Genomic DNA, 114863 nt, shown 5'->3' on the forward strand with positions numbered 1-114863 from the left:
TGATCGACGAACGAGGAGCCCGGCGCCGCCACGTGCGTTTGCGCACCTGCGGCCGAGCCCGACGACAGGTCGATGACTGAATTGACGGCCATGGCGGGCGCCGCCAGGACACTGAACACGGCCAAAACCAAAAACTTGATCTTCATGCTGCACTCTCCAAAAAAGCATCACGAACATATAAGCACGCAACATGCCAGACACATCTGCCGTCGTGCTCTTGAGACAAAAAACCATTAGAGCATCAGCACATTGCAATAGTCTTACCGGGCGCTCGCACTGGCAACTCATGGGCTCTGGCGCCGGCCTTTGTAAAATTTGCCGACCTGTGCCAAACGGGTAAAACAAACCAACCCGATCAACATGTCGTAGGTGCGCATCATGCACGTACGTCATATCAGTTGCAAGCGCACAATCACCCCGCTCGTCAGGTTTGGCGAGGCATGTCGCGATTTTTGCGCACCGCTTCTGTTGCAATGCGCCAAACGCAAGGCCTTGCCTCAGAATCGCTGGAACGCACGTCAGTGCTGGCGTCGATCGCCATGACATTCATTTAAAACGCCGAGCGGCGCCCTTACCTGCAACGCTCTTTCTGCCGATCAAAAAAGATATTGCGCCGACACCGTGCCCACGTTGGCGGTGTACCCGGCATTGGGGTCGTCACTCGATCGGCGGTAGCGGCCAATCGACACCGCAAGCCGGAGCGGGTCGATGGGGGTGTAGCTGAGGCTGAGGGAGTAGGTACGGGTGATGTCGTCGCGGCTTTGGCTACCAGAGAGCAAGCCTGGGTCGCCCCGGAAGTCGCGCTTGCGCCATTCGACCGCGCCTTGCACCAGCACGCGCCCGGACACCGCCCAGCTGGGGGTGAAGGACGCGGCGCGGGTAACCACGAAGTTGTCGAAGAGGTCGTCCCGCGCGCCGATTTCGCGGCGCAGGGTGGCCGAGACGGCGAGTTTGCCCGTGGGCGTCCAATCGTAGGTGAGCCGGCCGGTCGGGCCGGTGTAGTCACGGTAGGTGAGATTGGGGTGTTGCCTGCGGGTGACACCGGCGTAGCCATTGAGGCGGCTGTGGCCGGTGAGCTGCCAGCGGCCGCTCAGTTGCAGGTCGGTTTGCTCGAAGCCATCGTCGGACAGCACGCCAGCCTGGCGATTGGGGTAGGTGCCATCGGTGAAGCGGCCAACCAGCGCGATCTGGTTGCCGGAGCGCGGGCGATAGGTCAGGCGCAGCTCGGGCCGCAGGGCTTCATAGTCGCTGGTTTGCGACGCGACGTCGCTATAGGTAGACGAAAACCGCTCGATACCGGCGCCCACCGACCAGTCGGGGTGCCACCAGTAGTCGCCACTGAACCGCAGCGACCGGGAGGTGCCAATGCTGCTGCGGCTGCCGCCGACGTCCGCCAGGTCGCGGGCGGACTGGCTCTGGTCGACGCTGAGCCGGCCGGTGAGCCGGTGGCCCAGTGCCCAGTCCCAGCGCAACTCGCCGCCCTGGGTGTCGTAATTGAGCGTGTCGAAGCGCTGGAAGCCAATGCGCGCGAAATTGGCCGAGGCGCGCAGGCGCTGGAGGCTGTATTGCCGGTCGAAATCGGCGCGCAGCGAGGTGATGCTGATGCGATCGCTCTGCGACTGGCCAAAGGGGCGCACCCCAGGCGCAACGCGATAGACGTTGTCGTCGAACTGAAACACCTGCCCGGCGGTGAGACTGAAGGTGTCGTCGGCGGCCATGGCGCCGGCCGGCAAAAGCAGTGCGCCCAACACGGCGCCCACGCAGAGCGCGGCCGCCGTTGGATCACGCCCCTGACATGCAGGGCCAGAGCGCCGATCTGCAGTCGTCCCGGTGGCAAGAGATGTCACATTGACCCCAATAAAACCCATATGAATATTCAAAACAAATCCTGAAGCGATAGACGGCTCGCTGCGCTGAAGCCCCCATGGCAGGCCGCATCTTGATGCGAATTAGGCCACACGATCAAGTCGAAACGATGAAACGATGTAGCCGATTGCAACATTTCAGGCATATGATATGCGCTTGTTGCCTTGCACAAAAAAACTCTAACCGATGTTTGCCAGCCTCGAAAAATCCAGCCAGCGCCATCGTAGCGGAATCTCCTTCTCCAGCACGATCGAAACATTTCTGGACCCGGCAGTTGCCGTAGCCACGCTGTTTCTGGTCGCGCTGACCTACGGCGAGCGCCCCGACGCGCCCTATGTCATTGTTGCGCTGATCGTTTTTTCGCTCACCTTTCCCGGCGCGCTCTTTTTGCACGAGCGCTTTCGCCGCATGCTGCGCAAGACCGTCATCAATTGGCTGATCGTGGCGGCCATTCTGGTGGTATTTGGCCGAGCGAGTGGATACATCTCTGTGTTCCCGGAAGAAGTCATCCAGGCCTGGCTACTCGCCACGCCAATCGCCCTGATCGGCATGCACAGTCTGGCGCGCTGGGTGGTGCCGAACATCCTGTCGATGGAAGGCTATACCCGCACCGCGATCATCGCCGGCTGCAACGAAACCGGCCTCCGGCTCGCCCAAAACTTTGCCGAGAACCGTTTTATCGGCGTGCGCTTCATGGGCTATTTCGACGATCGCGCCCGCGAACGCCTTGAGGGCATTGGCGATGCGCCCTTGCTGGGCGGCCTGGAGCAACTGGCCGACTTCGTGAAGCACCACCATGTCGACCATATTTACCTGGCACTGCCCATGGCCAGCCAGCCACGCATCCTGAAAGTACTCGACAACATCAAGGACACCACTGCCTCGGTGTTTTTCGCGCCCGACATCTTCGTGACCGATCTCATTCAGGGGCAGGTCGACCATGTCGGTGGCATGCCCGTGGTGGCGGTGTGCGAGACACCCTTCATTGGCATCAGCGGCATGATCAAACGCATGTCGGACGTGATTCTGGCGACGCTGATCCTGATCCTGATCTCGCCGGTGATGCTGTTCGTTGCCATCGGCGTGAAACGCTCATCGCCCGGGCCGGTCATCTTCAAGCAGCGGCGCTACGGCCTCGATGGCAAGGAGATCGTGGTCTATAAGTTCCGCTCAATGAGCAGCTGCGACGATGGCGCGGTGGTCAAGCAGGCCTCGAAGAACGACCAGCGCATCACCCCGTTTGGCGCCTTCATTCGCCGCACTTCGCTCGACGAGCTGCCGCAGTTCATCAATGTGCTGCAGGGGCGCATGAGCATTGTTGGCCCCCGCCCCCACGCGGTGGCGCACAACGAAACCTATCGCAAGCTGATCAAGGGCTACATGGTGCGCCACAAGGTCAAGCCGGGCATCACCGGCTGGGCGCAGGTGAGCGGCTACCGCGGCGAAACCGAGACGGTCGAAAAGATGGAAAAGCGCATCGAATACGACCTGGAATACCTGCGCAACTGGTCGCTCAGCATGGATTTGTGGATCATCGTCAAGACCGTTGTGCTGGTCTTCCGTGACCGCCATGCCTACTGATCGCTTCGCCCGCAACCTGGGTGCGATGGTCGTGCTGATGTTTGCCGGCACCACCCCGGCGCACAGCAATGACACCCCCTACCGCCTGCAAACACCCAGCGCCGCGTACCGGCTGCAGCCGCGCGCCGACTGGCGCCTTCCGCAAGCCGCAGAACACAATCCCGCCACCCGCGCCCGCCCCTTCTCGGATGACATCGCCGACGCCGCCCGCGCCGCCGGCATCGAACCCGAATTGCTGCATGCGGTGGTCAAGATCGAGTCCGGCTACAACGCCTCTGCGGTGTCGGCCAAAGGCGCGCAAGGCCTGGCGCAGGTGATGCCGGCCACCGCCGAGCAATTTCAACGCCCCGGCGCCGTCGGCTCACTTACCGCCGGCGCCAACTATCTTCGGTATTTGCTCGACCGCTTCAACGGCGACCTGACCCTCACCCTGGCCGCCTACAACGCCGGCCCCGGCGCCGTCAAACGCCACGGCGGCGTGCCGCCCTACGCCGAAACCGAGGCCTACGTCCCCCGCGTCATGGCCGAATACACCGCCCTGCGCGCCGAACGCCGCCGCTTGCCAACTCAGTGGCAACAAGGCAGCGCCTGGCAGGATCGCACCAAGGGATTGCCCGGCTCGTAAATCCTCGTAAGGTGGGCGGCTCGTCGCCCACCGTCGGCCGAGGCCCCGGGCACAAAGCCCCGTAACCGCGTATTACCCGATCCACCACCGCTTGGTGGGCAGCGGAGCTGACCACCCTACGCAACCCACCCGTGCGGCACCGCGGTTATCGTGGGGTGGGAGCTCGCCGCCCGCCGGCCCCCCATGGCAACTTGCGCTCAAACCGGGATAATGACGACAGCACACAGACGCCGCAGCGTTTGGGCGGGTTGGCGGGCGGGTCTCCGGCAGCCTTCCGGCCATGGCCAGCGGCGCACCCCCTGCCACGGAGAAACGGATTTTCATGTCTGATGCTTTTTGCGCCCACCGCCCGCTGATCCGCCGGATCGTGGTTGCGGCTGCGCTGATGTTGCTGTCCTCGGTCGGCGCATATGCCGCCGGCTTCCCGAAAGAACTTCGCGTTGCACTGAAAGCCATCGATGTACCGCTCGACGCGGTCGGCATCTGGGTGGCGCCGGTCGATACCGGCAAGCCCAGCCTCAGCCACAACCCCGACACCCCCATGAACCCGGCCTCGGTGATGAAGCTGGTGACCACCTTCGCCACGCTCGACCGGCTTGGCGCGGCCTACTTCTGGACCACCCGTCTGGCGACCGATGGCACGATGCGCGGCAACACGCTTGAGGGCAATGTATATCTGGTGGGCGGGGGCGATCCGGTGTTCACTCACGCGGATCTGTGGAAGCTGTTTCGCCAGTTGCGCACGCTGGGCATTGAGCGGGTCAAGGGCAACATCGTGCTCGACGACACCGCGCTGCGCCTGCCGCCGCACGACCCCGACCGCTTCGACGGCCAGGCACTGCGCCCTTACAACGCCGGCCCCAGCGGCTTGATGATCAGCTTCAACGCCTTACGCCTCACTTTTGTGCCGGAACCTGAACCCGAGTTGCTGGCCGCGGCGCCGCAGGTAGCCTCGCTGGTCAGCCCCCCACCGACCACCGCTCTGGCGCCCACCGAGCCGCGCCCACCGCGCGTGTTGCTCGACCCGCCAGTGACCGGCTTTGAGCTCGACGCCGAACTGACCGCCACCCCGGGCCGCTGCGCGGCACGCTGGTACAAGGCACTCGATGCGCTGCCGGAGCAGACCCGCAAGGGCGACCGACTCAAGCTCAGCGGCGAATGGCGGGATGACTGCGGCGTGAAAGACTGGTTCGTGTCGCCGATGTCCCCCGAGCGCTTTGCCGAGGCGGTGGTCAGTGGCTTGTGGCACGAAATGGGCGGCCGGCTCAGTGGCCGGGTGTTGCACGGCCGCGTGACGCGCGAGGCCAATACCTTGTTTGTGCACACCTCGCGCCCCTTGGCGGATGTGGTGCGCGACATGAACAAGTGGTCGAACAACGTGATCGCCCGCCAGCTGCTGGCCACGCTGGGCGCCAGCGACCGCGACGCGCCGGACATGGTGCAAGGCGGTGCGCGCCTGGCACGAATGCAACTGGCCGCGGCCGGGGTGGATCTGACCGGTTTCGAGATCGAGAACGGCTCGGGCCTGTCGCGTACCGCGCGGATCACATCCAAGGGCCTGGGCCAGATGCTGCAGCAAGCCTGGGAGCGGCCTTTCATGCCCGAGTTCATGAGCTCGATGGCCGTCGCCGGCATCGACGGCACGGCCCGCAAGCGCCTGCGCAACAGCGGCGCGCGCGGCACGGCACACATCAAGACCGGCACGCTCAATGAGGTGCGCGCCATGGCCGGCTACGTGGTCGACCAGAACGGCCGGCGCCATGCGGTGGTGATGATGGTGAACCACCCCAACGCCGGCGCCAGCCAGGCCGCGCAGGACGTGCTATTGGAGTGGGTGTGGGAGGGGCATTGAGCGGAGGCTCGGCGGATGCGCTTCGCTTATCTGCCCTACCGATCACCGCCCCTGCGTAGGGCGGATAAGCCGCAGGCGCATCCGCCGCCCCGCTCACCAATACTTCATCGCGCCATGAAACAGGCCGGCCAGATCGTTTTCGGTGACCGGCTTGGGCGCGTTCTTGATGAGCCGCTGTTGCGCCCAGGCGCCGGCGGCGAGCGAATCCACATCGGCCGGCACATAGCCCACGCCGCCGACACCATTCGGAATGCCGGTCGATTGCATGAGCGCGATCAGGCGCTCGGCGACGATCTCGCCGGCATCGGCGTTGGTCGCGCCTGCCACGTCGGCGCCCAGCCAGCGCGCGGCGTCCAGATGGCGTTCGGGGCAGGCGTCGGCCGTAAAGCGGAACACGGCGGGCGCATTGACGATGACCGACATGCCATGCGGCACCATCGGTTCGTCCTGCGGATAGCCATGCGGGCAGAAATTCTTGACCTGCCCCGCCACCGCGTAAGACATGCCGTGCGGCAGATGCACGCCGGCGTTGCCAAAGGCGATGCCAGCCAGCGTGGCGGCGAACATCATGCCGTCGCGGGCTTCGTGGTCGCTGGCATCGCGCACCGCGCGCTCCAGATACAGGCCGGTCATCTGCAGCGCTTTCTCGCAGCCGAGGTCGCTCCACGGATTGGCGCCCTGGCTCATCGGCCGCAGTGACGGGCGATCGGCCGGCGCGCGGCGGGTGTAGGGCAAGGCCGTAAAGGATTCGAGCGCATGCGAGAGCACATCAAAGCCTGACGCGGCCACCACATTGGCCGGTAGCGAGTAGGTGGTGGTCGGGTCGATCAGCGCCAGACTGGGGCGCAACCGCTTGGAGACGATGCCGGTCTTCACCCGCCGCTCCACAAAATCAAAGATGGCGATGCCGGTGCACTCGGAGCCGGTGCCACTGGTGGTTGGACAGGCGATGTGCGGCTTGAGCGGACCGGGCACGGCCCTGGCGTTACCGATGGGCGCGTTCACATAGTCGATGAATTCGGCCGGATAGGTGCTGTACAGATTAGCCGCCTTGCAGGTGTCGATCACCGAGCCGCCACCCACCGACACGAAGCCGTCGAACTTGCCCTCGCTGGCAAAGCGCGCGGCGGAGAGAAAGCTACCATCGGTGGGCTCGACCTTGACCCGGTCATACACCACCACATCCAGCCCCGCCGCCAGCAACGATTGCTTGACCACAGCCACCGGCTCAAGCGCCGCCAGACTCGCATCGGTGAACAGCGCGACCCGGTGCATACCCAGGCTGCGCGCATGATCGCCCGCCTCCGCCAGACAGCCCGCGCCATAGGTGATGGCCGACATATCGACGGCAAAGGCCGTGTCGCCTCCCGCCGTGTGACCGTAGTAGTGACAGCACGCCATGAGTTGTCTCCTCCGATGGTCCCCGTCGAATGCGGGGTTCAGGCGTCAAGGATGCGTCGGGGGGCGGGACATGGCAAGCCTTCCTGCACCACATGCCGTGATGTCGTCCGTAGGGCGGCCTTTGCATTTCGCGTTGAGCCACATCGATTACGGATCGCCGGCTTCGATATCGGCGACGCCATCACCGGCCCAGTTCGCCGGATAAACGCCATGCGCAACAGCCCGATGAAACGACGAATACGGCCAATCGCTGACCCGTGCAACGAGCCCATGCTTTAGCGGGTTGATGTGAACGTAGTCGATATGCGCAGCGTAATCACGCTCGTCACGGAGTGTGTGCTCCCAGAAGCCGCGTTGCCACACGCCACCGCCTGCCGCCCGGGTAAAGGCTTTCTTGATCTCGCGCCAGCGTGAAGAGTAATCGGCATCACCTTCGGGCAAGGTCCAGATGGCGTGCAGGTGATCGGGCAAGACGACCCAGGCGTCGATGCGGAAGGGGCGGGCTTGTTGTATGCGGCGGACGGCTTCGCGCAAGGCCTCGACATGGTCGACTAACGCGCGGCTGCGGCGGTCAGCGAGGGTGACGGTGAAGAAATAGGTGCCGCCGGGGACAAGGTTGCGGCGGTAGTTTGGCATGCGCGAACAATGCCATAGGCATCACCGGATTGTCGAGCGGCGATGGCGCGTTGATGCGTGGAATGGCGTTGCGCGTTGGGCAGCACCGATGGCGGATGCGCCTGCGGCTTATCCGCCCTACATCTCGTCCCGTAGGGCGGATAAGCGCAGCGCATCCGCCGCCCAACGCGTCAATCGACCGGCATCGGCACCCGGTTGGAGAGATTGATCCAGCCACGCACGACGCGGTAGAGCACCCACAGGCCGGCGATGGCGATGATGCCGAAGAAGATGGGAAGGCCGATGATGGTGACGGCCATCAGCCAGGCGATGCTGAACCACAGCAGCCCGAACCAGAAGGTACGGATCTGCCAGCGGTAGTGGCTATCGAGCCAGGTGCCGCGCACGGCGTCGCGTTTGACGTAGTTGAGGATCACCGCAATGATCGACGGCAGGCCGGAGACGAAGCTGCCGATGATGGTGGCCGAGGTGGCGATGCCGGAGAACAGCGCGATGGCGTGCAGGCCGTAAATGAGGTGCGCGAGGGTGATGAGGCCTTCGCGGGGCACTTCGATCACGGATGGCGACGGGGTGTCGGTCTGGGCCATGGCTACTCCTGTGGCGGTTGAGTCGTCTGTTTGAGGCTGCAACAGCTGCATAGTTCGGGGTTTACCGCCCGAGTTCAAGCCGCCGACACGCTTTGCCATGAAAAACGCCAGCCCGAAAGCTGGCGCCGGGGCTGCGATCACAAGACGTCAGGTGACATCTCGCCGCTTCGGGCGCCCACTGGTGAGGCCTGCCGACGCGCGCGCCGGATCAAAGCCCGAGCTGATCCCAAAGGCCGTCGATACGCGTCTTGACCGCCTCATCCATGACGATGGGGCGGCCCCATTCGCGATGCGTCTCGCCCGGCCATTTGTTGGTGGCGTCCAGGCCCATCTTGGAGCCGAGGCCGGACTCGGGGCTGGCGAAGTCGAGGTAGTCGATGGGGGTGTTGTCGACCAGCACCGTGTCGCGGGTGGCATCGATGCGGGTGGTCATGGCCCAGATCACTTCTTTCCAGTCGCGGGTATCGACATCGTCGTCCACCACGATGATGAACTTGGTGTACATGAATTGCCGCAGAAAGCTCCAGATGCCGAACATCACGCGCTTGGCGTGGCCGGGGTAGGCTTTCTTGATGCTGACCACCGCCAGCCGGTACGAGCAGCCCTCGGGCGGCAGGTAGAAATCGACGATCTCGGGATACTGCTTCTGCAGTAGCGGCACGAACACCTCATTGAGCGCCACGCCGAGCATGGCCGGCTCGTCGGGCGGCTTGCCGGTGTAGGTGCTGTGATAGATCGGCTCGCGGCGCAGGGTGACGCGCTCGATGGTGAACACCGGGAACGGCGCCTGCTCGTTGTAGTAACCGGTGTGGTCGCCATAGGGGCCTTCCATGGCAGTCTCGCCGGGGTGGATGACGCCTTCGAGCACGATCTCGGCCGAGGCGGGCACCTGCAGGTCGTTGCCCTTGCACTTGACCAGCTCGGTCTTGGCACCGCGCAGCAGACCGGCGAATTGGTATTCTGAGAGCGAATCGGGCACCGGGGTGACCGCGCCGAGGATAGTCGCCGGATCACAGCCGAGCACCACGGCCACCGGGAAGGGCTGGCCCGGATTAGCCTTTTGATGGTCGCGAAAATCCAGCGCGCCGCCGCGATGCGCCAGCCAGCGCATGATCACCTTGTTCGGCCCGATCACCTGCTGGCGATAGATGCCCAGGTTCTGCCGTTTCTGATTCGGCCCGCGCGTCACCACCAGCCCCCAAGTGATCAGCGGTGCGGCATCGCCCGGCCAGCAGTGCTGGATCGGCAGGCGCGCCAGATCGACCGCATCGCCATCCCACACCACTTCCTGACAGGGCGCCGAACGCACTTCCTTGGGTGCCATATTGAGCACCTGGCGAAACATCGGCAGCTTCTCCCAGGCGTCGCGCAAGCCCTTGGGCGGCTCGGGCTCTTTCAGAAAGGCGAGCAGGCGGCCGACCTCGCGCAACTGCAGCTTCCAGTCGCCCTCCACGCCCATGCCCAGCGCCACCCGCTCGGGCGTGCCAAACAGATTGGCCAGCACCGGCATGGCCTGCGGCACGCCGCGCGTTGTCGGCTTTTCGAACAACAGCGCCGGGCCACCCGCACGCAGCACGCGATCGGCAATTTCGGTCATTTCGAGGTGCGTATCGACCGGCACGGTGACTCGCTTGAGTTCGCCGCGCGCTTCGAGTTGGTCGATAAAATCGCGCAGATCCTTGTATTGCATAGGTGAGTTTCCCTTGGGTGCTGAGGCGGATTATAGGCGCGCGCCCGAGGCACCGCTTTGCGGGTCCACAGAAAAACCCCACGCCATGCCACCAAAGAACTAGGCGACGCCGTAGCCCGACACATTGACACCGCCCACAACCGCCGATCGGATACGGGCTTTTCCGATCATCACTTTTCTGACATTCTCACTCCGTTCGTCATACACCATCAGCATCGTCGCCATTCGGAATCCTATGTTTAAACACGCCTTGGCCACCACCGCGCTCGCGCTGACTGCATTCTCAGCCCAAGCCATCACCATCGAGTTCGACTACAGCTATGACACCAGCGGCTTCTTTACCGATCAGCACAAGTCGGTGATGAACACCATCGCGGGTGAGTTCGGCACACGATTGACGGACTCGCTGGCGGCGATCACGGTCAGCAGCAACAACGTTTTCCAGCCTCGAGTCGATTTGATAACCGATGGCTCCCCGACATTCGCCCCGAGTCAGTCGATTCCACAAGACACGCTGCGCGTTTTTGTCGGTGCGCGTGCGCTCACTGGCAGCACCCTGGCAGAAGGCGGCAACGGTTTCTCCGCGGGCGGTGCGCCGAGCTTCATCGCCAACGTGAACAACCGCAGCCAGGCCCTGCCACAAGGCGTCGACTTCGGCCCCTTCGGCGGCGCCATGGTCTTCGACACCGGCACCAGCTGGTATCTGGACGACAACCTTGCCACTGTCGAATCCTTCGGCGGCTTTGACTTTTACTCGGTCGCCATCCACGAGCTGGGCCATGTGCTCGGCGTCGGCACCTCGGCCGCCTGGACCAATCAAACCTCCGGGCTGACATTCACCGGCGCGGCGGCCGTGGCCAGCTACGGCGGCCCCGTTCCGCTCGCCAATAGCGGCCATGTGCTCAAATCCATCGACTCGACCTTCATGGGCAGCTTGCAGGAACCGGCGCTGACCCCGTCGATTTCCGCCGGGCAGCGCAAGTACTTCACCGAACTCGACTGGGCGCTGCTCTCCGATATTGGCTGGCAAGTGGCGGCCGTGCCGGAGCCCGAAACCTGGGCCATGATGCTGGCCGGTCTGGGCCTGCTCGGCTGGCGCCTGCGCCGCGCCAAGACCGCCTGACGCCGATGCCGTAGGGCGGATAAGCCGCACCGAACAAAAAAAGGCCACCCGCTCCGGTGGCCTTTTGTTTGCCCAAGGCGGCGACACTCAGCCCATCGGTTTGATCCAGTAGTCGAGCACCAGCCCGACAAACACCGCCAGTCCCACCCAGTTGTTGTGCAAAAAGGCGCGGAAGCAGCGATCGCGTTCACGGCCACGAATCAGCGCAAAGTGGTAGACCATGATCGCCGCCGCCACCAGCAAGCCGAGCATGTAGAACACCCCGCGCCCCAGCGCCATGCCGACCCAGGCCATCAAAGCCAGAAACAGCGCATAGCACACCATCACCGCCGCCACATCGAAACGCCCGAAGGTAATGGCCGAGGTCTTGATGCCGATTTTAAGATCATCGGGCCGGTCGACCATGGCGTATTCGGTATCGTAGGCAATCGCCCAGAACACATTGGCAATCAGCAGCACCCAGGCTTCAACAGGCACCGTAAACTGGATGGCGGCGAAGGCCATCGGGATGCCAAAGCCGAAGGCCACGCCGAGATAGGCTTGCGGAATCGACAGAAAGCGCTTGGTGAAGGGGTAGCTGCCGGCGAGGAACACCGCCGGAATCGACAGCCAGCGCACCAACGGATGCAAGGGCAGGATCAGCAAGAACGCCAGCACCGCCAGCACCGCAGCCAGGGCCAATGCCTCGGCCGGCCTCACCTCGCCAGTGGCCAGCGGACGGTGGCGGGTGCGCTCGACATGGCCGTCGAAATTGCGATCGGCATAGTCGTTGATCACGCAGCCGGCCGAGCGCATGAGCACCGTGCCGAGCACGAAAATCCAAACGATGAAGGCCGACGGATGGCCCATGCCGGCAAACCACACGCCCCACAGCGTCGGCCACATCAGCAGCAGGATACCGATCGGCTTATCGAGCCGCATCAAGCGCTCGTAAATACGCAGACGTTCGGAAAGCCTCATGGGGCGAGATTCAATATGGTTGGCAAGAACACCTCGCTCACCAGCAAGGCGCGCCCGCGCAGGCGGAACAGGGAGCGGCGCGCCCACAGGCTGGCCGGCAGGCGAAGCTGGCCGCTCATCAAATGCATGGCCCGATGATAACGCGCATCGCGCGTGTCGAGCCGGGTGCAGCGCAGCGGCTGACGAACAATGCGCGGGTCCGAGAACAGCGCAGCACCCAATGGCCGGCTGCCAATGCCATGGAACAGGCGCCACGCGCCGCGCAGGTTGTGTCGCGGCAGCACCGAGCGGGCATACACCACCGGCACGCCATCGGCCAGCAACAGCACCTCGCGCAGCCAGGCGCGATCGCTGACGCGCAAGCCGAGCAATTCGGCTTCGTCCGGATGGGGGCGCATCGGCGCCTGACGGATCACCTGCACCTCAAAACGCGCGCAACGCGCACGGATACGGGCGGTCAACGACTGCGGGTCGAGCAACCAGGGGCGCAGCTGCGGACGCACGGTGGCCCGCGGCGGATGCGCGAGCCAGTCGTCTCGGGTCGGGCGGGTGCGAAGGATCTGGGTCATGGGCGTGCGGCGCGCATCTTACCGCGTTCGCGGGGGCGAGGCATTGATGGGGAGACCGTAGGGCGGATAAGCCGCAGGCGTATCCGCCATCGGTGCCACGTTGGGCGCCTGTTCGGCGGATGCGCTGCGCTTATCCGCCCTACGCAAGCTACGCACGGAGCAGGCTTTCGCGGCCGGCGACCCAGCGCTGCATGACGGCCTCGGCCAATGCCGGCTGCTCGCGCAGCAGGGCTTCGGCCAGATCGCGCGCCTGTTCGACCAGATCGCCGTCGTTTTCGAGGTCCGCGTAGCGCAGCAGCGGCACACCGCTTTGCCGGGCGCCGACAAACTCGCCGGGGCCGCGGATGCGCAGGTCTTCGCGGGCGATCATGAAACCGTCGGTGTGCTCGAAGATCACCTTCAGCCGCGCCCGCGCCGTCTCCGACAAGGCGTTGCCAAACAGCAGAATGCACACTGATTCGGCCGTGCCGCGCCCCACCCGGCCGCGCAACTGGTGCAGTTGCGCCAGGCCGAAGCGCTCGGCGTGTTCGATGATCATCAGGCTGGCGTTGGGCACGTCCACACCGACCTCGATCACCGTGGTGGCCACCAGCAAGTGCAGCTCACCGGAGGCAAAGGCGGCCATGGTGGCGCGCTTCTCGTCGGCCTTGAGGCGGCCATGCACCAGCCCCACCTTGAGCTCTGGCAGCTGTTCGCTGAGCGAGGCGTGGGTGTCGATGGCGGTTTGCAGGTCCAGTGTTTCGGACTCTTCGACCAGCGGACACACCCAGTAGGCCTGGCGCCCTTCGGCGCAAGCCTCGCGCACCCGGCCGAGCACCTCGTCACGGCGCGCGTCGGACACCAGCTTGGTGAGAATCGGGGTGCGCCCCGGCGGCAACTCGTCGAGCACCGACACGTCGAGATCGGCGTAGTAACTCATGGCCAACGTGCGCGGAATCGGGGTGGCCGACATCATCAGCATGTGCGGGCTGCCTGCGCTGCCCTTCTCACGCAAGGCCAGCCGCTGGCGCACGCCGAAGCGATGTTGTTCGTCGACCACGGCAAGGCCGAGGCGCGGCAGGGCGACCGGGTCTTCGATCAGCGCGTGGGTGCCGACCGCGAGCATGCTCTGACCGCTGGCCAGGCGTTCAATCGCGGCAGCACGGACCTTTTTACTCAGGCTGCCGGAGATCCACTCCACCGCCTGCCCCATCGGTTCCAGCCAGGCAGAAAGCTTGAGATAGTGTTGTTCGGCGAGGATCTCGGTCGGCGCCATCAGGGCGGCCTGCCAGCCCGCCTCGACCGCGCGCAACATGGCCAACGCCGCAACGATGGTCTTGCCGCTGCCCACATCGCCTTGCAACAAGCGCTGCATCGGATAGGGCTGCGCCAGATCGGCCGCGATCTCGCCATCGGCGCGCTGCTGCGCGCCGGTCAGCGCAAAGGGCAAGGCCGCCAGCAAGGCCTCGGTGAGCTGACCGGTGCCGCGCAGCGGCGGCGCGGTGCGCGCACGCCGTTGCGCATGGGCTTTGCGCAGTGACAACTGCTGCACCAGTAGTTCTTCGAACTTGATCCGCCGCCAGGCCGGGTGCGCATGCGCCACCAGCGCGTCGGCGTTGATGTCGGTGGGCGGCTGGTGGAGCAGGCGTACGGCCTCGCCGAAAGGCATCAACCGCAATGGCCGACGCAGGGCATCCGGCAGCAATTCGTCCAGCCGGTGTGTATCCAGCGCCCGGGCGATCAGCTTGCGCAGCGCGCTCTGAGCCAGCCCGGCGGTGGTGGGGTAGACCGGCGTGAGCGCGGTGGGCAGCGCCTCGCCCTCGCCCACCGTGCGGATGCGCGGGTGGATCATTTCGAAGCCGAACATACCGCCGCGCGCCTCGCCGAACAGACGCACGCGCTGGCCGACCGCGAGCTGTTTTTGCTGCTGAGGATAGAAGTGCAACAGGCGGACGGTGAGGCTGCCTGTGGCGTCCTGCACCTGGGCCACCAGCTGGCGGCGACCGCGGATGCGGATCTCGCAATCGGTGACCACGCCTTCAATCTGCTGCGGCACACCGGGATTCAACTCGGCGATGGCCGCGCAGTGGGTTTCGTCTTCATAGCGCAGCGGCAGGTGCAGCAGCAGGTCCTGCGGGCCGTGAATGTCGAGCTTGGCCAACCGGCCCGCCAGCTGCGGGCCCACGCCGGGCCAGCCGGCGCGGTTGGCTGTAGACGCGACCGCCTTGGAGGCTGGCATGCGCAGGCCGGAGCGGCGACGAAATCAGTCGATCACGAGAATGGCGTCGGCCTCGACCACGCCGCCCTTGGGCAGCTCTTTGATACCAACCGCGGCGCGCGCCGGGTACGGCTGTTCAAAATAGCGCGCCATGACTTCATTGACCTTGGCAAAGTTGGCCAGGTCAGTGAGGTAGATGGTGAGCTTGACCGCATCACCCAAGGAGCCGCCAGCGGCTTCGGCGACCGCCTTGAGGTTTTCGAAAACGCGCTGGGTCTGGGCCTCGAAGCCCTCGACCATGGTCATGGTGGCCGGGTCGAGCCCGATCTGGCCAGAGATGTACACGGTGTTGCCGGCACGCACGGCCTGCGAATAGGTGCCGATGGCGGCTGGGGCCTTGTCGGTGGCAATGATCTGTTTGCTCATGAATTGGTTCTCCTGGGTCTATCGATGACCGGCAAGTGCATGACCCACCGGTGCCTGAACGGCATTGTAACCGCCCGATAAAACGCGCGTTTCCGACGAACCTTCGTCGCCAGAAACAGTCCATGCTGACATGGACAGCACAGCACACATCACTCGCCTCAGCGCCATGCTGGACGGGCCGCATGACGGCCCTCTGCTGCGGTTTGGCCTGGCCAACGCCTATTTGCAGGCGGGCCAGCCGGCCGAGGCCGTCAAGCACTACCGCGACTGCCTGCAGCGCGACAGCCTGTTCTCTGCCGCATGGAAGCAACTGGGCAAGGCCTTGCTGGCCGACGGCCGCCCGGAAGAAGCCCTTGGCGCCTATCGCCAGGGGCACCAGGTGGCCACCGACAAGGGCGACATCCAGGCCGCGCGCGAAATGGCGGTGTTCATCCGCCGGCTGGAAAAAGCCGGTGAGGCGAACGCCACCCCCGAGTGACTCGGCCGCTTACTGACCGCGCAGCGTGATCTCGCAGCCGACCTGCTCCAGCACTTTCTGGATGCCGCGCCGGGTGGCGGTATTGACCACCAGCGGCGCCATGAAGTTGGCCTTGAGCCCTGCATCGGCTGGCGAACCGACATCGACGGCGGCCTGTCGCACAATGACCGCCACGGTGGCGTCTTCGGGTTGCGTCAAGCCCAGTGAGGCGACATCGGCGTCGGACAAGGTGAGTTCGTAGTTGACGCCCAGCGCGGCCGGATCGGTCACCGAAAACACAATGGCGGGGTCATCCACGCCCTGCATCTGCAGCACCGAGCCATGCTCGCCGGTCTGGATGAAGGTGAAGCGCTTGCAGGCTTCAAAACCCGGCAGGCCGGCGGGGAATTCGATGATCTGATCGGCTTCGACGTCGATCGATCCGAAGGCGGCGCTTTCAATATGCATGGGTGTCTCCTTGTGTTGTCGTCAATCTCGGTGGCTTGCCGTGCGCTCAGCGACGGCGCCTCGTCACATCAGGGGTTGCGCACCACCAGCCCTTTGCCCAGGCCGGATTGACGCAGTTTTTCGCGTGCCGCATCGGCCGCGGCGCGGTCTTTGAACGGACCGACCACCACGCGGCTTTCAATATGCGATTCGATGCCCATTTTGGCGACTTTTTCGTAGAGCGCCTGGGCGTTCTCGGACGTGCTGAACACCCCGAGCTGGACCAGGTAGCCGGATCGCGGCACCGGCTTTGAGGCCGCGACGGCCGCTTTGACCGGGCTCGGCGATGTCGGCGTAGCCGCCGGCGCAGGCGCCGGGGTTTCGGGGTCGGCGACCGCGGCGCGGGCGGGCGCATCGCTGCTCTTGAGCACCAGACGCGGCTTGCCCACCACGGCGGGCGGGGTTTCGTCGGTGCGCTCGGCGGCCGCCACCGGTTGCGGCAGCGTGCTCATCTCGGCCGCAACCGGAGACACGCCGTCCGACGCGGGCACGCCGTCTTGCGCGGCCACGCTCGCCTCGACCTCGGCTGCGCTCGGCATGGGTGGCGCGCCTACGGCGGGCACCGGCGGCGGGGGCGCCATCACCACGGCCGGGCGGGCGGCGGCATCGTCGGCGCGCTGGGTGTTTTCGAACCAGGCCAGCGCAGCCAGCAGCACCACGATCAGGCCGCCCGCGATGCCGGCGCGACGGAGCATCTGGCTGCGCAGCGCCGACGGTGTCGTGTCACGTTTTGCTTCACTCATCGTGCGTCCTCTGACCCTTCGGCGGGATCCTGACCCAATGATTTGACCAACTCGGCTTCCGCCACGGAAATACTGCAGCGCTCGGCAATGTCCTCGGCTGTCATGCCACGCCGTACCAGTGCCAGCGCCTCACCATACAGGGGCGAGACGCGCTGTGCGGCGCGGGCGGCGTCGAGCTGCGCCGCCTGCTCGTTGATGCTCTGCCTGAAAACCAGCTGCTCGGCGCGCAACTGGTCGATCTCGCCACGCAACTGGGCCGCGTCGCGGCGCAACTGGCGCACTTCCAGTGCCAGGCTGAAGCTGTCGGCCGCCGCGTTGTCGGGCGCAGCACGCGACAGCGCGACCACGGCATCATCGGCGACCTCATCCTCAGCGGTATCGGCCGCGATGTCAGCGCGCGTCGCAGCGAGGTCTTCGAGCGCCTCGGCCTTGGCCTCGACATCGGCGCCTGCGTCAGCGGAGGTGTCGGCGTCCTTCACGCCCATGGCACGAATCAACTGAAACACCAGATACACCGCCAGCACGGCGACCACAATCCATAAAACTTCCCGCGCGCCCATGCTCACGCCTCCTTGCCGGCTTGCGCCAGTGCCTGGTCGAGATCCCACAGGATGTCGGCCTCGGTTTCAATACCCACCGACAGGCGGACCATGTCGGGCGGCACACCGGCGGCGCGCTGTTCGGCTTCAGACAACTGCCGGTGCGTGGTCGAGGCTGGGTGGATGACCAGGGTCTTGGCGTCACCCACATTGGCCAGGTGGCTGATCATCTGCACCGCGTTGATGAAGCGCTCGCCCGCGGCCTGCCCGCCGGCGATGCCAAAGCTGAGGATACCGCCTGCGCCCTTGGGGAAGTAGCGCTGCGCCAGCGAATGATCGGGGCTGGTGTCGAGGCCGGGGTAGTTCACCCAGGCCACCATCGGATGCGCCGCGAGAAACTTCGCCACCGCCATGGCATTGGCCACATGGCGATCCATGCGCACCGGCAGGGTTTCGAGCCCTTGCAGCAGCATGAAGGCACTGAAGGGCGACAGCGCCGGGCCGAAGGTGCGCAGGGTTTCCATGCGCGCCTTCATGGTGAAGCCGAAGTCGCCGAAGGTTTCGTAGAAGTTGACGCCGTGATAGCCCCGCGAGGGTTCGACCAGCGCCGGAAAGCGGCCATTGTCCCAGGGAAACTTACCGGACTCGATGATCACCCCGCCCATGGTCGTGCCATGGCCGCCAATGTATTTTGTGGCCGAGTGGATGACGATGTCGGCGCCGTGCTCGATGGGCCGGCACAGATAGGGCGAGGCCAGCGTGCTGTCGATGACCAGCGGCACGCCCGACGCATGCGCGACCTCGGCGATGGCGGTGATGTCGAGCACATTAAGGCCGGGGTTGCCGATGACTTCGCCGTACACCACGCGGGTCTTGTCGTTGATCGCGGCGCGGAAGGCTTCCGGATCGGCCGGGTCGACGAAATGCGTGTTGATGCCCAGCTTGCGCAGGCTCACATCGAGCTGCGAATAGCTCCCGCCATACAGCGTGCGCGCGGCAACAATCTCGTCGCCCGCCTCGCACAAGGTGAGTAAGGCGACCATCTGCGCCGACAGGCCTGAGGCCGTGGCCAGCGCGGCCCGCCCGCCTTCGAGCGCGGCCATGCGTTCTTCAAAGGCCGCGACCGTCGGGTTCGAGATGCGCGAGTACACATTGCCGAAAGTCTGCAGATTGAACAGCGCGGCGGCGTGCTCGGGCGAGTCGAAGACGAAGGAGGTGGTCTGGTAGATCGGCATCGCCCGTGCGCCGGTGGTGGCGTCGGGCGGCTGGCCGGCATGCAGGCAGAGGGTTTCGAACCCGTAGCGGTGATCGGGCATGGTGTCAGCCGGGGAAAGCCGGCAGCGGTGGGCTTAGACGAGGATAATACTGTCGGCATCCACCAACCACAACGCACTCGCCCATGGAACCCGCTCTGATCGCCTTCTGGGCAAAGAAAATCATCGCTATGCTGATTCTCCCGCCGGCCGGCCCGCTGCTGCTGATCGGCCTCGGCCTGATGGTGGCACGGCTGCGCACGCTGGCCTGGCTGGGCTGGCTGTATGCCCTGGTGGTGAGCCTGCCGATCACCGTCAATTGGCTGACCACGCCGCTGGAGACCGCGCCACCGATCTCGCTTGAGGCTTTGCAGCAGACTCAGGCCATCGTCATTCTCGGTGCTGGCACCCGCAGCTACGCGCCGGAATACGGCGACACGACTGTCAACGGGCTGGCGCTCGAACGCCTGCGCTACGGCGCCAAGCTGGCGCGGGATTCGGGCCGGCCCTTGTTGGTTGCCGGCGGCGCGCCCGAACGCCGCACACCCGAAGCGCTGATGATGCGCGAGGTCATCGAAGAGGAGTACGGCATTGTCGTGCGCTGGGCGGAGTCCGCCTCGCTCGACACCCGCGACAACGCCAATCTGAGCGCGCGCCTGCTCGGCGCCGAGGGCATCGAACACATCGCGCTGGTCACCCACGCGGCCCACATGCCGCGCGCCAAAGCCGCGTTCGAAGCCGCCGGCCTGCGCGTCACGCCCGCGCCGACCGCCTGGCTCTCCAACCCCGACCCCGAGATCGAATGGAGCGACTTCATCCCCAACGCGCGCAGCGCCTACGCCGGCTGGTTTGCCACCCACGAGTGGGTTGGCGGCCTGGCCTATCGCCTCACGACCCCGACGCCACCGCCGCCCGCGCGGCAGTGAGTGCCTGCGCCAGATCGGCGATCAGGTCGTCTTCATGCTCCAGCCCGATCGACAGGCGCACCAGCCCCTCCGTCACCCCGGCGCGCTCGCGCAGCTCGGCCGGCACGCCGGAGTGGGTGGTCGAGGCCGGATGGCACACCAGCGATTCGCTGCCGCCCAGGCTCACCGCCAGACGGAACAGCCTGAGCGCATTGATGAAGCGGAAGGCCGCCGCCCGCCCGCCGTCGAGCACCACCGAAAAGGTTGAACCCGCCCCCTGGCATTGCCGGGCGAAGGCCGCCCGATAGCGCGCATCGTGCAGGTGCGCCGGATGCAGCACGGTCACCGGATACGGCGACTGTGTCGCCAGCCACTCGGCCACTGCGCTGGCGCTGGCCGCGGCGCGACGCATGCGCAGACCGAGGGTCTCCATCGAACGCGCCAGCAACCACGACGACTGCGGATCGAGCATGCAGCCGGTGGTCGAGCGCCACTTGCGCAGGCGCTGAATGTGCGTCTGGCTGCCACTGACCGCACCGGCAATCAGGTCGCTGTGGCCGCCCACGTATTTGGTCAGCGAATAGATCACCAGGTCGATGCCGTGCTGCAGCGGCTGCTGAAACAGCGGCCCGAGCAGGGTGTTGTCGCACATCGACAGCGGCCGGTAGCCATGCTGCGCCGCGAAGTCCGACAAGGCCGTGTCGACCGCGGCAAAATCCACCAGCGAATTGACCGGATTGGACGGCGTCTCGAGATAGAACACCCCCACCCGTCCGCGCGCCGCCGCCGTCTCCAGCGCCGCCCGCATGGCCTCCGCCGACAAGCCGTCGTCGAAGGCCATCGCGCCCACGCCCCAGTCGGCCATCACCTGACGGATCAGGGTTTCGGTGCCGCCATACAGCGGGCTGCTGTGTACGATCTGCTCGCCGGGGCGCAGGCTGGCGAACAGCGCCGTGCTGATCGCCGCCATACCGCTGGCGGTCACTACCGCCGCCTCGGCGCCGTCGAGCAGCGCCAGACGCGCCTCGACCAATTGCAGATTGGGATGATTGAAGCGGCTATAGACCAGCCCGCTGGCCCCGGCCGGCGCGGGCGCACGCCCGGCCGCTACATCGAAGAAGGCCTCGCCCTCTTCGGCATTGCGAAAGGCGAAGGTCGAGCTGTGATAGACCGGCATCTTGACCGCGCCCTGCGCCAGAAACGGGTCATGAGCATGGCTGATCATCTGTGTGTCGGGGTGCAATGCAGCGTCATCGACGGGGCTGGGGGGCGTGATATCCGGCATCTTTAACTCAGGCTTTCGTCATGAAAACCGTTATCCTGCGCGCCCAAGGTCCGGCCAGCAAGGCACAGTTCCTGCGGTCAGGCTGGCGCTTTGTCCTGACGGGCGCGCCCGAGCGAGCTCACTTCGTCGGGGTATCTTTCGCCGTGCCCATCTCACGCCAGAGCCCGCGCGCCATCGCGCCAAGCACGCCCACGCCAAGCAACAGCGCGCCCCACAACCACCAATGGCTGCCGGCCTGCCAGGGCGCCGGTTCGCGCGGCGCGGCGGCCACAGGGGCCGCCCCCGCCCGCACTCGGGCTGACGCCAAAGCTGCGGCCCGATCGGTGCCGAAACCCGGCACCACCTGACCCGGCGCCTGCCACACCGAGGGCGCCGACGCATGCCCCACGGCCAAGGTGTAAGGCCCGGCGCCGCGCGCCACAAAAGCCACCGACTCGGGCGTCCAGCCCAGCGCCAGACGCGGCACCTCGGTTGCGTCGGCATCCAGCGTCACCCGCCACAGCGGGTCACGGGTCGGCGCGATCGTCGTCGCCTCGCCCTCATCGACCCCGCCCGCCTGCTGCAAGCGGTAGCCCACCGTCCGCGCCCGCCACTGCCAGCGGCCGCTGACCGCCGCGCGCGAGGCCACGCGCGCCGAGATCACATCGGAATCGCTCACCGGCACCAAGCGCAGCGCGTCGACCGGGAACAGGCCCGGCGATGAAAAGTCGATGGTTCTGGCGTCCACCTGACCGCTCAGCTCGACCCACTCACGCGCCACCGACACCGCGCGCCCACTGCTCACCAGCGCCGCGCGCTGCAGCGTGACCGGCGGCGGCGTGCCGACCCAATCCACGCGCAGGTAGCGCGAGCGCACCGCCGGCAGGGCAATGCGGTCCTGAACGATGCGCGCCTCGCCCTCGCCCAGCGACAGCAGTGCGCGGCGATGCGCCACCGTGCGCCACTGCTGCAAGTCGTCCGAGGCCTGCACGCTCACCACCGCTTCAAACGGCGTGGCTTCCGGCCAGATGAGTGTGAGCTCATCGACGGCGGCGTCGAAGTCCTTCACCTCCAGCAAATAGCCCGGCAGTGCACTCACCGCCGCGGGCGCCGTGCGGTCAACCTCGACACGCACGCTGGTCGCGCCGCTGGCATGCACCGTCACGCCATCGCGCACGGGTGCCGAGCGCGCCGGCAAGGCCACCAGCGGCCGCTCGACGCGTAGCGCCTGCGACTCGGTCGGGCGTGGCAGGCGCGCCATGGGCACCGCCTCGCCCGTCGCATTGAAGATGCGCACATCGCGCAGGTCGGCATGGCGCACGGCGCGATAGACATCGGCCGGCAGGTTCAACTGCAGCAAGCTGGCATCGACCGGCGCCTCGATGGACAGACGCACATCGAAGTCCTCCACCCCCGGTGCAGCCAGCGCCAGCGGCGCCATCGCCATCAATAACCACGGCAAGGTTTTCATGCGTTTTGCTCCCTGGCCGGTGGCAGCGGCGAGAAGTAGCCAACCACCAGCAAGACCACCCCGGCACCAAGGAAAGACACGATGCGCGCCACCGTGCCGGTGCTGGCCATATCCACCAAAAACAGTTTTGCGACAACCACGCCGAGCAATACGGCGCCCAACATCCACAGCGTGCGCCGCTGACCCCGGCTGGCGACAAAGGTCAGCGCCAGACCGAGCAAGCCCCAGAACAGCGACACGCTGGCCTGAACGGTGTCGCTTTCAAACAGTGCCGCCTCGCTCCACGGCACGCCGGCCAAGTGATGCACCGCGCGCAGCAAGGCACCATTGGCCAGCACGAAGCCCACCGCTGCCAGCACCTTGGGCAGCATGCCGCCCAGCACCGGCACGCCGTCGGGCTGAACCTGCCACCAGCGGAACACCACCAGCAACATCACGCCCATGGCCAGATCGAGCGGGTTGAGCAGCGGCAGATAGGGCAAGGGCGTGACATCGCCGCCGCCCGCCACGCTCACCAGCAGCGCCCAACCCAGCCCGGCGACCGCCAGACCGGCGTTGCCCAGCCCGAGGTAGGCCTGCCGCCACGGCCCCGCCGGCCAGATGCCGCGCAGTGCCAGACGCTGCATGCCAATCATCACCAGCGCGATCACCGCAAGCACCGCGGCATGCGCCCAGCTGTCGCCGGCCACCGCGCCATCAGTCACCTCGCCCGCCGCCCAGGCCAGCGCAATGCTCGCCAGCCACAGCCCGGCGGTGTGGCCATGGCGCAGCCACTTGGCGACCACCGGCGTGCCTTCGGCGCGACGCAGCGCGAACAGCGCCGAGGCCACGGCCAGCGGCCACGCGAGCAGGCCCCAGTCGGCCAGCGGGTGGGTGCTCGCATGCAGCAAGGTCAGCAACAGGGACAGGGCCATGCCCGGCAGCGCCAGCAAGGCCGGCCCGTGCAGCGCCGGCCAGTCGAAGCGTCTCGCGGCCAAGCTGGCCAGCGCGCCACTGGCGGCAAAGAAGATCAGCGCGGCGGCGGGGATCTGTCGGTTGGTGAACCAGGCATCCAGCTCGGTCATGCCGCCGGCCAGCCACCACAGCGTGGCCCACACCAGCAGCGCCGGGGCGGCCACCGACAGCAAACGCGGCCAGTGATCACGCGCGGTGTCAGCAAAGCGACTGCTGAAGAAACCGGCCAGCGCGATCAGCGCGGCGCCAAAGCACTGGCTATTGAACAGCGGCCAGACGCGCCCATAGGCTTCGAGCCCGCCATCGGCCACAAAGAAGGCGCCCGCCGCCAGTTGCAGCACCACACCCGAGGCCATCGCCAGCTTGCGCGACTGGCGCGTGCCCACCCACAACAAGGCCGCGCCTTCCATGGCCCAGGCAGCGGCCGTCCATTGGCCATCGACGGCCAGCGGAATGGTCAGCGTAAGAAAGGCGACGCCCAGTGCAAGGAAGGACTCGACCAGCAAGCGCAGGCTCGGCCGCGCGCGGCCATGCAGCCAGCGCGCCAGCAGCACATAAAAGCCGCCCAGCGCCAGCGCGCTCCAGGCCAGCCCGTAGGGCATGTCCTGCACCAGCGCCGCCTGCAGGCCGAAACCGACCACCGGGGTGCCGAACACCAGCGTGCCGTCGACGTAATCCTTGAGCGAAGGCGCGCTGCGCCAGGCGTAGAGCACCGCGGCGGCGATGTACATCAGCACAAAGGCGACGAGGAAGGGCTCGGTGCTGGCGAACAGCGCCGGGTTGTAATCCTTGGCGCCCCAGGCCAGCGCGATCGAGAAGGTAAAAACGAAGCCGACCAGATTGAGCACCCGCCAGGCTTTCTGCCAGGCCATGGCGAGCAGGCCGGCGTTGAGCAGCAGGTAGTAGCCGAACAGCATCACATGGCTGCCCTGCCCGGTCGAGGCGATGATGGGCGCCATGAAGCCGCCGGCGATGCCGATCACCGCCAGCGCCTGCGCGTTCTGCCATACCGCCAACGCGGCGGCGAAGACCACCACGGCGAGCAGCAGCGCGAATCCCAGCGTGGGCGGAATCATCTGATACATGCGCATGGCGGCGAAGATGGTGAGGTAGAGCACCCCCACCCCGCCGCCTTGCAGGCTGAGCGCGTAGCCGCTGCGCTGCTTGCGCAGACGCCAGCCGACCACCAGCAGCGCAATGCCGCCGAAGGCGATGCCGGCGAGGCGGAACTCGACGGGCAGCAGGCTGTTCTCGACGGCGTAGCGCGCCAGAAACGCGAGGCCGAAGAACAGGACCAGCAGGCCGACGCGCACCACGGTGTTGCCACCCAGCAGCCAGGCGCGGGCGGTGTCATAGAGCTGATCGAGCGTACCGGGCGTACGCTCGACCGGGGCGCTGCGCGCGGGCGCCGCTTCGCCGCGTCGGGCGGCCAGCACATCGGCACCGCGACGGCGGACGGGTTCGGCTTGGGGAATCGGTGCGGCGGGCGGCGGCGCCTCGGCCTCGAACACGGGCAAGGACGGCGCGGTCTCATCGGCCACCGGCGCGCGTGGCGTCACAGGCACCGCCGTTGGTACCCGCTCGGCGCCACCCGCGCGCAATTGCGCCACGGTCTGCTCCAGCAGCGCGACCCGCGCTTCGAGCTGCGCCAGTGCAGCGGCGTCGGCCTTCGGCTTGCGGGTGAAGAACTGAATCACCGCGCCGATGATCGCGCCAACCACCGCCCCGATGACCAGCTCTTCCAGCCCGTTGTCGAGGCCGGCCAGCGCCCCCAGCACCAATCCTGCAATGATCCACATACCGTTGTCCTGTTCTTATTTCTGGTCGCCGCGCAGGGCGGCCACCGTGTTTTGCAAGGCATCGACCCGCAGCGCGTCCGGCGCCACCGGCGCGCCCACCACCAGCGCGATCCGGTTGAACAGCCCGCGCCGAAACGGCTTGCGCAGCGCCGGCCCGTCCTTACGACTGAAGGTACTGCCCCACAGCCCGCGCAGCGCCATGGGCACCACCGGCACCGGGCTGCGCTCGATGATGCGTTTGATGCCGGGGCGGAAAGGCTTCATCTCGCCGGTGTCGGTGATGCGCCCCTCGGGAAAGAGGCCGACCAGCTCTCCGGCGGCCAGCGCCTCGGCCACGGTGTCGAAGGCCTTTTCCATCATCGCCGGGTCTTCCTTGGCCGGCGCGATGGGAATCGCCCGGCTGGTGCGGAACACGAAGGAGAGGATCGGCCAGCGGAAAATGTGGTGGTCCATCACGAAGCGGATCGGCCGGCGGCTGGCGGCCATGATGACCAGCGCATCGACGAAACTCACATGATTGGCCACGATCACCGCCGGGCCGTCTTCCGGAATCTGCTCGTCGCCGGTCACCTTGAGCCGATACACGGTGTGCACCAGCACCCAGACGATGAAGCGCAGCAGAAACTCCGGCACCAGGGTGTAGATGTAGAGCGCGACAAAACCGTTGAGGATGGCGGTCATCAGGAACAGCTGCGCGATCGACACGCCCGCCGCCAGCAAGGCCGCACCCAGCCCGGCGGCGACGACCATAAACAGTGCGTTGAGAATATTGTTGCCGGCGATGATGCGCGAGCGGTGCGAGGGCGCGCTGCGGCTCTGGATGAGCGCATACAGCGGCACGATGAAGAAGCCGCCGAACAGGCCGATCATCAACAGATCAAACAACACCCGCCAGGCGATCGCCTGCGACAGCACCGCGCCAATCGCCAGGCCCTCGCCCATCGCGCCGGCCGCCGGGCTGGCCCACCACAGGTCGAGCGCGAACAGCGACAAACCGATCGAGCCAAAAGGCACCAGGCCGATCTCCACATGCTTGCCGGAGAGTTTTTCACACAGCAGTGAGCCGGCACCGATGCCGACCGAGAACACCGCCAGCAGCAGCGTGACGGCGTATTCGTCGCCGCCCAGCACGTCCTTGGCATAGCCCGGAAACTGCGACAGAAACAGCGCGCCGTAGAACCAGAACCACGAGATGCCGAGCACCGACAGAAACACCGTGCGGTTGCTGCGGGTGAAGCCGATGGTGCGCCAGGTTTGGGTGAGCGGGTTCCAGTTCATACGCAGGCCGGCATCGGCGGCCGGCGCCAGCGGGATGCCGCGGCTGGCAAAGTAACCCGCCACGGCCAGCACCAGCACGGCCACCGACACCCACACCGTGCCGCCGGGCAGCGCGATCATCACCCCGCCGGCGATGGTGCCGATCAGGATGGCGATGAAGGTGCCCGACTCGACCAGCGCGTTGCCGCCGACCAGTTCAGTCTCCGCCAGATGCTGCGGCAGGATCGCGTATTTGACCGGGCCAAACAGCGAGGACTGCGCGCCCATCAGGAACAAGGTGGTGAGCATCAGCGGCAGCGATTCGAGCGCAAAGGCGGTCGCCGCCAGCGCCATGATGCCGATCTCGGCCAGCTTGATCAGCCGCATCAGATGGCTTTTTTCAAACTTGTCGGCCAGCTGCCCGGCGGTGGCCGAGAACAGGAAAAACGGCAGGATGAACAGCCCCGCAGCGAGATTGACCAGCACGCCGGCGGAGAGCTCGGTGTAGCGCGCCGCCTGAAAGGTCATCAGCACCACCAGCGCATTCTTGTAGACGTTGTCGTTGAAGGCGCCGAGAAACTGCGTGAGGAAAAACGGCAAGAAGCGGCGCTGATGCATCAGCGAAAACTGGGTCATGCGGGCCTCCGGTCGAAAAAGCGGCGGGTTTCAAAAATGCCGTCGGCCAGTTTGGCGCCACGGCTGGTCAGATGGCGCTTGAGCACCAGGTCAAACAGAATCGGATTGTGGTCGCGGACCGCTTCGAGCACCGGCACGGCCGCCACATCCAGCATGTTTTCAGCCGCCAGTTGCGCGGGCGAGATCAGCGGGAGGATACCCGGCAGCGGGTAGTCGGTGCCAAACAGCAGGCGATTATGCCAGTGTTGTTGCTCGATGATTTCGCGCAGCACCGACAGATCGCGATTACGCAGGGTGATGGCGGAGATATCCGCAAACAGTCGGTCGGCGTACTCGGGCGCGACCATCAGACGCTTGAACAAGTCAAAGCTCGGCAGCTTCGGGCCGTCGGGCCCGCGGTCGAGATCCACATCCTCACCAATGCTCGCGCAGTGCGCCATCACCACCCGCACCCCGGCGGCCAGCGCCCGGCGCAACCGCAGCGGGTTGCCCCAGGCCGGCTGGCCGAGGCCGTGCACCGCCTTTTCTTCGCCGGCATGCGAGATCAGCGGCACATCCAGCCGAGCCAGCGCCGCGTAGAAGCGATCGCATGTTGGCGACGCGGGGTCGATGCCCATGGCCGGCGGCAGCCACTTGACCGCCCGCGCGCCGGCCGCCACCGCTGTCTCAAGCGCGGCGACGCTGTCCTCGCGGTAGGGGTGGATGGAGCACACCCACTCGAAGCGCTCGGGCAAAGCGTCGGCCACCTGTTGCGCATAGGCATTGGGCACGTAAAAGGCCGACTGATCGGGCTGCGCCACGCCGTGTTCGTCATGCGCGTGATCGAAGGCGAAGAGCATCAGCTTGACGCCGGCGGGCATCGCGTCCATCAGGTTGTGCAGGCGCGCGACATAGCTCTGATCGACCTGCCCCGGCGCGTCGTGAGCACAGCCGGCGTTGAGGTAGAACAGGCGCTGCAGGTATTCGAGCGGATGCAGCGGGCTGAGCATGGTCTCGGAGATGGTGATGCTGCTACCGCCATCGCCCACCCCGGCCAGATGCGCGTGGCAGTCCCACACCTCGGCCGGATCGAGCCCGGCCCAGGCGGCGCGGATGATGTCGTGGTCGGCAATCTCGGCCGGCAAGGTCGCGCGGCAGGGGTTGACCAGCCACGGCTGGCCCAACTGCCATGCCGCGGTGCCGATCGCCGCACCGGAGAGACCTCCGAGAAGCAGCCGACGACGCATCGGGGAGCGCACGGTCGTGTTCATACCCCCTCCCCCGTCCGCTGCATCTGCTTGAGCGCCGGCATCAGCCACGAGCGCATGCCGATCACCAGGGTGAAGGGCTGGCGCTGGGAGGCCGGGAGCTTCTGGTCAGCCAGATGCTGGTTGGAGAAGTCCTGACAGATGCGGGTCAGCCGGTCGCGGAAAGCGGCGGCGAGGCCACGGCCGATCTCGCCATGCACCACGGTGAGCATTTCGGATTCGCCATCGAAGCCGCCAGCAAAGTAATCCTGCAACACCTCCTTGCGGAAAAAAGCCATCACCGGGCCCTGCGGCAACCAGCGAAAACCCTTGGCCACCTTGAGGTGATAGCGGTTGCCGGGGCGCAGGTCGATGATGCCGAGCCGGTCAAGCGCGGCCAGGCAGCGCACGCCGTCCGCTTCGGTCAGCGCGTAGGAGGCGAGGATCTCGGCCAGCGACATCTGGCTCATCACGCAGATGGCCACCATCAGCAGCTGTCGGTCGGCCACTACGGCGCGCTCCTGGGCAAGCGTCAGTTGTTGAAGCAAGGGCTGGCTGTCGGCCACCTTGCGCGCCAGGTCGGCAAAATCCAGCCCCAGGGCATGGCAAATCGCATCAATCCGCGACAGCGGCAGATCGCCATTGGCGGAGAACATGCGCTTGATGCTCGATTCGGCCATGCTGAGCCGTTCGGCCAACGCGGCATACGTCAGCCCGCTCGCTTTGAGTTCGGCCTTGAGTGCGACAACGAGATCGGCGGTGGTGCTCATGGCGTGTGACCTGTCGAGAAACGATGGTCACAGTCTAGCCAGAGATCACTTTAAGTCCAGTGCAATAGTCACAAGTATTGAATAACGATACTTCTAGTGGCCTGAGCCTTACTCTTCGCTCATCCCGATCCGCCCCACGCCGGGCAGCTTGAGCGCCGGCGGCGACAGATCGAGTCCGAGCGACAGGCCCAGCAGATTGATCTCCAGCCCCTCCTCTGCGGCGAGCGTCACCCCCAGCAGCCCGGCCAGCGACACCTGGAAGCCGCCGCCGCTTGGCGCGCGGGCGAACACGCCGGTGTCGGGCAGATAGTCCTTACCGATCGCGGTCGGTGGCAGGTCAAGGTGTAACTCGGGCACGGCGCGGCCCAGGTAGGCGATGAAGGTGTTGCTGTTGGGGCCCGGCCACACGCGGTATTCGTGCTGGTGCGGATAGGCCGTAGCCGCGGCGCGAAGGCGTTCGATCAGCGCGTCGACCTCATCACCGCCGCGCAGCGCGCGGATCAGCGTCGGCGCGTTGCCATACCAGTAACCATCGGGCACGCCCTCGCCCACACGCACCGCGTTGCGCCCCTGCGACACGCCCCAGCCGACCACTTCAAAACGGGTGTAGGCGTCGGCGCCTTGCGGCTTGGCGGCGATCCAGGTGTGCACACCAAACGCACCACGCCAGCGGAAGGCACGCGCCGCATACACATGGATGACCGCCTCGGGCGTTTGGGCCGGCAAGGGGGCGATGCCGGTACTGTCGCGTCTTGCCGTGCGCCAGTCGGTGGCCTGCGTGTCGTCGGCCAGATGCCGGGCCACGGCCACGCCCAGCGGCGCCAGAAAGATGGCAAAAATGACAAAGAAGTAACTCAAGGCTCGCATCATGGCGCTAAGCGTTCCTGTTTTCTAGACTTAGGATTGGTCCGACCTCGGCGCAACAAGTTCGCTGCCGACACATAAATCGGTTTCCTGTCGGGCCGGGAGTCTCTCATGACACGACTGAAACTCACGCTGCTCCTGCTCACGACACTCTGGCACGGCCCGTCGGTCGCCGCCGACGACTGGCTGACGAATCTGCAAAAAGGCGACTGGCAGAAGGCCATCGAAGGCGTGACCAGGGAAGCGGCCCCGTCACGCACGCAGCGCTCGACCGGCGCGCCCCCGGCGGCGACGCCGCGCGCCACACCGCAACGCGCACCGGCCACGACCGCCGCCCGCACCCGCGCGCGGGCGGCGAGAGAAGCGCGCGCGGCGCAGCGGGCCGCGGCGAGGGAATCCCGCAGGGCGGTCAACAGCCGCCGCGCGACGCCCCCAAGCGACGCCGACCGCGCCGAGCGCCGACGCTCACGCAGCCGCTAGCACCGCCCGCGCGCCATCGGCCACGGCGTCCGACAACTTCGCCATCAGTGGCGACTGCACCTGCCAGTGATGCCAGTAAAGCGCGATATCTTCGGCATGGCCGGGCGCGGCATCGACCAGCGTGCCGTCGCTCAGTTGCGCGGCAATCTGGATAGCGGGCACAAATCCGTAGCCCAGCCCCGCCGCCGCCATGGCCCAGAAGCCCTCGGATGAGGGCACCACATGCTGCGGATACTGCCCGGCGTCGAGTCCGAAATGCTGGCGCAGGAACAAGTCGTGCATGTCGTCATGCCGGCCAAACACGATGCCCGGCGCACGCGCCAGCGCCTGCCGGGTGAGCCCGCGCGGGAAGTGGCGCGCGCAGAAGTCAGGCGAGGCCACGCACAGATAGCGCATCACCCCGAGCGGGCGCACCGCACAGCCGCGCATGGCGTCCGGCCGGGTGCTGACACAGCCGAGCACATCGCCACCGGCGAGCAGCGCGTGGGTGTGATCCTGATCGTCGACCACACAATCGAGCACCACCGCCTCCTCCTTCACCACTTGCCGCACGGCCGGCAAAAACCAGGTCGCCAGCGTGTCGGCGTTGACCCCGACCGACAGCCGCACCGGCGCATGCGCCCCGTCGCCGGCCAGCGCCCGGGCGGCTTCGGCCTCGATCAGCCGAAGCTGCGCCACATAGGGCAGCAGGCGCCGACCCGCCGGCGTGGGCTGCACCGGCTTGCTACGCACCAGCAGCACCTGGCCGAGCTCGGCTTCGAGCAGCTTGATGCGCTGAGAGACGGCGGACTGGGTGAGGTTCAAGCGACGCGCCGCAGCCTCGAAGCTGCGCGTTTGCACCACCGCATCAAAGGCTTGGTAGCGAGCGTCAATCATTAGAATTTTTTCACTGAACAGAATAAATTTAATTCTACTTAACCATGGATCGCACCGCAGCGACAATCTCGTCACCTCTCCGGCAAACGCCGGCCCCCTCTTTGCAGGACGACAGCGATGACTAGTGTTTTCTTCAGTGGATTTGGTGTAACCGTCGGGCTGATCATGGCGATCGGCGCGCAAAACGCGCATGTGCTGCGCCAGGGCCTGCGCCGCGAACATGTGCTGCTGACCGTCGCGGTCAGCGCCATGTGTGACGCGGGCTTGATTCTGCTGGGCATGGCCGGCGTCGGGCCGTGGCTGAGCAGCAGCGCCACGGCCATGGCCGCGGCCAAGATCGGTGGCGGCGTGTTCCTGCTGTGGTACGGCGCCCGCGCCGCACGCTCGGCCTGGCGAGGGCATGCGGGGATGAACACCTCGGGCTCGCAGGCACTATCGCGCCGTCAGGCACTGGCCGCGGCGGCCGGCTTCAGTCTGCTCAACCCGCATGCCTATCTGGACACCGTGGTGCTGATCGGGGCGGTCGGCGCGACTCAACTCGAAGCGGCGCGCCCCGTCTTCACGGCTGGCGCCATCGCGGCCTCGTTTGTCTGGTTCGTGCTGCTTGGCTATGGCGCGCGCTTGATGGGGCCGCTGTTCCAGCGCCCGGTCGCCTGGCGGGTGCTCGACAGCATCGTCGCGCTGACGCTGTGGAGCATCGCCGCCAGTTTGCTGCTGGGCTGATTACGTGCCCTTGAAACTGGGCTTGCGCTTGTCCAGAAACGCGGTCACACCCTCGGCAAAATCGCCGGTGGCGCTGCACCGCGAGAAGGCCTCGGCCTCGCTTTGCAGCTGGGCTTCGAGCTGGTTGTCGATGCTCGCGTTGATCAAGCGCTTGAACTCACCATAGGCATGACGCGGGCCGGCCTTGAGGCGGGCCACCAGCGTATCGACCGACGCGTCCAGCGCGTCGGCGGGCACCACCCGGCTGACCAGGCCAAGGCGCAAGGCCTCGTCGGTCTTGAAGCGATCCGACAGCATCAGCAACTCCAGCGCCTTGCGCCGGCCGACGACCCGCGGCAAGAAGTAGGACATGCCGCCATCGGCCGACAAGCCGATCGCCGCGTAGGCGGTGGTGAACACGGCGTCGTCGGCGGCCACGGCCAGATCACAGCCGAGCATCAATGACAGACCAAAGCCCGCGCAGGCGCCACGCACCTTGGCGATCACCGGCTGAGGCAGCGACTGCAGCGTCTCGACGGTCGGGTTGATGTGATGCACGATCATGGCCTTGAAGGTGGCCAGCCGCGCCTGCGGCGTTTGTCCGAGCTGGCGGGCGAAATCATTCAGATCACCGCCGGCCATGAAGTGCGCGCCGGCGCCGGTAACCACGACCACTTCCACATCGGTGCGAGCCTTGAGCGCGCGGGTGGCCGCGGCCAGATCTTCCATCATTTCCAGCGACAAGGCGTTGAGCGCCTCGGGGCGGTTGAGCGTGAGCGTTGCGACGCCGTCGACGACATCGAGAGTGGCGGTATTGGCCATGGGGGCTCCTTGGCGGATTCGGTTCGGTGGGGCGCCGGCGACCCTGCGCGGCAGCGCCTGCTGTGCCCAACTATACTGCGCCTTTCGGCGGCCCGCTGCCGCGGTGCTTGCCGGCACTGGAACCTGCGACGCCCGCCCGCACTCTCACCCAGGACTTTTCTGAGGAATCCGCCGTATGCCACCGGTCACCCGTGCATTGATCATCAGCACCGTGCTGATTTTTTTGCTGCAACTGAACGGCGGCATGGTCTATCTGACGCCCTTTGCGCTGTGGCCCACACTGGGCAATGTGCTGACCGCCCCCTGGCAACTGGTGAGCTACAGCTTTCTGCACGGCGGGATCGGTCACATCTTCTTCAACATGTTCGCGGTGTATATGTTCGGCAGCGAGCTGGAGCGCGTCTTTGGCGCGCGCCGCTACGCCATGTTGTGGTTCGCCGGGGTGATCAGCGGGGCCTTGGCGCAGATCGCGGTCGGCATGCTGTTTGGCTCACAGGCGCCCGTCATCGGGGCGTCGGCCGGCGTGTTCGGGCTCCTGCTGACCTATGGCGTGCTGTTTCCGAAGCGCCGTGTGGTGCTGCTGATCCCGCCGATCCCGATGCCGGCGGCGTTATTCGTGGCGCTGTATGGCGCGCTCGAACTCTTCCTCGGCGTCACCGGCCTGCAAACCGGCGTGGCACATTTTGCCCACCTGGGCGGCATGCTCGGCGCAGGCTTGATGCTCAGGTACTTTTGGTCGTCTCGACTTCGGCGCTGAGCCAGGTGTCGGTAAACACCGTCGCCGGCACCGGCTTGCCATAGAAGTAGCCCTGCAAAATGCGGCACCCCCCGGCGACGAGAAAATCGCGCTGGGCGGCGGTCTCCACCCCCTCAGCGACCACCGCCATCCCCAGGTCGCGGGCCAGCGACATGGTGGCGCTGGCGATGGCGCGGTCTTCGGCGTCGTCGGGCAGATCCTTGACGAAAGAGCGGTCGATCTTGAGCCGGTGGATCGGGAAGCGCTTGAGATAGGCGAGGCTGGAATAGCCCGTGCCGAAATCATCCAGCGCGAGCGTGAAGCCCATGTCGCGCAGGCCCCACAGCCGATCGACAATATCGCTGCCGGCCTGCATCAGCGCGCTTTCGGTGATCTCGAGTTCGATCTGGGCCGGGTCGGCGCCGGTCTCATCGAGAATGTCCTTGAGCCGCGTCTCGAAGCCGGCATGACGGAACTGGATGGCCGAGATGTTGATCGCCACGCGCACATCGGGGCGCCCCTCGCTCGCCCACTGGCGCTGCTGACGACAGGCCTCGCGCAGCACCCAGTCGCCAATCGGCAGAATCAGGCCCGAGGTTTCGGCCACCGGGATGAAGCGGTGCGGCGGCACCTCGCCCAGATCGCGGCTGGTCCAGCGCAGCAGCGCCTCGCAGCCCACCACATGGCCCTCCGGCATGCCCATCTGCGGCTGGTAGTGCAGCGCCAGTTCGTTGCGCTCGATGGCGCGGCGCAAAGCGGTTTCGAGCATCAAGCGCTGATAGGCCTGGGCGTTCATGCGATCTTCAAAGAAGCGGTAAGTGTTGCGCCCCGCATCTTTGGCACCATACATGGCCAGATCGGCCTGCTTGAGCAAGCTGTCGACATCACAGGCGTCCTGCGGGTAGAGCGCTATCCCGATGCTGGCCGACACCACCAGTTCGTGCCCCTCGATCGAGAAAGGCGACACCAGCGCCGAAGTGATCTGGCGCGCCACGGCGGCGGCGTCTTCGGGCTGTCCGAGCCGCGGCACCAGCACCACGAATTCGTCGCCGCCGAGGCGCGCCAGCAGGTCTTCGTCACGCAGAACGGACTTCAAGCGATCGGCAACCGCCCTGAGCAGCAGGTCGCCGACCGGATGGCCGAGCGAATCATTGACCGTCTTGAACTGGTCGAGATCGAGAAACAGGACCGCCAACTGGTCGCCATGGCGCTCGGCGCTATTGAGCGCCTGCGCCGTGTTGCGCATCCACAGGGCGCGGTTGGGCAGTTGGGTGAGTCCGTCGTAGTGCGCGAGAAACTGGATATGCGCTTCGGACTCACGCGCCAGCGTCACGTCCTGCACCGTGCCGCGCACCCGCAAGTCGCCATTCGGCAAGCTCACGCTCTCAATCTGGAAGTGACCAATACACGCCGCCTCGCCCCCACGGGAAAATCGTGCATCCAAGGTGGCGGCGCCAACGGCATGGCGCAGGCGGTCGATCGCTTCGGCCAGGTGGTGGCGATCATGCTCGGCCACACAGGCCAGCATGCTCGCCAGGTCGGTCGATGAATCGACCGCGAGACCGAGCAGGCGACACAGCTCATCAGAACAGCGCAGCCCCGACGCCCCGTCCAGCTCCCAGCTCCCCAGCTGCGCAATCGCCTGCGCGCGGGCCAGCGCGACCTGCTGTTCGCGCAGGCGTTCGCTGGTGGCCGCCAGCTGTGCGGTGCGCTTGCTGACCAGCCCCTCAACCTGGAGCGTATGGGCGCTGGTCAGCAGCAAAAACGCGCCCAGCATGCCAACCGCCAACAGGTTGGTCACCAGCGCAATCCAGACCACCCACCCGCGCTGCAAGGAGGCATAGCCGGGCAATGCCGAGACGCGCACATCCCAGGTGCGGCTGGCAAAGCTGAAGTTGTCCGCCAGATTCAATCCGTCCGCGGCGCTCAGATCGCGCTCGCACCCAGCGGGGCCGTATAAGCGCACCGGGCCCTGCGTCGGGTCCAGATCCGACATACACAGGCGCAGATGGGGCGACAGGCGATTCTCGATCGCGGCGTCTACCGTGTCCCCCAGGCGCAAGGCGACATACGCCATGCCCAGGCGCTTCGGCGGACTCTGCCCGAGCTCGATGTCGAACACCGGTTGGTAGATGACCACACCGAACTGGTCACCCGTTTCCTGCTGCAGCCGGATCGGCGGTGTCGCCACGGGCAGTCCTGTCCGCTCAGCCTGCTCCAGGGCCACCCGCGCAGGCCCGAAACCCAGCGGGTTGAGCCCGATCACCGCGCGATTGACGGCAATGGGCTCGGCATAAACGATCGGGTAGTAGCGCGGCGCCGGTTTGACCGCCAAGGCGTGTCCGTCGTCATCGCGCTCAAAGATGTCAAAGTCCTCGCCCAGCTCGGCACGCATGCGCTGCATGAAGGCCGGGCGCTCCGCTTCGGTCACGCTCGGCGCCCAACCCATGACTCGCAAGCCCGGGTAACGCGCAAACCAGGGTTGGCTGAACAGGCGGAAGGACTGCACATCGGCGCCGCGCTGCACGGTGGCCATACGCTCCAGCGCCTGCAAGGCATCGAGATGGTCTTTGACCCGCGTGAAGATGCGCCCCATCAAGGCATTGGCGTCACGCTGGAACTCATCTTCCAGACGCTGCTTCTCCCAACTGCCAACCTGAAAAATCAGCAAGGCCATCATCAGCAAGGCAAAACACATCGGCGGCGCGACGACGCGCCTGCGGGGTGCCCAGGCGTCTCTCGGGCGCCCCAGCATCACGAAAATCAGCGGCACACAAATGAGTACGCCGAGCGAATCGCCCGCCCACCAGTTCCACCAGCTGAACGCCGCCTCTTCCATCGGCAGCGAGCCGGTCAATACCAGCACACCCACGCCGATACTGGCATTGATCAGGCAACTGATCGGCCCCGCCAAGAACAGAAAGGACATGATCTGCCGGGCGCGATCGAGCACGACCGGGAAGCCTGTCCAGCGCCTTGCCAGTGCCGCGCCGGCCGCCGCTTGCAACACGGCCCCGACCGCCACAAAAAACGGCGCCACACTGCCTGATGCCGGCAAACCGGCTTGCCACAAGGCCACCAGATTGACCGCCAGCGCACCCAGCCCGATGGCCGGCAGCATGCGCAGCCCATAGAGCAACACACCCGCCAAGGCGATACCGGCAGGCGGAAACAATGGCGCCACATAGCCGGGTGAAATGGCCATTTGAAGCGACAACACCCCTGTCACCGAGTAAGCCAGAAACAACAGGATGGCGTGCTTGAGCCAGGTTGGAGTCAGCATTGAGAAATGCGCAAAAAAGTGCCTGAGAGATTGACGGAGTCTACGGCACATCGAGGCGAATCTTGATCTAGATCCAGTACTGCGTCGGTCGCTTTGTGATGACCGGCAGGCACCGCGAGTCGCGATGCAGGGGAGAGCCGCAAGCGTGCCAAATCCGTTACCATGCAGCTTTCAATTCAAACGGTCGTTTGATTATGACAAGCCCTGATTTCGCCAATCTCTCGCTGTCGCTAGACAACGGCATTGCCCGCATCGCCTTCAACCGCCCCGACTGCGCCAACGCCCTGGATGCCGAGTTATGGGACGCCATGCGACGCGCCTTCCAGTGGGCGGACGACACCGATGCCGTGCGCGTGATCGTGCTGGCCGGCGAGGGCAAGCACTTCTGCGCCGGCATTGACCTTGCCCTGCTCGCCGGCGTCCCGGCGCGCATCCGCCACGCCGACCCCGCGCGTGCCCAAGAGAAACTGCGCCGCCTGATCCTCGACATGCAGGACTGCGTGAGCGCCATCGCCCGTTGCCGCAAACCGGTCATCGCCGCCATTCAGGGCGCCTGCATCGGCGGCGGGGTGGACATCGTCACCGCCTGCGACATGCGTTATGCCAGCGCCGAGGCGCGCTTTTCGGTGCGCGAGATCGACATGGCCATGGCGGCCGACGTCGGCACACTGCAGCGCCTGCCACGCTTGATCCCCGACGGCATCGCGCGCGAACTGGCCTTCACCGGCCGGGAGTTCGGTGCGACCGAGGCGGCACAACTCGGCCTGGTCAATCGCGTGTTCGACACCCCCGAGGCCTTGTCCGCCGGAGTGGAGAAGATCGCACAGGCCATCGCCGGAAAATCGCCCCTGGCCATCCGCGGCACCAAAGCGGTGATGGACTATAGCCGCGATCACAGCATCGAAGACGGCCTGCGCTTCGTCGCCAACTGGAACGCCAGCGCCCTGCTCACCCGTGACATGCAAGTCGCCGCCCAAGCCATGCAGACCCGCCAGGCCCCGCCGTTCGACGACTGAACATCATTGAAAGTCCCCACCCACCGCCTATGCTTAGCTTGATGGCATAGGCGTGGGTCCGGCCGGGTCCACACGCCACCGCAGGACGGCCAGCTGGGGGGGATCGCCTTGGGTAAAACGGCATTCATCAGCCACGCCTCCGAAGACGCCGCACGCGCCATGGAGGTGTGCATCGCGCTCGAAGCGCAAGGCGTGCCGTGCTGGATCGCGCCGCGCGACGTCACGCCGGGCCGTGACTACGCCTCCGAAATTCTCGACGGCATCGCCGACAGCGCAGTGTTCGTGGTGCTGCTGTCGGCCGAGGCCAACGCATCGGGTTTCGTGCGGCGCGAGGTGGAACGCGCAGTCAGCAAGAACAAACCAGTGTTCCCCGTGCGCCTCGAAGATGTGGTGCCGTCCAAGGCGCTGGAGCTGTTCATCTCCTCGGCCCACTGGATCGATGCCTGGGCGGCACCACGCGAGGTGCACTGGCAGCGCCTGGCAGAGGTGATCCGAGAGGAGGCTGGCAGGCCGCCTCCTGGCCCCGTGCTTGCCCCGACATCCGGCGGCCCGCCACCGGTCAAGAAGCGTGGCCCCCCGATCGTGCTGGCCGGGGTCGTTGCGGTGGCACTGCTCGGTGGCCTCGGCTGGTGGCTGTCGCGCGCCCCGGCACCGCCGACGACCGCTCCCCTTTCTGCAGCGAAGCACGACACGCCCTCGGCCGACACACCGCCCGTCGACGAGCCGGCAGCACACACTCCATCGACCGCGGCGCCCGCTCCCAAGGCGAGCGCCCCTTCGCCCGCCATGGCGGCCTCCGCGTCCGACGCCGGCCCCTGCCCGCAGCGCCTGTCGGTCAATCCCGCGCTGGAGACACCCTTCGCCTGCCACTGCAGCGCCGAGGCCGCACGCGACGGCACGGTGTGGGGCACCGACAACTACACCGTCGACTCGACCCTGTGCGCCGCGGCCGTACATGCCGGCGTGATCGGCCGCGAGGGCGGCACGGTCACGGCGCTGCGCGAGGCGGGGCGCGACATCTACATCGGCACCGCACGCCACGGTATCGCCAGCTACGACTACGGCCGCAATGCCCGCAGCCTGCGCTTTGCCGGCGCGCCGGCGCCGACACCCGGCCCTGAACCCTGCCCCCAGCGGCTGTCGATCAACCCCGATCTGCCGCTGCCCTACACGTGCCACTGCACGGCCGGGGCGATACGCGAGGGCGCTGTCTGGGGGACGGATGTCTATACACGCGACTCCAACCTGTGTGGCGCAGCGGCCCATGCCGGCGCGGTCGGACGCGAGGGCGGCGACGTCACTGCGCGCGACGCACCGGGGCGCGATCTGTACATCGGCACCTCGCGCCACGGCATCGCCAGCAACGACTACGGCCGCTACGCCCACAGCATCCGTTTCGACAGCATAGCGGTCGCGACCGGGCCGGAACCCTGCCCGCAACGCCTGTCGATCAACCCTGATCTGCCCACGCCCTTCACCTGTATCTGTAGCGCCGAGGCCGTCCGCAGCGGCACGGTGTGGGGCACCGATGTGTATACCGGCGACTCCGGCCTGTGCAGCGCCGCCGTCCATGCCGGCGCGGTGGCACGCTCCGGCGGCCCCATCACGGTCTATCGCGAGGCCGGGCGCGAGCTGTATGTGGGCAGCCAGCGCAACGGCATCAGCAGCGGCGATTACGGCCACTATGCCAGCAGCCTCCGCTTCCTGATCCGGACCTTCTGAACGCCGACAGCCCGCACTTGGCGGGCCGTCTGTCGTCTGCGCAGGCAGGACGTAAGCTCAGAACCAGTCTTCCTCCATCGCCATCAGCGGTTCCACACCGGCTCGCGCGGTACGGATCAGCGACGCCGTCTCGGGCAGCAGCCTGGCAAAGTAGAAGCGCGCCGTGACCAGCTTGGCAGCATAGAAGCTATCGCCGCTGTCTGCCTTGTCGAGCGCCACGCGAGCCATGCGTGCCCACAGGTAGGCGAACACCAGGTGACCGACCACGCGCAGGTAATCGACCGCGGCGGCACCGACTTCCTCGGGGTTGCTCATCGCCTTCATGCCGACCTCGGCCGTCAGCTTGGTGACCTTCTCGCCCAGATCGGCCAGCGGCAACAGGAACTCCTGCATGCGCGCGTCCTGCATGTTGGCCATCGCGAACTGCTGGATCTCGGCGCCGAACTTCTTCAGCGCCGCACCCTGATCGCCGAGCACCTTGCGGCCGAGCAGGTCGAGCGACTGGATGGTGTTGGTGCCTTCGTAGATCATGTTGATGCGGTTGTCGCGCACGTACTGTTCCATGCCCCACTCGCGAATGAAGCCGTGGCCACCGAAAACCTGCATGCAGTGCGAGGTGGCCAGCCAGCCGTTGTCGGTGAGGAAGGCTTTGACGATGGGCGTCAGCAGGGCGATGGTTTCGCCGGTGTTGCGGTGCACCTCGGCGTCGTTGGTGTTCTGCTCGCGGTCGATCAACAGCGCGATGTACATGCCCAGCGCCCGACCGCCTTCGGCGTAGGCGCGCGCGGTGAGCAGCATCTTGCGCACGTCGGGGTGGACGATGATCGGGTCGGCGGCCTTGTCCTTGGCCTTGGCGCCGGACAGCGCGCGGCTCTGGGTGCGGTCCTTGGCGTAGGCGGCGGCGTTCTGGTAGGCCACTTCGGTCAGGCCGAGCGACTGCATGCCGACACCGAGGCGGGCGGCGTTCATCATCACGAACATGGCGGCCAGGCCCTTGTTGGGCTCGCCCACCAGGGTGCCGACGGCGCCGTCGAGCACCATCTGGCAGGTGGAGTTGCCGTGGATGCCCATCTTGTGTTCGATGGCGCCGCAGTAGATGCCGTTGCGCTCGCCCACGCTGCCATCGGCGTTCACATGGAACTTGGGCACGATGAACAGCGAGATGCCACGGCTGCCGGCCGGCGCCTCGGGCAGGCGGGCCAGCACCAGGTGGATGATGTTCTCGGCCATGTCGTGCTCGCCGGAGGAGATGAAGATCTTCTCGCCGGTGATGCGGTAGCTGCCATCGCCCTGCGGCTCGGCCTTGCTGCGCAGCAGGCCGAGGTCGGTGCCGGCATGCGGCTCGGTCAGGCACATGGTGCCGGTCCACTCACCGCTGGTGAGCTTGGGCAGGTAGGTGGCCTTCTGCTCGGGCGTGCCGTGCGCACGCAAGGCATCGTAGGCGCCGTGGGTCAGGCCCGGGTACATGGTCCACGCCTGGTTGGCGCTGTTGAGCATTTCGTAGAAGGCCTGGTTGAGCGTCACCGGCAGGCCCTGGCCGCCGTAGTCGGGGTCGCAGGACAGCGCCGCCCAGCCGCCATCGACAAACTGGCGATAGGCGTCGGCAAAGCCCGGCGGGGTGGTCACGGCATGGGTTTGCGTATCCAGCGTGCAGCCGATCTCGTCACCCTCGCGGTTGAGCGGAAACAGCACTTCGGACGCAAACTTGCCGCCCTCTTCGAGCACGGCGTTGATGGTGTCGACATCCAGCTCGGCATGCGCCGGCATGGCCTTGAAGGCCTCCTCCACTTGCAGCACCTCGTGCAGCACGAATTGCATGTCACGCAGGGGCGGGGTGTATTGACTCATCGCGATCTCCTCAATGCGGCGGCCTCTTTCGTGCCGCGCTTAAACCGAACGTTCGTACGTTTTTAGGTGCAAAAAAATGAGCAGGTGAAAGGCGCCGACGCAACGCGCCGGCGCCTCCGTGGCATTAAACGCGTTCGAAAATACCCGCCGCGCCCATGCCGGTGCCGATGCACATGGTGACCATGCCGTACTTGACGGCCGGGTCACGCTGCATGGCGCTCATGATGGTAGCGGTGCGGATCGCGCCGGTGGCACCCAGCGGGTGGCCCAGCGCGATGGCACCGCCCAACGGGTTCACCTTGCTCGGGTCGAGTTCCAGCTGGCGCATCACCGCCAGCGACTGCGCGGCAAAGGCTTCGTTCAGCTCGATCCAGTCCAGTTGCGACTGCGTCAGGCCGCCGGCCTTGAGCGCCCGCGGGATGGCCTCGATGGGGCCGATGCCCATGATGTGCGGCGGCACACCGGCGACCGAGAAGCTGACGAAACGGGCGATCGGCGTCACGCCATAGCGCTTGACCGCGGCCTCGCTCATCAGCAGCACCGCGCCGGCGCCGTCGGACATCTGCGAGCTGTTGCCGGCGGTGACCGAGCCGCGCGCGGCGAACACCGGCCGCAGCTTGCCGAGCTTCTCGACCGCCGCATCCGCACGCGGGCCTTCGTCGGTGTCGCACAGCGACTCGATCACGCGGACCGTGCCGCCCTCGCCCGGCACATGGGTGCGCACGGTGTAGGGGGTAATCTCGTCCCTGAAGTGACCGGCGGCAATGGCCGCGCAGGCGCGCTGGTTGGATTGCAGCGCGAAGGCGTCCTGGTCCTCGCGGCTGACCTTCCACTGCTCGGCCACCTTCTCGGCGGTCAGGCCCATGCCGAAGGCGATGCCGAAGTTCTCTTCCTTCGCGAAGATGGCCGGGTTGAGGCTCACCTTGTTGCCCATGATCTGCGGCATCACGCTCATCGACTCGGTGCCGGCGGCGATCATCACGTCGGCCTGGCCGAGACGGATCTGGTTGGCGGCGTCGGACACCGCCTGGATGCCCGAGGCGCAGAAGCGGTTGGTGGTCACGCCGGGCACGGTGTCGGGCAGGCCAGCCAGCAGCAGGCCGATACGGGCCACGTTCATGCCCTGCTCGGCTTCGGGCATGGCGCAGCCGACGATCACGTCGCCGATCTCCGAGGCATCCAGCCCCGGCACCTTGTCGACCACGGCGCGCAGCACATGCGCGAGCATGTCGTCGGGGCGCACGTTGCGGAACATGCCGTTGCGCTTGGCCACCGGGGTACGGGTGGCGGCGACGATGTAGGCTTCTTGAATCTGTTTCATCTGTGTCTCCCGATCAGTTACGCAGCGGCTTGCCGGTTTCCAGCATATGCTGTATGCGCTGCTGGGTTTTTTCGTTCTTGAGCAGCGTGACGAACTGGGCGCGCTCGACGTCGAGAATCCACTGCTCGCTCACCCGCGCATTGGTCTCCACCTCGCCACCGCACAAGGCAGTCGCAGCGGCCTTGGCCACGGTGTAGTCGTGCGCGGAGATAAAGCCGCCTTCGGCCATGTTCATCAGCATCATTTCGCAGGTGGCGATGCCGTTGCGACCGGCGACCGTCACCGCGTTGCTCATCATCGGCGGGCGGTAGCCGGCTTCGGCCATGGCGCGCGCCCGGCGGATCGCCGCGTAGAGCAGCTCATGCGGGTTGAACAGAATGTCGTCCGAGGCCTTGGCGAAGCCCAGCTGCACGGCTTCTAGCGCACTCTTGGCGACGGTCGCCATGGCGATGGTCTGGAAGCTGTTCTGGATGTAGAGATACACATCGCCGCCGGCCGCGCGCTGCGCCAGGGTGTGCGCCTGCAGGGCGAACTCCTTGCAGCCGCCACCGGCCGGGATCAGGCCCACACCGGCCTCGACCAGGCCAACATAGCTTTCCAGCGCCATCACACGGTGCGACGCATGCATCACGAACTCGCAACCGCCGCCCAGCGCCATGCCCTGCACCGCGGCCACCACCGGCACCTGCGCATGCTTGAGCGTCATCGAGGCGCGCTGGAACTTGTCCACCGTGCGCTCGAGCAGGTCGAACTCGCCGGCCTTGAGCGCCTCGGCCACCTGCATCAGGTTGGCACCGACAGCGAAGGGCGCGTCATGCCACACCACCAGGCCGTCGAGATCGCGCTCGGCGCGGGCCACGGCCTCGATCACGCCGTCGAGCACTTCGTTGCCGATGGCGTGGGCCTTCGAGGTGATCGACAGAATACCGATGCGCGCGTCCTGATCAGGGCGGGTCCACAGGCGCACGCCGTCGTTCTCCCAGATCGTCTCGCCACGGTCTTTCGGCGCCTCGCCGAGGACCTGCTCGGGGTAGAGCTGGCGGTCATACACCGTCAGGGCCGAACGCGCCTTCAGCGCATCGTCGGCCGCGGAGTAGGAACCGGCCGCTTCGTGCACGCCCTTGCGGGCAAACACCCAGGCCGGCAACGGGGCATTGACCATGGTCTTGCCGGCGTCGATGTCAGCCTGGATCGCTTGCGCGATGTCGGCCCAGCCAGCGGCCTGCCAGGTCTCGAACGGACCCATGCTCCAGCCAAAGCCCCAACGCATGGCGAAATCCAGATCGCGCGCGTTGTCGGCGATGTCGGCCAGGTGATAGGCGCAGTAATGGAACACGTCGCGGAAGATGGCCCACAGGAACTGCGCCTGCGGGTGGCTGCTGGCGCGCAGCTGGGCGAACTTCTCGGCCGGATTGCGGTTCTTGAGAATGGCCGCCACTTCGGGGGCCACCTCGCCGGCGCTGGGGCGGTAGTCCTGCTGCGCCACGTCGAGCACCATGATTTTCTTGCCTTCCTTGCGGAAGATGCCGGCGCGGGTCTTCTGACCCAGCGCGCCTTTTTCAATCAGCGCGCTCAGCCACAGCGGCGCCTTGAACAGGTCGTGCCACGGGTCATTCGGCAAGGTCGCGTCCATGGTGCCGATCACATGCGCCAGGGTGTCCAGACCGACGACGTCGGCGGTGCGGTAGGTGGCGCTCTTGGGGCGGCCGATGCTCGGGCCGGTCAGTGCATCGACTTCGTCAAAACCGAGGCCGAGCTGCTGGGTGTGATGCATCACCGCCAGAATCGAGAACACGCCGACGCGGTTGGCGACGAAGTTGGGCGTGTCCTTGGCGCGCACGATGCTCTTGCCCAGGCGGGTGGTCAGCCAGGCTTCGAGATCGTCGAGCATCTGAGCGTCGGTCGTCGCGGTGGGGATCAACTCGACCAGCGGCATGTAGCGCGGCGGGTTGAAGAAGTGGATGCCGCAGAAGCGCGGACGCAACTCGGCGGGCATGCCTTCGGACAGCGCGTTGATCGGCAGGCCCGAGGTGTTGGAGGCGAAGATGGCATCGGGCCGGACGTAGGGGGCGACCTTGGCGTAGAGGTCGAGCTTCCACTCCATCTTTTCGGCGATGGCCTCGATGATCAGATCGCACTCGCGCAGCTTTTCCAGATCCGAGCCGTAGTTGGCGGCCTCGATGTACTGCGCGCGGTCCTTGCTGCCCAGCGGCTTGGGGTCGAGCTTCTTGAGGCTGGCGATGGCCTTGTCCACGATGCCGTTGGGCTTGCCGTCCTTGGCCGGCAGGTCAAACAGCACGACGGGCACATCGGCATTGGCGCAGTGGGCGGCGATCTGCGCCCCCATCACGCCGGCGCCCAGCACCGCCACCTTGCGAATGATCAGTTTGCTCACATGCTCCTCCTGTCACTTCCGTGAGTACGTTGGCCGGCTTTGCCGGCAGCAGGGCGGTGTTGTCGCGAGGCTCCGCGGCGGCTGCCGAGGTGCATCACCAACCCGCACTATTCTTTTGCCGAGGCGTTCAATATGGTCCGCTTCGGCGGTCTTTTCCACCTGCCTGAAAGACACCTGTTCAGGCAGTTCATTCCCGACTCAATAAAATAGATCGAACGTTCGTTTGAATTTTAACTAAAAAAAATGGTTTGGCAAGACCTCTCGAACATCATGTGCCCAGGGCGACTGCCAAAGCCCCCGCCGCAGGCGACACATCAGCCGATGGCGCATTGAAGCCCGCCACGATAAAAGGCATCAGCCGACGCAACATCGCCTCGGGACACCCCGCTTCCTCCAGCGCATAGATCTCGGTCATGCGCATCACGTCCTTGCCCGCCATTGCGTAGGCGACCATGCCGACAAAGAAGTACATCCGCCAGACCACGTCCGCCTCGGACAGCGCCGGCAAGGCGCGCATGAAAGCGCACTTGTAGCGCTCAACAGCCTCAGCGTATTCGGTGGGGAAGAAATCCTCCACCCCGGCCTCTGGTTCGTAAAAAGCCCGGCCGATCATCTGCTTGAACACGGCACCGGAGATAGTGCCCTTACGGGTCAGGCGCAGTGCAGACGAGATGAACGCCTCAACCAGCACGTCCACCGGAACCGGCGCACCACCCGCCTGCGCCTCCAGGCGATCGAGATAGCCCACCCGGCTGGTATCACGCTGGCCCAACGCCCGAGCATACACAGCCTCCATCAAGCCCTTCTTGGAGCCGAAGTGATAGCTCACCATCGCCAGCGGCACGCCGGCTTCGGTGGTGATCTTGCGTAGCGACGTCGCAGCAAAGCCGTGTTCGGTGAACAGATGCTCAGCCGCGTCGAGCAGGCGGGTTTTGGCGTCAGTGGTATCGCTGCGGGTCATGTTCGTATCAAGGCAAAGAAAAACGGCGCGGCTATCGCCGCGCCGCTCGATCCGGTGAGGATCAGAACGCCATGGAGTACTGGGCGCCGAGGATCAACACGCTGGAGTCGTAGGTCCCCGTCACACGACCACGGCCAAGTGCGCTCTGGTCGTTGTCGATTTTGGTTTCGGGCACGATCAGGTAAGCGATACCGAAATCAAGCTTCGACGTCGGCGTCACCGCCCACTGCGCACCAGCACTTAGCCAAGTCCGGTTGCTATCCGGCAACGACACGAGACGCAGTTGCGCACTGCGCACCGGCGTCTGATCGTAGGCCACGCCGAACTTCAGCTTCCAGTCGTCATTCAGCTTGTAGTTGGCACCGAGTGCGACACGCCAGGTATCGCGAAACTCTGCGTCCAGCGTCTGCACGGTTTGGCCCGACAGCGTACCGGAGGTGCGGACGATGTCGATTTTCTTGATGCTGCTCCAACCGGTCCAGGACAGATCACCGAGCATTTCCCAGCGATCGTTCAGCTGTTGGGTCAAGCTCAAAATAAAGGTGTCAGGCAGTTCGACATCGGCCTCGGCCTTACCCGTGGTGAGCGAAGCGGCCGCGCCGGCCAGCGTGCCGTCGACCTTCAGATCGCCCGTCAGCGTGTGCTTGACCTTGGAGCGATACGACACGCCCAAACGGGTCGTATCGGACAAGGTAAACAACGCGCCAACGTTCCAGCCCCAACTGTCGTCCGAGGCATCCAGCGTAACATTGGTCGAAGCGAGGGCGGCACTGGCTACCGCAGCAGTACGCACATACTCCGCCTCCATCCGCTGCCAGTTCAAACCAAAACCAACCGACACTTTGTCGTTGACGCGATACGCGATCGACGGGTTGATGTTGACGGTCTTGATGTCGAACTTCTGTGCCTGAGCGGCACCGACCCATGCCTCGTCATACTCAGTCACCAGACCAAAAGGACCGCTCATGCCGACGCCAACGTACAGATCTTTGGTCAAGGCCCAGGACAGATACGCATTGGGGATGAATGCCCATGAGCCGGCATCGTCGCCGTCGCCCGACCCCGCCAGCGCACCAACACTCGAACCTTCGTCCTTGAACTTGAAGGACGGCAGAACAGCATTCATACCGCCGGATACCTCACGCTCTTTCAACTGAGTCATGCCTGCCGGGTTAAAGAAGATCGTGCTGGCGTTGTCGGCCACCGCGGCTGAACCCGCATATGCATTGCCCAGGCCGCTGGCGTTCTGCTCCAACAACTGGAAACCCGCCGCGGTGACGTGACCGCTACCCAAAGCCAGCAGGGCCAGGGGAACCATGCGTGCGATGTGTTTCATTTTCATTTTTTGTCTCCTCACTGCGCTAATTAATGCCCTTGCGGGTCTTCCGCCCGATCCACATGACCGGGCCCTCAATACAGGCTGCCACCCCCAGTGGCCATCCTATTGATTCAGTTCTATCTGGGCGGCAATGGCCGCTTCTTCCCTTCGTTGTCCACCGACACATAGGTCAGTTTGGCCTCGGTCACCTTCACCACCACCGGGTCTTCCGGATGCCGCTCGGCATAGACCTCGACCGCGATGGTGATCGAGGTACGCCCTTCCTTGACGATGGTGGCGTAGAAGCTGAGCAGGTCGCCCACCGACACCGGCTGTTTGAAAAGGAAGGAGTCGATGCTGATCGTCGCGACCCGACCGCAGGCCCGCCGCCGTGCGGGAATGGCGCCTGCAATATCGACCTGCGCGGCGATCCAGCCGCCGAAAACGTCGCCGGTCGGGTTGGTGTCGGCCGGCATGGGCATCACGCGCAAGGCGAGATCCCGGTCGTCAGGCAGGCTGCAAATCTGGGTGTCGTGAGTCATGTGCTTTACTCCGTGTCCGTCAGGCGCCTTCCGGCACCAAAGGCGAAACCGGGTCATCAATGACTGGCCCGTCGCCCCGCGTCTGCAAGGTCTGGATCGGCCCGCCGCGGAATGGCGCAAAACCGGTTCCGAAGATCACGCCGGCGTCGGCAAGGTCGCCATCGGCCACCACGCCAGCGCGTACACAGCGCTTCGTAGCCTGCAAAAGTGGTTCGATGATACGGTCAGCCAAACCGGCAGGGATTGATCCAGATGTGGCTTTTTGTGCCTTGCCGCCCGCCCATACATAGAAACCTTCACCGGATTTCTTGCCCAGCTTGCCCGCCTCGACCCGCTGCATCAGACCGCGCGGCGCGGCACCGGCATCGCTACCGGTGAGCGCCTGACCTGCCGCCACGGCAATGTCGAGGCCGACGGTATCGACCAGCTCGACCGGCCCGATCGGCATACCCCAGGCGACCAGCGCGGCGTCGATGGTTTCGGGCGCAATGCCCTCATCCACGCAGCGCAGGGCTTCGAGCATGTAGGGGCCGAGCACGGCGTTGACCAGGAAGCCCGGCGCACTCTTGACCGGCAGCGGCAGCTTGTCGATCTTGCGCACGAAGGTGGCGGCGCGCTTGACCGCGTCGGTATCGGACTGCTCGCCGGTGACCACTTCGACCAGCGGCAGCATGGCCACCGGGTTGAAAAAGTGGATGCCGACCAGTCGCTCGGGTGCGCTCAGCGCCGTGGCAATGTCTTCGAGCCGCAGACTGGAGGTGTTGGTGGCCAGCACGGCCTCCGGCTTGGCGCGGCGTTCGATATCGGCAAACAGCGCGCGCTTGGCCTCGAGGTTTTCGTAGATCGCCTCGATGATCACGTCGGCATGCGCCACGCCATGACCCTGCGGATCGGGAATCAGGCGGTCGAGTGCGAAGCGCGCCTGACGCTTGTCACTACGGAATTTCTTGTCGTAAAGCTTGGCGGCGCGCGCCACGCCCGGTGCGATGCGCTCGGCGGACTGGTCTTGCAAGGTCACGGTCATGCCGCGCAGCGCACACCACGCGGCGATGTCACCGCCCATCACGCCGGCGCCGACCACATGCACCCGCTGGGGCGCGAAGTCACTGTCCTTGCCAAAGCCCTTGAGGCGCTCCTGCAGGAAAAACACGCGCACCAGATTCTTGGCGGTGGATGAACGGAAGATCGCATCCATCGACGAGGCACTGCTGCTCGGCACATCCAGCGCATTGCCGCCGTAGTTGGCCCAGATATCGATAATCGCGTAAGGCGCGGGATAGTGCTCAGGGCGGGCCTTGGTGGCCACCTGCTTGCGCGCCTTGCTGGCCACGATCGACTTGAGCGGGCCGTTCAACAAGCGCTGCATGAGGGGCAGTTTCCGCGCCGGCTGGCCGGATAGTGCCAGCACACGTGCGGCGTTGTCCATCACCCGCGGCGCAACGCAAGCGTCGGCCATACCGAGCCGATAGGCACGCCTGGCGTCCAGGCCCTTGCCGGTGAGCATCAGGTCCAGCGCCGCGCCCGGGCCGATCAGCTCGGGCAGTCGCAGCATGCCGCCCCAGCCCGGCACAATACCGAGCATGACTTCGGGCAGCGCCAGCCGGGTGCCGGGTTCATCCACCACGATGCGATACCGGCAGGCCAGCGCCAACTCCAGACCGCCGCCCATGCAGTGGCCGCGAATCAGGGCCAGCGTCGGGAAGCTCACCGCGGCGAGCTGATTCATCAGATCCCAGCCGCGCTTGACCAGCGCACGCGCCGCCTCGGCCGAGTCTACCTGCGTGAACTCTTCGATATTGGCGCCGGCAATAAACCCGGCCGGCTTGGCCGAGGCAATCACCAGCGCCTTGGGCGGCTGGCTGGACAACGCCGACAACACGCGCGAGAGTTCGCTCATCGCCTCGGACGAGAGCGTGTTGGTGCTGCTCTCGGCCGCGTCAAAGTCCAGCCAGGCCAGGCCACCGTCTTCACGGCGCAATTGCCAATGTTTATAGGTCATTCCATTCGCTCGCGTCGTTCGCGCCCGGGATCTCCGGGGCGCATCACACTTGATGTCCATGGGCGGCAAAAGCCACGCACAAGGCGCCGGCGCCCACATTGATGGCCGCGGTCTGACTCATGTGCGAAACCAGCACCTCGACACCCGCGGCATGCGCCGCCTTTTCCATTGGTTCAAACCCTGGCATCGCGCCGACGCGATCCACCGGGCCGCCGTAACTCACACAAATGCAGGGCACATCCAGCCCTTGCACAATTTGCCGCTCGACACGCGCAAACAGTGACTTCACGCCGCTTTCAAACCCGCGCACCTTGTCGACCGGGCGGGTGTTGTCCCGGTGGGCATAGAGCACCGGCTTGAGGTTGAGCAGCGAGCCCACCGTATAGGCGGCCCAGTTCACGCTGTGGTCGCCCTTCTTGGCCGCGCGCCGCATGATGTAGTACAGGTCGTCAGCCACCATGAAGGCATGCAGCCCATCGGCAACATGCGACAGCCGCGGGCTCATCGCGTCCAGTGCCGTGCCCGCGTCGCGTAGTCGTACCGCCTCATAGGCCAGCACGCCTTGCCCGGCAAACAGGGTGCGCGAGTTGATCACCGTCGCGCCCCAGCTCAGGCTCAGGCCCGCCGCGCGACGCACTTCGCGCGCGCTTCGCCCGGCCGTGAGTGCCGCCTGCGTGGCATGCGCAAAAATCGGGCTGCGTCCGCTGGTGATGGTCATGCACACCAGGTGGTCATAGGTGCTCACCCAGCTTTCCAAAAACAGGGCTTCTATCTCGCCGGCCGACAAGGGCGCCGACTCGGCATGCAGTTCGGCACGCCTGTCCTGGCGCTCGCGATAGAAGGCCGCGGTGCTGACCGGGTCGCGGGTGTCGACCAGATGGCGATCCCCCACACGCAAGCCGATCGGCAGCACATGGATGCCCTTGTCCGCCAGGAAGTCACCCGGCAGATCGCAGGCCGCGTCCACCACCAACCCGATCCTCATCGACGCACCTCGCCAATCCAGCGAAAACGGGTTTCAACACCTGTAGAGACAGGCCCGAAGGCTACGGCGGACGCGGGGCTTGGCAATATGCAGGGGGGCATTGCCGCCTCCCGCGCCCGACCGTAACCTGTCGCCCTCACAGGGCTTCAACCAACATGGCACCGCCTTGTCCGCCACCAATGCAGATACTGGCAATGCCGCGCTTGCCGCCGTTGCGGCGAAGCACATTCAACAGATGCAGCACGATGCGCGCGCCGCTGGCGCCGACCGGATGGCCTTGCGCGACGGCGCCGCCATCGATATTCAGACGACTTTCGTCGAGCACGCCCATGGCGGCGTCGAGACCGAGCTCGTTGCGGCAGTAGTCTTCGTCGTCCCAAGCGCGCAAGCAGGCGATCACCTGGGCGGCAAAGGCTTCGTTGATTTCCCACGCATCCAGATCGTTCAGCGCGAGCCCGTGGCGTTGCAAAATCGGCGACGCCGCATGCACCGGACCCAGGCCCATCTGATCGGGCGCGAGGCCGGCCCACTGGCTGTCGGCGATCTTGCCGATGGGTTCGAGGCCGTGCTTGTCGACCGCCGCTTCGGAGGCGAGGATCAGCCATGCGGCGCCATCGGTAATCTGCGAGCTGTTGCCGGCAGTCACCTTGCCGTAACGCTTATCGAAGAAGGGGCGCAGCTTGGCGAGATTGGCGGCCGTGGAGTCGGCACGCATGCCGTCGTCCTGCGCATAGACCTTGCCGTCGCGGTCGATCAGCGGAATGATTTCGTCGAAATGCCCGGCGGCCTGCGCGGCGATCACGCGCTGGTGGCTGCGTGCGGAGAATTCATCCATCTCCTCACGACTGATGCCGAACTTCCAGGCCAGGTTCTCGGCGGTCTGACCCATCAGCTGGCCGACGATCGGGTCGGTCAGGCCTTTCATGATGCCGATCACTGGCGCCAAATAACCGAGCTTGAACTGGCGCAGCGCGGCGACTTTTTGCCCAGCGGTTTTGGTCGCGTACCAGCCCGACAGCCAGCGCACCATGGCGTCGGACAGCAGCAGCGGCGCCCGCGACAGCGCATCGGACCCACCGGCCAGCACCAGATCGGAACGCCCGGCCTGAATGTTGACCAGCGCAGAATCCAGCGCCTGCATGCCGCTGGCGCAGTTGCGCATCACCGTCCATCCCGGCACCTTGAGCCCACAGCCCATGCGCAGCGCCACCACCCGGCCGATGTTCACTTCATCCGGCGAGGGGCTGGCGCAACCGAGGATGACCTCGTCGAGCTGGTCGGGCGCAAAGCGCTGGCGCGACAGCAAGGCAGAGCCAGCCGCAGTGGCCAGATCGGAGGCCGCGAACGGCCCCGGCGTGTTGCGGGACTTGAGGAAGGGCGTGCGCGCCCCATCGATGATGTACACCGGCTGGTTCATGGCGGCCCCCCTTACGCGACTTTGCGCCGTGCGTTCTGGTCGTCGGGGGTGACATCTTCGAGCGCGGCGCGCAGGCCAAAGTCGTACTCGAAGTCATCGACCCGGATCACTTTGTCGCGCAACTCGCCACGACGACGCATCACCGCGTATTCCACGTCGGTGATCACGCGGGCCTCGAGTGCCTTGGCGTAGAGCGCATCGACGCCACCGCCAATAAGCAGGCCGGGGGAAAACTGGCCGCCCTTGATCGCGCGCTTGACCTTCTGCTCGATCGGCTCGGCCTCGACCGTGGCCAGCAAGGCAGCCTCCAGCGCGGCGACCGGATCTTCGAGATCGGTGCCGACGTAGGAATCGGCCACCAGGCGATCGCGCGTGGCGGACGGCGTGATCAGCAGCTTGGCCACGTCGTGACCGAGGCGGTCGGATGGCACCACATAGGGGCGACCAATCGGGAACACCACCACATGACGCAGGAAAGCGGCGAAGAGCTTGTTCGGGAAGTTGGCGATCACGCCTTCGAAGGCGTTCTGGATCTTGAACATCGCATCCCACACCGCCCAGTGCATCAGCGGTGCATCGTCTGCCTGACGACCTTCGGCCTCATAGCGCTTGAGCGTGGCAGATACCAGATACATCAGCGAAAGAATATCGCCCAGACGGGCCGACAGCTTTTCCTTGCGCTTGAGCGCGCCGCCCATGGTGCCCATCGAAATGTCGGACAGGAAGGCGAAAGCGGCCGAGTAACGGGTGAGCTGCTGGTAATAGCGCTTGGTTTCGGGTGCGATGTTGCTTGGCACCTTGACGAAGTGCGAACCGGTCATGCCCATCACCAGCGCCCGCGAAATGTTGCTGACGGTGTAGCCGATGTGGCCCCAGAAGGCCTTGTCGAAGGTTTCCAGATCATTGGCCTGCGCCGCGTGCATTTCCTTGAGCACATACGGATGGCAGCGGATTGCGCCCTGACCGAAAAGAATCAGGCTGCGCGTCAGGATGTTGGCGCCTTCGACGGTGATGCCGACCGGAATCTGCTGGTAAGCGCGGCCGAGGAAGTTCTGCGGACCCAGGCAGATGCCCTTGCCGCCGATCACATCCATGCCGTCATTGACGGTCTGGCGCGCACGCTCGGTGACATGGTATTTGACGATGGCCGACACCACCGAGGGCTTCTCGCCGAGGTCGATCGAACTGGCGGTCAGCACCCGCGCCGCATCGGACAGATAGGTGTTGGCACCGATGCGGGTCAACGCTTCTTCCACGCCCTCGAAACGGCCGATGGCCGTCTTGAACTGGTAACGCACGCGGGCATAGGCACCCACCGCACGAGCGGTGAGCTTCTGCATGCCGGTGTTCGAACCCGGCAGCGAGATTGAACGGCCGGCCGCGAGGCACTCCATCAGCATGCGCCAACCCTGGCCAGCCATGGCCGGACCACCGATGATGAAGTCCAGCGGCATGAATACGTCCTGACCACGGATCGGGCCGTTCATCCACACCGCGTTGAGCGGGAAGTGACGGCGACCGATATCGACGCCCGGGTGGTTCCACGGCACCAGCGCGCAGGTGATGCCGATGTCTTCGGTCTCGCCCAGCAGGTGGTCGGGGTCGAACATGCGGAAGGCCAGGCCGAACACCGTGCACACCGGTGCCAGCGTGATGTAACGCTTGTCGAAGGACACACGCACGCCGAGCACTTCTTCGCCCTGCCACATGCCTTTGCACACCACGCCAGCGTCGGGAATCGACGCCGCGTCGGAGCCGGCCCAGGGACTGGTCAGCGCAAAGGCGGGGATCTCCTCGCCTTTGGCCAGTCGCGGCAAATAGTGGTTTTTCTGTTCAGGCGTACCGTAATGCAGCAGCAACTCGGCCGGGCCGAGGGAATTGGGCACCATCACCGTCACCGCCGCGGCGGACGAGCGCGTCGACAGCTTGGTCACCACCTGCGAGTGCATGAAGGCCGAGAAACCCTTGCCGCCGTATTCCTTGGGAATGATCATGCCCAAAAAGCCCTGGGTCTTGATGTAGTCCCACACCACCTGCGGCAAATCCTGTTTCTGCGAGCTCTCCCACTCGTCAGTCAGGCGGCACAGCTCGCTGGTCTGCACATCGAGAAACTGCTGCTCCTCGTCGGACAGCCTGGGCCACGGATAAGCCAGCAGCTTGCGCCAGTCGGGCGAACCAGCGAAGAGCTCGCCCTCCCACCACACGGTGCCGGCCTCGAGCGCGTCCTTTTCGGTCTGCGACATTGAAGGCAGCGCCTTGCGAAAAGCACTGAGCGTCGGCGCGCTGATCAGCGATTTACGCAGCGACGGCACCAGAAAAACGCCCATGATCGCCACATATGCCAGTAGCGTCAGCACCACGGCGCCGGTCGGCCACGCACCCACCCAGGCCAGCCCGGACAGCCATACCAAGCCCGCCACAAACCAGGCAAAAAATGGCGCTCGCCCGTAGGCGAGCGCACCTGCCAAGGGAGGGAGGGACAGAAAAAACCAAATCATGTGCTACATCTCCTCGCTGGGTGCGGCGCGTTCTATTGCGCGCTCACACCTTGACCATCACGCCGCGTCGCGGCGGATTGCTCTTGATTCAATGACCTCTTCCGGCAAGGGCGCCCGCAAACCACCCAGCAAGAAAGACATCAGTCGCGGCATCAACCGCGTCGGGTCCTCATCATCAAAGTCCCCGGCAAACAATTGCAGCGCATCCGTTCCGGCAATCGCGTAGGACATGGCGCCCATCATGAAGTGGAAGCGCCACAGAATTTCCTCGCGCGGCACATCGGGCAGCGCCCGGTACAACGCACTCATGAAACGCTGCACCACCTCGGCGTACTCTTCAGCCAAAAACTGGCGCACAAACTCATTCGGCTCGGTGTAGGTACGACCCAGCAAGCGCATGAAGGTCGCTCCGCCGTGCTCCGTATCCGCCGCCATCTTCAACGACACGCCAAAAAAGGCGGCCACGATCTTGCTCGGCTTGAGCGGCGCACCGTTTGCCAGCGCCTCCTCGGCCTCGAGCGCGCCCAAGCGGTCGCGGTTCAACTCGGTCAGACGCCGCCGAAACACCTCCTGGATCAGCGCATCCTTGCTGCCAAAGTGATAATTCACCGCCGCCAGATTCACCTCTGCCTGGCCCGTAATCATTCGCATCGACGTGGCTTCGAAACCATGCGTCATGAACAGCGATTCCGCTGCATTCAAAATCCGCGCCCGGGTATCTGGACCCTGCTTTGCCGTTGCCTCGCTCATGGGGATCACGCTCCTTCGTTCTTGTTTTGTATTGGGGCAGATCATCGCAATAGCAAAAGACGCAATCCTGTTCAAACGTTCGTTTGAATCATACGTTCTGCTAAAACGATGTCAACTGATTTCTAGGTCTCCCGCCCAAAAAGATCAATCGGCGGTGCAACATAAATGCTTGATGCAATGCAACATTCTGGCCGCGCCGCAGACTCATGATGCCGCAGTGGACGACAAAAGGGGCGCCTTCGCGCCCCTTTTGTCATGTGCACTCTCGCTTACATCACGCGTCCGGACTCGGTCCGCCGCGCATCTTGCCGCGCCCCATGCCCTCTCGCTTGTCGCCCCGCCATGCACGCTTCTCTTGAAGCTGCTTGCGCTGCTCGGGTGTCAGCACCTCATAAACGGCACGTTCGCCCGCAATGCGCGACTGCATCATCGTGGCCATGGCGACCGACTGCTGCTCGGTCAATGCCTTGACGCGCGCTGCATCGTAGTTTTCAGCGATGGCGGCTTCACGCAGCTGATTCTTGAGATCACGCATAAGCTTCATCTGCTCTCGCATTTTCGGCATCTCGGCGTGCTTGAGTTCAAAAATCTGGTCGCGCTGCGCTTCGGTCAGATCCAGCCCCTTGAGCATCCGCATCATGCCGCCACGACCGGGGCCATCCATACCCGGCCCCATGTGCATGAATGCCTCGCATCCGCCCTTGCCGCCACCCATGCCAGGCGCGGCTTGCGCGGCCAAGGGCACTGCCAACGCAATGCTGCTGGCCAACAGAAAGGCTCCAATAATCGATTTGCGCTTGTTCATCATGCTCTCCTTGTTTCGTCGTCTATCCGGTCCGGGGCGAAGCGCCCTCCACCGACAGCTGCAGTGTCGCGCTGCGCGCCGTAAAGCACGGTTAACCCGCCGTAAAGACAGGTAAAGCGGCGTAAAGCCGCTCGCCAGTCCTTTTAGCCGCCGTATCATTGGCGCCATGAACGAAAGAATCGTGGAGTCGAGATGACGCGCGTGCTGCTGGTCGATGACGACCTGGAACTCTCCGCCATGCTCAAGGAGTACCTGGCACAGGAAGGCTTCGAGGCCACCACCGTGGCCGATGGCGAGGCCGGCGTCGCCGAGGCACTGTCGGGCAACTACGCCATCGCCGTGCTGGACGTGATGATGCCGCGCCTCAATGGCGTTGATGCCTTGCGTCGCATTCGCCAGGAGAGCCGGATGCCGGTCCTCATGCTCACCGCACGCGGTGACGACGTGGATCGCATCGTCGGCCTGGAACTGGGTGCCGACGACTACGTGCCCAAACCCTGCAGCCCCCGCGAACTGGTGGCTCGCCTGCGCGCCATCTTGCGCCGGACCGCCACGCCCGAGCCCACCACCGATGCCGACGAATTCACCGTCGGGCCGCTGCGGCTTTGGCCCGCGCGACGCGAAGCGCAGTGGGCCGGCGAGGCGCTGACGCTCACCAGCACCGAATTCACCTTATTAGAAGTACTGGTCGCCGCGGCTGGCCATGTCGTGAGCAAAAACACCTTGTCCGAAAAAGCGCTCGGCCGGCCGCTGGCTCGCTTCGACCGCAGCATCGATGTTCATGTCAGCAGCTTGCGCCACAAACTGGCACCGCGCGACGATGGGCGCTCGTGGATCCAGACCGTACGTGGTCAGGGCTACCAGTTCGTGCGAGAGTAGCACCATGGGCCGCCTGTTCTGGAAATCCTTCATCGCCCTGTGGCTGACGCTGACCTTGTCGGTGCTCGCGGTCGGCGCCGCGGTGTGGCTGTATCGGGGCGCGAATGAAGATGCTGCACGACTCGAAGTGGCCACCTACCGCTCAAACATCGCCCTCGATACCGTTGAGTCCGTGCTTCAGCACGGTGGGCCGCAAGCAGCCCACCAGTTCCTGATGCGCCGACTGCCCCGCGGCGGGCCCTCCGTGCTGGTTGTGGACGCGAACGGCCACGAACTCCTCGGGCGCCCGGTCCCGCCCGAGCAGCACGATCACACGCGCCAGATACAAACCGCCGATGGCGCGTCGCTCCAACTCATTGCCGTACCGCCCCCGCCGCGCAATCACGGCTTTGGCGCACGCCGCACCCCGCCGCCGATGTGGGTGCCGGTCTCCACCATCTTGCTGGCCAGCCTGGTGTTCAGTGCCTTGCTGGCGTGGTACGTCGCCAAGCCCATTCGTGTCCTGAAGCGCGCCTTCGACGCCGCCGCCGATGGACAGCTCGACACACGGGTCGCGCCGCTGATGGGCGGCCGACGTGACGAGATCGCCGACCTCGGCCACGACTTCGATCGCATGGCCGCCCAGCTCCAGGCGCAGATCGCTGCCCAGCGCCGACTGCTGCATGATGTCTCACACGAACTGCGCTCGCCGCTGGCGCGCATGCAGGCAGCCATCGGTCTGGGTCGCCAGAGCCCCGACAAGCAAGACACCATGCTCGAGCGCATCGAACGCGAATCGGCCCGACTCGACACCCTGGTGGGCGAATTGCTCACCTTGTCGCGACTCGAAGCCGGCGCCAGTGGTCGCGCAGAGCACCTCGAACTGGTGGAGCTGATTGCCGGCATCGCCGACGACGCGCAGTTCGAAGCCGAAGCCCAGGGCCGCAGCCTCGTCTTCAGTGGCGAAGGCGAATGCTGGACCTGGGCGCAGTCCGAACTGATTCACCGTGCGTTCGAGAACGTAATCCGCAATGCGGTCAAATACACCGCCGAGGGCACGCAGGTCGACGTCACGGTTCAGCTATCCGCCGATCATGTTCAGGTGGTGGTCGCCGATCGTGGCCCGGGCGTGCCGGCCGACGAACTTGAAGCCATCTTTGAGCCCTTCCACCGCGGCGACGCTGGCGCCCCGGGCTTCGGCCTCGGACTCGCCATTGCCCGCCGCGCACTGGCGGCGCATGGCGGCCAGATCCGCGCCCAATCGCGCGAAGGCGGCGGGCTGGTGGTTGAAATGGTTTTACCGCGGCGGGCGCAGGCCCCTCAGGGCACCAGCTAACGCGCGCGCCAACCCGGCTCAACGCAGCCGGACCAGCCAGCGATCATGCCAGCGCCCGAGCAACATCTGGGCGAGCGCGGCCCCCAGCAGCGCCAGCGCCATGTCGGACTGGGTGTCCCACGGGTCGCCCTGGGTGCCCAGAAAGTCCTCGGCCTCACCCCCCATCACCACCGCCGCCAGCCATTCGATCAGCTCATAAGTGGCCGAAATCGCCAGGCAGATGCAACACACCAAAAAGAACAACCAGCGCGGCCGGCGCAGCACCTGAAGTCGCAGCAGCAACTCACGGGCCACCATGGCGGGCACAAAGCCCTGTGCGAAATGACCGATACGGTCATACGGATTGCGGGCAAAATCGAACACGTCCTGCAACCAGAAGCCCAGCGGCACGCGCGCGTAGGTGTAGGTCGCACCGAGGATCAGGATCAGCGCATGCACCGCAATCAAGACCAGCACCAGCCGGGTGAGCGGGAAGCGGCGGTGCGTCGCCACCAACAAAGGCAGCGCCATCAGCACCGGCGCCACTTCCATCCACCAGGTCAGCCGGTCGTGCGGTGAAATACCCGACACCGCCAGCGCGACAAGCACGATGGCCACCAGCGCCCATTCGACGCGCGCCCCCCGATATGCCATGTTGCGCCCTCCCATCACTTTTCCTGCGCGCACGGTAGCACGCATGACGCCGACCCGGCAGCCCGGTACACTGGCCGATTACCGGCCACCAAGAGCCCCCGACATGCCCAGCCCCGACACCCTCATCGCCTTTCTTGGCATCGCCCTGATCATCACCTTTGCGCCCGGGCCCGACAACCTCATGGTGCTCGGCCAGAGCCTCGCCCGAGGGCGCATGGCCGGCTTCGGCATCGCGGTTGGCTGCGCGCTGGGGTGTTTCACCCATGTGCTGTGGGCCACGCTGGGCGTGAGCGCGGCACTGGCCGCCTCGCCCATGGCCTTCACCGCGCTCAAGCTGGCCGGCGCGGCCTATCTCGCCTGGCTCGGCATTCAAGCCATCCGCAGCGGCGGGCAGCTGGCGGTCAGCACCCAGTCGGCGCCCGCGCGGCCGTGGCGCAAGGATGTGGGCCGCGGCTTTGTGGCCAATGCCATCAACCCGAAAGTCGGCCTGTTCTTCCTCGCCTTCATGCCGCAGTTTGTCCACGCCGAGGCCGGCAGTGCCACCATGCAGATGCTGGTGCTCGGGCTGGTGTTCATGTTGCAAACCGTGGTGGTGTTCGGTGCCGTGGCCTACATGGCCGGCGGCATCGGCCGGCTGCTCAAGCGTCGCCCGGGGGTTGCGCCATGGCTCGATCGCATCGCCGGCGTGATCTTCATCGGTCTGGCCCTGCGCCTGGCGCTCGACGACACCCAGGGCTGATCCACATGCGACGACACCCCCAAGGCGCCCTGCCCGAGCCGGCCACCGGCGAGCGCCACGACCTGACCACCATCAAGACGCTGTTCCCCTACCTCTGGAGCTACAAGGGCCGGGTGTTCTTTGCGCTGGCCTGCCTGCTCGGCGCCAAGGTCGCCAACGTCGGTGTGCCGATGGTGTTCAAGCACATGGTCGATGCGATGACCATCACAACGCAGCAAGCCTTCATCATCGTGCCCGCCGCGCTGATCGTCGCCTACGGCGTGCTGCGCTTCATGACCTCGATGCTGACCGAGCTACGCGAGCTGATCTTCGCCCGTGTCACTCAGCAGGCCGTGCGCAACATCTCGCTGCAAGTCTTCCGCCATCTGCACGCCCTGTCGCTGCGCTTTCATCTTGAGCGCCAAACTGGCGGGCTGACCCGAGACATCGAGCGCGGCACCCGCTCGATCGGCTCACTGATCAGCTACACGCTGTACAGCATTTTGCCCACGCTGGTCGAAGTCGGGCTGGTGATCGGCATTCTGTATGTGAATTACGATCCGATCTTCTCGGTGATCACCACCATCGCGCTCACGCTGTACATCACTTTTACGGTCAAGATCACCAACTGGCGCACCGCTCTGCGACGCAAGGCCAACGAGCTCGACTCGGCGGCCAATGCGCGTGCGATCGACAGCCTGCTCAACTTCGAAACGGTGAAGTACTTCAACAACGAAGAATTCGAAGCCCGCCGCTACGACGAACAGATGCGTCAGTGGGCCGATGCCCAGATCAAGAATCAACTCTCCTTGTCGGGGCTGAACATCGGCCAGGCGGCGATCATTGCCATCGCCGTCACCAGCATGCTGTGGCAGGCCTCCATCCGCGTGGTCGACGGCAGCATGACAATCGGCGACATCGTGCTGGTCAATGCCTACATGCTGCAGCTGTACATCCCCCTCAACTTCCTCGGCGTGATCTACCGTGAAATCCGCCAGGCCCTCACCGACATCGAGCGCATGTTCGGCCTGCTCAACCAGCCCCGCGAAATCGCCGACAAGCCCGACGCCGGCAGCCTCGCCGCCGACAACGCCACGGTGCGCTTCGAGAAGGTCAGCTTCGCCTACGATCCGGCGCGACAGATCCTGTTCGACGTGGACTTCGAGATCCCGGCCGGCAAGACCGTCGCCGTGGTCGGGCATTCCGGCTCGGGCAAATCCACCCTCGGTCGGCTGCTATTCCGCTTCTACGACGTGACCGGCGGGCGCATCACGGTCAATGGCACCGACATCCGCGACCTACAGCAAGACAGCCTGCGTCGCGCCATCGGCATCGTGCCGCAGGACACCGTGCTGTTCAACGACAGCCTGCGCTACAACATCCAGTACGGTCGGCCCGACGCCGCGGACGGGCTGATCGACACCGCCGCGGCGGCCGCCCAGCTCACCGACTTCATCGGTCGCCTGCCCGACGGCTACGAAGCCCGCGTCGGCGAACGCGGCCTCAAGCTCTCGGGCGGCGAAAAACAACGCGTCGCCATCGCCCGCGCCCTGCTCAAGGATCCGGCCATCCTGATCTTCGACGAAGCCACCTCGGCGCTCGACTCGCGCACCGAAAAAGCCATCCAGGCCCAGATCGACCTCGCCGCGCGCGGCCGCACCGCGCTGATCATCGCCCACCGCCTGTCGACCATCGCCCACGCCGACGAAATCCTGGTGCTCGACCAGGGCCACATCGTCGAACGCGGCCGCCACCACGCCCTGCTCGCCGCCAACGGCGCCTATGCGCAAATGTGGCGCCTGCAGCAGCAAGAAGCCAATGAGGCTGAAACCCGCAACTAGCGACGTCTGATGCGGCACACGAGTCCTGGCGCGCCGCAGTTGGCCTCACAACGAAATGACGCCAGCCGGCACATCGAGTCGACAACGACGATTGCCCATGCCAGCAGGCGGCACTTTTCATGAAGCACGATGGCAGGCAGCGAGCGGCCGACCCAACGAAGTGGAGCTTCTCTATTGATCTGACGTGGCTGGGGGGGGCGTGAGCGCATGCCGCCTTCTTGAAGGCGACACGCAGGAGCCATCACCGATGGGCCTTTTGCCAGCCGGATTCTCAGTGCAAAGCACTTCGATGATTGCACCGGATGGCACCGCCCATCGCTGCTGCAGGTTTCAAATCACCGTTCTGAATCTGCGCCAAACCGCTGCCCCAAAACAAAGACGGCGCCCGAGGGCGCCGTTCAAAGGACGGAGTTGAGTCGCCAGATTACTTACGACGGCGACGCAGTCCGATGACACCCAGCAGGCCAAGACCGGCCAGTGCCAAAGAACCCGGTTCGGGGACGCCGGTGCCCGGCGTCCCGCCGCACACGCCACCGCTCGCACCGCCAGAGGCTGTGCAGATCGTGCCTTGTGCCTGATAGAGCTTCACATAGTCATTGCCGGCGTAGCCCGTGCTGCCGCCATTGAATGCCGGGTTGAAGGCGCCCACCAGCCAATGCGACGAATACACCGAGGTGCCAGTGCTTGCCCAGCTCGTGCCGGTATTCATCAGATCGGAAATACTTGCCCAACCATTGGACACCAAGCTGGCGTAGCTGCCACCGGCCAATGTCGGCGTCCCTGAACCGATATAGGCAAGGACTGACATGTCGGAATCGCCCGTCGTCCAGCCATTGCGTAACCCGGTCAAATTCACGGCCTCGGAGAACGACAGCAGAATCGAGTCGTAACGCTGATCGTTGTCCATCGAGTGTTCGGTACTATTGCCGATTACGTCATTGGTATCTTGATCAGATCCACTGCTATAACCATCTCGATTGATTACACCAAGCCCACTGCTTCCGTATGTCGGCAGATACGCATTTTCGATCAGCGTATTTCCGCTGCCGCCAGTGTTTGCCCAAGCGGTTGCGGTCACGGTCACGCCGCCATTGGAATAAGAACGACTGTTACCCCAAGCCGGGTTGTTGTTATCCCCACCCGAGAACGTCCAGGTCGTCGCTGCCATCGCCGGCAGGGCGGCCATCAGGCCCGCAGCCACCAACATATGCTTGAAAGTCTTGTTCATGTGTTTCTCCCGGCTAAATTCGTTGTCGAGGTACATAAAGCAATCCATGTGCCAGGCAACAAATTTCCTTACAAATCAATGAACTAAAAATGCAGCAAAACCCGTGTCGCAAAAAAGCGTCAGATTTGTCGACACTTTTACTTACCGATCTTCTTTTGCAAGGCGCGTGCGTCTTCAACGCCAGGGAAGCGTCCGCCATCGGCCAGGGCATCGAGCAACTCTTTGCGCGCTTCGGCCGTCCGGCCGCTCTGGTGCAGCGCCTGGGCAAGATGGTAGCGAACCTCGCGATTCTGGGGGGCGCGCAAACGCGCTTCACGCAGCAAACCGAGCGCACCGTCAATATCGCCGGTATTCAATTTAATCCAACCGACAGTATCGATCACCAGCGGATCCTGGGGCGCGAGCGCTCGGGCCTTCTCGGCCGTTGCGAGCGCTGCGCGATCCTTGAGCGCCAGCTGAACAATGGCCAGATTGTTGAGCAGGTCGACACTGGCGGCGTCGCTCGCCAGCATGGCGTCAAGGTTTTGTCGTGCATCCGCCCACAGACCGGCCTGCATCTGGAGCTCGATCAACGCACGGCGCACATCCGCCGACGGTAAGCGCCCGACTTCATCTTGTAACACCTTCCGTGCCGTATCCGCCTGCCCCGCGCTGAAGAAGGCGCGCGCGAGGTTCAAGGCCGACGAAGCGGAGGGCGCTTTTCGATAAGCGCGCTGGTAGGCCGGAATGGCTTGCTTGGTATCGCCGGATGCCAATGCCGCGGCCGCTTCCAGACTCGCCACATCCGCTGCCTCCGGGTCGGCTTTGCGAAGATCGTCGAGCAACTTGCGCGCCTCGACGAGATTCTTCTGCACCAGCGCCACCTCTACGGCCAGCGTGAGCGCCGGGCGGTAGTCTTTGACGGCGGTGAGCGCCTTTTGCACGTTGTAGCCGGCTTCGTCCGGGAAGCCCGCCTCCAGTTGCAGCCGCCCGATACGCACCTGGGCTTCCGGTTCGAATTCCGCCAAACGGGTCATGTCGCGAAAGGTCAGTCTCGCCGCATTAGCGTCGCCTGCGGCCAGATAGGTCTGGCCCAACACAGCCTGAACGCTGAGATCCTGCGGGTGGCGCAGGCCAACCTCTTTGGCGGCCGCCAGAGCGGAGCTGGGCTGTCGGGTTGCCGACAAGGCCTCGACCAATGCCAGGCCGGCACGTGGATCATCAGGATTCTTGGCCGTGGCTGTCCGCAACCATTCGATCGCCTCTTTCATCTGGCCGCCGCGTTGGGCGAGCATCCCCAACTCGTACATGACACGCGCGTCATCCTTGCGCTGCTTCAGCAGCGCAGTCAAGCGCTGTTTGGCGGCATCGAGCTTGCCTTCCTGCGCCTCCACCCGGGCCAGATTGAGCAATGCCGGTACAAATTCGGGATCGCGCGCCACCACTTCCTCGTAGGCCTTGCGTGCGCCAACGACATCACCGGAGGCAGCGCGGATGGCGCCCAGCAGATTGAGTGCTGACAGATTGTCGCGGCCATTCTTGACCAGGGCCTCGGCCACCTGAATCGCTTTGTCAGTCATGCCCTGGCGCATATAGATCGAGGTCAACACCATACCAACCGCGCCGTTTCTGGGATCGGCAACAAAGGCGCGCTCCAGGCTCGCCGCACCCTCTTCGGCCTGGCCGCCACCGATCAGGCTATAACCCAGCGCAGCCTGAATCTGCGCGTCGCCCTTGAGCATCTCTGCCGCGCGTTCCAGATACTGGGTGGCGCGGCGATAGCGCTTGTCTGCCAAGCTGGCCCGGCCCGCCAACAGCAAGGCCTGCGGGTCATCCGGGCGCAGCTTGAGCACGGGCTCAATGGTGCTCAGCGTCCGTGCGCTGTCGTTCTCGGCCATATAGATGCTGGCCAGCAGCTTGCGGGCGCCCAGATTGCGCGGGTAGCGGTTGAGTAGGCTGTCCAGATAGCTCTTGGCCTTTTCGGGTACGCCCAGCCCGTGATGCGCCAAGGCCCCAAGCATCAGCAACTGCTCACGAGCGTTCACATACTCCGTAGGCAGCGTATCCACCAGACGGGTGACCTCGGTGAGCGCCTTGTGCACCCCTTCGGCGTCACCGCGCCGGCCAGCAACCACCGCACGCAAATACGCGGAGCGGGGCTCCGCTTCGACATGCTCGGCCAGGTAATCCAGATCCTTCTTCGCTTCTGCGTCTCGCTTGAGGTCAACCAACAGAGCGGCGCGTGCAACACGCGCATCGACATAATTTGCGTCCACCTCAAGTGCTTGCTCGTAGTCGCTTAGCGCCGCCTCCAGATTGCCTCGTACGTGCTGCAGCGAAGCCCTCAGGTTCCACACCCGCGCGTCCTTGGGCGCCAGGATAATGGCGCGCTCTACTCCCTCTTGCGCACCGCTGAACTCCTGCAACTGCAGCAGGAAGGGCACCAGCGACAGATAGGGGCGTACCGACCTGGGGTCAGCATCGGTCGCAGCCTTGAAGCTACGGCGCGCGGCGTCGATATCGCCCTCGTCGGCGAGGGCGGTACCACGCATGGAGAGCACCTCGACCAGCGCGTCACGGCGCAAACCATCGGGCTGCACATCGCGCAGCAGCTCTTTGGTCCGCCCAAGCGCGAGCAGCAATTCACCGCGTGGCACAGCAATCTCACTGGGACTCACGCCCAGTTTCAAGGCCTCGTTGAAAGCCGCCTCCGCCGCCGGCAACTCGGTCTGCTTGAGCAGCGCGCGCCCCAGCAGCACATGCGCGGACAACAGCTTGTTGTTCTGTTGAAGCGCGTTCTTTAATTGAATCACCGCGCCGGCGGTGTCGCCCTTTTCAAAGCGGGCAAGGCCGTCTTCATAAAAGGCTGCGGCCTTGCCGGCATCGGCCAGGGCAGGCAGCGAGAAGGCAAAGGCGATCACGGCGAGGCCGTGGCGCAGTTTGTGGGCGCGAGAAGCGTTTGGCATGAAGCCCCCCGATGAGAAGTCAGCTTTGTCGGTCATCCCGGGAGTATAGAGCGCGGCTCCGCACGAGGACTGTGACATCTTTTGGGTGCGGGCCGATTGGCTGACTCGGCGGCTCAATTGCACCGCGGAAATCCGTTAAACTGGAGTCGCGTTTTCCAGGAGCCTCCCCACGCATGACCGCCCATGAAGGCTTGCCGCATCTTCGCGAGCTGATCCTTTTCCTGTGCCTGTCCGGCGTGCTGATTCCGCTGCTGCAGCGGCGCAACATCAACCCGGTGCTGGGCTTTCTGGCCATGGGCACGCTGGTGGGGCCATATGGCCTGGGGCGTCTGGTGGAATACTGGCCATGGCTGGAGCCGCTGACCTTCCCGCGCGTGGAAGACGTGGCGGTGTTCGCCGAACTGGGCGTGATCTTCCTGATGTTCATGATCGGCCTGGAGATGTCGATCGACCGGCTCTGGGCCTTGCGGCGATGGGTGTTTGGCGTGGGCGCCTTGCAGGTGGGGCTGTCGGCGGCGGTGATCGGCGGCCTGGCCTATGTCTTCGGCAATCCGGTCGAGGCATCGGTCATCCTCGGTCTGGTATTGGCATTTTCGTCGACCGCCGTGGTGATGCAGTTGCTGAGTTTTCGGCGCGAGTTAGGCACACCACTGGGGCAGGCGAGCTTTTCGCTGCTGCTATTTCAAGATCTGGCCGTGGTGCCGCTGCTGGTGCTGGTCGGCCTGCTGGGTCAGCATGGCGACGGCAGCTTTGCCCTGCAGATGGGCCAGGCCGCGCTCAAAGGCGTGTTTACCATCGGGGCGATCTATCTGATTGGCCGGCGCGTGGTGCAGCCGGTGTTTCACCACCTCGCCGCCAACCAGCAATCCGACACCTTCATGGCGCTGACCCTGCTGGTGTCGCTCGGCGTGGCAGCGCTGACCTGGGCGGCGGGTCTGTCGATGGCGATGGGCGCGCTACTTGCCGGGCTGATCATTGCCGAAACCGAATTCCGCCACGCGGTCGAAGTGACCATCGAGCCCTTCAAGGGCTTGCTGATGGGCTTGTTCTTCATGTCGGTGGGTATGGGCATTGACCTCACCGAGCTACTCAGCCGGCCGGTGTGGCTGCCGCTGTCGGTGATCGGGCTGGTGCTGGCCAAGGGCCTGATCATCGCAGCGCTGTTCCGGATCTTTGGTCTATCGACCGGCCGCTCGCTCGAAGGCGGCTTTCTGCTCGGTGCCGGCGGTGAATTCGCGTTCATCGTCATTGGCATGGCCCTGAGCTTTCAGCTCTTGCCGCGTGACGTCGCGCAGTTCATGTTGCTGGTGGTCGGTTTGAGCATGCTGGCCACGCCGCTGCTCGCGCGGCTTGGCCAAACCCTGGGCAACGCCATCGACCGGCGCAGCGGCCAGCACGCGTCGGCGATGCAGATCAACGACCCCGAGGCGATGCGCAACCATGTCATTCTTGCTGGCTTCGGCCGGGTCGGTCAGCTGGTGGGCGAAATGCTGTCGGAGCTTGGCGTCGCGTATTGCGCCATCGAGTCCAATCCCACCCTGGTCGCCCGCTATCGCGCCCGCGGGCTGCCGGTGGTGTTTGGCGACGCGAGCAATCCGGAAATGCTGCGGCGCCTGCATCTGGACCGTGCCGGGGCGGTGATCCTGACCATGGATCAGACCGCACCAGCCGTCCATGCGGTTCGTGGCTTGCGCTCCATGTCACCGGACATTCCGGTACTTGCCCGGGCCCGCGACGAGAAGCACGCGCTGGCCTTGCGCGAGGCCGGCGCCAACGTGGTCATTCCTGAAACACTGGAGTCCAGCCTGCAACTGGCCGCCGGGGCCCTGGCCCGGCTGGGCGTGCCTGACGAGGCAGCGCGCATGATGCTCGACCGCGTGCGCGACAATCGCACCCACCCGCTACGCAACACTTCATGACCTTTCCATCGCGCACACCGTGCCCAGCGCAGTCGTCAGTAACGGCGACTCAGGGCACAATACCGCCTTTGCCAGTTCGCGAGAGCCACCTGTGATCCGACAAGGCCTGCTGATTCTCCTCACCGCTTTTGCCGCAGTCGGCGCCCACGCCGACACCTCGCCCAGCGTCGATGACACGCTGACCGCCATCCGCGAGCATGGCGCCGTCCGGCTGGGCCATCGCCTGTCGTCCATCCCCTTTTCCTATCTCGACGAAGAGGGTCAGGTGGTTGGCTATTCGCACGAGCTGGCGCTGAAGATCGTCGACGCCATCCGTCAGCGCCTCGGCAACCCCAAGCTGCCGGTCGAACTGGTGCCAATCACCTCCGGCAACCGCTTCCGCCTGATCCACAAGGGCGAGATCGATTTCGAGTGTGGCTCGACCACGCACAACTCCGAGCGCGCCAAGCGGGTGAGCTTTTCCAACACCATCTTCGTCATCGGCACCCGCCTGCTGACCCGCCGCGACTCGGGCATTGCCGACTTCAACGATCTCAACGCCAAGCGCGTGGTCACCACGGCCAGCACCACCTCCGAGCACCTGCTGCGGCAAATGAAGGAAGAGCGTCAGATCGACCTGACCCTGATCACCGCCCGCGATCACGGCGAGAGCTTTCTCACACTGGAGACCGGTCGCGCCGACGCCTTCATGCTTGACGACGCCCTGCTCTATGGCGAACGCGCCAAATCGCTTCGGCCGGCCGACTGGGTGGTTACCGGCACGCCGCGCTCCTTCGAAGCCTACGGCTGCATGCTTCGCAAGGGCGATCAAGCCATGAAGAAACTGATCGACGACACGCTCGCCCAACTGATGACCTCCGGCGAGGCCGAGCGCATCTACACGCGCTGGTTCATGCAGCCGATTCCACCCAAGCAGCTGAATCTCAATTTCCCACTCTCCGACAGCATGCGCGCGCTGTTTCGCGAGCCCAACGACAAGCCCTTCCAGTGATGCCCCTGACGCCGCGACTGACCCTGATCACCACCGGCGGCACCATTGCCGGCCAGGCAGTCAGCGCGGCCGACACCACCGACTACACCGCGGGCGCACTTGATCCGTCCGCGCTCATTGCCGCCGTACCCGGCTTGACCGACCTCGCTCAACTGCGAGTCGACGCGCTGCTCTCCATCGATAGCAAGGACATGAGCCCGGCGCACTGGCTGACACTGCTCGCGCGCGTGCACTATCACCTGGCGCAGGCTGACTGCGACGGTGTGGTCATCACCCACGGCACCGACACGCTCGAAGAAACCGGCTGGTTTTTGCACCTCTGCCTGCCACCGGGCAAGCCGGTGGTAATGACCGCCGCCATGCGTCCGGCCACGGCGCTGTCGGCCGACGGCCCGATGAATCTATATCAGGCGATCGCCGTGGCTGCACACACTTCCAGTACAGACCAAGGCGTTCTGGTGGTGATGAACGGACACATCTTCGCCGCCGCGGACATCGTCAAGGCCGACACACAAGCGCTGGGCGCCATCACAGCGCCGACGCGCGGCCCACTCGGCACGGCACAGCCAGTGCAGTTCTACCACCCGATAGCGCTCACGCAGGCCGGCTGCATTCCAACCGATGCACTGGCCGGTCAGACCGAGCTACCCCGCGTCGACATCCTTTATGTCGCCGCGGGCAGCGACCCCGATCTGCTCTCTGCAGCCGTGGAGCGTGGCGCGCAGGGCATCGTCCTCGCCCTGCCAGGCAACGGCAGCCTGCCCGAAAATTGGCGGCGTCCCGCACTCGCCGCACTCGCCAGGGGGATTTCGGTAATCCGCTCAACCCGCGTCGGCCATGGGCGCGTGGCTCACTCGACAGACGCCGCGCTTCCCGCTGCCAGCGGTGAGCTCAACCCGGCCAAGGCGCGCATCGCGCTGATGCTCGCGCTGGCAATTGGCACGCCCGAACTCAGCGCGCGTCTCTTCGCCTGAGCAACGCCGGCGGCTACAAGCCGGGGTCGGTCCCGCCGCCGGCCCGTGCGGCCTCGACCACATGTCGGTTCAGCGCCGGCGCAAACAGCTCAACAAACGCATAGATATAACCACGCAACCACACATTGCGGCGAATGCCGATGCGCGTGGTGCTCGACTCGAACAAATGGCCTGCGTCGTTCATGCCCAGCCCTTTGTCCATCAGCGGATCGAAGGCCATGCTGGCCACGATGCCGATACCCAGGCCCATGCGCACATAGGTCTTGATCACGTCCGAGTCGATGGCGGTCAGCACCACATTCGGCTTCAGCCCACGCCCCAGAAACGCCTTGTTCATCTGACCGCGGCCGGTAAACGCCGAGTCATAAGTGATGATCGGCCAGCGTGCGATCTCCTCCAGGCTCAACGGCTTGGCCTTGAGAATGGGATGATCTGACGGCGCCACCACGCCGCGATTCCACTGGTAGCACGGCAGCATCACCAGATCGGGGTAGTCGGAAATGGCCTCGGTCGCGATCACCAAATCGGCGTCGCCCGACAACACCATGTCGCAGACCTGGCGCGGGCTGCCCTGATGCAACTCCAGCCGCACCCTGGGGTAACGCCGGGTGAACTCGGCGATCACCTTGGGCAGCTTGTAGCGCGCCTGGGTGTGGGTGGTGGCAATCGACAGCCGCCCCTGCCCCTCGTTGCGAAACTCCTCGCCCACCCGGTGCAGGTTGTCGGCATCGGCCAGTACCCGGCGCGCGATGTTCAGCATCTCGCGGCCCGGCTCGGTCACATCGACAATCCGCTTGCCGTGGCGCACAAAGATCGCCACGCCCAGCTCCTCCTCCAACGCCCGGATCTGCTTGGACACCCCCGGCTGAGAGGTAAACAAGGTCTCGGCCGCTTCCGACACGTTCAGCCCGTTGCGATCGACTTCAACGATGTAGCGCAATTGCTGGAAATTCACGATCACCGCTCCAGTTTGCCGGCCAGATGCCTCAGTCGCACGGCAGTCTAAATAACTTTTGATTATTTAAGTTTAACCCACTGCCCCTGTTCCGATCTATCCGCAATCCGTACGATGCAATGCAACATTACAGGTTGGATTCCATGGACTTTGCCTACACCATCGCCGGATTTGCCGTTGGCGCCATCGTCGGACTCACCGGCGTGGGCGGCGGTTCGCTGATGACGCCCCTGCTGGTGCTGATGTTCGGCATTCACCCCTCGGTGGCCGTGGGCACCGACCTGCTCTATGCCGCCATCACCAAGGCCGGCGGTACGCTGGCGCATAGCCTCAAGGGCTCGGTGGATTGGCAGATCACCCGAACCCTGGCAACCGGCAGCATCCCGGCGGCGCTGATCACCCTGTGGGCGGTCCATCGTTACGCCCCCGGCGGCATGGGCGGCGCCACGCATGTGATCACCTTTGCGCTCGGCGTGGCACTGGTGCTGACCGCCGTGGCCATCGTGTTCCGGACTCGCATTCAGGCGTTTTCATCCCGCGTGATGGGCGACACCCCGAACCCGGTGCGCACCCGCAATCTCACCATTGCCACCGGTGCCGTGCTCGGCGTGCTGGTATCGATTTCATCGGTCGGCGCCGGTGCGCTGGGTGTGACGGCCTTGTTCTTTCTGTATCCTGCGCTGCCTTCGCTGCGCATCGTCGGCTCCGACATCGCGCATGCGGTGCCGCTCACGGCCGTGGCCGGCATGGGCCACTGGGCGCTGGGCACGGTTGACTGGGCATTGCTCGGCAGCCTGTTGATCGGCTCCCTGCCCGGCATCTGGCTTGGCAGCCATGTTTCAGCGCGGGTCCCCGACCGCGTTCTGCGTCCGATCCTGGCCAGCACCCTGGTGCTGGTGGGCGCAAAGATGATTACTCACTGAGAGAAAACAATATGTATCGCTACGACGATTACGATCAGCAGTTGGTGGATGAGCGCGTCGCGCAATTCACCGACCAGACGCGCCGCTACTTCGCTGGCGAACTGACCGAAGAAGAATTCCTGCCGCTGCGGCTGCAGAACGGCATCTACATCCAGCGGCACGCACCGATGCTGCGTCTGGCGATCCCCTACGGTAACCTGCGCGCCGATCAGGTCCGCATGTACGGCCACATCGCCCGCACCTACGACCGCGGCTACGGCCACTTCACCACGCGCCACAACATGCAGTTCAACTGGTGCGAGCTGGAGAAGATGCCCGAGATCCTCGCCAAGCTGGCCACCGTGCAACTGCACGCCATCCAGACCTCGGGCAACTGCATCCGCAACACCTCGACCGACCCTTTCGCCGGCGTCGCCGAAGACGAGCGTATCGACCCGCGCCCGTGGTGCGAGCTGATTCGCCAGTGGAGCACCTTCCACCCTGAATTCGCCTACCTGCCGCGCAAGTTCAAGATCGCCGTCAATGGCGCCGAAGAAGACCGTGCCGTCATTCGCTGCCACGACATCGGCCTTGAGCTGATCAAGAACGATGCGGGCGAGACGGGCTTCCGCATTTTTGTCGGCGGCGGCCTCGGCCGCACCCCGATCATCGGCGAAGAGATCGCCAGCTTTGTGCCCTGGCAGCATCTGCTCACCTATTGCGAATCGATCCTGCGGGTGTACAACCGCTTCGGCCGCCGAGACAACAAGTTCAAGGCGCGCATCAAAATCATCGTCAAATCGCTGGGTATCGACGAGTTCCGCCGGCGCGTCGAAGCGGACTGGGCCCACTTCAAGGACGGCCCGAGCACGCTGACCCAGCAAGAACTCGACCGCGTCGCCGCCTGTTTTGTCGACCCCGACTACAAGACGCTGCCGAAGACCGACGCCGGCTATGTGCAGGCACAGGCCGATAGCAAGCCCTTTGCGGCCTGGGTCAAGCGCAATGTGCGCGGCCACAAGCGGCCGGGCTACGCCAGCGTGGTGCTGTCGCTGAAGAAAACCGGCGTACCGCCGGGCGACGTGACCGACGCCCAGCTCGACCTGATCGCCGATCTGGCCGACCGTTACAGCTTCGGCGAAGTGCGCATCACCCACGAGCAGAACGTGGTGCTCGCCGACGTCGAGCAGTCTGCGCTGTTCGCCCTGTGGGAACAGGCCCGCGCCGGCGGCCTGGCCACGCCCAACATCGGCCTGCTGACCGACATGATCTGCTGCCCGGGCGGCGATTTCTGCAGCCTCGCCAACGCCAAGTCGATCCCCATCGCCGAGGCCGTTCAGCGCCGCTTCGACGACCTCGACTACCTGCACGACATCGGCGAACTGGAGCTCAACATCTCCGGCTGCATGAACGCCTGTGGCCACCACCACGTCGGCCACATCGGCATTCTCGGCGTCGATAAGAACGGCGAGGAGTGGTACCAGATCACCATCGGCGGGCGCCAGGGCAACCTGACCCATCTGGGCAAGGTGATCGGCCCGTCCTTCGCCGCGGCCGACGTGCCCGACGTGATCGAGACCCTCGTCAACACCTATGTTGCGCATCGCCACGAGGGCGAGCGCTTTATCGACACCGTGCATCGCATCGGTGCCGACCCGTTCAAGCAAGCCGTGTATGGCGACAAGACGCCGGCACAAAGGAAGGTAGCCAATGGCTAAGCTCATCAAAAACCAGCAGATCCTCGACGACACCTGGCAGGTGCTGACGCCGGAAGACGGCGCCGATGCGGCGACCGTTGCCGTGCCCGCCGGCCAATGGATTGTCCCGCTCGCCGTGTGGCAGGCCCAGCCGGCACTTGCCGCGCGCGGCGATGTCGCCCCCCTGCTCGAGGGCGCCGACGACCCGGCCGACCTCGCCGACCAGCTCGGCACACTGTCGCTGGTCGCGGTGAACTTCCCGCGCTTTGCCGATGGTCGCGGCTACTCGATCGCCACCTTGCTACGCAGCCGCTACGGCTACACCGGCGAGTTACGGGCGATCGGTGACGTGTTGCGCGATCAGTTCAACTACTTCACCCGCTGCGGTTTCGATGCCCTGCAGCCGCCGGTCGACAAATACACCGACGCCCAGCTGGGCGCCGCGCTGGCCAGCCTGAAGGACTTCACCGATCCCTATCAGGCCTCCGCCACCTTCCGCGACCCGCTGTTCCGTCGCCACGCGAGGCACGCCGCATGAGCACCGTGTCCCCCCTTCGCCCTGCCGCCGGCAACCCGGCAACCCGGCCGGCGCTGACCGATGCGCAGCGGACCGCCGTCGCCACCAAGTCCGATGAAGCGCTGGCGCTGCTGCAGGCCGCCGTCGCCGAGTTCGGCGCCGAAGGCCAGCTGACCTTCGCCAACAGCTTCGGCGCCGAAGACATGGTGCTCACCGATCTGATCCTGAAAAACAGCCTGCCGATCGAGATCTTCTCGCTCGACACCGGCCGCCTGCCCGCCGAAACCTATGCTCTGATGGGCGAGGTGGAGTCGCGCTACCACACCAAACTCAAGGTGTTCTTCCCCGACACGGCTGCGGTCGAAGCCTATGTGCGCGGTGAGGGCATCAACGCCTTCTACGACTCCATGGACTTGCGCAAACGCTGCTGCCACATCCGCAAGGTCGAGCCGCTCGGCCGCGCGCTGGCCGGCAAAAAAGCCTGGATCACCGGCCTGCGGGCCGCGCAGGCCGCCACGCGCACCAATCTGCCGACCCGCGCCTTCGACGCCGACAATGGCCTCGAAAAACTCAACCCGCTGGCCGCCTGGTCGGAGAGCGATGTGTGGGCCTACATCCGAATCGAGAATGTGCCCTACAACGCCCTGCACGATCAGTTTTACCCGAGCATTGGCTGCGCACCCTGTACCCGCGCCGTCGCCCTCGGCGAAGACGTCCGCGCCGGTCGCTGGTGGTGGGAAGACCCCACCGCCAAGGAATGCGGCCTGCACGTCAAAAAGTCCTGAGCCAACTCACAGGAGGATGACCCCATGCCCAAGGCACATCATCTGCACCCCTCGCTGAGCCAGACCCTCATGCTGCGCCTCGCTGCGCTGCGCGCCGGCCTGCGCGCCGCCCTCCGCGCCCTGCTCGCCCGAAACACGCACCGCTGAGAAATTTCATGACCACGCTCACCCAACAAACGCTCTCTCATCTCGACTGGCTCGAAGCCGAAGCCATCCACATCATGCGCGAGGTGGCCGGCCAGTGCAGCAGCCCGGTGCTGCTGTTTTCCGGCGGCAAGGACTCGGTGTGCATGCTGCGCATCGCCGAAAAGGCGTTCCGCCCGGGACGCTTCCCCTTCCCGCTGATGCACATCGACACCGGCCACAATTACCCGGAAGTCATCGCCTTCCGCGACAAGCGCGCCGCCGAGCTGGGCGAGCGCCTGATCGTGCGCTCGCTCGAAGACTCCATGGCGCGCGGCAGCATCGTGCTCAAGCACGAGCACGAATCGCGCAACAAGCACCAGTCGGTGACCTTGCTCGAAGCCATCGAAGAATTCGGCTTCGACGCCTGCATCGGTGGTGCCCGCCGCGATGAAGAAAAGGCGCGCGCCAAGGAGCGGATCATGAGCTTCCGCGACGAGTTCGGTCAGTGGGACCCGAAGAACCAGCGCCCCGAGCTGTGGAACCTCTACAACGCACGCAGCCACAAGGGTGAGAACATCCGCGCCTTCCCGATCAGCAACTGGACCGAGCTCGACGTGTGGCAGTACATCCAGCGCGAGCAGCTCGAACTGCCATCGATCTACTTTGCCCACACCCGCCCGGTCGTGCGCAAAGGCGACCTACTGATGCCAGTCACCGACCTGACTCCGGCCAAACCGGGCGACACGATCGAAGAGGTGATGGTGCGCTTCCGCACCGTCGGCGACGTGAGCTGCACCGCCCCGGTGGCCTCCGACGCCGACACTGTCGACAAGATCCTCGCCGAGACGGCCACCACCACCATCACCGAACGCGGCGCCACGCGCATGGACGACCAGACCTCTGAGGCGTCCATGGAGCAGCGCAAGAAAGAAGGCTATTTCTGAGCACGCCTGACCCGCACGTGAAGCACACGAAATTCAAGGAAACATGATGTCCGCACTCGAACACCTGCCCGAAATCGACAACGGCCTGCTGCGCTTTCTGACCTGCGGCAGCGTCGACGACGGCAAGAGCACCCTGATCGGCCGTCTGCTGTTCGACAGCAAGACCATCCTCGCCGACACGCTCAACGCCATGGAAAAGACCTCGGCCAGGCGCGGAATGACCGCCGTCGACCTCTCCCTGCTCACCGACGGCCTGCAAGCCGAGCGCGAACAAGGCATCACCATCGACGTGGCCTACCGCTACTTCTCGACCGGCACGCGCAAGTACATCATCGCCGACGCGCCCGGCCACGAGCAGTACACCCGCAACATGGTCACCGCGGCGTCCACCGCCAACCTGGCCATCATCCTGGTCGACGCGCGCAAGGGCATGCTCAACCAGACCCGCCGCCACTCGACGCTCGCCCACCTGCTCGGCATTCCGCACCTGCTGGTGGCGATCAACAAGATGGATCTGGTCGATTACGACCAGGCCACCTACGAGAACATCAAGGCCGAATACCTCAAGTTCGCGCACAAGATGGGCCTCAAGGATGTGCGCTTCATCCCGCTGTCGGCGCTCAGTGGCGACATGGTGGTCGAGCGCGGCGAGCGCATGCCCTGGTACGAAGGCCCCACGCTCATCAACATCCTCGAAACCGCCCCGGCCGCCCACACCGAGCGTCCGGAAGCCTTCCGCTTCCCGGTGCAATTCGTGTGCCGCCCGCAGGACTCCGCCAACCCCGAACTGCACGACTACCGCGGCTTCATGGGCCGGGTCGAGTCCGGCGAAATTGCCGTCGGCGACGCGGTCACCGTGCTGCCTAACGGGCTCAGCAGCCGGGTCAAAGCCATCGAGATTGGCGGCCAGAAAATCGAACGCGCGATCCACGAGCAATCGGTCACCTTGCTGCTCGACGACGAGATCGACACCTCGCGCGGCGACATGATCGTCAAGAGCGCCGAAGCCCCCGAGGCCGTCAAGCAGATCGACGCCAACGTCTGCTGGATGTCCGAGACCCCGATGTCGCCGGCGCGCACCTACCTGATCCGCCACACCTCACGCGAGGTGAAAGCCAAGATCGCCAAGATCGACTACCGCCTCGACATCAACACCATGGAGCACGAGCCGGTCGACACGCTGGCAATGAACGACATTGCCCGCCTCACGCTCAAGCTCGCCCAACCGATCTTTGCCGACCCCTATCGCAGCAACCGCGCGACGGGCGCCTTCATCATCATCGATGAATCGACCAACAACACGGTTGGCGCCGGCATGATCGTCTGATCGCACCTCGCGATGGACACAAAAGGCCATGCCCCGCATGGCCTTTTTCTTGCCCGAAAAGCGCCCCATGGCGGTGCGACACGCCTTGAAAGCACCACCATGACGCATCCTTTTCGCACGCGCCCGCCGCTGCACTGCAATGTATTCTCCTGTACCAGCGCCGACACTTCACGCCTGGATAGGGCTCACTCAAACAGTGCAGCGCAACATGATTTTGTCTCGTCGACTGGCACGAAAGACGCTTAGCTTTACCTGCCCCAAGACTTTCACAGGCGGTAGCAAAGACCTGGCGGCCTGCCAGCACAGGTCTTCAGCTCGACATATCGTCATACATGATCGACAAGGAGAGACACATGCCAGAACGTCCCATTCAGCAAGTGATTCACGCTCACTGCTTTCTCGTGGTGGCACCCGACACCCCGGTGCTTGACGTTGTCTGTCAGATGGCCAAAGCCAGGCTCAGCGCGGCGCTGATCGCCGAGCATGGCGTCTTGACCGGCATCTTCACCGAACAGGACGCTACCTTCCGGGTGCTTGGCGCCGGCCTCGATGCCAAGACCACGCCGGTATCGGAGGCGATGACCCACAACCCGATCACAAGCACGCCTCACCACCCCTTCGGGCATGCGCTGCACATGATGTACGAGGGCGGCTTTCGCCATCTTCCGATCGTGGACGCCAACCGCAAACCCGTCGGCATGGTCAGCAGCAAGGACGCGCTCAGCCTTGAGGCGGTTCAACTTCAGAAAGAACTCGTACGACGCGAAGAGATCACGGTCATCCTCTGACATGCGTCGATAACGTCGACAAAAAACGCACCCCGAAAGGTGCGTTTTTCTTTGCTTCGCCGTCGCCGCCCCAGCGCGGTCGACGGGCTGGCTCAGGCCAGCTTGCCCAGCGTACCGGTAGCTTCGGCCAGCAGGTAGTAGAAGGTGACGCGGCTCTTTTGATTCACGCCCTTCATCTTCTCGCATACCTTGGCGATGCCGGCATCGGCGGCATCCGGCTCGAGTTCCAGTTTTTTCTTGGCGAATCCGTCACGCACCCGATCCAGTTCTGCCTTGTCGGACGCCGACACGAGAGAAGAATCCTTGTTGCGCAGCGCAATGCCGCAGTACTTCACGATCTTGTCCACAACCGCAGCATCCGCCTTGGGTGCAAATTTCTGTACGTCAGCCAAATAATCGCTCATCGTCCAACCTCCTTGTCATGAATGCACTACTAAGCGCTGCAAAACTAACATGATCCTGCGCCGAATGGCGCACGCAACCCAGCCAACATGGCATTCTTGACAAAATTACCCAAATTCAGCGTTTCGCGTTTATCGAAACAAGCCGCCCAGACCTTTCTTCAGCTCTTCCTTGAGCTGATCTTTCGCCTTTTCGCGCACCGCCTCCACCTTCTCTTTGGCGGCGGCCTTTTCCTGTTCGAGCCGGCCCTTCAGCGCGCCGGCCAGCAAGGCCTCGGCATCCAGCGCGTACTTCGGGTCGGAGAAGCTGCCGGTCACATGCACCGGCACCGTCACGCCCTTGACCTTGTCAAGCGACTTGCCACCTTGGCCGGTCAATGTGCCGACCAGCGAGGCTTCGATCCGGTAGTCGATCGCTTCGCTGACCAGATTGGCCGTCCCGGCGCCGCCCACGCGCAGCAGTGGCGAGCGCATTGCCAGGTCATCGTTGCGAGCCACGCCGCCACCGAGCACCACGCTCGCTTTAAGATCCGAAAAATCAGTCTGGGCCGGGCCACTGGCTTGCTCCGCCTTCTGCCCCGTCAATTGCGCCTGCGCTTCTCGCAAAAACTGAGCCACGTTGACGCCTTTGACCGCGCCATCGAGCACGGCCAATGTCGTGGTGCCGGCGAGGCTGCGCTTGAGCGTGGGCGCATCAAGCCCGCTGCCTTTCAGGTCAAAACCCACGCGTGCGCGCCCGGTCAGCTTTTCGGGCTTGCCGGTCAGGTCACGCAGCAACGGACCGATCTGTACGTCGGTCACGCCGCCACCGACCGTCAGGGCCGGCGTTTTTGGACGAACGTCGAGACTGACCTGGCTGTCGAGCCGGCCGTCATATAGCGTGGCCTTGGGGGTGACTTCGATTCGCCCGCCCGCGGCCTTGATTCCCACATCCACCGCACTGGCCTGCAAGCCGCTCAACTTAAGCTTTCCGATCCGGACACGGCCCGCCGCATCCAGGGTACGCAGCCCCCCGCTCGTTGGCGGCGCGGCGGCCGGATCATTGACCGGTGCGCTGCCCGAAGCGGCCGCACTGCCATTGGCCGCAGTGGGCGGCAGGTAGCTGTCGACATCCAGCGCATCGAGCGACACGTCAAATCGCAAGGCACTTTTTGCCAGATCGGTGACTTCAAGCTGGCCGGTCATCTTGCTGTCATCCAAGGTCGCGTTCAGATCGCTCAGGGCGACGCGCGTAGGCGTGGCAGTGAGTACGGCCTTGATCGCAGCGCGCTTGAGGCGCTCCGGATTCGCGGTACGCGGCGCCTCGATATTCAAGCGCGCCAGTAGCTCGCGGGGATTCAGGCCTTCGAGTACCACCGGCCCGGTCAATACCATGGCGTCCATCAGGCCCGAGCCTTCGAGCGCGCCGGTGAGGGCTACATCATAGGCTTTCAAGGAGAGCCCCTTGACGGACAGTGTGCCCTGAGCCAGATCCGCCGCCACATCGGCCATCAGCCCCGCATCGATGCGCCCGCCGGGCACGCCCGCGCCATCGGCTTTGAGCCCAGCCCGCAGGCCAATCAGGTTGTAACGCTTGGCGGCCAGATCGAGCGAGGCCTTTGCGCTGACCGAGAGCCGCCCTTGTATCGCCGGATCACTCGCCGAAAAGCTGGCACCCAGGTCGATGTTGAAGGGCACGCCGGGCGCGATTTCGCCGGTCTGGATGTCCACATCGCTGAGGCTGTGCTTTGCCTGTGTCGTTTCGTCTTCCCATCGGATCACCGCATCCTGAATATCCACGCCGCCCACCGCCAGGGCCGAGGGGTGGCCATCCGACGCCTCACCCGGACCCGGCCCGCCAGCCTCTGGTGCCGGCTCCGGCTCGACCAGGTCGTCCCAGTTGGTTTTTCCGTCGGCCCGGCGCTCGAGGCTCAGCTGCAGACCTTTGAGCACCACTCGGTCGACGGCGACCTCCTTGCGCAGCAAGGGCAGCAGCTTGACCCGCGCCTCGGCTGCGGTCAGCGCGGCGAACGGCCGATCCGAAAATCCCGGGGCATTGCCGAGTTCGGCCGCACCCAGTTCGAAGCCAAGCCAGGGAAACACGGACAATTTCATCTCGCCAGACAGGGTCAACTGACGACCGGTCTGCTCGGCCACCAGTTCGCTGAGCCGGTCGCGGTAATCATTGGCATCAAAAACAAAGGCAAGGTACGCCGCCAAGGCGGCCATGAGCACCAGTACCAGCAGGCCGAGGCCCACCACAATGCGCAACGCAGATTTCATTGAATATCCATTTCTTGAGCGGAATGCCGTGCGACTCAGGCTATCAGCCCACCCGGGACGTCACAAGCGCGGTCACGACGCATTTACCCATCCTTACGAAATCCGTCGGCAGCCCCGGCCTCGGCCGCGCGAGGCCTTACCGAAGAAGCCGATCGGACAAGAGTCATGCCGCACTGCAACAAAATTATCTTTACTTTCTTTTCTCGCCTGCTACTATTGAATTGTGCATTGCAGCATTTCCATGAAATCAGCCGCTTGGCAGTCACTCAATCTGACAGGAGAGTTCATCATGATGACCAAAGACACCCTCATCGCTTCCCACGCCGACGCACTGGACACCTTGTCCGCACTCGTCGGGATCGGCTTCGACACCATCGAGCGCTCGGGCACGCTGAGCCTCGACTTCGGCCGCGCCGGGCTGGAAGACGGCTTCAAGCTGGCCTCCGATCTGGCAGCCGTTCGCGAGCCGAAAGCACTGCTGGCGCTTGGCGCCAGTGCCGTCGCCCCGGCCCTGAGCCGCAGCGTGGGTTATCTGCGCACCAGCTATGCGATTGCCTCGGAAGCGGGCGAGTCCATCAACGCCGTGCTGGCACCGAAGTACGCTTCGATCAACAAGGACCTGGACAAGGCGATCGACGCGCTGTCGGTCAGCACCCCGGTCGGCGGCGAGGTGATTGCCAAGGCGCTGAAGTCGGCCATGTCGGCAACAAACTCGGCCATTGAAGACGCGGCCAAGACCACGCGCAAAGTCGTCGAAATGACCGAGTCGAACATCAACAAGGCCACTGACGCAGCGGTCAAATCCGCCACCAAGGCCGCCAAGAAGGTCGCCTGATCTCACTGGCGTCAGCCACAAGGACAATCCCCCGCCCGGCACATGCCAGGCGGGGGATTTTTCTTTTGATCGCTCAGATCACATTCGCCGTCATGGCGCCGACCGGCGCCACGAGCGAGAACAGATCACGCGGGTCGTCGAGCGCAGGCACCAGCGCCAGCGGGCGCCCCACACCGTCGGGCACCGCTCGGGTATGCAAATAACGCAGTGCCGCAAAGTCTTCGAGCGCAAAACCGACCGAATCGAACACCGTCACCTCCCGGGCGTCGGCGCGCCCCGGCAGTTTGCCGGCGAGCACCTGCCACAGTTCGAGCACCGGAAAATCGGCCGGCATCTGCTGGATCTCGCCTTCGTCCCGCGTCTGCGCCTCCAGTTCCACCACCACGCGGGCGCGCTTGAGAATGGCCGGATCGAGCTCCGTCTTGCCCGGGCAGTCCCCGCCCACGGCGTTCAGATGCACGCCGGCAGGCACCATCGCATCCGTCAGAATCGTCGCCTGTCGCTTGTCAGCGGTCACGGTGGTGATGATATCCGCCCCGGCCAGCGCCGCCGCGACGCTCGGCATCGCCTCGATCCGCAGGCCGGGCACCTGCGCCAGATTGCGCTGCAGGCGGGCGGTCGCCGCCGGGGCCACGTCATAGGCCTGAATGCGCTTGATGCCCAGCAAGGCATGAAACGCCAGCGACTGGAACTCGCTTTGCGCGCCATTGCCGATCAGCGCCATGCAGCGCGCATCGGGCCGCGCCATGGCCTGCGCAGCCAGCGCCGAGGTGGCCGCGGTGCGCAAGGCGGTGGTCAGCGTCATTTCGGACAGCAGCAGCGGATAGCCGGTGTCGACCTCCGCCAGCAGCCCAAACGCCATCACCGTGAGCCTGCCCTCGCCGGCGTTCTTGGGGTGGCCGTTCACATATTTGAAGCCGTACAGCACCCCATCGCAGGCCGGCATCAACTCAATCACGCCCACTGGCGAATGACTGGCCACGCGCGGGGCTTTCTCGAAAGCCTCCCAGCGCAGGTAATCCTGGCGGATCGCCTCCGCCATCTCGACCAGCACCGATGCCACGCCACGTCGGCGCAGCCAGCGCTGAAGATCGGGTACATCGATGAAATGCGTCATGATGCTCTCCTCAGGCCACCGCCACCACCGGGTCGGCATGGCGGGCCGCTGCGCTATGGCGGTCCAGACGCAAGGTCATGCAGAACGCGCCCCCGCCGGACATCATGAAGGGCGACAGATCCACCTCCCGTACCTGGTAGCCGCGCTCGGTAAGCACACTGCGCAGCCGGTCGGTTGTGCGGCTCATCACCACCTGCCGCCCCACGCTGACTGCGTTCACACTGAAATGCGCCAGATCGTCCTCGGTGGCTTCGATCAATTGCTCGGCCGGCACACGCTCGCGCAGACGCGCCAGCGAATCGACCGACAAAGCCGGCGGGTAGTACAAAATCTCGCCGCCGGCGAGCGGGCAGAAACACACATCCAGGTGATAGGAGCGCTCGGTGATCAGCGCCAGCGGCACCACGGGCTGACCAAAATAGTCCGCCACCGCTTTGACCGAGGCCTGGTTCGAACGCTGCCCCCAGCCCACCCAGAACAGCCCACGCGTGGCATCCCACAGGCAGTCGCCTGCGCCTTCCTGAAACACGCCATCGGGCAGCGTCGCGACCTCGCTCAGCACGCCGGCCACACGCAAGGCGGCAAAGGCGCGGGCAAACGGCGCCTCTTCGCCCTGGCGTTCGGCATGACGAAAGCGGGCAAGCAGCAAGCGGCCATCGAGCACGATGCCCGCATTGGCGGGAAATACCATGTCGGGCAGGCCGGGCTCTCCATCAATGACGGTCAAGCGGCAACCGGCCGCACGCAAGGCCTCCGAAAGTGCATTGAAGCTGCGTCGCGCCTGCGCGCCAAAACCCGCAGTGTCCTGCAGCCAGCGTTCGGGCTGCATCCACGGGTTGATCGCGTAGCTCACCGTGTAGTGCGTCGGAGCCACCAGCAGGATGTGCGCCTGTGCGTTCATGTCAAAGCCTCTCGTCAGCGACGCTGGCCCTTCCAGAGTCACTCCAAGCATGGATGGTCCACGCATCAACATAAAGACACGCAATTGATCATTACTGCCAGCATTCCTGCCATAATGTCAGCCATGCCTGACGTAATGCATGATATCGACGACACCGACCGCCAGCTCATCGCCTTGCTGCGCGACGATGCCCGCCTGCCGGTGGCGACCCTCGCACGCACGCTGCGGGTGGCGCGGGGCACGGTGCTCAATCGTCTGCGCAAACTCGAAACCAGCGGCGTGATTGCGGGCTACTCGGTGCGCCTCAAGCCGGCCGCCGAAGCGCATCGCATCCGCGCCTGGATGGGCATTGCGGTCGAAGGCAACACCACCGAGGCCGTCCTCAAAGCCTTGCGCGGCGAGCCGGCGGTGCAAACCCTGCACTCAACCAACGGCCGCTGGGACTTTGTCGCCGAGATCCGCGCCGACACGCTCGAAGCCTTTGACCGAGCGCTCGGCCGGGTGCGCAGCATCGACGGCATTGCCAACACCGAAACCAGCATCCTGCTGTCGACCCATAAGGTGTAGTTTGGTGATGGGTTATTGAAAGCCGCCTCCATCACCCCATCACCCCATCACCAATCACCAATCACCAATCACCAATCACCAACAAATGGACATCACCACCCCCGCCCTGCTGTTTCCCGCCATCTCGCTGCTGCTGCTGGCTTACACCAACCGCTTTCTCACCCTGGCGCAGGTGATCCGCCAATTGGCCAGCGACGAAGGCGGCGACATGGCGCTGGCCCGGGCGCAGATCCCCGGCCTCAAGCGACGCATCAGCCTGATCCGCTCCATGCAGACCTTCGCTGTCATCAGCTTCTTGCTCTGCGCACTGGCCATGCTCGCGATCTTTCTGGTGCACAGCACGCTCGGCCACTGGTTGTTTGGTCTGTCGATCATCACGCTGGCGGTGTCACTGGTGCTCTCGCTGGTTGAAGTGGTGATCTCCACGCAGGCGCTATCCGTAGTGGTGACCGATCTCGAACGCCGAATCGGCAAACACGGCTAAGTCCGACTCAGATCAAAGCCAGCCGGCGCGCGCGCGGGCATACTCCGCGACGAAAAATCCGGAGAATTTCATGCTGCGCACCCTGATTACGGCCACCGCGCTTGTCGCTGGCGGCCTCGTCGCCTTGCCCGCCCACGCCATCGACTGGCAGGACAACTCGCTCACCTACACCACCGGCAACCGCTTCACCGAGCCCGCCAATCGCTCGCCGGTGCGCAAGGACATCCTGGAGTTCGTGCATGTCAGCGGCTACAGCCACGGCATGAACCTGGCCAGCATCAAGATGCTGCGCTCCGACGACATCGACCCCGCCAAAGACAGCAATCACGGCGCGACCGAGTTCTACATCGTCTATCGCCATCTGCTGTCGCTGGGCAAGGTCTTCGACCAATCACTGGCCGTCGGCCCCATCCACGACGTAGCGCTCACCGCCGGCTTCGACTGGAACAGCAAGGACAACCGCTTCGCCCCGCGCAAGCGCCTGCTGGTGCTCGGCCCGACGCTGCGCTTCAAGATTGCCCCGCCGGGTTTTCTCGATGTCTCGCTGCTGATGGCCAAGGAGTGGAATCACTGCGGTCTGCCGCCGTGCAAGGCGCCGGGCAATGAAGAAAACATCGGCTTCGACGCCTACCCCATGCTGCACGCTGCCTGGCGCGTGCCCTTTGCGCTGGGGGGCGTGCCAGTGCGATTTGAGGGCTTCTTTGCCCACGCCTTTCGTACCGGCGAGGACTACACCGGCCGCAAGGTCGGCGAAGAATTCCTGATGCGCACGGCCTTGATGGCCGATGTCGGCGCGGCCGTGGGCAGCACGCCGAATCGCTTTTTCATGGGTGTCGGCTACGAGATGTGGCGCAACAAGTTTGGCAACCAGGACATGCCGGGCGTGGATACCAACACGCCGACGCTGCATGCGCGCTGGCACTTCTGAAAGCGGTCTAAAACAAGACTTTGATCTGTTCCACGGTGATGGCGATCACCCGGTCAAGCATCCGGTTGACCTCGTTGCCGCCGAGCGCGCGAACCAGGATATAGATCACCGCCAGGCTCACCGTCGCCCCAAACAGCTTGCCCAGCCGGCCAGCGGCCCAGCGCGCAAACCCGCCGTTGCCGCCATGCTCACCATTGGCAGCCGTCCGTGCCGCATCATTCACACGTTCGCGCAGCACATCGAACAGATCCCGCTCGCCATTGCCGCTGCGCGACTTGAGTTGGCGCGTAAGCTCGGGCGACACGCGCGATAGCTGCATCGCCAGCGCATCGATGTCCTCCGACCAACGTTGATCCGACACACTGAAGGCTTGCCGCCCAGCCAGCGGGGCGAGACTGTCGGGCAGTTGGTCCGGCCAGGGCATGGTCGCGCCCCCCACCAGCACCGGAACAATCGGCACATCGCGCGCCAGCGCCCGCTCGATCTCCATCCGCACCCAATCGTCGGGCGAATCGAGCCGCAGCCGGCCTTCCGCGTCACGCTGATCTATCCAGCCACGACCGATCACCACCAGCACAACTTCGGCGGCATTCAGGCGGTCTTCGAGATGGCGTGCAAAATCGCTGCCGGCGGGAATTTCGCGGTCACGAAACACCTGCGCGTCGCCAAAACGCTCCGACAGATCGTCATCCAGCCGCCCGGCAAACCCCTGGCTGTCGTCCCGACGGTAACTGATGAAGATGCTTGCCATAGCCGCAGCATAGCAACCTGAACCGCCAGGCCCAAGCCGTGCAGTCAACATTCCAACTGACTAGCGCAGCAGCAAACGCAGCGCAATCGCCGCCGTCGTAATGACAATCACCGGCCGCACCAGCGCGGCGCCACGCGTGATGACCAGGTTCGAGCCCAAGCGGGCGCCGACAAACTGCGCCACCGCCATGCTCAGCGCCAGCGCCCACACCACATGACCGCCGGCAACAAAGATTGCCAGCGAGCTCACATTAGCGACCAGCACCAGCGGCTTGGTGGAGGCCGTCGCCTTGCGCATGTTGAAACCGCGCAAGCCGGCAAAGGCGGCCGCCGAGAACGAGCCCATGCCGGGGCCGAACACCCCGCCATACAAACCGAGCCCGCCGCCGACTAGCGGATCAAACACCGCGGACGACATCCGTGGCGGCGTGTCTTCGTCGGCAATGCGCGGCGACATCGCAAAGTAGCCAGCCAGCACGATCAGCACATACGGCAGCAGCCGGTCTAGCACGGCGGCGTCCATACGCTGCACCCATAGCGTGCCGATCGCAGCACCAATAAGGGCGTAGAGCAGCGCCCTACGCAGGGGCCGCAACTGCAAGTGGCCCTTGCGCAGAAAATTGAGCGTGGACGACAAGGTCCCGAACACGCTCTGACACTTGTTGGTGGCCAGCGCCTGCACTGGCGGCACGCCCGCCCACAGCAGGCAGGGCAGCACAATCATTCCGCCAGCGCCCGCGATGGAACTGATAAAACCGGCGACGAAGGCGGCCAGCGTCAGCCCGACCATCCAGACGACGGACAGATCAGGCACCCGGCGCTCCGGCGTCGAAGCAGGTATCGACCGGCACCTGCAAGGCCGTGGCCAGGTGATTGGTCTTGGCGGCCAGCGCGACGATCTTCAACAGCTCGGCGTACTGCCCCTCGCCCATGCCCTTGGCACGCGCCGCGGCGGTGTGCGAATGCACGCAATAGCCGCAGTTGTTGGCGATCGACACCGCAATGTAGAGCATCTCTTTGGTCAGCGGATCGATTTCCGATGGCGTGGCCATCACCGCTTTCACCTCCGCCCAGGTCTGCTCCAGCAGGCCGGCGTCGAAGGCCAGGTAGCGCCACATGTTGTTGATGAAGTCGGTCTGACGGGTCGCACGGATGTCATCAAACACCGCTTTCACGCGCGGGTTGGATTCCAGATCAGCGATGGGGGCAAGCGTCGACATGGCAGCGTCTCGATATGAGGAAAACGCAGAAGCGTAAACGATCACAACACGCTTGGCATCGGGGCCGACAGCGCGCGCCCGGCCTGCTAGACTCCGGCCATACCCACTGAACGAGTCTGCACGCCATGCATCCGCGCGCCCTGCCCCTCGCTTTGATTGCTCTGATCAGCCTGTCGCTCGTCGGCTGCGCCACGAGCCGTGTCGAAACCCGCCCCTCGCCACCGCTGCCGCCCGCCAACGCGCCTGCCACAAGCACGCCGACGCCAGCGCCCACACCGGCCCCGGCGGTCTCTGCCCCGGACGCCTCCGTCGCCGCACCCGTGGGCACCACAGACGAAGACGAGCTCAAGATCGACGCCAGCATTCCGGAGCTGATCGCCTTCCTCGAACAACAACCGGCCGGCCCCGACGCCACCATCGCGCAGCAACGCCTGCGCGAGCGTATCGGCGCGCGATTGATCCGCCAGGCCGGGGGCAAGAGCAACATTCGGCCCGGTAAAGACTTTCCGCTCGACGCCTTCGACACCGACGACCTGATTGCCGGCTTCGGTGACGTCGGCGTCGGCTTCCGGCTGATTGGTCACATCAAAGGCCAGAAGGGCAGCAAATCAGGCTACACCTATATCGATAGCCCCGACGCCTGGCAGCGCCTTCACGCCGGGCATGTGGTGAGTCAGGCCAGTGCCTCAAGCTCACGCCTGCTCTACGATATCCGCATGCTCCGCATCCGCCGCGAAGTGCACAGCAGCATCGAGAATGGCACCAGCGTCACCTTCTACCGCGACGCGGCCTACACCACTCAGACCGTACTGCGCCTGGGGCTGACCCGCTATTACAAAAAGGGCAAGCCCAATGGCGAGCGCCGAACCATGGGCGGCCTCGGCGCCGCCGTGGTCAAGCGCCACGGCCGCACCACCGTGTATGCCTTTGATCTGGGCGAGCAGTCGCTCATCCCGCACTAGGGCGGGTTTCAACCCGCCTTGGTCGGCTGACGCTGACCCTGCGTGACAGGGAGGCTTCGCAAGCACGACACCTGCACGAAGCCCTGTTTTCCGACCGACTGCTACACTTCCCGGCAAAGCCATCAGCACGGGGAGCACTATGTCGGACTACGATTTTGACCTCATCACCATCGGCGCAGGCTCGGGTGGCGTCGCCGCCAGCCGGCGTGCGACCGTCCATGGCGCGCGGGTCGCCATCTGCGAGGGCGACCGGGTCGGCGGCACCTGCGTGATTCGCGGTTGTGTGCCCAAAAAACTGCTGATGTATGCCTCGCAGTTTGCCGACGCCTTTGCCGATGCCCCCGGTTTTGGCTGGGAAATCGTGCCGCCCAGCTTCGACCTCGCCGCGCTGACCGCCGCCAAAAACCGCGAAACGGCGCGGCTCGAAACCATTTACCGCAAGATGCTCGCCGATGCCAAGGTCACCCTGCTCGAAGGCCAGGCGCGGCTTGTTGATGCGCACACCGTCGAAGTCGGCGGGCGCCGGGTCAGCGCCGGGCACATCCTCATCGCCACCGGCGGCACGCCCAGCGCGCCAGCCATCGACGGCCTGGAGCTGGCCATCAGCTCTAACGAGCTGCTCGATCTCACCGAATTGCCGCGCCGTCTGCTGGTGCTGGGTGCCGGCTACATCGCCGTCGAGTTCGCCGGCATCTTTGCCGGTTTTGGCAGCGAAGTAATCCAGGCCTACCGCGCCGACCTGCCACTGCGCGGCTTCGACGACGATATCCGCACCCGCCTGGCCACCGCCATGAGCGAGCGCGGCGTCGCGCTGCGGCCGGGCTTCGCGCCGGTCAAGCTTGAGCGCAGCGCCAACGGCATCCGCTGCACGGCAAAGAACGGCGAGGTGATCGAGGCCGACGTGGTGCTCTCCGCGCTCGGCCGCCGCCCCAACACCGATGGCCTCGGCCTGACCGAGGTCGGCGTCGAGCTCGACGCCAAAAGCGGCGCGATTCGGGTCAGCCCCGACTCGCGCACCACGGTCGATTCCATCTACGCCGTGGGCGATGTCACCGACCGCGCCGCCCTCACCCCGGTGGCCATCGCTGAAGGCCGCGCCTTTGCCGACACCGTGTTTGGCAACACGCCGCGCGTGGTCGACCACCGCCTCATCGCCACGGCCGTATTCAGCCAGCCGTCGATCGGCACCATCGGCTTGTCGGAACCCGACGCCATCGCCGCCGGCCATCAGGTCACGGTGTTTGAGGCCGACTTCCGACCCATGAAGCACACCCTGGCCGGGCGCACCGAGCGCGCCTACATGAAGGTGATCGTCGATACCGCCAGTGACAAGGTGCTGGGCGCCCACCTGATCGGCGCCGACTCGGGCGAAATCATCCAGGCGCTGGCCATCGCCATCACCATGGGCGCGACCAAGGCCGACCTCGACCGCACCCTGGCGGTGCACCCGACCAGCGCCGAAGAGCTGGTGCTGCTGCGCACGGCACGCGGGGCGTAATCGCTTCGGCACCATAAAAACGGCCGGGGCGCGCCCCGGCCGTTTTTGTTTATTCGAGCGGACGTTCAGTCGACCAGCACAAGGTGACTTTCATGGGCGCGCGACAGGCTTTGACCTTGCTTGTTCCGATCACTCGCTTCTGATCCCGAATCCGGGCACCGGCGACGTTTTTCTGCGTCGTGTTAGCGCGCTCGATGCCGCTCTGCATGACATCGTCAAAACGCTTCTTCGACTCGGCGATCACTTCGGTAACACGTGCAACACTCATGCGAACCTCCTTGGGGATGGCAAAAACGTCGGGCCACTCCAACGGCCCGGACAATTCACTATCTCCGCGCGCCCTGCCGCTCACAAGGCGAGGAGGTAAAACATGGTCACACGCGGCGCGGGCTTACTCGGCAAAGGCGATGGTGACCCGGCGGTTGCGCTTGCCCTCGCTACGGATCTTCACCACCTTGAGCGCGCCGATTTCGGCCGTCTGTTTCACATGCGTGCCGCCACAGGGCTGCAAGTCGACGCCCGGAATATGAATCGTCCGCACGCTGCCCTGACCACGCGGCGGCTGCACCGACATCGTCTTGACCAAACCCGGATTGGCATCGAGCTCAGCATCGGAAATCGCGCCGCACTCGACTGCGGTATCCGCCGCAACCAAAGCGTTAAGGCGGGACTCGATGTCTTCGGCAATGAGCTTATCCATGTCGATATCGAAATCGAGGTGTGCCTTGTCTTCGCTCATCTTGCCGCCAGTTACCGGCGCGGCCACCACCGCACACAGCAAATGCAGGGCGGTGTGAAAACGCATCACCCGATGCCGCCGATCCCAGTCGATGCGGGCGGTGACATGCGTGCCGACGGCCGGTAGCTTCGCCGCCTCGTCCACCAGGTGAACAATCGTGTCGCCTTCGCCCTTGACGGTGCCCAGCACCGGAATCACCGTCCCGCCGGCCTGCACCAGCACACCGGTGTCGCCCGGCTGACCTCCGCCGGTGGGGTAAAACACGCTGCGGTCGAGCACGATCCGCCCCGGCGCAGCCGACACCACCACGGCATCACACTCGCGGGCATACGCATCCTCACGAAAAACCAGCTCAGTCATCTGCGTCCTCTCAGGCAATCACGGTAAGACAAAAACCAGGGCGACCGGCAAGAACACCACCGCCGCCATGTTGCCGATCAGCACCATCGAGGCCACCTTCTCGGGCTCCTGATGATAGCGCTCGGCAAAGATATAGTTCAGCACGGCCGGCGGCAGCGCACCGAAGATCAGGATCAAGGCTTGCTGCTGCGGCGGAAAGTCGACAAGCATCAGCAAAATACCTGCAATCGCCATACCGATCAGCGGCCGCGCGACCGCACCGAACACTCCGAGTCCAATCGACGTAATCCGCGAGTCGCTCAGGCGCACCCCGAGCGCAAACAACATCAGCGGAATCGAAATCTCGCCCAGCATCCGGATCGACGTCAGCAACGGTTCCCACACCACGACACCGCTCATCCCCACCGCCAGACCGGCGAAGGTCGCCAAGACCGACGGCACTTTCCAGATCGTCATCAAGCGCACCTTGTGGTCCAGCAACCAGGCGCCGAACGAAAAATGCAGCAGGTTGGAGGCCATGAACATCACCACGAACGGCGCCAGCGCCTGCTCACCGAACGCCAGCACCGCCAGGGGCAACCCGAGATTGCCGCAGTTGTTGAACATCACCGGCGGCACCAGCGTCTTGGGCTGGATGCCCGTCGCCCGCGCCAGCGCCCAAGCCGCCAGACCGGACGCAACCACCATCACCACCGTCGCCAGCAGCAGCGGGATGTCGTTCTCCGGTCGGAACGGCTTGCTTGCCAAGGCCGCAAACACCAGCGCCGGCACAAACACATCCATGTTCAGCTTGTTGGCGTGCGCCAGATCCGGACGCATTCGACGCCCCACCACGAAGCCGACCGCCACGATGGCAAACAGTGGGAACAGGATGGCAACAATGCGTATGAGCATGGGTCGTGGGCCGGGAAGTGAAGCGTCGATTCTAACCGGCGAATCGCGGCGTCAAACGTTCTACCTGTGCGGCACGCCCGTCAAAGCCTCCATTGGCATCAGCATCTGACCCGTCCATGGGCGACGCACAACCCGGAGGCTCTACGAGAAACCCTCTCGGGGTTGTGACATATCCCAACATTCATACGTGAAATTCATGGCAAAATCCCGTTCGGAATTTTCTTCACCGACAGGACTTCGACATGTCTTCGATGCGCACTCTGACTCATTCGCTACTGACTGGCGCGCTACTCGCCAGCATCAGCGCCTCTGCTTTTGCCATCACCCCCAGCTTTCAGTTTGTGGTCGATCGGCTGGACAACCGCAGCAGCAACACACTCGGTATCGCCGAGGGCGTCGTCCACTACATCGGCGCTGGCGTGACCCCCAATAGTGGCTTTGGCACCCAGGTCAGCATTGAACAGTACGGCACAACGCTCCCGATGACCTGGTGGAGCTCGCACGTCTCGCCCAACGAGTATTACAGCATCCTGCCGACCAACGTCGGCACCAGCGATCCGTGGACCATCATTGCAAACAACGCGGGCGACGTCAGCATGACGTGGTCTCAGGGCACCGCCGGCGCGCAGGCGCTGGATTTTGCGCAAAACGTGCAGTTCGACGCGACGAGCAACCTGCTTAGCTGGGAACTCCCCACCACGGGCCCGGCCATCGAAGGCGTTCGCGTCTATGTGTGGGACCGGACACTCGGCCTGCTTAATGACCCAACCCAACCGGACCTTGCTGGGACCAGCTCCTACCTCCCGCCGGTAACGAGCTATCAATTGTCCTCGACGCTGTTCGACAACGGCAAGAGCGCGGCCGACTACACCGTCGAGGTTCGCCTGATGGACTTCCGCGATCCGCAGTTCGGCATGAGCGGCGGCAACACCCTCAGCACGTCGCGCTATTTCTATGACCTCGCAGCCCCGGTCCCCGAACCCGAAACCTGGGCGATGATGCTCGCCGGCCTCGGGCTGATGGCGCAGGTGGCGCGGCGCAAGTCCCGCTGAAGCTCGACTGCTTCAGCCAAGAAAAAGGCCTCGCGTTTTGCGAGGCCTTTTGCCTTTCTGGCAAGCCAGATGACTACAGCACGTAGCGCGCCAGATCCTCGCGCTCAGCAACGGCTTCGAGGCACTCGTCGACATAGGCGGCATTGACCACCAGGTCGCCGACCCCGGGCTTGCCAGCGTTGAAGGAAATTTCTTCGAGCAGCTTTTCCATCACCGTATACAGTCGGCGAGCCCCGATGTTTTCGGTTTTCTCGTTCACCTGGAAGGCGATCTCGGCGAGGCGGCGAATACCCTCGGGCTGGAAGTCGATCTTCACGCCTTCGGTTTCAAGCAGCGCCTGGTACTGACGGGTCAGGCAGGCGTCGGTGCTGGTGAGGATGCATTCGAAGTCATCTACGCCGAGCGAGTCGAGTTCGACGCGAATCGGAAAACGACCCTGCAACTCCGGGATCAGATCGCTGGGCTTGGCCAGGTGGAAGGCGCCGCTGGCGATGAACAGGATGTGATCGGTCTTGATCATGCCGTACTTGGTGCTCACCGTCGTGCCTTCGACCAGCGGCAGCAGGTCGCGCTGCACGCCCTGGCGCGACACATCGGCGCCCTGCATTTCCGAGCGCGAGGCGACCTTGTCGAGTTCGTCGAGGAAGACGATGCCGTTCTGCTCCACGGCGCGCACGGCCTCGGCCTTGACCTCTTCGTCGTTGATCATGCGCGCCGCCTCTTCGTCGGCGAGCAGGCGCAGGGCTTCCTTGATTGGCAGCTTGCGGCTCTTCTTGCGCGCGCCGCCGAGGTTCTGGAACATGCCCTGCAATTGCTGGGTCATCTCTTCCATGCCCGGCGGGGCGAAGATCTCGGCGCTCATGCCGGGGGCGGCCACCTCGACCTCGATTTCCTTCTCGTCGAGTTCGCCTTCGCGCAGCTTCTTGCGGAATTTCTGCCGTGTGCCGGAGTCGGCCGTGGGGGCCTCGTCGGCATTGAAGCCGACCGCACGGGCTGGCGGCAGCAGGATGTCGAGCACCCGGTCTTCGGCGGCGTCGGAGGCGCGGTCGCGCACCGACACCATGGCGCGCTCACGGCCGTCCTTGACGGCAATTTCGGCCAGATCACGGATGATGGTGTCCACATCACGACCGACGTAGCCCACTTCGGTGAACTTGGTCGCTTCGATCTTGATGAAGGGCGCATTCGCCAGCCGTGCCAGGCGGCGGGCGATCTCGGTCTTACCCACGCCGGTCGGGCCGATCATGAGGATGTTCTTGGGGGTGATTTCGCTGCGCAGCGGCTCGGCCACCTGGGCGCGACGCCAGCGGTTGCGCAAGGCGATGGCCACGGCACGCTTGGCGCGCGCCTGGCCGACGATGTGCTTGTCCAGTTCGGAGACGATCTCCGGCGGGGTCATTTGCGTCATGGTCTGCTCGACTCGGATGCCGGGGCTCAGCCCAGCACCTCGATGGTGTGATGTTGGTTGGTATAGATGCACAGGTCGCCGGCGATACTCAGCGACTTGCTGACGATCTCTTCGGGCGACAGGTCGGTATTCTCGAGCAAGCCGCGCGCAGCTGCCTGCGCGTAGGCACCGCCGCTGCCGATGGCCACGATGCCCTGCTCGGGTTCGAGCACATCGCCATTGCCGGTGATCACCAGCGAGTTCTCTTCATCGGCCACGGCGAGCATGGCTTCGAGCCGACGCAGCATACGGTCGGTCCGCCAGTCCTTGGCCAGTTCAACGGCGCTGCGCAGCAGGTTGCCGTGGTGCTTTTCGAGCTTGGATTCGAAGCGCTCAAACAAGGTGAAGGCGTCGGCCGTGCCGCCGGCAAAGCCGGCCAGAATGCGGTCGTGATGAATGCGGCGCACCTTGCGGGCGCTGCCTTTGATGACGATGTTGCCCAGCGTCACCTGACCATCGCCGCCTAACGCGACGCGCCTGCCCCGTCGCACCGAGAGGATGGTGGTGCCGTGATACTGTTCCATGCCTGATCCGATTCGCCCGCCTGGGGGCGTGTTGAGTGCGCCACAGGCGCACGAAAGAATCCCGCGCCCGCCATCCCGGTCATCTGGGGGCTAGTTGCGCAATTGCAAGCGGGCGACCTGATCGATCCCCATCACACGCAGCAAGGCGGCCACCATGGCATTGACATCCTTGAGGACGATGAGCTTGCCTTGCCCCTGAAGCTGCGCCAATACATTGAACATGGCGCCGGCCGACACAAAATCGATGCGCCGCAACCGTGCGCAATCGACATCCACCCGCGAACGTTCAGCGGCAAACGCCGCCAACTGGCGCACCGGCTCGGCGTTGGTGCCCAGCACATCGCCTTCGAGCACGAAGCCGTCGTCCATCTGCACGGCCGTCACCAGCTCGGCCGTGGTCGAAGCCATCTCGCTGACCGCTTTCGGCTCCCAGGATGGGGGCGACTCTTCAAAGGTAATGGCGTAATCGAGCGCCACTTCTTCAAACGTATCGATGTCGTCGGTCTGCTGCAGCATGTCGAGCAACAACAACCACATCTGCTGATTTTCTCGTCGGCCCGCCAACACCTGGCCACGCAACATGTTGGCGACCGTGCTCGCGCCGGACAGACGGATATTGACCGACGCCGCATTGAGGTCGGACATCAAGGTGCGCAACAGCGTACAGCCGGATTCGTCCGCCGAGCGCAAACGCGACAAATCAATCTTCACCGCGCCGTTCTTTTTAGCGGCTTCGCGAACCCGCTCAAACTGCTTGGCCACCTGGTCAGTCAAGGCGGTGCCCAGCGCCACCGCAGGTGCAGCGGTCTTGCCAGCCGCGACGGGCGCATCGGCCACATCCCAGGGCGGCGGGGATTTTTCAAAACTGCGGGCATAGGCGATGACCCGTTCGTCAAACTCGGCGCGCTTGCCCGTCAGTTTGTAGAGATCAATCAACATCAGCCACACGGGCTCGCCTTGCCCCGGCGTCAGGCCGGTCACAAATTCGCTGAGCACCTGGGCGGCGAGGTCGTTCTGACCATTGGCATAGAGCACAGCAGCATCTTCGGCCACTCCGGCAAAGGCATCGCCGCCTTCTTGCACTTCGATCTTGCCGGCACACTCGGCCAGCGCCCGCGCGACGTCGCCGCCCGCCGAGCCGAAATCCAGCGTCGACAATTCTGAGCGCGGCCCCTTGCTGGCAGCCCCGGCAGATTTGTTTTTGTGTGAAGACCCTACCAAGATCCCTTCCTCCATCTCGGCGATTGCGTAAGCACAGCCCTCGACAACACGACGAACGGGTTATCGGGCATCGGTCTATCGCCGCCTTCTCCATCGCGGCAGACCGGGCGCATCGCCTGGGCGCTGAACGCGCCAGACCCGCAGAATAACATCGCGGCACCGCCATGCGACACGGCAACTTTTGACTATTGTGCGCCTTCACCACGAAAAGTTTTGTTAAGCATTGCACCAAGTTGCATCGCAACAGCGAGCCCGCTCTCAGCTAAAATGGCGCGCATGCTCTCTACCGACCCGGCCGCCGCTATCGCCCCAGAATCCTTGATGGCCCGCGTCTATTACGAAGACACCGATGCAGCCGGCGTTGTTTACTACGCCAATTACTGGCGCTTCTGCGAACGCGGGCGCACGGAGTGGCTTCGCCGACAGGGCTTCGACCAGCAGCAACTCATGGACGACACCGGCATTGCCTTCGTGGTACGCCGGGTGACGGGCGAGTATCTGCGCCCGGCCCGCCTCGACGACACGCTTCAGATCCTGACCTCGGTGTCGACACTCAAGCGCGCCAGCCTCAGTTTTTCGCAGAAAATTTTGCGCGATGCGGAACTCCTGTTCGAAGCCACAGTCTCTGTGGCCTGCCTGGACACCAAGCGCAACCGGGCCGTCGCCATTCCCGACACCATTCGAAAAACACTGACCCCGGGCCAACCGGGCTGACCATGCCAATCACACAAGATCTGTCGATACTTTCCCTCATCGCCGAAGCCAGTCTGCTGGTCAAGTTGGTGATGGCCCTGCTCGCGGGCCTCTCCTTCATGTCGTGGTACTGGATTTTCCGCAAGTGGTTTTCCATCGGCAGTGCGCGACGAAAGTCGATGGACTTCGAACGCAACTTCTGGAGCGGCGGCGATCTGAACGCGCTGTACCAGAGCGCCGGCAACGACCGCCACAACACCGGCCCGATGGAGCGCATTTTCGAATCGGGCTACCGCGAGTTCTCCAAGCTGCGCGCTAAAAACGCCGATCACGCCACCGTGGTGGACGGCGCCCGCCGTGCCATGCGCGCCACGTATCAGCGCGAGGTCGATGAACTCGAAGCCCACCTGGCCTTCCTCGCCTCGGTCGGCTCGGTCTCGCCTTATGTGGGCCTGTTCGGCACCGTGTGGGGCATCATGAACGCCTTCCGCGGCCTGTCCAACGTCACCTCGGCCACGCTCGCCCATGTGGCCCCCGGCATTGCCGAAGCACTGGTCGCCACCGCCATCGGCCTGTTTGCGGCGATCCCCGCCGTGGTCGCCTACAACCGTTTTGCCCACGACATCGACCGCCTGTCGATCCGCCTCGAGAGCTTCATGGAAGAGTTCTCCAACATCCTGCAGCGTCAGCTGCGTTGATCGGGCCGAGGACCTCCCATGCGTGAGCGCCGCCTGATGAACCAGATCAACGTCGTGCCGTACATCGACGTGATGCTGGTGCTGCTCGTCATCTTCATGGTCACCGCGCCAATGATCCAGACCGGCAGCGTCGAATTGCCCAGCGTCGGCAAGGCCTCGCAGACACCGGTCGAGCCGCTGTATATCGTCGTCAAAGCCGACGGCAGCGTAGCCTTCCGCGATGCGGCGCAGGAGCCGGTGCCCATGGCGCTCGAGGCCGTCGTTGCACAGCTGCAGCAGATGCAGCAGGACAATCCGGCCCGTGCCGTACTGATCGCAGGCGATCGCGACGCCCGTTACGATGCCGTATTGAATGTCATGTCGGAGCTGCAAAAGAAGGGCGTCGACAAGATCGGCCTGCTCGTGCAGCGCGGCGAACGCGAACCGACCGCCAAACGATGAACCCGATGCAGGACCGCCCGGAGCCGGGCAAACGCATTTCATTTGTGCTTGCCGCACTGGTACATCTGGCGCTGGCGGCATTTCTGTTTTTCGGTGTTCGTTGGCAGAGCGAACCGCCGGCGGCCGTTCAGGTTGCGCTGGTCGCGATGCCGTCCATGCCCACGCGCGCCGCACCGCCGCCCAAGCCAGCGCCGCCGCCCCCCCAACCCGAGCCAAAGCCTGAGCCAAAACCCGAGCCGAAGCCCGAACCCAAACCGGAGCCCAAGCCAGAGCCCAAGCCGCCCGAGATCAAGATTCCGGAGAAAAAGCCCGAGCCCAAGAAGCCTGCGCCCAAACCGGAGCCCAAGCCCGAACCGAAAAAACCGGAGCCGAAGAAGCCCGAGCCCAAGAAACCGGAGCCGAAACCTGAGCCAAAGAAGCCGGAGCCCAAGCCCACGCCAAAGCCCGAGCCCAAGGTCGACCGCTCCAAAGCGATTGAGGCCCAGCGCATGCAAGAGCTGCTGGCGCTGGATGCGCAGCGTGCCCGCGAATCGGAGATTCTCAAGCAGGAAATGCAGTCGGCCGCCCGCGGCCGGGCGCTGGACGGCTATATCAACGCAATTCGGGTTAAGGTCCGGGGCAACATCGTGCTGCCGCCAGCGGTCAGCGGCAATCCGGAAGCGACCTTCATCGTGGACCAACTGCCCGATGGCACGGTGATTGAGGTGCGTTTGAAAAAGAGCACGGGACATGCCGCGCTGGATGAAGCCATCGAACGCGCCATCCGAAAGTCGAGTCCCTTACCGAAACCCGACGATCAATCTTTGTTTAACCGTACACTAGCATTCACATTTCGCCCGCTCGAACAATAAAAAGGGATCGGTATAATCCGCCCGGGAACCAGAGACGATGAAACTGACTGATTTGTTTCGATATTTGCTGATCACACTGCTCGCCGCCACCGCCCTGTCGGCGCGGGCACAGCTGTCGATCGAGATTACCGGCGCCGGCGCCAACCGCTTTCCGGTGGCCATTGCGGTCATGGAAGGCGAGTCGCAGCTGCCCCGCGGCGTGACCGATGTGGTGCGCAGCGATCTGGAGCGCAGCGGCCTGTTTTCGCTGGTCGAGATGGGGCCCAAGCCCATCGGCGAAACGGTCATGCCCGATTTTGCCTACCTGCGCACCCGCGGCGCTGACGCGATCGCGGTCGGCACCGTAGTGCCCGCCCAAAGCGGCAAGTACGAGTTGCGCATGCGCCTCTACGACACGCGCCAGGAAGCCCAGCTCGACGCCCTCACGCTGACCATGACCCCCGCCCAGTACCGGATCACCGGCCACAAGATTGCGGACATCATTTATGAGCGCATCACCGGGCTCAAAGGCGTGTTCTCCACGCAGATCGCCTATGTGGTGAAGTCCGGCAAGCAATACAAATTGCAGATCGCCGACTCCGACGGCGCCAACCCGCAGACCGCGCTGGCCTCCAACGAGCCGATCATTTCGCCCTCGTGGTCGCCCGACGGCTCCCGCCTGGCCTATGTTTCCTTCGAGGCCAAGAAGCCGGTCGTGTATGTACACACCCTGGCCACCGGCCTGCGCGCGGTGGCGGCCAACTTCAAGGGGTCGAACTCGGCGCCGTCATGGTCGCCGGACGGCAACCGCCTCGCGGTGGTGCTGACCAAGGACGGGCTGTCGCAGATGTACACCGTCAATCCCGACGGCTCGGGCGTCACCCGCCTGGCCAGCTCGTCGAGCATCGACACCGAACCGGCCTTCAGCCACGATGGTCAGTGGATCTACTTCACCTCCGACCGCGGCGGCAGCCCGCAGATCTACCGGATCTCCACCCAGGGCGGTCGCGCCGAGCGCGTCACCTTCGAGGGCAGCTACAACGTCACACCGCGCCCCTCGCCCGATGGCCAGACCATGAGCTACATCGCGCGGACGGCCAACGGCTTCCAGATCGCGATCATGGATGTCGCCACACGCCAGTTTGCCATCCTGACCGACACCGGTCGGGATGAATCACCCAGCTTTGCGCCCAACAGCCGCATGATTCTCTACGCAACAGAGATCGGTGGTCGCGGGGTGCTTGCCGCTGTTTCGTCCGACGGGCGAATCAAGCAACGTCTCTCGGTCCAGGCCGCCGACGTGCGTGAACCCGCCTGGGGACCTTTGCCCCGCTAGCGGATCGCTAGTATTTTATGACTCAAGGAGTCTGTTCAATGCGTTACCCCCTCGCCGCCTCCATGCTCGCTCTTGCCTTGCTGGCAGGCTGCTCGAGCACCCCGATGACCGCCGACCAGGGCGCCTCGGTTGAAGACCGTACCGCGTCGTCTGCCGGTACGATCCCGACCGTGCGTCCGGATCAGATGCAAGGTGCTGGTCTGGCCGCCCTGCGCGACCCGAACAACATCCTGTCCAAACGCGCCATCATGTTTGACTACGACAGCTTCACCATCCGCGGCGAATTCATGCCGCTGGTTGAAGCCCACGGCCGCTTCCTGGCTGCCAACCCGCAGATGAAAATGCTCATCCAGGGTAGCGCCGACGAGCGCGGCAGCCGCGAGTACAACCTCGCCCTGGGCCAGAAGCGTTCTGACGCGGTCAAGAAATCGCTGATGCTGCTTGGCGCCAAGGAAGGCCAGATTGAATCGGTCAGCCTGGGTGAAGAGAAGCCGCAGTGCACCGAGCGCAACGAAGCCTGCTACGCCGAAAACCGTCGTGGCGAAATGCTCTACGCTGGAGAGTTCTGATGATGCGGCCGGCCCCCTGGATTGCACTGCTTGCAGCGCTGCTCACGTGGCCGGCACATGCTGGCTTGTTTGACGACGCCGAAGCGCGCAAGGAGATCATGCGCATTCGCGATGATCACACCGCGCGCCTCGACGCCCTCGAATCCAGCTCACGCGCAACGCTGCAGCTGGCCAACCAGATCGAGGCCATGAAGGCCGAGGTGGCCCGGCTGCGCGGCGATGTCGAGCTGCTGATGCACGACATGGAATCGGTCAAGAAGCGCCAGCAAGACTTCTATGTCGACCTCGACGCACGCCTGCGCACACTGGAATCCGGCGCAGCCGGCCCCGCCGCGCAGATTGATCCCGCGGCAGAGTCGCGCGACTACGAGAACGCACTGAACCTGCTCAAGAGCGGCAAGTACGCCGAAGCGGCCACAGCCTTCGACACTTTCGTGACCACCTACGCCGGCAGCAGTTTCCTGCCCAGCGCCCACTTCTGGGCCGGCAGCGCCGCCTTGCAGGCCAAGGACATCGCCCGCGCCACGCAGCACTTCAACACCGTGGTCAACCAGTGGCCGCAGGACGCCCGCGCGCCCGACGCCCTGCTCGGCGTCGCCAACTGCCAACGTGCCATGGGCGAGCGTCGCCTGGAGCAGAACACGCTCAAAGCCGTGATCAGCCAGTACCCGGACAGCGCTGCCGCCAAATCGGCCAAGCAGCGCCTGGGCAGCTGACCCGCGCATGAGCACGCGACAGACCGTCACCCGGCTGCGGGTGACGGAAATCTTCGCATCCGTACAGGGCGAAGCCTCTCGCGCCGGTCTGCCCACGGTGTTTGTCCGCCTCACCGGCTGCCCGCTGCGCTGCGTGTGGTGTGACACCGAGTACGCCTTCAACGGCGGCCAGACACGCGATCTGAGCACCATCCTCGACGAAATCGCCAGCCACGGCCTGCACCACATCTGCGTGACCGGCGGCGAACCCCTCGCCCAGAAAGGCTGCCTCGATCTGCTCACCGCGCTGTGCGACGCCGGCTACGACGTGTCGCTCGAAACCAGCGGCGCGCTCGACATCGCCACCGTCGACCCGCGCGTCAGCCGCATCATGGATCTCAAGGCGCCCGGCTCCGGCGAGGCCGACAAAAACCGCTGGGACAACCTGCCCCAACTCACCGCCCGCGACGAGCTGAAAATCGTCATCGCCAACGCCGATGACTACGCCTGGGCCTGCGAACAGCTCACGACGCATGCGCTCGCCGCACGCTGCCCGGTGCTGTTCTCACCGGTCGCCGGCGAACTCGCCCCGGCCGACCTGGCCGAATGGATCGTGCGTGACCGCCTGCCGGTCCGCTTTCAAATGCAACTGCACAAAGTGCTGTGGGCCGACGCCCGCGGCAAATAACGCTCATGACTGAAACCACCGAAACGCCGCCGCGCCGCGCCGTCGTCCTGCTCTCTGGCGGACTCGACTCTGCCACCTGCCTGGCCATCGCCCGCGAACAAGGTTTCGAATGCTATGCCCTGTCCGTCGCCTACGGCCAGCGCCACGCCGCCGAGCTGACCGCCTCCAAGCGTGTCGCCGACAGCCTCGGCGCAGCCGAGCACCGCCTCGCCCGCGTCGGCCTCGGCCAGTTTGGCGGCTCGGCACTGACCGACCCCACCATCGACATCCCGCTCGACGATCGCCAGACCGCCTCGCCCATCCCGGTCACCTACGTCCCCGCACGCAACACCGTGATGCTCTCCATCGCGCTGGCCTGGGCCGAAGTCCTCGGGGCAAACGACATCTTCGTCGGCGTCAACGCCGTCGACTACTCCGGCTACCCCGACTGCCGCCCCGAATACATCAAAGCCTTCGAAACCATGGCCAACCTCGCCACCAAGGTCGGCGTCGAGGGCGAGCGCATGAGCATCCACGCCCCGCTCATCGAGCTGAGCAAGGCCGACATCATTCGGCGCGGCACGACGCTCGGCGTCGACTACAGCCAGACCGTCACCTGCTACCAGGCCGACGACACCGGACGCGCCTGCGGCCGCTGCGAAGCCTGCCGCCTGCGCCGAGCCGGCTTCCTCGACGCCGGCGTTGACGACCCGACCCGCTACGCCAACGGCAAACCTCCCGAATTATCTGCCTGATCGGCTTGACACACCCCAGATCGGTTACTATAATTCGCGCTTCCTTTCGGGTCGTTAGCTCAGTTGGTAGAGCAGCGGACTTTTAATCCGTTGGTCGCGTGTTCGAGCCACGCACGGCCTACCAGGACACCAAGGGCCCAGTCGCAAGACTGGGCCCTTTCCGTTTTTGCCGTCCCATCTCCCCTTCCTTGCGTTTGTCCGCGCGGCGAATCACTCGCGCCAGCCATGACGGCGATGTCGTCATGCCGCTTTCCCGTCCCCGGCCAACCCGCCTGCACGACGTGCCCCCCCCCTTTCCGCACCAGCATGAACGCCACCGACGCTCGCGATAGGCGCCGGTACGTCGCGGCACGGTTGTCGCCATCGCCATGCTGGACACACTGCAACCCGACCATCTGAAACACGCCAAACTTCCGTAGCACGTAATCGCCCGTCCCGACAAAGCAGCGCGCCGCCACTTGCTTGACCAGCATCAAAGATGTATTGTGAACACATCTTTATAGAGGCAGAGATCATTTCCTGTCGCGAAAGCTCCGCTGCGCCAGCACCAAAACCATTTCATCGTTACTTAAAACATGCATTCCATCAGCCATCTTTCACACCGGCATGCAGCCGCAACAACCGGCCATGCGCCGTATTCGGTCGTCGCACGGTGGCACGCTGGATTCAACCCCAACCAAGAGCCCACCTGTCCATGAGCCCCCTCGCCATCCTGATGTCGGCGTTCATCTTGTCCATCGTCGGCCTCGGCTTCTTCATCTGGTCACAACGCGCCCACCTGACCGACCCCAGCACCGAAGGCAGCGAGGTGATTTTCGCCGCCGGTGAAATCGGCACCCCCGAAGAACCCGCCGCCCCATCCGGCACCACTCGCCCAGCGGCCGATGCGGACGATGCCGAGCTGGCCGCTCGCGCCCGGGCCGATGCCTCGACCGCCCCGCTGGTGTTCTTCTTCTACTGCTGCGCCTTCGTCTGGCTGCTGGTCGCCTCGGCCGCCGGCCTGACGGCGTCGATCAAACTGCATGCGCCCGACTGGCTGACGGCGGAAGCCTGGCTGAGCTTCGGGCGCATCCGCACGGTGCACCTGAACGCGGTGGCCTATGGCTGGGCGCCGATGGCCGGACTGGGCACCGCGCTGTTCGTGATCCCTCGCCTGCTCAAGACCGAGCTGGTCGGTGGCCGCTATGCCCTGCTCGGCGCCGCGCTGTGGAACGCCGCGCTGATCGCCGGCCTCGGCAGCCTGGCCTACGGCGTCAGCGACGGGCTCGAATGGCTGGAGATCCCCTGGCAGATCGACCTGCTGTTCGTCGCCGGCGGCGCGCTGATCGGCCTGCCGCTGATCCTCACCCTGCGCCGGCGCCAGGTAGCCCACCTGTATGTGTCGGTGTGGTATATGGGCTGCGCGCTGTTCTGGTTCCCGGTGCTGTTCCTGGTAGCCAACTTCCCCGGCCTGCATCACGGCGTCGAGCAGGCGACCATGAACTGGTGGTTCGGCCACAACGTGCTGGGGCTGTTCTATACGCCGCTGGCACTGGCCTCAATCTATTACTTCCTGCCCAAGGTGATCGGCCGGCCGATCCAGTCCTACAACCTGTCGCTGCTCGGTTTCTGGGGGCTGGCCTTCTTCTACGGCCAGGTCGGCGGCCACCACCTGATCGGCGGGCCGGTGCCGGGCTGGATGGTCACCCTGTCGATCGTCCAGAGCATGATGATGATCCTGCCGGTGGCCGCCTTCACCGCCAACCAGCATCTCACCCTCAAGGGCAATCTCGGCGCGCTGCGCCAGTCGCCGACCCTGCGCTTCATGTGCCTGGGCGGGCTGATGTACACCGCCAGCTCGGTGCAGGGCTCCTTTGAGGCGCTGCGCAGCATGAACGCCATCACCCACTTCACCCACTACACCGTGGCGCACGCGCACCTCGGGCTGTACGGCTTCGTCAGCCTGGTGTTCTTCGGCGCCATGTATTTCGTGATCCCGCGCATCACCGGCCGCGACTGGCCGTGGCCGCGCATGATCTCGGCCCACTTCTGGCTCGCCTCGACCGGCATCGCCATCTACTTCGTGTCGCTGACCATTGGCGGCTGGCTGCAGGGCCGCGCCATGCTCGACGAGAGCCGCGGCTTCATGGAATCGGTGCTGCTCACCCTGCCCTACCTGAAGGCACGCAGCGTGGGCGGCGCGATGATGGCGCTCGGCCATGTGGTCTTCGCTGCGCACTTCGTCCGCCTGCTGATCGCCCGGGGGGCGCGCCGGACGGCGGCCGGTCCGTTCGCCACCGCCGCGGAGGGCATCTGATGCACAGCGAAACCCGTCTCATCCTCGGCGGCCTGACCACGCTGGCCGTCGCCACCGCCGCGCTGGTCGTGCTGCCCTACATCACCATCGCTGATTCAGCCCCGGCGCCAGGTCTCAAGCCCTATACGCCAACCGAGCTGCGCGGCCGCGAGCAGTACATCCAGCACGGCTGCGTGTACTGCCACTCCCAGCAGCCGCGCGCCCGCGCCTTCGCGCCCGACGCCAAGCGCGGCTGGGGCCGGGCCACGGTGGCCGGCGACTATGCCTACGACGACCCACCGCTGCTGGGCACCATGCGCACCGGCCCCGACCTGATGAACATCGGCGCGCGCCGGCCCAGCGATCAGTGGCATCTGGGTCATCTGTTCCAGCCGCGCGCCTATGTGCCGGGCAGCATCATGCCGGCCTACCCTTTCCTGTTCGACATGCGCGACAGCGCCGAGCCCGGAGAAACGGTGGTCGCCCTGCCGCCCGGCACCGTGCCCGAGGGCAAGGTGGTGGTCGCACGTCCGGCCGCGCTCGACCTCGTCGCCTACCTCAAATCGCTCGATCGCAGCTACCCGGCGCTCGCCGCCGACCAATGACGGAACGCTCCCGGCCATGAACACCCCCAAGGTCCTGCCGCAACAGCGGCGCGAAAACCCCGACCCCCAGGAGCGCAGCACCCCCGTGCCGCGCCTGGTGCTGCTGCTGGCCCTGGTGCTGGTCGCCTTCGGCATCGACTACATTTCGCATGCCGAGGTGAACAGCCCCGCCGGCTGGGGCGACGCGCGCACCCGCGCCGAGTTGATCGGCGAGCGCCCGGCCGCCGGACAGGGCGTCGACGGCGGCGCCATCTACGCGGCCATGTGCGCCGGCTGCCACCAGGCCACCGGCCAGGGTCTGCCCGGCGTCTTCCCGCCGCTGGCCGGCTCCGAGTGGGTGGTCGGCAAGGCCAGCACCGCGGCCGCCATCCTGCTACACGGCATTTCGGGGCCGATCCAGGTCAAGGGCCAGGAGTTCAACGGCACCATGCCAGCCTTTGCCGGCTCGCTCGGCGACGCCGAGATCGCCGCCGTGCTGAGCCATGTACGCAGCCAGTGGGGGAACAGCGCTGCGCCGATCCCCGCCGCGCTGGTGACCGAGACCCGTGCCCGTCATGCCGATCGCACAACGCCATTCAACGGCGGCGACGAACTGGCCAAGCTACCCTGAGCACACCATGACTGACACCCATCCGCCCCTGACCCGCGCCCAACTGCATGATCTGGTGCACGCCTTTTATGCCGACGTGCGCGCCGACACCGCACTCGGCCCGGTCTTCGACGCCGCCATCGGCGAACACTGGGCGCACCATCTTGAACGCATGGTCGACTTCTGGAGCCATGTCATGCTCGACACCCGCGGCTTCAGCGGCAATGTCTATGGCAAGCACATGGCGCTTGAGGGCGTCGAGCCGGCACATTTCGAGCGCTGGATGACGCACTGGCACCATCACACAGGCCACTTCGCACCGGACGACCGCCAGCGCCTGCGCCAGGCGGCGCAGACCATCGGCCGCAGCCTGTTCCTCGGCTTCTTCAACCGCTCGGCCAAGTTCATCAACGGTGACGATGGCCGCGTGGTGGTCGCCACCTCATGAGCCAGCGTCCGCTGGCGCTGACCTTGTTTGCGGTAACCGCGTTGTCGCTGGCGCTGGTCGCCCTGAGCGCCCAGCTGACCAACGGCTTCACCCGCTGGACCTTCGAAGCCCTGCGCCGCGACGCCGCCACCACCGGTCGTCTGAGCGCCCCAGCCGTGCCGCTGCGCACCGCGAACGGTGTGACAGGCACGCCCTGGCCGAACGACACCCACACGGTGTATCTGGTCGACTTCATCTACACCCAGTGCCCAACCATCTGCCAGGCACTCGGCGGCGAATACACCCGCCTGCAACGCCAGCTGCGCGCACGCTTCGGCGCGCACAGCCCGGTGCGCCTGGTGTCGGTGGCCTTCGACCGCGAACATGACACCCCGACCGAACTTCAGGCCTATGCCCGACGCCACCGCGCCGATGACGCGCTGTGGCTGATCGGCACGCCCGCCAGCGCGCAGGCGGCCGACGTGCTGCTGCAGGCGCTCGGCGTGGTGGCGGTGCCGGACGGCCTCGGCGGCTTCGTGCACAACGGCGCCATCCACCTCATCGACAGCCACGGCACGGTGCGCGGCATTTACGATCTCGACCAGTGGCCGCAGGCGCTCGAACGGGCGCTGCAACTGACAGGCACGCCGACATGAGGCGCCGCCTGCCCTGGGCGCTGGCCGCACTGCCGATGCTGTTGTGGATTGCCCCGCTGCGCCACCTGCTCGAGAGCCGCATGCTGCCGCACATGCTGATCGAGCTGCCGCTGCTGTTCGTCGCCGGCTGGGCGTTGGCCCGGGCGCTCGGCCCGCGCGCGCGCCTGCCGGTAGTCATCGACGCGCACGGCCTGCTCGGGCTCACCTGGGTGAGCGCGGTGTCGGCACTGTGGATGATTCCGTCAATGCTCGATCTGAGTCTGCTCGATATCCGTCTGCAATGGGCCAAGTACCTGGCCTGGCTACTGGCCGGTGTCGCTGCACGGGGCAGCCTGCCACGCGCCGGCGCGGTGGTCGGCGTGTTCTTTCTGGGTAACATCGCCTGGATGCTGGCCACCGCGGGGCTGTTGTTTCAGGAAGCACCCCAGCGCCTGTGCGTAAGTTATCTGCTCGACGAGCAGATCGTCACCGGCCAGGGACTGATCTTTTTCGCTGTGCTGATCGGTGCGTTGGCGGTGCGCCGTCTGCTGAGGCCGATCAGCCCGGCGAACGCTTGCCGCGCGTTGCCGGCGCCGGCGTCAGCGGAATAATCCGCCGCGGCACGGCGGCGATGCCGAGCAGTTCGGAGGCCACGCTCGGCGCAGACACCGCGTCACGCAGCGTCATGCGATCGAGCTCGAGCATGAAGGCGTCAAGCGCGCGACGCAGCCCGCGGGTGAGGTTGCAGGCCGGAGAAATCACACAACAGTGTTCCTTGCCCGGCTCGAAGCACTCCACCAGCACAAAATCGTTTTCCGCCAATCGCACCACCATGCCCACCGAGATGGTCGACGGATCGCGCGCCAGGCGCACACCGCCGTTGCGTCCGCGCACGGTGTCGAGCAAGCCCGCGCCGGCCATCTGGTGAACAATCTTCATCAGATGGTTGCGCGAAATGTCGTACGCCGTGGCGATATCCTCGATGGTCGCCAGCTCGCCGCTTTCGTAGCGGAGGCTGAGATACATGAGAACGCGCAAGGTGTAATCGGTATAGGCGGTCAGTCGCATCGGCAGCGCACGGGAGTCAAGGCAGCCCGAGCATAGTCGCTTGCCCGGTGGCGGGCAATTGCCGACACCGTGGCCGGATCGGCCGGCTACGCCAAAATACGCATGTTGACCGGCTCGCTCGACCGGTATCCTATGCAGCGTGCCGAACACGACCCCACCCCTTTCACCGCCTCGGTCCGGCGATGCCCGCGCCGCGCCGGCGCAGCGCGTCATCAAGGTGCGGCGCGACTACAACAGCTGGGTGGCGCGCGAGAGTCTTGAAGACTACGCACTGCGCTTCACGCCGCACAGCTTCCGAAAGTGGTCGGAAATGCGGGTGGCCAACACGGCTTTCGGCGCCTCGGCCTTTCTGGTGCTGGAGGCGGTGGGCGGCGCGCTGCTGCTGAGCTACGGTTTCTGGAACGCGTTCTGGGCAATCCTCGCCACCGGGCTGATCATCTTCCTCGCCGGCGTGCCGATCAGCCAGTACGCCGCGCGCTATGGGCTGGACATGGATCTGCTCACCCGCGGCGCCGGCTTCGGCTACCTGGGCTCGACCATCACCTCGCTGATCTACGCCAGCTTCACCTTCATCTTCTTCGCCCTCGAGGCGGCGATCATGGCCTATGCGCTGGAGCTGGCGCTCGACATCCCGCCGGCCTGGGGCTATCTGATCTGCGCGCTGGTGGTGATTCCGCTGGTGACCCACGGCGTGACCGTGATCAGCTGGTTGCAGGTGCTCACCCAGCCGCTGTGGATCGTGCTGCTGGTGGTGCCCTTCGTCTATGTGCTGCGAGAGAACCCCGGCGTGCTGGGCGGGCTGGTCGCCTACCCCGGCTCGGATGGCAGTCACGGCCGCTTCGATCTGCTCGGCTTCGGTGCGGCGCTGACCGTCGGTATCGCGCTGATCACCCAGATGGGCGAGCAAGTGGATTACCTGCGCTTCATGCCCGAGCGCACCGCGCGCAACCGACGCCGGTGGACGCTGGCGGTACTCATCGGCGGACCGGGCTGGGTGGTGCCGGGCGTGCTCAAGATGCTTGGCGGCGCGATGCTGGCCTATCTGGCGATCAGCCACGCCGTGCCGCCGGAGCGGGCGCTCGATCCCAACCAGATGTATCTGGTGGCCTACGAATACGTGTTTTCCGACCACCGCTGGGCGGTTTTCGCCACCTTGCTGCTGGTGGTGGTGTCACAGCTCAAGATCAACGTCACCAATGCCTACGCCGGCTCGCTGGCATGGTCGAACTTCTTCGCGCGGCTCACCCACAGCCATCCGGGTCGGGTGGTGTGGGTGGTGTTCAACACCGGCATCGCGCTAGCGCTGATGGAGCTGGATGTGTTTCAGGCGCTGGGCCGGGTGCTCGGGCTGTATTCGAACATCGCCATCTCCTGGCTGATGGTGGTGGTGGCCGATCTGGTCATCAACAAGCCGTTGGGGCTGTCGCCGCCGGGCATCGAGTTCAAGCGCGCCCATCTGTACGACATCAATCCGGTCGGCGTGGGCGCCATGCTGCTGGCTTCGGCGTTGTCGGTGGCGGCCTATTTCGGCCTGTTCGGCGCGGGCGCGCAGGCCTTCTCGGCACTGATCGCGCTGGTCACCGCGCTGATCGCCTCGCCGCTGATCGCCTGGGCCACCGGCGGGCGCTACTACATCGCCCGCACGCCCGACAGCTTTGACGCGCACACCTGCCGCTGCGTGATCTGCGAGCGCGAGTATGAAGCCGACGACATCTCGCGCTGCCCGGCCTACGGCGGCCCGATCTGCTCGCTGTGCTGCTCGCTCGATGCGCGCTGCCACGACCAGTGCAAGCCCCACGCCCGCCTGTCGGCGCAGTGGACCGCCGCCATGCAGCGCCTGCTGCCCGAGCGCCTGTGGCCCTACCTCGACAGCGGCCTCGGCCACTACCTGATGCTGATGGCGGTGATCCTGCCTTTCCTCGCCCTGCTGCTGGGCATGCTCTACTACCAGGAGCTGCGGGGGCCGGGCGAGGCGGCGGCCGCGGTCGGCCCGGCGCTGGGCGCGGCGCTGCTCAAAGTGTTTGCCGCGCTGGTGCTGGTCAGCGCCGTGGTGGCCTGGTGGCTGGTGCTGACGCACAAGAGCCGGCAGGTGGCGCAAGAAGAATCCAACCGCCAGACCGCCCTGCTAATGCAGGAGATCGAAGACCACCGCCGCACCGACGACGCGCTGCAGCAGGCCAAGCAGCTGGCTGAACTGGCCAACCAGGCCAAGAGCCGCTACATCACCGCCATCAGCCATGAGCTGCGCACCCCGCTCAACTCCATCCTCGGCTATGCGCAGATCCTCGACGGCGACGAGGCCATTCCACCGCAACGGCGACAGGCGATCAGCGTCATCCGCCGGAGCGGCGACCACCTGCTGTCGCTGATCGAAGGCACGCTCGACATCGCCCGCATCGAGGGCGGCAAGCTCACGCTGGAGCCGCAGCCCATCGACTTCCCCGCCTTCGTGCACCAGATCGTGCGCATGTTCGAGCTGCAGGCCACCCGCAAGGACCTGAGCTTCGACTACCAGCCGCAGGGCAACTTGCCCGCCGTGGTGCGCGCCGACGAGAAGCGCCTGCGCCAGATCCTCATCAACCTGCTCGGCAACGCGGTGAAATTCACCGATCGCGGCGGCGTGCGCTTTGGCGTTCACTACGCGCGCGAGATGGGCACCTTCACCATTGAAGACACCGGCCCCGGCATCGCCGAGGCGGACATCGAGCGCGTGTTCGAGCCCTTCGGCCGCGGCAACACCGCCAGCAAGGCCGGCGGCGCCGGGCTGGGGCTGACCATCAGCCGCATGTTTGCCGACGTGATGGGCGGCGAGCTCAAGCTCGATCGCAGCCTTGCCAGCGGCACCCGCTTCATCGTGCGGCTGTTCCTGCCGCAGATGCACGGCGCCCAGGCGGCCATGCCGCAGCCACCGCGCCAGCGCACCGGCTACGAAGGCCCGCGCAAACGCATCCTGATCGTGGACAACGAGCGCGACGACCGCGAAATGCTCGCCGGCATCCTCGAGTTTCTCGGCTTCAAGGTCACCCAGGCCGCCTCCGGGCTGGAGTGCCTCAAGCTGCTCGAAGCCTTCCAACCCGACCTCATCTTCATGGACCTGGCCATGCCCGGCATCGACGGCTGGGAGACTATCCGCCGAATTCGGCAGGGCAAGGCGCACACGGTGAACATTGCCGTGCTCTCGGCCAACGCCTTCGACAAGGGCCTGGACAACGACGTCGACCTGCCGCCCGAGGACTTCATCCTCAAGCCCTTCAAGATGGACGCCTTGCTCGACTGGATCGGCCAACGGCTGGCATTGAGCTGGACCTACAAGACCGAGGTCGCGCCGCCCACCCCGGGCATCCTCGTCATGCCGCCCGACGATGCACTCGATGCGCTCGCCGACGCGGTCGAGATGGGCTATGTGCGCGGCATCCTCGCCCAGCTCGATGCCATCGACGCGCTCGACGCGCGCTACGCCCCGTTTGCCGAGCGCATCCGCCAGATGGCCACCGCCTTTGAATTCGATGCCATCATGCATCTCATTTCGCAGGACGCCGATGTCTGAGCCCGCCGCACCCCGCGTCGTCCTGATCGTCGACGACATCCCCGACAACCTCGCCCTGCTGCACGACGCGCTCGACGAGGCCGGCTACGCCGTGCTGGTGGCCACCGACGGTGCCTCGGCGCTGACCCGCGCGGCCCGCCAGCAGCCCGACGTGATCCTGCTCGACGCGCTGATGCCGGGCATGGACGGCTTCGAGGTGGCGCGCCGGCTCAAGGCCGACTTCGGCACCGCGCACATCCCCATCGTCTTCATGACCGGCCTGACCGAGACCGAACACGTCGTTGCCGCCTTCGACGCCGGCGGCATCGACTATGTCACCAAGCCCATCCGCCCGCCCGAAGTGCTGGCCCGCATCGCCGCCCACATGCAGGGCGCCCGCCAGATGTCGCTGGCGCGCAACGCGCTCGACGCCAGCGGCCAGGCCACCGTGGCGGTGCATCTGCCCAGCGGCAACGTGGTCTGGCAAACCCCGCTGGCGCGCCGCCTGCTGACGGATTTCCTGGCGACCGACGGCGAACGCGCGCCCCAGGCGCTGCTGCACTGGCTGGCCTCCGCCGCCACGGCACGCAGCGAGGGCCAGACGGCCCTGCCGCTGTCGCTGGCCGTTGGCGAGCGCCGGCTCACCTTCAGCCTGCATGAGCACACGCCCGACGGCGAATGGCTACTCGGCCTGCGCGAAGAGTCCGACCGCGCCAGCATCGACGCCCTCATGCCGGCCTTCGGCCTCACCGCACGCGAGGCCGAGGTGCTGTACTGGGTCAGCAAGGGCAAGACCAACCGTGACGTCGGCGACATTCTCGGCCTGTCGCCGCGCACCGTGCACAAGCACCTCGAACACATCTTCGCCAAGCTCGGCGTCGAGACCCGCACCGCGGCGGCCACACAGGCGATCAACAAGCTGCGCGCCAACGGCGACTGAGCCCAGAGACGTAGCCCGGATGCAGCGCAGCGGAATCCGGGATCAGTGGCTGATCACGCAAGACGGATCATTGATTGATCATCGATCCGGCTGAAAGTCGAGGTCAGGAATCCAGGGTTCTCGGACCGATGGCCCCGGATTCCGCTGCGCTGCATCCGGGCTACGCCTGCCGCAACGCCGCATTCCCTGCGCACCGCGTACGCCATCTTGCGTATAGGTACGCACGCCCCCGCTCCCTAAGCTAGTCATCGTGCAATGCAACACCGCCGGCCCCGCCGGTGGTTCGATTTGACCTGACTGGGAGTGCTCCTCATGAAAACCCGCCGTTCCTTCATCAAGGCCCTGACCCTCTCCGCCTCACTGGCGGCAATGGGCTCCGTCTCCACGTTTGCGCAGGCCGCCGACACCATCAAGGTCGGCGTGCTGCATTCGCTGTCCGGCACCATGGCGATCTCCGAGACCGCGCTGAAAAACGTCGCGCTGATGGCCATCGACGAGATCAACGCCGCCGGTGGCGTGATGGGCAAGCAGCTCGAGCCGGTGGTGGTCGATCCGGCCTCGAACTGGCCGCTGTTCGCCGAGAAGGCGCGGCAGCTGCTGAGCCAGGACAAGGTGGCGGTCACCTTCGGCTGCTGGACCTCGGTGTCGCGCAAGTCGGTGAATCCGGTGTTCAAGGAACTCAACGGCCTGCTCTTCTACCCGGTGCAGTACGAGGGCGAGGAGCTGGAGAAGAACGTGTTCTACACCGGCGCTGCACCCAACCAGCAGGCGATCCCGGCGGTCGAGTACCTGATGAGCAAGGATGGCGGCGAGGCCAAGCGCTTCGTGCTGCTGGGCACCGACTATGTGTACCCGCGCACCACCAACAAGATCCTGCGCGCCTTCCTGCACAGCAAGGGCGTGAAGGACGAAGACATCATGGAGGAGTACACCCCCTTCGGGCACTCCGACTACCAGACCATCATTGCCAACATCAAGAAGTTCGCCGCCGCCGGCAAGAAGACGGCCGTGGTGTCGACCATCAACGGCGACTCCAACGTGCCCTTCTACAAGGAACTGGGCAACGCCGGCCTGAAAGCCACCGACGTGCCGGTGGTCGCCTTCTCGGTGGGTGAAGAAGAGCTGCGCGGCGTCGATGCCAAGCCGCTGGTGGGCCACCTGGCCGCGTGGAACTACTTCATGAGCGTGAAGAATCCGACCAACGCCGCCTTCATCAAGAAGTATCAGGACTGGGCCAAGAAGAACGGTGTGCCCAACGCCGACACGGTGGTCACCAATGACCCGATGGAAGCGACCTATGTCGGCATCTACATGTGGAAGCAGGCGGTCGAGCAGGCCAAGACCACTGACGTGGATGCCGTCATCGCCGCGCTCGGTGGCCAGACCTTCAAGGCGCCCTCCGGCTTCACGCTGACCATGGACAAGACCAACCACCACCTGCACAAGCCGGTGCTGATTGGCGAAGTGCGCGCCGACGGCCAGTTCTCCACCGTGTGGAAGACCAAGGCGCCGATTCGCGCCCAGCCGTGGAGCCCGTACATCGCGGGTAACGAAGCCAAGCAGAACATGTAAGCCCACCGCCAGCCCCCGCCTCGGCGGGGGCCTGACCCGAACCCATGCCCGGCGTGGGCTCGGGTCAGAAGTTGTGAAGAAATCGTCGCGAGCGCAGGCAGGTCGGGGGCGGCCGGCGCGCAGCAAGCGGAATGTATATCAATACATGAGCATTGCGAGCACCGCCCAACCCCGAGATGCCAAGCGCAGTCGATTTATTCACAACTTCTCAGGCACTCAACCGGTCATCCACCATGTCCCTTTCCCTTCATCACCTGCTTCG

Annotated in this window: 107 protein-coding genes and 1 tRNA gene (2 of these 108 running past the window's edge); 53 read left to right on the top strand and 55 right to left on the bottom strand. The window is 65.1% G+C overall.

The genetic code is table 11. The features are described from left to right. Together FHP91_RS08110 and epsL are read right to left on the bottom strand one after the other, a co-directional pair. Positions 1-146, bottom strand: the start of a protein-coding gene (locus FHP91_RS08110; protein WP_144175403.1) for an FxDxF family PEP-CTERM protein. It extends 391 nt beyond the left edge of the window; only the first 146 of its 537 coding nucleotides appear in the window; its start codon is at positions 144-146; its stop codon lies beyond the left edge, outside the window. Between the two features lie 450 nt (positions 147-596). Further along, a complete protein-coding gene (gene epsL / locus FHP91_RS08115) occupies positions 597-1748 on the bottom strand; it encodes an XrtB/PEP-CTERM-associated polysaccharide biosynthesis outer membrane protein EpsL (protein ID WP_144309095.1) in 1152 nt (383 codons plus the stop codon). A 304-nt stretch (positions 1749-2052) separates the two neighbouring features. Between epsL and FHP91_RS08120 the strand changes: the two genes are divergently transcribed. The 3 genes from FHP91_RS08120 (at position 2053) to dacB (ending at position 5924) form a co-directional block, all read left to right on the top strand. After that, a complete protein-coding gene (locus FHP91_RS08120) occupies positions 2053-3447 on the top strand; it encodes an undecaprenyl-phosphate glucose phosphotransferase (RefSeq protein WP_144309096.1) in 1395 nt (464 codons plus the stop codon). Further along, positions 3437-4072: a lytic transglycosylase domain-containing protein gene (locus FHP91_RS08125; RefSeq protein ID WP_144309097.1), complete on the top strand. Its 636-nt coding sequence runs from the start codon at positions 3437-3439 to the stop codon at positions 4070-4072. The genes FHP91_RS08120 and FHP91_RS08125 overlap by 11 nt, the downstream gene beginning before the upstream one ends. 322 nt (positions 4073-4394) lie before the next feature. Further along, positions 4395-5924 (top strand): D-alanyl-D-alanine carboxypeptidase/D-alanyl-D-alanine endopeptidase, encoded by a 1530-nt coding sequence (gene dacB, locus FHP91_RS08130; RefSeq protein ID WP_246116255.1) that lies wholly within the window; start codon positions 4395-4397, stop codon positions 5922-5924. Positions 5925-6017: 93 nt separating this feature from the next. On the opposite strand, the gene FHP91_RS08135 is transcribed toward dacB, so the two are convergent. The 5 genes from FHP91_RS08135 to FHP91_RS21600 all read right to left on the bottom strand — a co-directional run bounded on the left by FHP91_RS08135 (position 6018) and on the right by FHP91_RS21600 (position 10463). Further along, positions 6018-7325 carry a hydroxyacid-oxoacid transhydrogenase gene (locus FHP91_RS08135; protein WP_144309098.1) on the bottom strand — a complete coding sequence of 436 codons (1308 nt, stop codon included), beginning with the start codon at positions 7323-7325 and terminating at the stop codon, positions 6018-6020. 147 nt (positions 7326-7472) lie between these two features. Beyond that, complete coding sequence (locus FHP91_RS08140; RefSeq protein WP_144309099.1) at positions 7473-7961, bottom strand: REP-associated tyrosine transposase; 489 nt, start codon at positions 7959-7961, stop codon at positions 7473-7475. A 170-nt stretch (positions 7962-8131) separates the two neighbouring features. After that, positions 8132-8548, bottom strand: a complete 417-nt coding sequence (locus tag FHP91_RS08145; RefSeq protein ID WP_144309100.1) for a DUF4870 family protein — start codon at positions 8546-8548, stop codon at positions 8132-8134. 208 nt (positions 8549-8756) lie between these two features. Then, complete coding sequence (ubiD, locus tag FHP91_RS08150; RefSeq protein ID WP_144309101.1) at positions 8757-10238, bottom strand: 4-hydroxy-3-polyprenylbenzoate decarboxylase; 1482 nt, start codon at positions 10236-10238, stop codon at positions 8757-8759. 99 nt (positions 10239-10337) lie between these two features. Further along, complete coding sequence (locus FHP91_RS21600; RefSeq protein WP_281281777.1) at positions 10338-10463, bottom strand: hypothetical protein; 126 nt, start codon at positions 10461-10463, stop codon at positions 10338-10340. Positions 10464-10473: 10 nt separating this feature from the next. On the opposite strand from FHP91_RS21600, the gene FHP91_RS21440 reads away from it, so the two are divergent. Further along, entirely contained in the window at positions 10474-11361 is an 888-nt protein-coding gene (locus FHP91_RS21440) for a PEP-CTERM sorting domain-containing protein (RefSeq protein ID WP_144309102.1), read from the top strand. A gap of 87 nt (positions 11362-11448) precedes the next feature. Here the strand turns inward: FHP91_RS21440 and ubiA are convergent, their stop codons facing one another. The 4 genes from ubiA to FHP91_RS08175 form a co-directional block, all read right to left on the bottom strand. Further along, positions 11449-12321 carry a 4-hydroxybenzoate octaprenyltransferase gene (gene ubiA, locus FHP91_RS08160; protein WP_144309103.1) on the bottom strand — a complete coding sequence of 291 codons (873 nt, stop codon included), beginning with the start codon at positions 12319-12321 and terminating at the stop codon, positions 11449-11451. Then, complete coding sequence (locus FHP91_RS08165) at positions 12318-12890, bottom strand: chorismate--pyruvate lyase family protein (RefSeq protein ID WP_144309104.1); 573 nt, start codon at positions 12888-12890, stop codon at positions 12318-12320. Before FHP91_RS08165 ends, ubiA begins: the two co-directional genes overlap by 4 nt. A gap of 148 nt (positions 12891-13038) precedes the next feature. Continuing rightward, positions 13039-15108 (bottom strand): ATP-dependent DNA helicase RecG, encoded by a 2070-nt coding sequence (gene recG, locus FHP91_RS08170; protein WP_144309105.1) that lies wholly within the window; start codon positions 15106-15108, stop codon positions 13039-13041. A gap of 24 nt (positions 15109-15132) precedes the next feature. After that, entirely contained in the window at positions 15133-15513 is a 381-nt protein-coding gene (locus FHP91_RS08175; RefSeq protein ID WP_144175375.1) for a RidA family protein, read from the bottom strand. Between the two features lie 130 nt (positions 15514-15643). Here FHP91_RS08175 and FHP91_RS08180 point away from each other — a divergent pair, with 130 nt between their 5' ends. Continuing rightward, a complete protein-coding gene (locus tag FHP91_RS08180) occupies positions 15644-15991 on the top strand; it encodes a tetratricopeptide repeat protein (protein WP_222105145.1) in 348 nt (115 codons plus the stop codon). A gap of 9 nt (positions 15992-16000) precedes the next feature. Here the strand turns inward: FHP91_RS08180 and fliW are convergent, their stop codons facing one another. The 4 genes from fliW to FHP91_RS08200 all read right to left on the bottom strand — a co-directional run bounded on the left by fliW (position 16001) and on the right by FHP91_RS08200 (position 19075). After that, positions 16001-16438 (bottom strand): flagellar assembly protein FliW, encoded by a 438-nt coding sequence (gene fliW, locus FHP91_RS08185; protein WP_144309106.1) that lies wholly within the window; start codon positions 16436-16438, stop codon positions 16001-16003. A gap of 68 nt (positions 16439-16506) precedes the next feature. Beyond that, the gene (locus FHP91_RS08190; protein ID WP_144175371.1) at positions 16507-17220 is read right to left on the bottom strand and encodes an SPOR domain-containing protein; all 714 of its coding nucleotides are present in this window, start codon (positions 17218-17220) and stop codon (positions 16507-16509) included. Then, a complete protein-coding gene (locus tag FHP91_RS08195; protein ID WP_222105146.1) occupies positions 17217-17780 on the bottom strand; it encodes a DUF2802 domain-containing protein in 564 nt (187 codons plus the stop codon). Before FHP91_RS08195 ends, FHP91_RS08190 begins: the two co-directional genes overlap by 4 nt. Before the next feature lie 2 nt (positions 17781-17782). Then, entirely contained in the window at positions 17783-19075 is a 1293-nt protein-coding gene (locus FHP91_RS08200; RefSeq protein WP_144175369.1) for an O-acetylhomoserine aminocarboxypropyltransferase/cysteine synthase family protein, read from the bottom strand. 83 nt (positions 19076-19158) lie between these two features. Here FHP91_RS08200 and FHP91_RS08205 point away from each other — a divergent pair, with 83 nt between their 5' ends. Continuing rightward, entirely contained in the window at positions 19159-19938 is a 780-nt protein-coding gene (locus tag FHP91_RS08205; RefSeq protein WP_144309107.1) for a YdcF family protein, read from the top strand. Here FHP91_RS08205 and FHP91_RS08210 read toward each other — a convergent pair. From FHP91_RS08210 to FHP91_RS08240, 7 genes are all read right to left on the bottom strand, one after another. Further along, on the bottom strand, positions 19901-21202 hold the full coding sequence (locus tag FHP91_RS08210; protein WP_144309108.1) for a cystathionine gamma-synthase family protein: 1302 nt from the start codon (positions 21200-21202) through the stop codon (positions 19901-19903). The genes FHP91_RS08205 and FHP91_RS08210 overlap by 38 nt on opposite strands. Positions 21203-21320: 118 nt before the next feature. Continuing rightward, positions 21321-22652, bottom strand: coding sequence for a DUF3999 family protein (locus tag FHP91_RS08215; protein ID WP_144309109.1), 1332 nt, complete (start codon positions 22650-22652; stop codon positions 21321-21323). Next, positions 22649-25405, bottom strand: a complete 2757-nt coding sequence (locus FHP91_RS08220) for a DUF2339 domain-containing protein (RefSeq protein ID WP_144309110.1) — start codon at positions 25403-25405, stop codon at positions 22649-22651. The genes FHP91_RS08215 and FHP91_RS08220 overlap by 4 nt, the downstream gene beginning before the upstream one ends. A 15-nt stretch (positions 25406-25420) precedes the next feature. After that, positions 25421-27298 carry an MFS transporter gene (locus FHP91_RS08225; RefSeq protein ID WP_144309111.1) on the bottom strand — a complete coding sequence of 626 codons (1878 nt, stop codon included), beginning with the start codon at positions 27296-27298 and terminating at the stop codon, positions 25421-25423. After that, entirely contained in the window at positions 27295-28548 is a 1254-nt protein-coding gene (locus tag FHP91_RS08230; protein WP_144309112.1) for an amidohydrolase family protein, read from the bottom strand. Before FHP91_RS08230 ends, FHP91_RS08225 begins: the two co-directional genes overlap by 4 nt. Continuing rightward, entirely contained in the window at positions 28545-29294 is a 750-nt protein-coding gene (locus tag FHP91_RS08235; RefSeq protein ID WP_144309113.1) for a helix-turn-helix domain-containing protein, read from the bottom strand. Before FHP91_RS08235 ends, FHP91_RS08230 begins: the two co-directional genes overlap by 4 nt. A 108-nt stretch (positions 29295-29402) precedes the next feature. Then, positions 29403-30164, bottom strand: coding sequence for a DUF3750 domain-containing protein (locus FHP91_RS08240; protein ID WP_246116256.1), 762 nt, complete (start codon positions 30162-30164; stop codon positions 29403-29405). 105 nt (positions 30165-30269) lie between these two features. On the opposite strand from FHP91_RS08240, the gene FHP91_RS08245 reads away from it, so the two are divergent. Then, positions 30270-30638, top strand: coding sequence for a hypothetical protein (locus tag FHP91_RS08245; RefSeq protein ID WP_144175352.1), 369 nt, complete (start codon positions 30270-30272; stop codon positions 30636-30638). Here FHP91_RS08245 and FHP91_RS08250 read toward each other — a convergent pair. Then, complete coding sequence (locus tag FHP91_RS08250) at positions 30624-31514, bottom strand: LysR family transcriptional regulator ArgP (protein ID WP_144309114.1); 891 nt, start codon at positions 31512-31514, stop codon at positions 30624-30626. The genes FHP91_RS08245 and FHP91_RS08250 overlap by 15 nt on opposite strands. 117 nt (positions 31515-31631) lie before the next feature. Here FHP91_RS08250 and FHP91_RS08255 point away from each other — a divergent pair, with 117 nt between their 5' ends. Further along, on the top strand, positions 31632-32237 hold the full coding sequence (locus tag FHP91_RS08255) for a LysE/ArgO family amino acid transporter (protein WP_144309115.1): 606 nt from the start codon (positions 31632-31634) through the stop codon (positions 32235-32237). Here the strand turns inward: FHP91_RS08255 and FHP91_RS08260 are convergent, their stop codons facing one another. Then, entirely contained in the window at positions 32238-33038 is an 801-nt protein-coding gene (locus FHP91_RS08260; protein ID WP_144309116.1) for an enoyl-CoA hydratase/isomerase family protein, read from the bottom strand. Positions 33039-33213: 175 nt separating this feature from the next. On the opposite strand from FHP91_RS08260, the gene FHP91_RS08265 reads away from it, so the two are divergent. Further along, positions 33214-33795, top strand: coding sequence for a rhomboid family intramembrane serine protease (locus FHP91_RS08265; protein WP_144175344.1), 582 nt, complete (start codon positions 33214-33216; stop codon positions 33793-33795). Here FHP91_RS08265 and FHP91_RS08270 read toward each other — a convergent pair. Next, entirely contained in the window at positions 33761-37057 is a 3297-nt protein-coding gene (locus FHP91_RS08270) for an EAL domain-containing protein (protein ID WP_144309117.1), read from the bottom strand. The genes FHP91_RS08265 and FHP91_RS08270 overlap by 35 nt on opposite strands. A 194-nt stretch (positions 37058-37251) precedes the next feature. Here FHP91_RS08270 and FHP91_RS08275 point away from each other — a divergent pair, with 194 nt between their 5' ends. Continuing rightward, complete coding sequence (locus FHP91_RS08275; RefSeq protein ID WP_144309118.1) at positions 37252-38073, top strand: crotonase/enoyl-CoA hydratase family protein; 822 nt, start codon at positions 37252-37254, stop codon at positions 38071-38073. Positions 38074-38181: 108 nt separating this feature from the next. Beyond that, a complete protein-coding gene (locus FHP91_RS08280) occupies positions 38182-39795 on the top strand; it encodes an LCCL domain-containing protein (RefSeq protein ID WP_144309119.1) in 1614 nt (537 codons plus the stop codon). 57 nt (positions 39796-39852) lie between these two features. Here the strand turns inward: FHP91_RS08280 and FHP91_RS08285 are convergent, their stop codons facing one another. From FHP91_RS08285 to FHP91_RS08340, 12 genes are all read right to left on the bottom strand, one after another. Further along, positions 39853-41643, bottom strand: coding sequence for an acyl-CoA dehydrogenase C-terminal domain-containing protein (locus FHP91_RS08285; protein ID WP_144309120.1), 1791 nt, complete (start codon positions 41641-41643; stop codon positions 39853-39855). Between the two features lie 124 nt (positions 41644-41767). Continuing rightward, positions 41768-42964, bottom strand: coding sequence for an acetyl-CoA C-acyltransferase (locus FHP91_RS08290; RefSeq protein ID WP_144309121.1), 1197 nt, complete (start codon positions 42962-42964; stop codon positions 41768-41770). 13 nt (positions 42965-42977) lie between these two features. Then, a complete protein-coding gene (locus FHP91_RS08295) occupies positions 42978-45359 on the bottom strand; it encodes a 3-hydroxyacyl-CoA dehydrogenase/enoyl-CoA hydratase family protein (RefSeq protein WP_144309122.1) in 2382 nt (793 codons plus the stop codon). A 268-nt stretch (positions 45360-45627) separates the two neighbouring features. Further along, positions 45628-46320 carry a TetR/AcrR family transcriptional regulator gene (locus FHP91_RS08300; RefSeq protein ID WP_144175331.1) on the bottom strand — a complete coding sequence of 231 codons (693 nt, stop codon included), beginning with the start codon at positions 46318-46320 and terminating at the stop codon, positions 45628-45630. A 61-nt stretch (positions 46321-46381) separates the two neighbouring features. Next, positions 46382-47656, bottom strand: a complete 1275-nt coding sequence (locus FHP91_RS08305; protein ID WP_391527564.1) for an OmpP1/FadL family transporter — start codon at positions 47654-47656, stop codon at positions 46382-46384. A gap of 119 nt (positions 47657-47775) precedes the next feature. Beyond that, the gene (locus FHP91_RS08310; protein WP_144309124.1) at positions 47776-48180 is read right to left on the bottom strand and encodes an acyl-CoA thioesterase; all 405 of its coding nucleotides are present in this window, start codon (positions 48178-48180) and stop codon (positions 47776-47778) included. A gap of 19 nt (positions 48181-48199) precedes the next feature. Further along, positions 48200-50179, bottom strand: coding sequence for a 3-hydroxyacyl-CoA dehydrogenase NAD-binding domain-containing protein (locus FHP91_RS08315; protein WP_144309125.1), 1980 nt, complete (start codon positions 50177-50179; stop codon positions 48200-48202). 43 nt (positions 50180-50222) lie between these two features. Next, complete coding sequence (locus FHP91_RS08320; protein ID WP_144175323.1) at positions 50223-51164, bottom strand: DegV family protein; 942 nt, start codon at positions 51162-51164, stop codon at positions 50223-50225. A gap of 136 nt (positions 51165-51300) precedes the next feature. After that, complete coding sequence (locus FHP91_RS08325) at positions 51301-52581, bottom strand: acetyl-CoA C-acetyltransferase (RefSeq protein WP_144309126.1); 1281 nt, start codon at positions 52579-52581, stop codon at positions 51301-51303. An 11-nt stretch (positions 52582-52592) separates the two neighbouring features. Then, the gene (locus FHP91_RS08330; RefSeq protein ID WP_144309127.1) at positions 52593-55079 is read right to left on the bottom strand and encodes an acyl-CoA dehydrogenase; all 2487 of its coding nucleotides are present in this window, start codon (positions 55077-55079) and stop codon (positions 52593-52595) included. A gap of 57 nt (positions 55080-55136) precedes the next feature. After that, positions 55137-55829, bottom strand: coding sequence for a TetR/AcrR family transcriptional regulator (locus FHP91_RS08335; RefSeq protein WP_144309345.1), 693 nt, complete (start codon positions 55827-55829; stop codon positions 55137-55139). A 274-nt stretch (positions 55830-56103) separates the two neighbouring features. After that, positions 56104-56634, bottom strand: coding sequence for a Spy/CpxP family protein refolding chaperone (locus tag FHP91_RS08340; RefSeq protein WP_186301482.1), 531 nt, complete (start codon positions 56632-56634; stop codon positions 56104-56106). Positions 56635-56826: 192 nt separating this feature from the next. Here FHP91_RS08340 and FHP91_RS08345 point away from each other — a divergent pair, with 192 nt between their 5' ends. Together FHP91_RS08345 and FHP91_RS08350 are read left to right on the top strand one after the other, a co-directional pair. Continuing rightward, complete coding sequence (locus FHP91_RS08345; protein WP_144309129.1) at positions 56827-57513, top strand: response regulator transcription factor; 687 nt, start codon at positions 56827-56829, stop codon at positions 57511-57513. 4 nt (positions 57514-57517) lie between these two features. After that, entirely contained in the window at positions 57518-58828 is a 1311-nt protein-coding gene (locus tag FHP91_RS08350; RefSeq protein WP_144309130.1) for a HAMP domain-containing sensor histidine kinase, read from the top strand. Positions 58829-58846: 18 nt separating this feature from the next. On the opposite strand, the gene FHP91_RS08355 is transcribed toward FHP91_RS08350, so the two are convergent. Further along, positions 58847-59461, bottom strand: coding sequence for a DUF2238 domain-containing protein (locus tag FHP91_RS08355; protein WP_144309131.1), 615 nt, complete (start codon positions 59459-59461; stop codon positions 58847-58849). A gap of 103 nt (positions 59462-59564) precedes the next feature. On the opposite strand from FHP91_RS08355, the gene FHP91_RS08360 reads away from it, so the two are divergent. Continuing rightward, positions 59565-60200, top strand: a complete 636-nt coding sequence (locus tag FHP91_RS08360) for a LysE family translocator (protein WP_144309132.1) — start codon at positions 59565-59567, stop codon at positions 60198-60200. 5 nt (positions 60201-60205) lie between these two features. After that, positions 60206-62020 carry an ABCB family ABC transporter ATP-binding protein/permease gene (locus FHP91_RS08365; RefSeq protein WP_144309133.1) on the top strand — a complete coding sequence of 605 codons (1815 nt, stop codon included), beginning with the start codon at positions 60206-60208 and terminating at the stop codon, positions 62018-62020. A gap of 424 nt (positions 62021-62444) precedes the next feature. Here the strand turns inward: FHP91_RS08365 and xdp1 are convergent, their stop codons facing one another. Beyond that, complete coding sequence (gene xdp1, locus FHP91_RS08370) at positions 62445-63248, bottom strand: exosortase-dependent surface protein XDP1 (RefSeq protein WP_186301483.1); 804 nt, start codon at positions 63246-63248, stop codon at positions 62445-62447. Positions 63249-63385: 137 nt separating this feature from the next. Beyond that, positions 63386-66193: an XrtA/PEP-CTERM system TPR-repeat protein PrsT gene (gene prsT / locus FHP91_RS08375; protein ID WP_186301484.1), complete on the bottom strand. Its 2808-nt coding sequence runs from the start codon at positions 66191-66193 to the stop codon at positions 63386-63388. Positions 66194-66366: 173 nt separating this feature from the next. Here prsT and FHP91_RS08380 point away from each other — a divergent pair, with 173 nt between their 5' ends. From FHP91_RS08380 to FHP91_RS08390, 3 genes are all read left to right on the top strand, one after another. Next, positions 66367-68112, top strand: a complete 1746-nt coding sequence (locus FHP91_RS08380) for a cation:proton antiporter domain-containing protein (protein ID WP_144309136.1) — start codon at positions 66367-66369, stop codon at positions 68110-68112. A 91-nt stretch (positions 68113-68203) separates the two neighbouring features. Then, complete coding sequence (locus FHP91_RS08385) at positions 68204-69103, top strand: glutamate/aspartate ABC transporter substrate-binding protein (protein ID WP_222105147.1); 900 nt, start codon at positions 68204-68206, stop codon at positions 69101-69103. Further along, on the top strand, positions 69103-70077 hold the full coding sequence (locus FHP91_RS08390) for an asparaginase (protein WP_144309137.1): 975 nt from the start codon (positions 69103-69105) through the stop codon (positions 70075-70077). Before FHP91_RS08385 ends, FHP91_RS08390 begins: the two co-directional genes overlap by 1 nt. Positions 70078-70090: 13 nt before the next feature. Here FHP91_RS08390 and cysB read toward each other — a convergent pair whose 3' ends face one another. Next, complete coding sequence (gene cysB, locus FHP91_RS08395; protein WP_144309138.1) at positions 70091-71032, bottom strand: HTH-type transcriptional regulator CysB; 942 nt, start codon at positions 71030-71032, stop codon at positions 70091-70093. 143 nt (positions 71033-71175) lie between these two features. Here cysB and FHP91_RS08400 point away from each other — a divergent pair, with 143 nt between their 5' ends. The 8 genes from FHP91_RS08400 to FHP91_RS08430 all read left to right on the top strand — a co-directional run bounded on the left by FHP91_RS08400 (position 71176) and on the right by FHP91_RS08430 (position 78118). Further along, positions 71176-71955, top strand: coding sequence for a sulfite exporter TauE/SafE family protein (locus tag FHP91_RS08400; protein WP_144309139.1), 780 nt, complete (start codon positions 71176-71178; stop codon positions 71953-71955). 11 nt (positions 71956-71966) lie between these two features. After that, the gene (locus FHP91_RS08405) at positions 71967-73652 is read left to right on the top strand and encodes a nitrite/sulfite reductase (RefSeq protein ID WP_144309140.1); all 1686 of its coding nucleotides are present in this window, start codon (positions 71967-71969) and stop codon (positions 73650-73652) included. Further along, on the top strand, positions 73645-74169 hold the full coding sequence (locus tag FHP91_RS08410; protein ID WP_144309141.1) for a DUF934 domain-containing protein: 525 nt from the start codon (positions 73645-73647) through the stop codon (positions 74167-74169). Before FHP91_RS08405 ends, FHP91_RS08410 begins: the two co-directional genes overlap by 8 nt. Continuing rightward, positions 74166-74933 (top strand): phosphoadenylyl-sulfate reductase, encoded by a 768-nt coding sequence (locus FHP91_RS08415; RefSeq protein WP_144309142.1) that lies wholly within the window; start codon positions 74166-74168, stop codon positions 74931-74933. Before FHP91_RS08410 ends, FHP91_RS08415 begins: the two co-directional genes overlap by 4 nt. 24 nt (positions 74934-74957) lie before the next feature. Then, a complete protein-coding gene (locus FHP91_RS21605) occupies positions 74958-75080 on the top strand; it encodes a hypothetical protein (RefSeq protein ID WP_281281778.1) in 123 nt (40 codons plus the stop codon). A gap of 8 nt (positions 75081-75088) precedes the next feature. After that, positions 75089-76003, top strand: a complete 915-nt coding sequence (gene cysD / locus FHP91_RS08420; RefSeq protein WP_144309143.1) for a sulfate adenylyltransferase subunit CysD — start codon at positions 75089-75091, stop codon at positions 76001-76003. A gap of 46 nt (positions 76004-76049) precedes the next feature. Beyond that, positions 76050-77330 carry a sulfate adenylyltransferase subunit CysN gene (gene cysN, locus FHP91_RS08425; RefSeq protein ID WP_144309144.1) on the top strand — a complete coding sequence of 427 codons (1281 nt, stop codon included), beginning with the start codon at positions 76050-76052 and terminating at the stop codon, positions 77328-77330. Between the two features lie 353 nt (positions 77331-77683). Next, entirely contained in the window at positions 77684-78118 is a 435-nt protein-coding gene (locus tag FHP91_RS08430; protein WP_144309145.1) for a CBS domain-containing protein, read from the top strand. A 92-nt stretch (positions 78119-78210) separates the two neighbouring features. On the opposite strand, the gene FHP91_RS08435 is transcribed toward FHP91_RS08430, so the two are convergent. Further along, positions 78211-78522, bottom strand: coding sequence for a DUF2853 family protein (locus FHP91_RS08435; protein WP_144175273.1), 312 nt, complete (start codon positions 78520-78522; stop codon positions 78211-78213). Positions 78523-78651: 129 nt separating this feature from the next. After that, positions 78652-80781, bottom strand: coding sequence for an AsmA family protein (locus FHP91_RS08440; protein ID WP_144309146.1), 2130 nt, complete (start codon positions 80779-80781; stop codon positions 78652-78654). Positions 80782-81070: 289 nt separating this feature from the next. Here FHP91_RS08440 and FHP91_RS08445 point away from each other — a divergent pair, with 289 nt between their 5' ends. Further along, positions 81071-81616: a phasin family protein gene (locus FHP91_RS08445; RefSeq protein ID WP_144175267.1), complete on the top strand. Its 546-nt coding sequence runs from the start codon at positions 81071-81073 to the stop codon at positions 81614-81616. 73 nt (positions 81617-81689) lie between these two features. On the opposite strand, the gene FHP91_RS08450 is transcribed toward FHP91_RS08445, so the two are convergent. Next, positions 81690-82733, bottom strand: a complete 1044-nt coding sequence (locus FHP91_RS08450) for an ornithine cyclodeaminase (protein ID WP_144309148.1) — start codon at positions 82731-82733, stop codon at positions 81690-81692. Positions 82734-82743: 10 nt separating this feature from the next. Further along, the gene (locus tag FHP91_RS08455) at positions 82744-83634 is read right to left on the bottom strand and encodes a dimethylarginine dimethylaminohydrolase family protein (RefSeq protein ID WP_144309149.1); all 891 of its coding nucleotides are present in this window, start codon (positions 83632-83634) and stop codon (positions 82744-82746) included. A gap of 123 nt (positions 83635-83757) precedes the next feature. On the opposite strand from FHP91_RS08455, the gene FHP91_RS08460 reads away from it, so the two are divergent. The 3 genes from FHP91_RS08460 (at position 83758) to FHP91_RS08470 (ending at position 85613) form a co-directional block, all read left to right on the top strand. Further along, complete coding sequence (locus FHP91_RS08460) at positions 83758-84201, top strand: Lrp/AsnC family transcriptional regulator (RefSeq protein ID WP_246116257.1); 444 nt, start codon at positions 83758-83760, stop codon at positions 84199-84201. Between the two features lie 85 nt (positions 84202-84286). Next, entirely contained in the window at positions 84287-84685 is a 399-nt protein-coding gene (locus tag FHP91_RS08465) for a DUF2721 domain-containing protein (RefSeq protein ID WP_144309150.1), read from the top strand. Positions 84686-84755: 70 nt separating this feature from the next. Next, positions 84756-85613 (top strand): hypothetical protein, encoded by an 858-nt coding sequence (locus FHP91_RS08470; protein WP_144309151.1) that lies wholly within the window; start codon positions 84756-84758, stop codon positions 85611-85613. A gap of 7 nt (positions 85614-85620) precedes the next feature. Here the strand turns inward: FHP91_RS08470 and FHP91_RS08475 are convergent, their stop codons facing one another. Genes FHP91_RS08475 through FHP91_RS08485 form a run of 3 tightly spaced genes read right to left on the bottom strand, consistent with a single transcriptional unit; the run spans position 85621 to position 87583 of the window. Beyond that, on the bottom strand, positions 85621-86364 hold the full coding sequence (locus tag FHP91_RS08475; RefSeq protein WP_186301485.1) for a toll/interleukin-1 receptor domain-containing protein: 744 nt from the start codon (positions 86362-86364) through the stop codon (positions 85621-85623). Positions 86365-86424: 60 nt separating this feature from the next. Further along, on the bottom strand, positions 86425-87177 hold the full coding sequence (locus FHP91_RS08480) for a TSUP family transporter (protein ID WP_222105148.1): 753 nt from the start codon (positions 87175-87177) through the stop codon (positions 86425-86427). After that, a complete protein-coding gene (locus tag FHP91_RS08485) occupies positions 87170-87583 on the bottom strand; it encodes a carboxymuconolactone decarboxylase family protein (protein WP_144309153.1) in 414 nt (137 codons plus the stop codon). Before FHP91_RS08485 ends, FHP91_RS08480 begins: the two co-directional genes overlap by 8 nt. A 125-nt stretch (positions 87584-87708) precedes the next feature. Here FHP91_RS08485 and FHP91_RS08490 point away from each other — a divergent pair, with 125 nt between their 5' ends. Both FHP91_RS08490 and gorA read left to right on the top strand, forming a co-directional pair. Further along, on the top strand, positions 87709-88545 hold the full coding sequence (locus tag FHP91_RS08490) for a hypothetical protein (protein WP_144309154.1): 837 nt from the start codon (positions 87709-87711) through the stop codon (positions 88543-88545). Positions 88546-88684: 139 nt separating this feature from the next. Beyond that, complete coding sequence (gorA, locus tag FHP91_RS08495; RefSeq protein WP_144309155.1) at positions 88685-90043, top strand: glutathione-disulfide reductase; 1359 nt, start codon at positions 88685-88687, stop codon at positions 90041-90043. A gap of 49 nt (positions 90044-90092) precedes the next feature. Here gorA and FHP91_RS08500 read toward each other — a convergent pair whose 3' ends face one another. The 3 genes from FHP91_RS08500 to FHP91_RS08510 form a co-directional block, all read right to left on the bottom strand. Then, complete coding sequence (locus FHP91_RS08500; protein ID WP_144309156.1) at positions 90093-90311, bottom strand: dodecin family protein; 219 nt, start codon at positions 90309-90311, stop codon at positions 90093-90095. 123 nt (positions 90312-90434) lie between these two features. Then, positions 90435-91142 carry an alanyl-tRNA editing protein gene (locus FHP91_RS08505; RefSeq protein WP_144309157.1) on the bottom strand — a complete coding sequence of 236 codons (708 nt, stop codon included), beginning with the start codon at positions 91140-91142 and terminating at the stop codon, positions 90435-90437. Positions 91143-91160: 18 nt separating this feature from the next. Further along, a complete protein-coding gene (locus tag FHP91_RS08510) occupies positions 91161-92036 on the bottom strand; it encodes an AEC family transporter (RefSeq protein WP_144309158.1) in 876 nt (291 codons plus the stop codon). A 242-nt stretch (positions 92037-92278) separates the two neighbouring features. On the opposite strand from FHP91_RS08510, the gene FHP91_RS08515 reads away from it, so the two are divergent. Next, the gene (locus tag FHP91_RS08515; protein ID WP_222105149.1) at positions 92279-93088 is read left to right on the top strand and encodes a PEPxxWA-CTERM sorting domain-containing protein; all 810 of its coding nucleotides are present in this window, start codon (positions 92279-92281) and stop codon (positions 93086-93088) included. Positions 93089-93161: 73 nt separating this feature from the next. Here the strand turns inward: FHP91_RS08515 and hslU are convergent, their stop codons facing one another. The 3 genes from hslU to FHP91_RS08530 all read right to left on the bottom strand — a co-directional run bounded on the left by hslU (position 93162) and on the right by FHP91_RS08530 (position 96217). Further along, the gene (gene hslU / locus FHP91_RS08520) at positions 93162-94496 is read right to left on the bottom strand and encodes an ATP-dependent protease ATPase subunit HslU (RefSeq protein WP_144309159.1); all 1335 of its coding nucleotides are present in this window, start codon (positions 94494-94496) and stop codon (positions 93162-93164) included. Positions 94497-94522: 26 nt separating this feature from the next. Further along, the gene (hslV, locus tag FHP91_RS08525) at positions 94523-95059 is read right to left on the bottom strand and encodes an ATP-dependent protease subunit HslV (RefSeq protein ID WP_144309160.1); all 537 of its coding nucleotides are present in this window, start codon (positions 95057-95059) and stop codon (positions 94523-94525) included. Between the two features lie 90 nt (positions 95060-95149). Then, on the bottom strand, positions 95150-96217 hold the full coding sequence (locus tag FHP91_RS08530) for an STAS domain-containing protein (protein ID WP_246116258.1): 1068 nt from the start codon (positions 96215-96217) through the stop codon (positions 95150-95152). Between the two features lie 339 nt (positions 96218-96556). On the opposite strand from FHP91_RS08530, the gene ybgC reads away from it, so the two are divergent. From ybgC to FHP91_RS08610, 16 genes are all read left to right on the top strand, one after another. Beyond that, positions 96557-96994, top strand: coding sequence for a tol-pal system-associated acyl-CoA thioesterase (ybgC, locus tag FHP91_RS08535; RefSeq protein ID WP_186301486.1), 438 nt, complete (start codon positions 96557-96559; stop codon positions 96992-96994). A gap of 2 nt (positions 96995-96996) precedes the next feature. Continuing rightward, positions 96997-97671, top strand: a complete 675-nt coding sequence (gene tolQ / locus FHP91_RS08540; RefSeq protein ID WP_144175233.1) for a protein TolQ — start codon at positions 96997-96999, stop codon at positions 97669-97671. Between the two features lie 18 nt (positions 97672-97689). Then, positions 97690-98112, top strand: a complete 423-nt coding sequence (tolR, locus tag FHP91_RS08545; RefSeq protein WP_144175231.1) for a protein TolR — start codon at positions 97690-97692, stop codon at positions 98110-98112. A gap of 5 nt (positions 98113-98117) precedes the next feature. Next, positions 98118-98963, top strand: a complete 846-nt coding sequence (locus FHP91_RS08550) for an energy transducer TonB (protein ID WP_246116259.1) — start codon at positions 98118-98120, stop codon at positions 98961-98963. Positions 98964-99000: 37 nt separating this feature from the next. After that, positions 99001-100278, top strand: coding sequence for a Tol-Pal system beta propeller repeat protein TolB (tolB, locus tag FHP91_RS08555; protein WP_144309164.1), 1278 nt, complete (start codon positions 99001-99003; stop codon positions 100276-100278). A gap of 38 nt (positions 100279-100316) precedes the next feature. Further along, positions 100317-100847 carry a peptidoglycan-associated lipoprotein Pal gene (gene pal, locus FHP91_RS08560; RefSeq protein WP_144175225.1) on the top strand — a complete coding sequence of 177 codons (531 nt, stop codon included), beginning with the start codon at positions 100317-100319 and terminating at the stop codon, positions 100845-100847. Then, positions 100847-101563, top strand: a complete 717-nt coding sequence (gene ybgF, locus FHP91_RS08565; RefSeq protein WP_144309165.1) for a tol-pal system protein YbgF — start codon at positions 100847-100849, stop codon at positions 101561-101563. Before pal ends, ybgF begins: the two co-directional genes overlap by 1 nt. A 7-nt stretch (positions 101564-101570) precedes the next feature. Beyond that, entirely contained in the window at positions 101571-102230 is a 660-nt protein-coding gene (queE, locus tag FHP91_RS08570; protein WP_144309166.1) for a 7-carboxy-7-deazaguanine synthase QueE, read from the top strand. Positions 102231-102235: 5 nt separating this feature from the next. After that, a complete protein-coding gene (gene queC / locus FHP91_RS08575; RefSeq protein WP_144309167.1) occupies positions 102236-102964 on the top strand; it encodes a 7-cyano-7-deazaguanine synthase QueC in 729 nt (242 codons plus the stop codon). Positions 102965-103012: 48 nt separating this feature from the next. Further along, positions 103013-103088 (top strand) — tRNA-Lys (locus FHP91_RS08580). Positions 103089-103658: 570 nt separating this feature from the next. Continuing rightward, entirely contained in the window at positions 103659-105260 is a 1602-nt protein-coding gene (locus tag FHP91_RS08585; RefSeq protein ID WP_144309168.1) for a cbb3-type cytochrome c oxidase subunit I, read from the top strand. Beyond that, positions 105260-105844: a cbb3-type cytochrome c oxidase subunit II gene (locus tag FHP91_RS08590; RefSeq protein ID WP_144309169.1), complete on the top strand. Its 585-nt coding sequence runs from the start codon at positions 105260-105262 to the stop codon at positions 105842-105844. Before FHP91_RS08585 ends, FHP91_RS08590 begins: the two co-directional genes overlap by 1 nt. A 16-nt stretch (positions 105845-105860) precedes the next feature. Then, positions 105861-106454, top strand: coding sequence for a c-type cytochrome (locus FHP91_RS08595; RefSeq protein ID WP_144309170.1), 594 nt, complete (start codon positions 105861-105863; stop codon positions 106452-106454). Positions 106455-106461: 7 nt separating this feature from the next. Next, complete coding sequence (locus FHP91_RS08600) at positions 106462-106881, top strand: group III truncated hemoglobin (protein WP_144309171.1); 420 nt, start codon at positions 106462-106464, stop codon at positions 106879-106881. Next, positions 106878-107516 carry an SCO family protein gene (locus tag FHP91_RS08605; protein WP_144309172.1) on the top strand — a complete coding sequence of 213 codons (639 nt, stop codon included), beginning with the start codon at positions 106878-106880 and terminating at the stop codon, positions 107514-107516. The genes FHP91_RS08600 and FHP91_RS08605 overlap by 4 nt, the downstream gene beginning before the upstream one ends. Beyond that, a complete protein-coding gene (locus FHP91_RS08610; RefSeq protein WP_144309173.1) occupies positions 107513-108106 on the top strand; it encodes a hypothetical protein in 594 nt (197 codons plus the stop codon). Before FHP91_RS08605 ends, FHP91_RS08610 begins: the two co-directional genes overlap by 4 nt. Here the strand turns inward: FHP91_RS08610 and FHP91_RS08615 are convergent. Further along, positions 108054-108563, bottom strand: a complete 510-nt coding sequence (locus FHP91_RS08615) for an RrF2 family transcriptional regulator (RefSeq protein ID WP_144309174.1) — start codon at positions 108561-108563, stop codon at positions 108054-108056. The genes FHP91_RS08610 and FHP91_RS08615 overlap by 53 nt on opposite strands. Positions 108564-108702: 139 nt before the next feature. Between FHP91_RS08615 and FHP91_RS08620 the strand changes: the two genes are divergently transcribed. The 4 genes from FHP91_RS08620 to urtB form a co-directional block, all read left to right on the top strand. Then, positions 108703-112110 (top strand): hybrid sensor histidine kinase/response regulator, encoded by a 3408-nt coding sequence (locus FHP91_RS08620; RefSeq protein ID WP_246116260.1) that lies wholly within the window; start codon positions 108703-108705, stop codon positions 112108-112110. After that, positions 112103-113029 carry a response regulator transcription factor gene (locus FHP91_RS08625; RefSeq protein ID WP_144309176.1) on the top strand — a complete coding sequence of 309 codons (927 nt, stop codon included), beginning with the start codon at positions 112103-112105 and terminating at the stop codon, positions 113027-113029. The genes FHP91_RS08620 and FHP91_RS08625 overlap by 8 nt, the downstream gene beginning before the upstream one ends. A gap of 312 nt (positions 113030-113341) precedes the next feature. Next, complete coding sequence (urtA, locus tag FHP91_RS08630; RefSeq protein WP_144309177.1) at positions 113342-114601, top strand: urea ABC transporter substrate-binding protein; 1260 nt, start codon at positions 113342-113344, stop codon at positions 114599-114601. A 233-nt stretch (positions 114602-114834) separates the two neighbouring features. Then, on the top strand, positions 114835-114863 hold the beginning of the coding sequence (gene urtB, locus FHP91_RS08635; RefSeq protein WP_144309178.1) for an urea ABC transporter permease subunit UrtB. Its footprint extends 1591 nt past the window's final position; only the first 29 of its 1620 coding nucleotides appear in the window; it begins with the start codon at positions 114835-114837; its stop codon lies beyond the right edge, outside the window.

The organism is Denitromonas halophila, from assembly GCF_007625155.1.
Lineage (GTDB): Bacteria > Pseudomonadota > Gammaproteobacteria > Burkholderiales > Rhodocyclaceae > Nitrogeniibacter > Nitrogeniibacter halophilus.

Coding starts and splice junctions, on each gene's coding strand:
- FHP91_RS08120 (WP_144309096.1), top strand. CDS start 2,053: ATGTTTGCCAGCCTCGAAAAATCCAGCCAGCGCCATCGTAGCGGAATC.
- FHP91_RS08125 (WP_144309097.1), top strand. CDS start 3,437: ATGCCTACTGATCGCTTCGCCCGCAACCTGGGTGCGATGGTCGTGCTG.
- dacB (WP_246116255.1), top strand. CDS start 4,395: ATGTCTGATGCTTTTTGCGCCCACCGCCCGCTGATCCGCCGGATCGTG.
- FHP91_RS08135 (WP_144309098.1), bottom strand. CDS start 7,325: ATGGCGTGCTGTCACTACTACGGTCACACGGCGGGAGGCGACACGGCC.
- FHP91_RS08140 (WP_144309099.1), bottom strand. CDS start 7,961: ATGCCAAACTACCGCCGCAACCTTGTCCCCGGCGGCACCTATTTCTTC.
- FHP91_RS08145 (WP_144309100.1), bottom strand. CDS start 8,548: ATGGCCCAGACCGACACCCCGTCGCCATCCGTGATCGAAGTGCCCCGC.
- ubiD (WP_144309101.1), bottom strand. CDS start 10,238: ATGCAATACAAGGATCTGCGCGATTTTATCGACCAACTCGAAGCGCGC.
- FHP91_RS21600 (WP_281281777.1), bottom strand. CDS start 10,463: ATGGCGACGATGCTGATGGTGTATGACGAACGGAGTGAGAATGTCAGA.
- FHP91_RS21440 (WP_144309102.1), top strand. CDS start 10,474: ATGTTTAAACACGCCTTGGCCACCACCGCGCTCGCGCTGACTGCATTC.
- ubiA (WP_144309103.1), bottom strand. CDS start 12,321: ATGAGGCTTTCCGAACGTCTGCGTATTTACGAGCGCTTGATGCGGCTC.
- FHP91_RS08165 (WP_144309104.1), bottom strand. CDS start 12,890: ATGACCCAGATCCTTCGCACCCGCCCGACCCGAGACGACTGGCTCGCG.
- recG (WP_144309105.1), bottom strand. CDS start 15,108: ATGCCAGCCTCCAAGGCGGTCGCGTCTACAGCCAACCGCGCCGGCTGG.
- FHP91_RS08175 (WP_144175375.1), bottom strand. CDS start 15,513: ATGAGCAAACAGATCATTGCCACCGACAAGGCCCCAGCCGCCATCGGC.
- FHP91_RS08180 (WP_222105145.1), top strand. CDS start 15,644: ATGGACAGCACAGCACACATCACTCGCCTCAGCGCCATGCTGGACGGG.
- fliW (WP_144309106.1), bottom strand. CDS start 16,438: ATGCATATTGAAAGCGCCGCCTTCGGATCGATCGACGTCGAAGCCGAT.
- FHP91_RS08190 (WP_144175371.1), bottom strand. CDS start 17,220: ATGAGTGAAGCAAAACGTGACACGACACCGTCGGCGCTGCGCAGCCAG.
- FHP91_RS08195 (WP_222105146.1), bottom strand. CDS start 17,780: ATGGGCGCGCGGGAAGTTTTATGGATTGTGGTCGCCGTGCTGGCGGTG.
- FHP91_RS08200 (WP_144175369.1), bottom strand. CDS start 19,075: ATGCCCGATCACCGCTACGGGTTCGAAACCCTCTGCCTGCATGCCGGC.
- FHP91_RS08205 (WP_144309107.1), top strand. CDS start 19,159: ATGGAACCCGCTCTGATCGCCTTCTGGGCAAAGAAAATCATCGCTATG.
- FHP91_RS08210 (WP_144309108.1), bottom strand. CDS start 21,202: ATGCCGGATATCACGCCCCCCAGCCCCGTCGATGACGCTGCATTGCAC.
- FHP91_RS08215 (WP_144309109.1), bottom strand. CDS start 22,652: ATGAAAACCTTGCCGTGGTTATTGATGGCGATGGCGCCGCTGGCGCTG.
- FHP91_RS08220 (WP_144309110.1), bottom strand. CDS start 25,405: ATGTGGATCATTGCAGGATTGGTGCTGGGGGCGCTGGCCGGCCTCGAC.
- FHP91_RS08225 (WP_144309111.1), bottom strand. CDS start 27,298: ATGACCCAGTTTTCGCTGATGCATCAGCGCCGCTTCTTGCCGTTTTTC.
- FHP91_RS08230 (WP_144309112.1), bottom strand. CDS start 28,548: ATGAACACGACCGTGCGCTCCCCGATGCGTCGTCGGCTGCTTCTCGGA.
- FHP91_RS08235 (WP_144309113.1), bottom strand. CDS start 29,294: ATGAGCACCACCGCCGATCTCGTTGTCGCACTCAAGGCCGAACTCAAA.
- FHP91_RS08240 (WP_246116256.1), bottom strand. CDS start 30,164: ATGATGCGAGCCTTGAGTTACTTCTTTGTCATTTTTGCCATCTTTCTG.
- FHP91_RS08245 (WP_144175352.1), top strand. CDS start 30,270: ATGACACGACTGAAACTCACGCTGCTCCTGCTCACGACACTCTGGCAC.
- FHP91_RS08250 (WP_144309114.1), bottom strand. CDS start 31,514: ATGATTGACGCTCGCTACCAAGCCTTTGATGCGGTGGTGCAAACGCGC.
- FHP91_RS08255 (WP_144309115.1), top strand. CDS start 31,632: ATGACTAGTGTTTTCTTCAGTGGATTTGGTGTAACCGTCGGGCTGATC.
- FHP91_RS08260 (WP_144309116.1), bottom strand. CDS start 33,038: ATGGCCAATACCGCCACTCTCGATGTCGTCGACGGCGTCGCAACGCTC.
- FHP91_RS08265 (WP_144175344.1), top strand. CDS start 33,214: ATGCCACCGGTCACCCGTGCATTGATCATCAGCACCGTGCTGATTTTT.
- FHP91_RS08270 (WP_144309117.1), bottom strand. CDS start 37,057: ATGCTGACTCCAACCTGGCTCAAGCACGCCATCCTGTTGTTTCTGGCT.
- FHP91_RS08275 (WP_144309118.1), top strand. CDS start 37,252: ATGACAAGCCCTGATTTCGCCAATCTCTCGCTGTCGCTAGACAACGGC.
- FHP91_RS08285 (WP_144309120.1), bottom strand. CDS start 41,643: ATGAGTCAATACACCCCGCCCCTGCGTGACATGCAATTCGTGCTGCAC.
- FHP91_RS08290 (WP_144309121.1), bottom strand. CDS start 42,964: ATGAAACAGATTCAAGAAGCCTACATCGTCGCCGCCACCCGTACCCCG.
- FHP91_RS08300 (WP_144175331.1), bottom strand. CDS start 46,320: ATGACCCGCAGCGATACCACTGACGCCAAAACCCGCCTGCTCGACGCG.
- FHP91_RS08305 (WP_391527564.1), bottom strand. CDS start 47,656: ATGAAACACATCGCACGCATGGTTCCCCTGGCCCTGCTGGCTTTGGGT.
- FHP91_RS08310 (WP_144309124.1), bottom strand. CDS start 48,180: ATGACTCACGACACCCAGATTTGCAGCCTGCCTGACGACCGGGATCTC.
- FHP91_RS08315 (WP_144309125.1), bottom strand. CDS start 50,179: ATGACCTATAAACATTGGCAATTGCGCCGTGAAGACGGTGGCCTGGCC.
- FHP91_RS08320 (WP_144175323.1), bottom strand. CDS start 51,164: ATGAGGATCGGGTTGGTGGTGGACGCGGCCTGCGATCTGCCGGGTGAC.
- FHP91_RS08325 (WP_144309126.1), bottom strand. CDS start 52,581: ATGAACCAGCCGGTGTACATCATCGATGGGGCGCGCACGCCCTTCCTC.
- FHP91_RS08330 (WP_144309127.1), bottom strand. CDS start 55,079: ATGATTTGGTTTTTTCTGTCCCTCCCTCCCTTGGCAGGTGCGCTCGCC.
- FHP91_RS08335 (WP_144309345.1), bottom strand. CDS start 55,829: ATGAGCGAGGCAACGGCAAAGCAGGGTCCAGATACCCGGGCGCGGATT.
- FHP91_RS08340 (WP_186301482.1), bottom strand. CDS start 56,634: ATGAACAAGCGCAAATCGATTATTGGAGCCTTTCTGTTGGCCAGCAGC.
- FHP91_RS08345 (WP_144309129.1), top strand. CDS start 56,827: ATGACGCGCGTGCTGCTGGTCGATGACGACCTGGAACTCTCCGCCATG.
- FHP91_RS08350 (WP_144309130.1), top strand. CDS start 57,518: ATGGGCCGCCTGTTCTGGAAATCCTTCATCGCCCTGTGGCTGACGCTG.
- FHP91_RS08355 (WP_144309131.1), bottom strand. CDS start 59,461: ATGGCATATCGGGGGGCGCGCGTCGAATGGGCGCTGGTGGCCATCGTG.
- FHP91_RS08360 (WP_144309132.1), top strand. CDS start 59,565: ATGCCCAGCCCCGACACCCTCATCGCCTTTCTTGGCATCGCCCTGATC.
- FHP91_RS08365 (WP_144309133.1), top strand. CDS start 60,206: ATGCGACGACACCCCCAAGGCGCCCTGCCCGAGCCGGCCACCGGCGAG.
- xdp1 (WP_186301483.1), bottom strand. CDS start 63,248: ATGAACAAGACTTTCAAGCATATGTTGGTGGCTGCGGGCCTGATGGCC.
- prsT (WP_186301484.1), bottom strand. CDS start 66,193: ATGCCAAACGCTTCTCGCGCCCACAAACTGCGCCACGGCCTCGCCGTG.
- FHP91_RS08380 (WP_144309136.1), top strand. CDS start 66,367: ATGACCGCCCATGAAGGCTTGCCGCATCTTCGCGAGCTGATCCTTTTC.
- FHP91_RS08390 (WP_144309137.1), top strand. CDS start 69,103: ATGCCCCTGACGCCGCGACTGACCCTGATCACCACCGGCGGCACCATT.
- FHP91_RS08400 (WP_144309139.1), top strand. CDS start 71,176: ATGGACTTTGCCTACACCATCGCCGGATTTGCCGTTGGCGCCATCGTC.
- FHP91_RS08405 (WP_144309140.1), top strand. CDS start 71,967: ATGTATCGCTACGACGATTACGATCAGCAGTTGGTGGATGAGCGCGTC.
- FHP91_RS08410 (WP_144309141.1), top strand. CDS start 73,645: ATGGCTAAGCTCATCAAAAACCAGCAGATCCTCGACGACACCTGGCAG.
- FHP91_RS08415 (WP_144309142.1), top strand. CDS start 74,166: ATGAGCACCGTGTCCCCCCTTCGCCCTGCCGCCGGCAACCCGGCAACC.
- FHP91_RS21605 (WP_281281778.1), top strand. CDS start 74,958: ATGCCCAAGGCACATCATCTGCACCCCTCGCTGAGCCAGACCCTCATG.
- cysD (WP_144309143.1), top strand. CDS start 75,089: ATGACCACGCTCACCCAACAAACGCTCTCTCATCTCGACTGGCTCGAA.
- cysN (WP_144309144.1), top strand. CDS start 76,050: ATGTCCGCACTCGAACACCTGCCCGAAATCGACAACGGCCTGCTGCGC.
- FHP91_RS08430 (WP_144309145.1), top strand. CDS start 77,684: ATGCCAGAACGTCCCATTCAGCAAGTGATTCACGCTCACTGCTTTCTC.
- FHP91_RS08435 (WP_144175273.1), bottom strand. CDS start 78,522: ATGAGCGATTATTTGGCTGACGTACAGAAATTTGCACCCAAGGCGGAT.
- FHP91_RS08440 (WP_144309146.1), bottom strand. CDS start 80,781: ATGAAATCTGCGTTGCGCATTGTGGTGGGCCTCGGCCTGCTGGTACTG.
- FHP91_RS08445 (WP_144175267.1), top strand. CDS start 81,071: ATGATGACCAAAGACACCCTCATCGCTTCCCACGCCGACGCACTGGAC.
- FHP91_RS08450 (WP_144309148.1), bottom strand. CDS start 82,733: ATGACGCATTTCATCGATGTACCCGATCTTCAGCGCTGGCTGCGCCGA.
- FHP91_RS08455 (WP_144309149.1), bottom strand. CDS start 83,634: ATGAACGCACAGGCGCACATCCTGCTGGTGGCTCCGACGCACTACACG.
- FHP91_RS08460 (WP_246116257.1), top strand. CDS start 83,758: ATGCCTGACGTAATGCATGATATCGACGACACCGACCGCCAGCTCATC.
- FHP91_RS08465 (WP_144309150.1), top strand. CDS start 84,287: ATGGACATCACCACCCCCGCCCTGCTGTTTCCCGCCATCTCGCTGCTG.
- FHP91_RS08470 (WP_144309151.1), top strand. CDS start 84,756: ATGCTGCGCACCCTGATTACGGCCACCGCGCTTGTCGCTGGCGGCCTC.
- FHP91_RS08475 (WP_186301485.1), bottom strand. CDS start 86,364: ATGGCAAGCATCTTCATCAGTTACCGTCGGGACGACAGCCAGGGGTTT.
- FHP91_RS08485 (WP_144309153.1), bottom strand. CDS start 87,583: ATGTCGACGCTTGCCCCCATCGCTGATCTGGAATCCAACCCGCGCGTG.
- FHP91_RS08490 (WP_144309154.1), top strand. CDS start 87,709: ATGCATCCGCGCGCCCTGCCCCTCGCTTTGATTGCTCTGATCAGCCTG.
- gorA (WP_144309155.1), top strand. CDS start 88,685: ATGTCGGACTACGATTTTGACCTCATCACCATCGGCGCAGGCTCGGGT.
- FHP91_RS08500 (WP_144309156.1), bottom strand. CDS start 90,311: ATGAGTGTTGCACGTGTTACCGAAGTGATCGCCGAGTCGAAGAAGCGT.
- FHP91_RS08505 (WP_144309157.1), bottom strand. CDS start 91,142: ATGACTGAGCTGGTTTTTCGTGAGGATGCGTATGCCCGCGAGTGTGAT.
- FHP91_RS08510 (WP_144309158.1), bottom strand. CDS start 92,036: ATGCTCATACGCATTGTTGCCATCCTGTTCCCACTGTTTGCCATCGTG.
- FHP91_RS08515 (WP_222105149.1), top strand. CDS start 92,279: ATGTCTTCGATGCGCACTCTGACTCATTCGCTACTGACTGGCGCGCTA.
- hslU (WP_144309159.1), bottom strand. CDS start 94,496: ATGACGCAAATGACCCCGCCGGAGATCGTCTCCGAACTGGACAAGCAC.
- hslV (WP_144309160.1), bottom strand. CDS start 95,059: ATGGAACAGTATCACGGCACCACCATCCTCTCGGTGCGACGGGGCAGG.
- ybgC (WP_186301486.1), top strand. CDS start 96,557: ATGCTCTCTACCGACCCGGCCGCCGCTATCGCCCCAGAATCCTTGATG.
- tolQ (WP_144175233.1), top strand. CDS start 96,997: ATGCCAATCACACAAGATCTGTCGATACTTTCCCTCATCGCCGAAGCC.
- tolR (WP_144175231.1), top strand. CDS start 97,690: ATGCGTGAGCGCCGCCTGATGAACCAGATCAACGTCGTGCCGTACATC.
- FHP91_RS08550 (WP_246116259.1), top strand. CDS start 98,118: ATGCAGGACCGCCCGGAGCCGGGCAAACGCATTTCATTTGTGCTTGCC.
- tolB (WP_144309164.1), top strand. CDS start 99,001: ATGAAACTGACTGATTTGTTTCGATATTTGCTGATCACACTGCTCGCC.
- pal (WP_144175225.1), top strand. CDS start 100,317: ATGCGTTACCCCCTCGCCGCCTCCATGCTCGCTCTTGCCTTGCTGGCA.
- ybgF (WP_144309165.1), top strand. CDS start 100,847: ATGATGCGGCCGGCCCCCTGGATTGCACTGCTTGCAGCGCTGCTCACG.
- queE (WP_144309166.1), top strand. CDS start 101,571: ATGAGCACGCGACAGACCGTCACCCGGCTGCGGGTGACGGAAATCTTC.
- queC (WP_144309167.1), top strand. CDS start 102,236: ATGACTGAAACCACCGAAACGCCGCCGCGCCGCGCCGTCGTCCTGCTC.
- FHP91_RS08585 (WP_144309168.1), top strand. CDS start 103,659: ATGAGCCCCCTCGCCATCCTGATGTCGGCGTTCATCTTGTCCATCGTC.
- FHP91_RS08590 (WP_144309169.1), top strand. CDS start 105,260: ATGCACAGCGAAACCCGTCTCATCCTCGGCGGCCTGACCACGCTGGCC.
- FHP91_RS08595 (WP_144309170.1), top strand. CDS start 105,861: ATGAACACCCCCAAGGTCCTGCCGCAACAGCGGCGCGAAAACCCCGAC.
- FHP91_RS08600 (WP_144309171.1), top strand. CDS start 106,462: ATGACTGACACCCATCCGCCCCTGACCCGCGCCCAACTGCATGATCTG.
- FHP91_RS08605 (WP_144309172.1), top strand. CDS start 106,878: ATGAGCCAGCGTCCGCTGGCGCTGACCTTGTTTGCGGTAACCGCGTTG.
- FHP91_RS08610 (WP_144309173.1), top strand. CDS start 107,513: ATGAGGCGCCGCCTGCCCTGGGCGCTGGCCGCACTGCCGATGCTGTTG.
- FHP91_RS08615 (WP_144309174.1), bottom strand. CDS start 108,563: ATGCGACTGACCGCCTATACCGATTACACCTTGCGCGTTCTCATGTAT.
- FHP91_RS08625 (WP_144309176.1), top strand. CDS start 112,103: ATGTCTGAGCCCGCCGCACCCCGCGTCGTCCTGATCGTCGACGACATC.
- urtA (WP_144309177.1), top strand. CDS start 113,342: ATGAAAACCCGCCGTTCCTTCATCAAGGCCCTGACCCTCTCCGCCTCA.